This window comes from Pseudomonas sp. AC463, assembly GCF_979253585.1.
In genome coordinates this window covers 167,628-276,392 of record NZ_CEEDDZ010000007.1, presented here as the reverse complement: position 1 = coordinate 276,392, position 108,765 = coordinate 167,628, and the positions used below count along the sequence as shown (strand labels likewise).

Here is a 108,765-nt window from a genome sequence, read left to right as displayed (position 1 = left end):
TGGGCCAGGTGATTTCGTCGCTGGTGATGATCACCGGTTACTCGATCATCGCCGTGCCCACCGGGATTTTTACCGCCGAACTGGCCAGCGCCATGCGCGGCGAACAGCTGCAAACCGACTGCCCGGTGTGCAAGAAAAACAGCCATGAGCCCAATGCGGCGTTCTGCTCGCGCTGTGGCAGCAATCTTTTTAAGAAAGTGGAATAAGCAAAGTTCTTTTTAATCTTTAAGCGACTATGGCACCCCGGCTATAGTCGCTGGCAAATGGCCTTACCCTTCTCTCGAACAACAAGGAATGAGCAGTGAAAAAACTCGTTAGCGCCTCTCTCCTGGCCGCCGGCCTAGCCCTGGCGGGCGCCGTCCAGGCTGCCCCGGTCACACTGCTCAACGTCTCCTACGACGTGATGCGCGATTTCTACAAGGACTACAACGCCGCCTTCCAGAAACATTGGGAAGCCGAGCACCCGAACGACAAGCTGACCCTGCAGATGTCTTTCGGCGGCTCCAGCAAACAAGCGCGCTCGGTGATCGACGGCCTGCCGGCTGACGTGATCACCATGAACATGGCCACCGACATCAACGCCCTGGTCGACAACGGCAAACTGGTGCCGGACAACTGGGTGACCCGCCTGCCGAACAACAGTGCGCCGTTCACCTCCGCCACCGTATTCATCGTGCGCAAAGGCAACCCCAAAGCCCTGAAAGACTGGCCAGACCTGCTCAAGGACGGCGTGCAAGTGATCGTGCCCAACCCGAAAACCTCGGGTAACGGCCGCTACACTTACCTGTCGGCCTGGGGCTACGTGCTGAAAAACGGCGGTGACGAAAACAAGGCCAAGGCCTTTGTCGGCAAGCTGTTCAAGCAAGCACCTGTGCTGGACACCGGTGGCCGTGCCGCCACCACCACGTTCATGACCAACCAGATCGGCGACGTGCTGGTGACCTTTGAAAACGAAGCGGAAATGATCGCCCGTGAATTCGGTCGCGACCAGTTCGAAGTGATCTACCCAAGCGTCTCCGCCGAAGCCGAGCCGCCGGTGTCGGTGGTCGACAAAGTGGTCGAGAAAAAAGGCACCCGCGTGGCCGCCGAAGATTACCTGAAATACCTGTGGTCGCCGGAAGGCCAGGAAATCGCCGCCAACAACTACCTGCGCCCGCGTGACCCGAAAGTGTTGGCCAAGTACACCGACCGTTTCCCGAAAGTCGACTTCCTGTCGGTGGAGAAAACCTTTGGTGACTGGCGCACGGTGCAGAAAACCCACTTCAATGATGGTGGGGTGTTTGACCAAATCTACAGCGGCCAATAAACCGCTGTGACTGAATAAATGCAGTAAAAAAATGTGGGAGGGGGCTTGCTCCCGATGGCGGTGGGTCAGTTACAGCTTAGCTGACTGAACCACTGCTATCGGGGGCAAGCCCCCTCCCACATTTGGTTTTATGTTGGGCAGTTACATCGGTGGTGTTACCCCATCCTTGCCAGCCGAGATTGCCTGGGCCGTCACCGTCCCATCCGCCCCTTGCGATGCAAACAGCACCACCTTCACCCCCGGCTTGAGCAAACTGCGATCGCCCGGCTCCAGGTTCACGATAGGCACATCGTCCGGCACCACAATCTTCTGCTCGCCGCCTTTGTATTTGACGGTCAGGGTGCGCCCGTTGCTGACCACCAGGTCGCCGACGGTGCCGTTGGTCATGCTGCTGCCTTCTTTCAAGTCAAACGCCCGATGCCCGTCGCCCGTGCCGGCCATGGCCGGTGGGAACACATGCACTTCGAGGGCAGTGAGGGTGCCGTCGGCGTTGGGCATGGCCGCAGAGCCGATGTAGCTGCCGGGCTTGATCTCGTCAATCTTGGCCAGGGTCACGGCACGTACCTGGGTGTCTTTGGTCAGGTGCACGGTGACGTCTTCGCCAGTGTTGACCTTGACGTGCAAGGCGTCGCCGTCGACGGCGGTGATGGCGCCGCGCACACCGACGCGCGGTGCATCGGCCGCCTGGGCCTGCGCCAGGCCTATGGCCATGGCGGCGGCAAGGGTCGAGGCCATGAGCATCTTGTTCAACGTGATCTTCATCGCAATGGATTTCCTGTTTCGGCAGTTGTGTCTGAATGTATCATTGGCGTTCGCGCAGAAAGTTAACGATTCACTCATCATTACCGGGCATGAGTGTTATCACTGCCAGCGGCCTACCCGGGCTACGGTGTTGTCTTTAGGCTCGCCCCACTTTCCTTCGCATTTATGAGAACACCATGAACGCTGATTCCCACGCTACAACCACCATGACCCGGAGCATGGTGATGCTGTTTGCGTTTTGCTGCGGCGCCATCGTCGCCAACATCTACTACGCGCAGCCGATCATCGAACTGATCGCGCCGGACATTGGCCTTACGCCCGCCATGGCCAGCCTGATCGTCTCCCTGACGCAAATCGGTTATGCCCTGGGCCTGTTCTTCCTGGTGCCCCTGGGTGACCTGCTGGAAAACCGCAAGCTGATGATCATTACCACCGTGGTGGCCATCGCCAGCCTACTGGGTGCAGCGTTTACCGAGCAGCCGAATTTGTTCCTGCTTGTGTCGTTGCTGATCGGATTCAGTTCCGTCTCGGTGCAAATCCTTATCCCGCTGGCCGCGCACCTGGCGCCTGCCGAATCCCGTGGCCGGGTGGTCGGCAGCATCATGGGCGGCCTGCTGCTGGGTATCCTGCTGGCACGGCCGGTGTCCAGCGTAGTCGCCGACCACTTCGGCTGGCGCGCGATGTTCATGGCGGCGGCCGCGTTGATGGCGTTTATCAGCGTGGTGCTGATGCTGACCATCCCCAAGCGCCAGCCCGACCACAGCGCCAGCTACGGCCAACTGTTGCGCTCGCTCGGCACCCTGCTGCGTGAACAGCCGCTGCTGCGCCAACGCGCGTTTTACCAAGGCTGCATGTTCGCCACGTTCAGCCTGTTCTGGACCGCCGCGCCCCTGGAACTGGCACGCAATCACGGCCTGAGCCAAAGCGAAATCGCGCTGTTTGCGCTGGTCGGCGCCCTGGGCGCGATTGCCGCACCGATCGCCGGGCGCCTGGCGGATGCCGGGCACACCCACCGCGCGTCGCTGCTGGCCATGCTGTTTGCCGCGCTGAGCTTCCTGCCGGCCTTCGTGCACCCGCTGTACAGCGTGATCGGCCTGGCAGTGACCGGCGTAGTCCTGGATTTTTGCGTGCAGATGAACATGGTCCTCGGCCAACGTGCCATCTACGCCCTCGACGCCAACAGCCGCAGCCGTTTGAACGCGCTGTACATGACCAGCATCTTCATCGGCGGCGCCTTCGGCTCGGCCATTGCCAGCAGCGTGTACGAACACGGCGGCTGGCTGGGGGTGATGCTGGTGGGCAGTGCATTCCCGCTGGTGGCGTTGTTGCGCTTTCTCAGTGCGTCACGGCAAGTTGCGATCGCAACCGCTTAAGAACGCACCAATTTCTCCAAAGCCGCATCCGCCAGAAATGACGAGCGGCTTTTGACCTTGTGCTCACGCACATAACGGTCGATGCGCTGGATCACATAACCGGGCAAGGTCACGTTGACCTTCTCGGTCTTGCCCAGATAGGGCGAGATGTCCAGCTCCAACATCCCCCAGCCCATCCCGGCGTAGTCTTCGTGAGCGTGATGATTGGCCACCGAGGTGGGCATCGGAATCGGCCCACCCTCTGCCGCAATCTCTTGCAGCATGATGTGCGCGACTTCCACCGCGGCGTTGTACGCCTCTTCAAAACTGTCCCCGGCGGTGACTGCGCCAGGGATATCGGGGATCTGAATACCGGTGGCGGTAAAGTCATCGCCCCATTCGATGCAGATTGGGTATTGCATGAATACTCTCCTTAAAACTCAAACAGCCCGGCGCGTTTCCTGATGCTTCTGACGGTGCCCAGCGGCAGGTCCTTCTTCGGGTGCGGCACCGGGATCGTGTACGGGTTATAGCGATGGGTAAAAATATGATGACTGCCCGTGACCCGATCCAACACCCAACCCGCCTCTTGCAGCTCCTTGATCAATAGCCTGCTTTGCACTCCAGCCTCCTTGGCTTGGCCCGAATAAAAGTAACCCTAGAGTTATCTTTACTCAAGCACAGAATTGCTCATCCCGACTGGCGGCTGTTTTACTGGATGTTGAAAACTCGCGCTTTATTCCTGAACCCTCGGCTCCGCCTAACCACCATGGAAACCTTCGTCCACGTCGTCGAAACCGGCTCGTTCTCGGCTGCCGCCAAGCGCCTGGGGATTGGCCAGCGGCGAGGTCAAAGCGGTGCTGACCGATTGGAAACCGCCGCCCCGGGATTTATGGGCAGGGTTCCCCACCGGGAGGATGGCGAGCGCCAAGGCGCGGGCGTTTGTGGAGTATGTGCAAGGCTTGCTGGGTTAGGCCTGATGCCTGGGGCGGACAACCCAGGGACCCCGATTTGAAATACAGGCTTGAAAACACTGCAAACCCACTGTGGGAGGGGGCTTGCCCGCGAATGCGCTGGGTCAGCCAGCCCATCTGTAGCTGATGGACCGCTATCGGGGGCAAGCACCCTCCCACAGTGGGTTTGCGCTACTTAGAGAATCCGCCCATCCCACCCCACCGTCACATGCCGTGGCAACTCGCGCCGATGCGTCAGCAACCAGGCATCCAGTGTGTGCCCCACATGGGTCAGCACACCCAGCTGCGCGCCGGTGTCCTCGATGCTTTGCAGCGCCAGGGTCAGGTCGTTGTGATTGCGTGGCGCTTGCGGCTGTGGCGGCATGGAGCAGTCCACCACCAGCACGTCCAGCGGTTCGCGTTGCAGCCAGGCCAAGGTTTCCGGCGGCAAGCCAACGGTGTCGGTGAGGTAGGCGATGCGCCGGCCCTCGCCCTCCAGCAAATACCCCAAGGTGAGTTTGGAATGCTGCAGCGGCAGCGCGGTGACGCGCAGCTCGCCGAACTGGCGCGTCTCGAACTCGGCAAACGGCTGGCTGAAATCGAGGATGCCCGGGTGCTTGTACAGGTCGGACAGCCCCTCCGAGTCCGCCGGGCCGTGCACCGGAATCACCAGGCCCTGGCCCCAGCGCAGGTGCAACAAACCCTGGGCGTGATCGGCGTGGTAGTGGGTCTGGAAAATCCCGTTGAAGCTGCGCGGCGGGAAGCGTTCGGTGAGGTCGGGCAAGCCGCTGTCGATCAACCAGCGTTGGTCGCCGCACTCGATCAACGCGCTGCACGGACGGCGGCGCAGGCTTGCATCGCTACGCGCCAACTCGCACGCGGCGCAGTCGCAGCCGTACACCGGGACTTGCCGCGCGTCACCGGTGCCAAGCAGGGTCAGGCGCATGCCGAGTGCCCGTGGTCAAGGCAGCACAGCAGGCGCTCAACGGTGTTTTCCAAGGGGCCGGAATTGTCCAGTACAAACAACCCCGCGCCATTGCCCGCAATCAGCTCGGCGGTGAAGCGTGCATTGCGCGCCAAGCGCTCTTCGATATCCGCCAGGGCCTCACGCCCCCGGGCGATCAGGCGCTGGCGCAGCACGGCTTGATCCACCGTGAGCAACAACACCAGCAGGTTCGGATAACGTTCGCGGGTGTGCGCCAGGTGCGCGCGGGAGCCGTTGACCAGCACGTCGTCCCCCGCCGCCAGCCAGTCGTCGATCTCACGCGGGATGCCATAGGACAACCCATTCGCCTGCCAACTGAGGGCAAACGCGCCCTCGGCCTGCAACGCGGCGAACTGCTCCGGGCTTACCCCTTGCGCCGCCTCACCGACGGCTTCTGCCGAGCGAGTGATAACGCGGCGCACAATGCGGCAGCCGCGCTCGGCCAACCGAGGGCGTGCGGCATCCAGCAGGCTGTCCTTGCCCGAACCCGATGGCCCGATGAGATAGATCAACCTGCCTGCCATCAAAACACCCTCTTCGCTTGCCGCCAGACTTGTTGGACTACAGGCAACCCTTCACGGCTGCGGGCTTGCACCAGGTCGGCGCGCAGGCCGACGGCAATTTCACCGCGATCAGCCAGGCCCGCCGCTTGCGCCGGGGCCAGGCTGATCATCTTGACCGCCCGCGACAGGTCGCCGCCATCCTGCTGGTCGGCCAGCACGAACGCCGCCTGCAACAGGCTGGCCGGGTAGTAGTCGCTGGAGAGTATATCCAGCAAGCCCTCGGCAGCCAGGCCGGCGGCGGCCACATTACCCGAGTGCGACCCACCGCGCACCACGTTCGGCGCACCCATCAGCACTTTCATGGCCAGCGCCTGACAGCCTTTGGCGGCCTCCAGGGTGGTGGGGAATTCGGCGATGGTCATGCCGTAACGCGCCGACTCTTCCACGTGGGCCAGGGTTGCATCGTCATGGCTGGCCACCGACAACCCGCGCGCCAGGCAATGCTCGACGATGGCCGCGCGGTAGCGGTCGCTGTACTCCCGGGAGTTGGCCATTTGCAGCACGATAAAGGCGTCCATGGTTTCGTCGTTGAGGTGGTACTTGCCCATGTAGTACTCACGGTACTTGGATTCGAGCACGAACTGGCGCTGGCCCGGCGAATGGTCCATCACCGACACCAGCCGCACCAACGGGTTTTCCACCAGGTCGCGAAACACGCTGAGGGTGTCCGGGTGGCACAGCTCGCAGCGCAGGTGCAGATGGTGCTCGGCGCGGGTCAGGCCGGCACCTTCGGCCTGGGCGATGGCATCGAGCATCGCCGGCAGCTTTTTCATGCGATTGCCCTTGGGGTTCACGTCGCCGATGGACACCGCGTCAAACACCGTGGTGATGCCCGCCGCGATGATCTGCGCGTCATGGCTGAGCACCGCCGAGGTCGACGGCCAGTCCACGCCGGGGCGCGGGGTCATGTGTTTTTCCAGGTTGTCGGTGTGCAATTCCACCAGCCCCGGCAGCAGGTAATCGCCGCTCAGGTCCTGGGCCTGGGGCAACTGGCTGCGGCCTTCGGCGAGGTCGACAATCTTGCCGTCGCGCAGCACCACCGAGCCGAGGAACACGCGTTCGGCCGTGACGATCTGGGCATTGCTGAGGATCTGTTCAGCGGGCATGTGCGTATTCCTCTGCGGCGACGGGTGCGGGGGTCATGTCGAAATGGCGGTCGGCAACCGCTTCACGGGCGGCCCGGTCGTGGAAGATGCCGATCAGCGCGGCGCCGCCGGCCTTGGCTTCGTTCATCAGTTCCAGCACCACCTGGCGGTTGTTGTCATCCAGGGACGCGGTGGGCTCGTCCAGCAGCATCACCGGCCACTCGACCATGAAGCCGCGGGCGATGTTGACGCGCTGCTGCTCGCCACCAGAGAAGGTGCCGGGCGCCAGTTGCCACAGGCGCTGGGGGATATTCAGGCGCGTCAGCAAGTGCTCGGCGCGGGACTGCGCATTGGCCCTCGACCAGCCGCGCGCCAGCGCAGGCTCCATCACCACATCCAGGCAGGCCACGCGGGGGATTACGCGCAGGAACTGGCTGACATAGCCCAGCGTTTGCTGGCGCACCCGCAGGATGTCGCGCGGCTCGGCGCCGACCAGTTCCAGCCACTCACCCGCGTGCTGCACGCGGATGCTGCCACCGGCCGGCAGGTAGTTGCCGTACAGGGTGCGCAGCAAGGTGCTTTTGCCGGCGCCGGACTGGCCGTGCAGCACCAGGCATTCGCCGGCCTGCACACTGAATTCCAAACCGCGTAGCACGTTGAGCACCACGCCGTGCTGCTGATGCAGGGTGAAGGTTTTCGAGAGGTCACGGACCTCGATCAAGGCATTCATCATGGCTGCAATACCGAAGACACCAGCAATTGAGAGTAAGGGTGCTGTGGATCGTCGAGGATCTGGTCGGTGAGCCCGGTTTCCACCACCCGCGAGCGGCGCATCACCATCAGGCGGTCGGCCAGCAGGCGCGCCACGGCCAAATCGTGGGTGACGATCACCACGGCCAGGTCCAGCTCGCGCACCAGGCCGCGCAGCAGGTCGAGCAAACGGGCCTGCACCGATACGTCGAGGCCGCCGGTGGGTTCGTCCATGAACACCAGGCGCGGGCTGGACACCAGGTTGCGGGCGATTTGCAGACGTTGCTGCATGCCGCCGGAGAAGGTGCGCGGCAAATCATCGATGCGCTGCGGGTCGATCTCCACCTGGCCCAGCCAGTCGAGACCGGCGCCGCGCAGCTGCGCATAGTTGCGCACGCCCTGGGCCATCAGGCGCTCGCCGATATTGGCGCCGGCCGACACGCCCATGCGCAGGCCGTCGCGGGGGTTCTGTTCGACAAAGCCCCATTCGGTGCGCAACAAGGTGCGGCGCTCGGCTTCGCTGGCGCTGTACAAATCCAGCCATTCACCGTCCTTGCTGCGGTAGCCGATGCTTCCCGCTTGCGGCGGCAAACGCCCGCTCAACAACGAGAGCAAGGTGGATTTGCCCGAGCCGGACTCGCCGACAATCCCCAGCACTTCGCCGGGGTACAGATCAAAACTCACACCCTGGCAGCCCTTCTCCGGGCCGTACAACAGGGACAGGTCACGCACTTGCAATAACGGCTGGCTCACTGGATGTTCTCCTTGACGCGTTGCGCGCAGTACCAGGTGTCGGAGCAGACGAAACTCTGGGTGCCGGCGTCGTCCAGAATCAGCTCATCGAGGAAGGATTCGTGGCTGCCGCAGATGGCGCAGGTGTGGTCCCACTTCTGCACTTCGAACGGGTGGTCTTCAAAGTCCAGGCTGCTGACCTGGGTGTACGGCGGCACCGCGTACAGGCGCTTTTCGCGACCGGCGCCGAACAGCATCAGCGCCGGGCTCATGTCGAGTTTGGGGTTGTCGAATTTGGGGATCGGCGATGGGTCCATCACGTAGCGCTCATCCACCATCACCGGGTAGGCGTAGCTGGTGGCGATATGGCCGAAGGTGGCGATGTCTTCGTAGAGTTTTACGTGCATCACCCCGTAATCGTTGAGGGCGTGCATGGTCCGCGTCTCGGTTTCCGACGGTTCGATAAAGCGCAAAGGCTCCGGGATCGGCACCTGGTAGACCATGATCTGCCCGGCCTGCAGCGGGGTTTCCGGGATGCGGTGGCGGGTCTGGATCACCGTGGCGTCGGGCGTGGCTTCGGTGGTGGCGACGCCGGCAGTGCGCGCGAAGAAGCGCCGGATCGACACGGCGTTGGTGGTGTCGTCCGCACCCTGGTCGATGACCTTGAGCACGTCATCGTCGCCGAGGATCGCGGCGGTCAGTTGCATACCGCCGGTGCCCCAGCCGTAGGGCAACGGCATCTCGCGGCCACCGAACGGTACCTGGTAACCGGGGATCGCCACGGCCTTGAGCAAGGCGCGGCGGATCATGCGTTTGGTCTGTTCGTCGAGGTAGGCGAAGTTGTAGGCCGGGTCGCGATCAGTCATGGCTTGGGCCCTCGGCCGGTTGGCGCAGTTTGCGGATCAGTTCCAGTTCGGACTGGAAGTCCACGTAGTGAGGCAATTTGAGGTGCGAGACAAAACCGGCAGCCTCGACGTTGTCGCAGTGGGCCAGCACAAATTCTTCGCGCTGGGCCGGCGAGACGATCTCTTCGTGGTATTCCTCGGCGCGCAGCGAGCGGTCCACCAGCGCCATGCCCATGGCCTTGCGCTCGGCATGCCCGAACGCCAGCCCGTAGCCACGGGTGAACTGCGCCAGCTCGGTGGCCGAGCCGACAAACTGGTTGACCATCTCGCACTCGGTGACTTCGATGCTGCCCAGGCAGATGGGGAAACCCAGCTCCTCGGGGTCGATCCACACCTCCACGTCGCCGATGCGAATCTCACCGGCAAACGGGTGGTTGCGCCCGTAACCGCGTTGGGTCGAGTAGCCCAGCGCCAACAGGAAACCCTCGTCGCCACGGGCCAAGGCTTGCAGGCGCTCGGCGCGGCTGGCGGGGTATTCCAGCGGGTCGCGGGTGATGTCGGCAACGCTGGCGTTGTCGTCGGTTTCGTGCTTGATCAAGCCTTCCTTGGCGAGCAAGCCGAGCACCCGCGGGCAGGCTTCGATACGCGCGTCTGCGGTAGTCTGCGGACCTGGGTATTGGCCCTCGGCCAGCAGCGAGAAATCCAGCAGGCGGTGGGTGTAGTCGAACGTTGGGCCGAGCAGCTGGCCGCCGGGCACGTCCTTGAAGGTGGCGGACAAACGCCGGCTCAAGGACATCTGTGATGTATCGATCGGCAGGCTCGGGCTGAAGCGCGGCAATGTGGTGCGGTAGGCGCGCAGCAGGAAGATCGCTTCCACCAGGTCCCCCGCCGCTTGCTTGATCGCGAGGGCGGCGAGCTCTTCATCGAACAGCGAGCCTTCGGTCATCACCCGTGCGACGGCCAACGGCAGTTGCTCGCGGATCTGCGTCACGCTCAGTTCGGGAATCGCCGTATCGCCCCGGCGTTTTTTCGCCAGCAGGCGGTGGGCATTGTCGATGGCCTGTTCGCCACCTTTGACGGCTACGTACATCAGGCGTGCTCCTGTGCAATGCGGCTGCTGCGTGGCAGGCCGATCAGGTGATGGCCGGCGGCGAACAGCACGTCCAGGCCACGGGGGAAGGCTTCGCGGCGCTGGCGCTCCTGCCAGAAAGCTTGGGGTACCGGCAGGTGCACCTGGCGCTGAGTCTTGATGCCGGGGCCATGCCATTGCAGGCTGCGACCGGCTTCCAGGTCGGTGAGCTGCACGAGCAAGGTGCAGGACTGGTCCGGGTAGCGGTCGTTGCCGTGGTCAAAGCCGCTGAGGTCGAGCAGGTCCTGTTCACCGAGCAAGGCGAACACAGCGTCTTCGCGCTTGTCCGTGAGCGGGCAGGCGCAGTGGAAGGCCAGGTTGGCGCGGATCAGCGGCGTGTCGAAGCTCGGCGCCAGCCACAGCGGCGTGTCCATATCCAGCAGGGCCAGGCACAGCGCATAGGTGGCGGGGGCCAGGCCATCCAGGCGTGGGGCGGAGGGCAAATGCTGGATCAACCCCGGCTCGGCCAAGGCCTTGAGCGCCGTGCGAAAACCGCGCTGGGCATCCAGCACCGGGTCGACGAAGGCCGGTTGCAACAGGTGAGCATTCATCAGTTTTCTCCTCGCACCAGGGTGAAGAACTCGACCTTGGTGGCCGCCGTGTCGGCTTCTTTTTGCGCGCGCCGCCGGGCCTGGGCATTGGCCAGCGCGGTGATCAAGTCGCTGAGCCAGAGGCTCGGCTGGCTGCCTTGCAGGTGGGCGTCGGCCAGGGCGGCCAGCTCGGCGTGGAGCTTGTCGCGCCCGGCCAGGTAGCTGTAGCCGGTGCGGCCATCGGCCAGGCGCACCACGCAGCGGGTCACGCTCATCTCGCCGACGTTGAAGGCGGCGCCATCACCCCCCATGCGGCCACGCACCAGGGTCATGCCGATTTCCGGGGCGCGGATCAGTTGGTATTCGGCGTCCTTCAAGGCTGCTTCGTGAGGTTGCAGTTCACTGAGTTGGGCGCGGGCTAACACGCCGATCCACTGTTGTCGCGGGGACACATTCATCATTCAAGTCACCACTTGGTACTGAAAGCGATCCGAACGGCTGGTGGACTGCGCCAGCTCCACCGGGCGGCCGTCGCGATCGCAGGAAAGGGTAAATACCGTGAGCGCCGGCAAATGCCTGGGCATCAGCAGCAGCGCGGCTTCGTCACGGTTGGGCAACCGCGCACCGATCAGGCTTTGGGTGCGGGTCAAGGGCAGCTCGCGCTCACGCAAGTACTGGCGCAGGGAGCCGCCGGTGTAGTCGGCCAGCAACGGCGCGCGGCTGGCGCAGTAGCGGTGGCGGATCAGGCTGACGGGCTGGTGGTCGAGCTTGCGCAGGGTTTGCAGTTCGATCATCGGCGCCATTTCGGCGATGCCCAGGTGCAGGGCTTCGTCGCGGCTGGCGTAGCAGTAGCGGCGCTTGAGCAGCACGGCCTCGACGCCCACGCCCTGGGCCGACAGCGACTGGCTGTAGGAGGTCTCGGCGCCCATCGAGTAAATCAGCGGGCGGTCGAGCACCTGGGTGCCCTTGCCCTGGCGGCGCAACAGGCTGCCTTCGAACACCAGCTCGTCGATGGCGCGGCGCAAGGTATGGCGGTTGACGCCAAAACGCTCGGCCATGTGCACCTCGCCGGGCAGGAAGTCGCCGGCGCTGTAGCTGCTGAGTTCACGGCGCAGGATGTCCGCGAGTTCGCGGTACACCGGCTCTTCTTGTCTAGACAACTGCATGCTTAAAAAAAGCGCCGCGCGGGCACCCCTCAGGCGTCAGATGAACTGCTTGCGCAGGCGTTGGGACAGCACGTCGATACAGCTCACCACCACGATGATCACCAGCAGCACCGCGCAGGTTTGTACGAACTGGAAGGCGCGAATGTTTTCCCAGAGGATCACGCCGATCCCGCCGGCACCGACCATGCCGACCACGGTGGCCGAGCGCACGTTGGCTTCGAAGCGGTACAGCGCGTAGCTGACCCACAGCGGCATCACTTGCGGGATTACGCCGTAGATCACTTCCTGCAAGGCACTCGCGCCGGTGGCACGTACGCCTTCTACCGGGCCTGGGTCGATGGCTTCGACGGCTTCGGCAAACAGCTTGGCGAGTACGCCGGTGGTGCTGATCCACAGGGCCAACACGCCGGCGAAAGGACCGAGGCCGACCGCGACAACAAACAGCATGGCGAACACCATTTCATTGATGGAGCGGAACGCATCCATCACCCGGCGCAGCGGTTGGTGTACCCACCAGGGGGTGATGTTGTCGGCACAGAGAATGCCCAGCGGCACCGAGCAGACAATCGCCAGCACCGTGCCCCAGAGGGCGATTTGGACGGTGACGATCATCTCCTTGAGGTAGGAGCGCCATTCGTGGAAGTCCGGCGGGAAGAAGTCGGCGGCGAAGGTGGCCATGTTTCCGGAATCGCGGTACAGCGCCAGCGGGTTCATCTCCGCGCCGTGCCAGGCCCAGGCCAGCAGGACCAGGAACAGGCCCCAGCCGAGGTATTGCGGCCAGGTGCGTTTGCCGACAGCTTCAGCGTGCAGAGTAGTCATGGATCACTCTCGGTAAATGTGGGAGGGGCTTGCCCCCGAATGGCAATGGATCAGTCACGGATGGGCTGAATGACACACCGCTATCGGGGGCAAGCCCCCTCCCACAGGGGTTAGCCGTTGGCTGCGGTTTTCTTGTCGAGCTCGGAGATGCGCTGTTGCAGCTTGGCCAGGTCGGCGTCGATGTCGGCGAGTTTCTTGGCCTTGTCGCCAGCTTCAAGCTTGGCGTCGGCACTGATGGTGGTGCGCTGCTTGAACAGTTCCAGCTGACGAATCGGCAGCAGTTGGTCGTCGTTGGAGGCGAGGAACTTGCCCAGCTGCATGTTCTTCAGCACGGCCTTCTCTTCGTCGGTATCGCCATAGTTAGCGAAGAAATCGCGGATCTTGGTCTTCTCGCTGTCGCTTAGCGCCTTGCTCCACACCATCGGGTCGGCGGGGATCAGCGGCGACTTCCAGATCACCTTGAGCTGTGCTGCCTTGTCCGGCTGGGTGACTTCAAGGCGGTCCCAGCTTTCGGTGTTGAAGGTGGCCACGTCCAACTGCCCCTTGGCCACGCTGAGTGCGTTGACTTCATGGCTGGAGTTCAGCGTGCGCTTGAAGGCGGTGGCGGCGTCCACGTGGTTCTTGGCGAACACGTAGTAGCCCGGCACCAGGTAGCCCGAGGTGGAGTTCGGATCGCCGTTGCCGAAGGTCAGGTTCTTGGCATTTTTGAGCATGTCTTCGACGTTGTTGATCGGGCTGTCCTTGCGCACGATCAGCACGCTCCAGTACCCGGCTGCGCCATTGGCGGCGGCGGTCTGGGCGAAGATCTCGCCGTTGGAGCGGTCCACCGCTTCCATCGCCGCCTTGTTGCCCAGCCACGCCACGTCGACTTTGTTGAAGCGCATGCCCTGGATCAGGCCGGCATAGTCGGAGGCGAAAGTGGCGTTGATGGTCAGGCCGGTCTTCTTGTGCATGTCATCCAGAAATGGCTGCCAAATGCTCTTGAGGTTCTGCGAAGACTCGGTGGACATGATGCCGAAATTGATGGCTTTGTCGGCGGCGTGGGCATTGCCCATTGCGACGCTGGCCAGCAACACGGCAGACAGAAACACGTGGCCGATACGGTTCAACATGGAAGGGTTTCCTGTGGGTCGTGAGTAGGGTTTCAAGCGCGCGCCAGGGCCAGCCGAGGGGTTACCAGGGTTTGGCGGGTCTGGTCGGAAAACATCAGGCTGGTGTCGACGTCGGCACCGTACAAATCATTGAGGAACTGGCTGCTCATCGCGCTGCCCTGGCCGTCGAAATGAATGCGCCCGCCCTTGAGTGCCACGGCGCGAGGGCAATAACGCATGGCGTAATCGACTTGATGCAGGGTCACCACCACCGTCTTGCCGTCGCGGCGGTTGATGTCGGCGAGGATCTCCATGACCTTGCGCGCCGACTCCGGGTCCAGCGAAGCGATGGGCTCGTCGGCGAGGATCACTTCGGCGCGCTGGGTCAAGGCCCGGGCAATCGCCACGCGCTGCTGCTGGCCGCCGGACAGGGTGGAAGCGCGCTGCGCCGCCAGGTCGGCGAGGCCGACGCGCGCCAGGGATTCGAGGGCAAAGGCCTTCTCTTCGGCATTGAACAACCCGAGGTTGCCACGCCAGCGCGGCATGCGCCCGAGGCAGCCGAGCAGCACGTTGTCGAGCACGCTCAGGCGGTTGACCAGGTTGAACTGCTGGAAGATGTAGCCGATGTCGGCACGCAACCGCCGCACTTTGCCGTTCAAACGACCACTGGCCTGTACCTCGCGGCCCAGCACCGTGACGCGGCCGCCATTGCCCTTGTCGCAACAGGCCAGGCCCGCCAAGTGGCGCAGCAAAGTGGACTTGCCGGAACCGGAAGCGCCAATCAGCGCGACCATCTCACCCGGGGCAATGGTGAGTTCGAGGTCGACCAATGCGGACTTCTTCGCAAAGGTCTTGTTCAAGTGATCGACATGGATAGCGTGAGTCATGGGCTTCTCTGTCTTGTTTGAACAGCCGGGGGATGGCTGCGGTTGAGTTCAAACGACAGTAGGCGCGGGAGGTGTCAGACCTATGACTTGCACATGACTGGAGGGGGTCGGTTGGATGAAGGTTTTGTGAAAGGTTGCGGTGGTTCAGTGAGATTCGAAGGGCGAAACAGTCGCAAGCATCCGCAGTTCAAAATCCTCGAGGACCAGCATTTCTCCATTTGAAAGCTGCCAGGTGTAAAAGTCCGAGAAGTCCCCGATGGCCAACGCCCGGATCACCTTTGCCAAAAAACCATGTGCCACCAGCAAAACCGCCTGGGTTGGATAAAGTGCCGCCAACTCGGCAAGGCCTTGGTGCACTCGCGTAACCACCTCGGCAATCGACTCGCCACCCGTGGGCCCCGCCGCCCATTGCCGCGTGATGTTCTGCGCCCAAAGCGCTGGATGCAAGGCCTTGGCTTGCGCCTGGGTCAGCCCTTCGAATACGCCGACGTCGCGTTCGCGGAAGCTGTCCATGGTCACGGGTTCAAGGTTCAGTTCACGGTTAAGAATCTGCGCGGTTTGCTGGGCGCGCAGGCGTGGGGAGACGATCATCACCTGAATGCCGGTGGGCAGCTTTTTGCTGATAGACGCCGCCTGCTCCCTGCCCCGCTCGGTCAGTTCCGGGTCGAGTGCACCGAGGTAACGGTGCTCGGCATTGGCCCAGGTTTCGCCGTGGCGGATGACGTAGAGGTGCATGAGGTCCGTCTCGAAGAAAGGAAATAGGGATAGCAACATACCGGACTTTGCCTATTCACCGCTGTTCAGACAATGCTCATTATGTCGCCCGAGCTGTACGCAGGAGGGCCTGCCCCTGCCGGGTTTCCATTCCCCGGTCGACCAACCTGCGTATGGCTCACCTTTTCCTGGCTGATTTGGGAGTGTCCCGTGGCCTGATGGCTGAGGCGATCAAAATGTGGGAGGGGGCTTGCCCCCGATGAGGGTGTGTCAGCTGATAAATCTGTAGCTGACACACTGCCATCGGGGGCAAGCCCCCTCCCACATTTGCCCCCCGGTGTTTGGAGGATTGGATTTCAAGTTGTCATTGCGCGTACTGCTTGCTCAACCCCGGCGGCACGCCCTGCACGTCGGTGTCTTCCCAGGGCCCGTTGGGGCTGATGGAGCGGCTCCAGCCGTTGCTCCAGCGGTAGTAGGTGCGCTGGCGGTAGAAGGTGTCGGGCTGGTCGTCCAGCACGTACACCTGCATTTTGCCGTCCCAGTGGCTGGCAGCGCCCGGCGGCGGGGCGAAGGTTGGCGACTTGGTTGGCAGCGGCTTCGGCGGCGGGGTCACCGGGCCGGAAGGCTTCGTGCTCGGCTGGGTCGACGGGCCCGACGGCGGGATGGTCGGGCCCGTCGGCGCCGGAGGTGGGCGGTGGACCGCACAAGCACTCAGGCCTAAAACGAGGCTGAGCAGGGTGATACGTGCAAATGCGGTCATAGGCGTTTCCTCGAAATTACTGGTCCGGACTGTCGATGGTCAGCGCCTGCGTGGCAGTGGTGCTGCTGGCCAGGGGTTGGCTGCGGCCGATCCACTCGCCGGCAGTCGGAAGACCTGCCCGGGATACGCGCGCAACCAGTTGGACTTCGGGGAAGTTCGACAGTTTCAACTGCGGCATCATCGCGTCGGCATCGCCCAGTTCGACGGTGATGGGCAAGTCGGCGACGGTCACTCGCTTGGCCGCCAACGGCGCCGGCGGGCCGCTGACGGCACGGGCGAAAATGAACACCGTGTCGGTCGGCAAGGCCTTGGCCTTGACCTCGGCGGACAGATCCACGCGCACTTTCATCACGGTTTTCTGTGCGACGCTGCCGCCACTTTCCTTGAGTTTCTCGGCGGCGCGGTCGATGCCGCCCTGCAGCGCGGCACGGGAGTTGTCTTCCGGCGGCAGTTGCGCCAGCAAGCGGTTCCAGTAGTCGATTGCGTCTTGATAACGCTGGCCTTCAAAGGCGGCGATACCGAGCAGACCGAGGCTGGTGACTTCCTTGGGGTCCAGCTTCAACGCTTCATCGGTCAGGGCCTGGACCTTCGGTGACCACTGTTTGTTGTCGGCAAAGTACTGCGCCTGGGCCCACTGCCCGAGCAATTCGGGCTGGCGGCCGGCCAGGGCCACGGTGCGTTCGAAGATGCGCGCGGCATCGGCGGAACGGTCCTGGGCCATGTAGGCGCGACCGAGGAAGTACAAGCCTTCGGCCGAGTCCGGCTGGGCGGCGGCGGCGCGTTCCAGGCGGTGGGTCATGTCTTCCATGGACGCCGGCGGCTGGGAGAATTCGCGGGTCAGTTCGACCTTGTCGCTGGCGCCGTAATGCAGGTACAGCGCAACGCCGAGCACCGGCACCAGGAATGCCGCGAGCAAGGGCAGCGGTTTGCCCAGGCGCGATTCCCGGGGCTTTTCCACGCCTTCGGTGTCGGCGAGCAATTCGCGCGCGGCTTCGGCGCGGCCGGTGTCGAGTTGCGCGGCGTTCAGTACACCTTCGTCCTGCTGCACTTGCAGCTCGGCCACGCGTTCCTGGTACAGCGCCACGTTCAACGCGGTGCGGTCCTCTTCGCGCTGGGCGCGGCGGTCGCGCAGTACAGGGATCAACAGGAAACTCAGGGCAATCAGAAGCAGCAAGCCGGCTGCGAGCCAGAAATCAATCATCAGTCTTGGTGTCCAGCAATTGGTCGAGGCGTTTACGCTCATCAGGGGACAGCGCGTCGGAACCATCGGTGGGCGCGGCGCGGCGGCGGCGCACGATCACCGCCATCACCACCACACCGGCCAACAGCAGCCCGGCGGGGCCGAACCAGAGCAGCGCGGTCTTGCCGGTGAGCGCCGGTTTGTAGCGCACGAAATCACCGTAGCGGTCGACCATGAAGTCGATGATCTGCTGGTTGTCCTTGCCCTCCCCCAGCATGCGGAAGATCTCTTTGCGCAAGTCGGCGGCAATCGGCGCGTTGGAGTCGGCGATGTCCTGGTTCTGGCACTTGGGGCAGCGCAGTTCCTTGGTCAGCTCGCGGAAACGCTCGCGGTCACCGTCCTTGGCAAACTCGTAAGTGTCGATGGCAGCATGGGCGACGCCGACCAATCCAAGCGCTAGAACAGCAGCGGCTAACAGACGCTTCATGGCTTGGCCTCATCGACCAGCGCCTGGTACTTGGCGGCCAGTTGCTCGCGCCACACCACTTCGTCGATCACGCCGACGTATTTGTCGCGAATCACGCCCTTGGCATCGATGAAGAAGGTTTCCGGGGCGCCGTACACACCGAGGTTCAAACCGAGGTTGCCGTCTTCATCGCGGATATCCAGCTGGTACGGGTTGTGGAATTCGGCCAGCCACTTCAAGGCGGCGGCGTTGTCGTCCTTGTAGTTGATCCCGTAGATCACCACACCCCGCTCGGCCAGTTTGTTCAGCACCGGGTGTTCGACGCGGCAGGAGATGCACCAGGTGCCCCACACGTTGACCAGCGCCGGTTTGCCCAGCAGGTCGGCCTGGGTCAGGGTCTTGTCGCCCTGCACCGTCGGCAGGCTAAACGCCGGAAACGGCTTGCCGATCATCGCCGACGGCAGCTCGGCCGGGTCCAGGTACAGGCCGCGATACAGGAACACCGCCATCACCAGAAAGGCCGCCAGCGGCAAGACCATCAACCAACGCTTCATACCGCCGCTCCTTGCAGGCCGAGGGCTTCACGCACGCGGCTTTTCACTTTGACTCGATAACGCCGATCCAGCGCCGCCAGCAAACCACCAAAGCCGGTGAGCAAGCCGCCGAACCAGATCCAGCGCACAAACGGCTTCACATGCACGCGCACCGCCCAGGCGCCGTCGCCCAGCGGTTCACCCAGCGCCACATAGAGGTCGCGGGTGAAACCGGCGTCGATGCCGGCTTCGGTCATCATCGAACTCTGTACGGTGTACAGGCGTTTTTCCGGGTGCAGCACGGCGATCTCTTTGCCGTTGCGGACGACGCGCACGGTGCCTTTGTCCGACGTGAAGTTCGGCCCTTCAAAGTGCTTGGCACCTTCGAAAATAAAGTGGTAGCCGGCCAGGTCCATGGACTCGCCCGGCGCCAGGCGCAGGTCGCGCTCGGCGCTGTTCTGGCTCGACAGCACCACGCCGAGGGCGCACACGGCGATGCCGATGTGGGCGATCTGCATGCCCCAGTAACTGCGGGTCAGGCTCGGCAAACCTTTGAGCAGGCCTTTGTGGCGGGTCTTGTCGAAGATGTCGCGCACGCCGGCCAGCAATACCCAGGCGGCGAGCAGGAAGGTGGCGAGCACCGCCCAGTTGAAGTCGCCGTAAGCAATGCCGGCGATCACCGCCAAGGCCACGCTGCCCAGCAGCACCGGCATCAGCATGCCGGCCAGCCATTTCACCGGGGTGTCCTTCCAGCGCACCAGCATGCCAACGGCCATGACCACCATCAACAGGCCCATCAACGGGATAAACAACGCGTTGAAGTACGGCGGGCCGACGGACAGCTTGGCGCCGCTCAGGGCATCCAGCACCAACGGGTACAGGGTGCCGAGCAGGATCATCGACGCGGCCACCACCAGCACCAGGTTATTGCCCAGCAACAGGGTTTCCCGCGACCACAGGTTGAAACCGACCTGGCTCTTGACCACCGGCGCGCGCAGCGCGAACAGCGTGAGGGAACCGCCGACCACAAACAGCAGGAAAATCAGGATGAATACGCCGCGCTCCGGGTCGGACGCGAACGCATGCACCGAAGTCAGTACGCCGGAACGCACGAGGAAAGTGCCGAGCAGGCTGAGGGAAAATGCCGCAATCGCCAATAGCACCGTCCAGCTCTTGAACACGCCACGTTTTTCGGTGACGGCCAACGAGTGAATCAACGCGGTGCCGACCAGCCAAGGCATGAACGAGGCGTTTTCCACCGGGTCCCAGAACCACCAGCCGCCCCAGCCGAGTTCGTAGTAGGCCCACCAGGAGCCCAAGGTGATGCCGATGCCGAGAAAGGCCCAGGCGACGATGGTCCACGGCCGCGACCAGCGCGCCCACGCCGCGTCCAAACGCCCGCCAAGCAAGGCGGCGATGGCAAAGGCAAAGGCCACCGAGAACCCCACGTAACCCATGTAGAGCATCGGCGGGTGCACGATCAGGCCGATGTCTTGCAGCAGCGGGTTGAGGTCGTGCCCGTCCGTAGGAATCTGCGGCAGGATGCGGCTGAACGGGTTGGAGGTCATGATCAGGAACAGCAGGAAGCCGATGCTGATCATGCCCATCACCGCCAGCACGCGGGCCAGCATCACTTGCGGCAGTTGGCGTGAGAACACCGACACCGCGAAGGTCCAGCCGCCGAGGATCAAGGCCCACAGCAGCAACGAACCTTCGTGGGCGCCCCACACGGCGCTGAACTTGTAGTACCAGGGCAAGGCGCTGTTGGAGTTATTGGCTACATAGGCGACGGAAAAATCGTCGGTCATAAAGGCGTAGGTCAGGCAGCCGAACGCGAACAGCAGGAACGCGAACTGGCCCCAGGCGGCGGGCTGCGCCAGGCTCATCCACAAGCGGTCGCCACGCCAGGCGCCGAGCAGCGGCACCACGGCCTGCACGATGGCAAAGCACAGGGCGAGGATCATCGCCAACTGGCCCAACTCGGGAATAAACAGTGCGGACGTCATCACTTAGCCCTCCTTGGCAGGCGTTGGTGCGGACTGGCCGCTGTCTTTGAGGGCCTTGGTGACTTCCGGCGGCATGTATTTCTCATCGTGCTTGGCCAGCACTTCGTCGGCCACCACCACGCCCTCGGCGTTGAGCTTGCCCAGGGCGACGATGCCCTGGCCTTCGCGGAACAGGTCCGGGAGGATGCCGCGATAGCTGATGGTTACGGACTTGCTGAAGTCGGTGACCACGAAGGTCACGTCCAGGGAGTCGGCGGAGCGTTTCAACGAACCCTTCTCCACCATGCCGCCGGCGCGGATGCGTGTGTCCACAGGTGCTTCGCCATTGGCGATCTGGGTCGGGGTGTAGAACAGGTTGATGTTCTGCTGCAAAGCGCTCAAGGCCAGGGCCACGGCAATGCCGACGCCGGCCAGGATGGCAAGGATGATCAACAGACGCTTTCTACGCAGGGGGTTCACTTTTCGGTCTCCCGGCGCAGACGACGCGCCTCTTGTTGCAGGTAACGCTTGCGGGCCAGGATCGGCGCGACGACGTTGAGGGCCAGCACCGCCAGGCAGATGCCATAGGCCGTCCAGACATACAGGCCGTGATGGCCCATGGCGAGAAAATCACTGAACGAGGCAAAACTCATGCGCGCGCTCCCAGGCTGCTCTGCACTTGGGCCTTGACCCAACTGGCGCGGGCTTCACGCTTGAGCACTTCGAGGCGCATGCGCATCAGCAATACGGCGCCGAAGAAACAGTAGAAGCCCAGTACCATCAGCAGCAGCGGCGCCCACATTTCCACGGGCATCGCCGGTTTTTCGGTGAGGGTGAAGGTGGCGCCCTGGTGCAGGGTGTTCCACCACTCCACCGAGTATTTGATGATTGGGATGTTGATCACGCCGACAATCGCCAGCACCGCGCAGGCCTTGGCGGCGCTGTCACGATTACTGATCGCGTTACCGAGGGCAATCAGACCGAAGTACAGGAACAGCAGGATCAACATGGACGTTAGTCGCGCATCCCACACCCACCACGAACCCCAGGTGGGCTTGCCCCAGATCGCGCCGGTGACCAGCGCCACGGCGGTCATCCACGCACCGATGGGCGCGGCGCATTGCAGGGCCACGTCGGCCAGCTTCATCTTCCACACCAGGCCGACGATGCCGCACACCGCCAGCATCACGTAGCAGGACTGGGCCAGCATCGCGGCAGGCACGTGGATATAGATGATGCGAAAGCTGTTGCCTTGCTGGTAGTCGGGCGGCGCGAAGGCCAGACCCCAAACCAGCCCGACGCCGATCAGCAGGATGGCGGCGACGCTCAACCACGGCAGCAGCTTGCCACTGATGCCGTAGAACCATTTGGGCGAGCCGAGCTTGTGAAACCAGGTCCAGTTCATTGCTGTTTCTCACGGTTGCTGCTCGTCGTTGCGAGAAGCGTAGGGTCTTTACTGACTCAGCGTAACGCTGGGTCAGACCTCATTATTCGCCGACGCTGATCTTCAGGCCGGCCGCTATGGCAAAGGGTGTCAGGGTTACCGCCAGGGCGGTCAGGCTAGCCAGCCACAGGAGGTAACCGGTCGCCGGCATACCCATGAGCGCGGCTTGTAAAGCGCCACTGCCGAGGATCAATACCGGGATATACAAAGGCAGAATCAGCAGGGCCAGCAGCAGGCCACCACGCTTCAAACCGACGGTCAACGCTGCGCCCACCGCCCCCAACAGGCTGAGCACCGGCGTACCGAGCAACAAGGACAGCAACAATACCGGCAGGCACTCGACGGGCAACCCCAGCATCATCGCCAGCAGCGGCGAGAGCAAGACTAGCGCCAAGCCGGAAAAAGCCCAGTGTGCCAGCACCTTGGCCAGTACCAGAAGTGGCAATGGGTGCGACGAAAGGACCCACTGTTCCAGGGAACCGTCTTCGAAATCACTGCGAAACAGCCCGTCCAGCGAGAGCAGAACCGATAACAGCGCCGCCACCCACACCAGTCCTGGGGACAAGGTTTGCAACAGTTTAGTCTCCGGGCCGACCGCCAACGGGAACAGCGCGATCACAATCGCAAAGAACACCAGCGGGTTGGCCAGCTCGGCCGGGCGACGGCACAGCAGCCGCGCTTCGCGGGCGACCAGCAGGGCGAACACACTCATGCTGACCACCGCGCCAAATCCAGCTCGCGGTAACCGGCGGGCAGGCGTGTGAGCGTGTGGTGGGTGGTCAGCAAGACGGTGCCGCCCTGCTCGCAATGTTGCGCCAGGTGTTCTTCGAGCTGGGCAACCCCGTGTTTGTCGAGGGCGGTGAAGGGTTCGTCGAGAATCCACAACGGCGGGCCGGGCAGGTACAAACGCGCGAGGGCCACGCGGCGCTGCTGGCCGGCGGACAGGGTGTGGCAAGGCACGTCTTCAAAACCCTGGAGGCCGACCGCCGCCAGCGCCTGCCAGATGGCATCGCGAGATGCGGGGTGATGCAGGGCGCTGAGCCAGCTGAGGTTTTCTTCGGCGGTGAGCACGTCCTTGATGCCGGCGGCGTGGCCGATCCAGATCAGGTTACGTGCCAGCGTGCTGCGTTGTTGATTCAGGGGTTTGCCGTTGAGGCGTACTTCACCGGCCGTGGGCTGCATCAACCCGGCCAGCAGGCGCAACAGGCTGGTCTTGCCGCTGCCATTGGGCCCGCTGACCTGCACCATGTCGCCGCCCGCCAGCCGCAGTTCGAGGTGTTCGAACAGCAGGCGCAGGTCGCGTTCACAGGAGAGCGCTACGGCTTCAAGAAGAGGGCTGGTCAAGAGATCGCGGGCCTTTACGGTTCAAGTCGGCGGTGCAGCGGCCGTTATAGAGAGATGCACAATAACGGCTTTGGCGACCGATTTTAGAGAGCTGGATCAAATAGTTGTGAGGTTTTTAGCGCTCTCTTTGCAGACGGGCGGCATTATACATGCGATGCCCTACTCTAAAGAGGGCAATTTCCCCAGAGACGACGTGCACGATGACCGGTGAGATCAACCTTCCTACGCTGCCTCCAGCCCCGGCTACCGGGCCTGCGCCGCTGCCTGCGGGCGGTGAACTGCTGAAACTGCTCGAACCGCAGATCGGCTTGATCGACCCGGGGAAAACCGCGAATGCCGAAGTCATCGCCCTTAAACAAGGCGGTGAAGCCTTTCAATTGTTGCTCAAACTGACCCTCGACGGTGGCCGCCAGACCCTGGTGCAGGCCAGCAGCGCCCAGCCGTTGCCGTTGGGCAGCAATGTGGCGGTGAGCCAGACCCCGGCGGGCAACCTGACCCTCAGCCTGCAGCAGGCCTTGAGCGCCAATGTCGCCGCCCTCACCCGCATCGACACCAACCAGATGCCGGTGGGCACGCTGTTACAGGCCAAGGTGTTGACCACGCAGATGCTGCCGCAAGGCACGGCGCAGCCGGCGATTTACCGCTCATTGGTCACCGTGCTCAATAACGCGTTGGCCGGTGCGACGCTTACGGTGGAAAGCCCGCAACCCTTGCGCGTCGGCAGCCTGCTCAGCGCCGTGGTGCAGAGTGCGCAGACGTTGAATTTTGTGCCGTTGAGCGGCCTCAAGGATCAATTGGCGGTCACGCAGCAACTCGCCACCCAGCAAAGTCGCCAGGGCTCGCTGGATGCAGTCTTTACCGCGATCCAGAACCTGCCGCGCGGCGACAGCACCTCCGCCGACCTGCGCGCGGCGGCCGACCGCTTGCTGGCCGCCCTGCCCGACCTGGCCCAGGTGAGCAATCCCAAGGTGCTGGCCCAGGTGATCCAGAACAGCGGCGCGTTCCTGGAAGCCAAATTGCTCGCCGGGCAAAACCCGCAAGTGCCGCCGCTGGACATGAAGGGCGCCCTGCTGCGGCTGGTCGCGGACCTGCTGCCCGCCCTGCCCGCCAGCACCAACCTGAGCGCAATCCTCGCCGCCAATACCCTGGCCCAGGTGATGCCCAACTTTGTGCGCAGCCCGTTGAATACGTTGGGTCAGGTCAGCGCCCGGCAGACGCCTGTTGGCTTCCCGCTGCCCGAGCGGTTGATGGCCAAACTGGAAGGCGAAGGCGACCTGGAAAACCTGCTGCGCCTGGCCGCCGGCGCCATTTCGCGGCTGCAGAGCCACCAGCTATCGAGCCTGGAGCAGACCGGCACCACCGCCGATGGCCGCTTGCAAACCACCTGGCAACTGGAAATCCCCATGCGCACCTTGCAAGACATCGTGCCGTTGCAGGTCAAGTTCCAGCGCGAGGAACCGGCGCCGGACAAGGACCAGCCCGAACGCAAAGACAAAAAAGACCCCAAGCAAATGCTCTGGCGTGTGGAGATGGCTCTGGACATGGAGCCGCTGGGGCCTTTGCAGGTTCAGGCGCAACTGACCCAGGGCAAATTGTCCAGCCAGCTGTGGGCCACGCGACCGTTTACCGCCAGCCTGATCGAAAGCCATTTGGGCAGTTTGCGTGAACGCCTGGTGACCTCGGGCCTCAACGTCGGCGACCTCGACTGCCACCTCGGTACACCACCGCGCGGGCCAAAAACCGGACTGGAGCAACGCTGGGTGGACGAAACCGCATGAAAAACCCCAGCCCACCGCGCCAGGCGATAGCGCTCAAGTACGACGGCCAGCAAGCGCCGACCCTGACCGCCAAGGGCGACGACGCCCTGGCCGAAGCCATCCTGAAACTGGCGCGGGAAAATGAAGTCCCGATCTATGAGAATGCCGAGCTGGTGAAACTGCTGGCACGCATGGAATTGGGCGACAGTATTCCGGAGGAGTTGTATCGCACGATTGCCGAAATTATTGCGTTTGCCTGGACGCTCAAAGGCAAGTTCCCGGTGGGTTACGACCCGAATGCCGGGCCGGTGGAGCGGGATGTGACTGAGCGCGGGGATGATTACTGAGCGCCTCCAAACCTACAAAGATCCAAATGTGGGAGGGGGCAAGCCCCCTCCCACATTGGATTTGTGCTCAGTTCAGGACTTCACTCAGCGGGATGAAATTGACCCGGTCGCCCATCTCCAGCGTCGTCCCCTCCAGCACCTCCACAAACCCTTCCGCCCACGCCGCGCTGCGCAGCACGCCAGAACTCTGGTTGCGGTAAATGATCGCCTTGCCCTGCTCAATCCGCCCGCGCAGATACTCGCGGCGATTGCCCGGCTTGGGCCACGTGAACCCCACTGGCACTTCAAAACGCAACGGCGCCACCTCCTGCACACCCTGGCGGCGCAGCAGGTACGGACGCGCCAGCAGCGCAAACGTCACCAGGGTCGACGCCGGATTGCCCGGCAGGCCGATCACCGGCACGCCACGGAAATGCCCGAAGGTCAGCGGCTTGCCCGGTTTGATCGCCAGCTTCCACAGGGCCAGTTCGCCCTCTTCGCGCAGGGCGATACCGAGGAAGTCCGCCTCGCCCACCGACACGCCGCCGGTGGACAGGATCAAGTCGACATTGCCCAGGCCCGCCAGGCATGTACGGGTTTTTTCCAGGTTATCCGGGAGGATGCCGGCGTCGATCACTTCGCAACCCATGCGTTCCAGCCATGAGCACAGCACGCGGCGGTTGCTGTTGTAGATCTGGCCCGGGCCCAGCGGCAATCCTGGTTCGATCAACTCGTCACCGGTGGACAGCACCGCCACGCGCGGGCGGCGGATCACGCTCAGGCGAGCTTGCCCAAGGGAGGCGGCCAGCCCCAGTTCAATCGGGCCCAGGCGCGTGCCAGCGTTGAGCACCAATTCGCCGACGGTGGTTTCCTGGCCTTGGGGGCGGATGTTCTGGTGGGCGTGCAACGGCTCGGTAAAGCTCACGCGCTCGTCGGCGTGGACCACGGCGTTTTCCTGCATTTCCACGCAGTCGGCGCCTGCGGGTACCGGCGCGCCGGTGAAGATGCGCGCGCAGGTGCCGGCCGCCAACGGCTGTGGCGCGTTGCCGGCGAAAATGCGCTGGCTCACCACCAGCGGCTCACCGGCCCAGTCCGAAAGGCGCAGGGCGTAGCCGTCCATGGCGCTGTTGGGCCAGGGCGGCAGGTCAAGGGTGGAGGTCAGGTCCTGGGCCAGGACGCGGCCATCGCACTCGGCCAGGGGCAGCACGTGTTCCTCGCGGATCGGTGCGGCCGCGGCCATGTCCAGCAATTGCTGCAACGCGTCTTCCACCGGCATCAGGGCGCCAGTCTTGCCGGGCTTACCCACGGGATTCACAGGGTTCGGCCTGCTTGAGGTGCGGCACGAAGTTGCACGGGCGATGGCGGTTATCCAGTTGCTCGGCGAGGATGCCGTCCCAGCCGGTGCGCACCGCGTTGGTGGAACCCGGCAGGCAGCACACCAGCGTGCCATTGGCCAGGCCGGCCAGGGCGCGCGATTGCACGGTGGAGGTGCCGATATCGGCCACGGAGATCTGGCGGAACAGCTCGCCGAAACCGTCGACCTGCTTGTCCAGCAGGCAGCTTACGGCTTCAGGCGTGCTGTCGCGGCCGGTGAAGCCGGTGCCGCCGGTGATCAGCACCACTTGCACCACGTCTTCGGCGATCCAGTGGGCAACCTGGGCGCGGATCTTGTAGAGGTCGTCCTTGAGCAGCACGCGCTCGGCCAGGTTGTGGCCGGCGGCAGTCAGGCGGTCGACGAAGACCTGGCCCGAGGTGTCGGTGTCGAGGGTGCGGGTGTCGCTGACGGTCAGCACAGCAATATTCAGGGGTACGAAGGGCGCATCGGCCTTGGCTTTCATGGCTCGGTCCGGTTGTCGAAGGAACAGCCCGATGTTATATCACAGGGCCCTATTTACCTGCCGCAGCGGAACCACCATGTCTCTCGATTATTCGCCCCTGCCCTGTTCGATTCTGTTGCTGGCCGGCGGCCGTGGCCAGCGCATGGGTGGCCAGGACAAAGGCCTGCTGGCGTGGCACGGCCAGCCCCTGATCGCCCATCTGCAAAGCCTGACCCGGCCGCTCACCGATGACCTGATCATCTCGTGCAACCGCAACCACGACCGGTACGCGCCCTACGCCGACCAGCTGGTGAGCGACGACAGCCCGGACTTTCCCGGCCCGCTGGCCGGCATCCGCGCCGGCCTGGCGGCGGCGCGGCATGCGCATTTGCTGATATTGCCGTGCGACGTACCCAACATCGACGTGGGACTTCTTGACGACCTGCGCGAGATTGCACGCCGCAATCCACTCTGGCCGGTCATGGTACGTCACGGCGAATTCTGGGAACCCTTGATCTGCATCATCCCCACCTACCTGCAACCTGAGATAGAACAGGCCTGGCACGCCGGAGAGCGCAGCCCGCGCAAGATCTTCCTGCAACTGGGCGGCATCGGCCTGGAATGCCCGGCGGATGATCCACGCCTGGCCAACTTGAATACGCCGCAGCTGTTGCACCCAAGGTCTGACGTGTCAGAATGAACTTTCGCACAAGGAACTTTGGCGACGTCTTACACGTCACAAGGTCAGCAATTAAAAAGTATTCTCTCGGAGACAACACCCATGACTCAACGGACCATCGCCGCTCTCATGCTTGCACTGGGCCTCGCCACCCTCGCCGGTTGCGCCTCGCCTACAGTGATCACCCTGAATGACGGTCGCGAAATCCAGGCCGTCGACACCCCTAAATTCGATAAGGATTCGGGCTTCTATGAGTTCGAACAGCTGGACGGCAAGCAGACCCGCATCAACAAGGATCAGGTCCGCACCGTTAAAGACCTGTAAGTCTTAGCGTTTGCCAACAAGGCCCGCCTCGCGCGGGCCTTGTTGTTTGCGGGGGTTACCAGTCGAGGGTGATCTGGCTGCGGAAACTGCGCTCTTCACCGGTGACCGGGTCTATAAAACGCACGCCTTGAGCAAGCAGTTTCAGCGGATTGGCGTAATCGTCCACGGCATCCTTGATCACGTCCGGGTAGAACGGGTCGTTACAGATGCTCGCCCCCAGCGCCGTCATGTGCACACGCAACTGGTGCTTCTTGCCCGTCACCGGGAACAGGCCATAGCGCCATAGGTCGCCGTTTTTCTCACGCACTTCAACGCCAGTTTCCGTATTGCTGGCGCCTTCGCCTTCCTGCATGCGAAAGAACGGTTCGCCGTCCACCAGGCGACTTTTATGCACCAGCGGGAAGCTCAACCCAGGCAGCGCCGGAGCGATGGCTTCGTAGAATTTATCGATCTTGCGTGTGGGAAACAGCTGCTGGTAAGCCGAGCGACTCGCCGGGTTGGCCGAGAACAGCACCAGGCCCGCGGTATGCCGGTCGATGCGATGCAGGGGCACCAGCGCGGGGTTGTCCAGGCGGCGAATCAGGCGGCGCAACAGGGTTTGCTCGACATACTCACCGGCCGGCGTCACGGGCAGGAAATGCGGTTTATCGGCCACCACCAGATGGTCGTCGGCGTACAGGATGGTTTCCTGTACCGGGATGACCTTTTCGTTCGGCACTTCGCGAAAGTAATAAATGCACAGGCCCTCCTTGTACGCCAGGCCCTGGCTGATCGGGCTGCCGTTGATATCCAGCACCCGGCCGCGGGCGATGCGATCCAGCCAGTGTTCACGGCTGATGGCCGGGAAGTGGTCGCACAGGCAATCCAGTACCGTCGCCCAAGGGCCAGGCGGCAGGTACAGGGTGCTGGCTTGGTGCTGGGACGCGGAAAAACCGGAACTGGACATGGCAATGCTCGAAGCCTGGAAAAACAGGCGGGCATTATCCCGCATGGAGCGGGATGGAGCCTAGGGCGGATCTCAGGGCTTGGCCAATTCGGCCCGGAGGATCGGCGAGGCACTGGCCGCGTCGGTGAACTCCTTGAGCCAGCGCAGCACATCCACCGCCTCCCAGCGCCCGGGGTCGTACAGCGCGTAGAGCAACCCCTGGTAACCCACCACGTCCAGCTGCTTGTGATAACCGGCGCGCTGGAACAACGCCTCGATCTCGGCAAAACAGGTGTTGAAATGCACTTTGCTAAAGGGCGTCTTGCCTTCCGTGACCAGGCCATCGAGGCGCAGCTCGTTCACCGCATCGCGCACCACGTCGGCGGACATGCGATTGACGCTGCTTTTAAGTTGTTCGACATTCACCACGGGCGTTTCCTTTATTCCTTTACTGTACGGGCATACAGTATCGCAATATTTGGAAACCCGCCATCGGATAAACCTTAACGAAGGAAGGAAACCACCTGCTCGGTGTCGAACGGCCAGTCCAGCTCTGCGCCGGTATCCACCCGGCGCAGTACCGGAATCCTTAGGCCGTAGGCTTCGGTCAGGTCGACGGGCTCGGTGATATCCACCAGCTCCACCAACAAACCGTGTTCGACGAGCGGCATGATTTCGGCCTCGGCAAACTCACACAGGTGGCAACCCAGGGTGCCGAACAACTGGCATTCAGGAAGCATGACGAATAGACCTGATCAGAAAACAGGCGACCATTCTAAGCCCGCTTGCCACAACAAAAAACCTGATCCAGATCAGCATGACCTATAACTGACTCAGCGATGCTCGCGGCTTTTTGCCGCCCCCCTGCAACGGAGTTGCCTGTGTTTGCCAACCTGCTGATCATTCTGGCCTCATCCCTGGTGGTGATCGCACTGTTTCGCCGCCTGCAACTGCCACCCGTGCTCGGCTACCTGTGCGTGGGCCTGGCCGTGGGGCCCACCGCGCTGGACTGGGTAAACGACAGCGAAGACCTGCCCGACCTCGCCGAACTGGGCGTGGTGTTCCTGCTGTTCTCCCTGGGCCTGGAGTTTTCCCTGACCAAAATGCTCGCTCTGCGCCGCGTGGTATTCGGCCTGGGCAGCTTGCAGGTGCTGGGCTGCGGGGCGTTGCTGGGCGGCTTGTTGATGGCCCTGGGCGTGGCGCCGGGCATCGCCTTGCTGCTCGGCGCAGGCCTGGCGCTGTCGTCCACGGCCATCGTCAGCAAGGAGTTGACCAGCCTCGGCGAAATCTTCAGCAGCCACGGCCAGAACGCGATTGGCGTATTGCTGTTCCAGGATGTGGTGGCAGTGTTGCTGCTGACCCTGGTGCCGGTGTTCGCCGGCAGCAGCGAGCAAGCCTGGTATTGGGCGCTGCCGCTGACGCTGGGCAAAACCGTGGTGCTGTTTGTCGGCCTGCTGCTGGCCAGCCGCTGGTTGTTGCCGCGCCTGTTTCGGGAAGTGGCGGCCTCCCACTCGGCCGAGCTGTTTGTGCTGTTGGCGCTGGTGATCGTGTTGCTCACCGCGTGGCTCACGCACCTGCTGGGCCTGTCGCCTGCCCTCGGCGCATTCCTGGCCGGCATGCTGCTGGGCGAAAGCCATTACCGCCACCAGATCGAAGCGGATATCCGCCCGTTTCGCGACATCCTGCTGGGGCTGTTTTTTGTCAGCATCGGCATGCTGATCGACTTGCAATTGTTCATCAGCCATAGCCTGCTGATTCTCGGCCTGACCCTCGCGCTCATGCTGGTGAAAGGCTGCGTGGTCGCCGCCCTGGTCAAGCTGCGCGGCAGCGACAGTGAAACCGCCTGGCGCAGCGGCCTGGCCCTTGCCCAGGGTGGCGAGTTCTGTTTTGCCTTGATGGCGCAGATGCAGCAGAGCCGGTTGATCCCGGATGAGTTCAACGGGCTGCTGCTGGCCGCTACCTTCTGCTCGATGCTGCTGACGCCGTTGTTGCTGCGTGCGGCACCGGCGATTGCCCTGCGCCTGCATCGCAAACCCAACCAACAGGTGCAACTGGAGGAAATCACCGCGCTCAACGCCGAGTTGCGCGGCCACGCGGTGATTTGCGGCTACGGCCGCGTCGGGCAATCCATCGGGCGTTTTCTACGCGGCGAGCAACAAAGCTTTATCGCCCTGGATGACGACCCGGAGCGCGTTCAGGAAGCCGCCAGCGAAGACCGCAGCGTGCACTACGGCGACTGCCGCCGTGGCGCGCTGCTCAGTGCGGTCGGCCTGGAACGCGCGCGGTTGGTGGTGATTGCCGTGGACGACAGCGATGTTGCCCTGACGGTGCTGAAAGAGGCGCGCAGGATCAACCCCGAGGTGCCCATCCTGGTGCGCACCCGCGATGACAGCCAGTGGGCCGAATTGAAAGCCGCAGGCGCCACCGAAGTGGTGCCCGAGCTATTGGAATCGAGCCTGATGCTCGCCTCCCACGCCCTGGCCCTGCTGGGCCTGCCGGCGCAACAGGTGCAGGCGCGGGTGGAGGAAGTGCGGCATAACCGCTACCGGCTGCTGCACGGGGTGGATGCGCCGCCGGTCAATCCTGGCTGACCGCGCCGATCTTGTGGATCGACAGGTCCGCGCCGTAATACTCCTCTTCCTGGCTCAGGCGCAGCCCGTGCACGCGCTTGATCACGCCGTACACCAGCAGGCCGCCACCGAATGCCACCAGCACGCCAAGCGCGGTGCCGATCAACTGGCTGATCAGGCTCACGCCGCCCAAGCCACCCAACGCGGTCTGGCCGAAGATGCCGCAAGCGATGCCGCCCCACACGCCACACAGGCCGTGCAGCGGCCACACACCCAGTACGTCGTCGATCTTCCAGCGGTCCTGGGCGGCGATAAAGCACCACACAAACAGGCCGCCGGCCACCACGCCAGTCACCAGCGCGCCCACCGGGTGCATCAGGTCGGAACCCGCACAGATCGCCACCAAACCGGCCAACGGGCCGTTATGCAGGAAACCCGGGTCATTGCGGCCGATCACCAGCGCGGCGACGGTGCCGCCGACCATGGCCATCAGCGAGTTGACCGCCACCAGGCCGCTCACGCCATTGAGGGTCTGGGCGCTCATCACGTTAAAGCCGAACCAGCCGACGATCAGGATCCACGAGCCCAGGGCCAAAAACGGAATGCTCGACGGCGCAAACGCCACCAGGCGCCCTTCGCGATAGCGCCCGTTGCGCGGCCCCAGCAACAGCACCGCCGCCAGCGCCAGCCAGCCGCCCATGGCGTGCACCACCACGGAGCCGGCGAAGTCATGGAAGCTCGCGCCAAAGGTCGCCAGCAGCCAGGCTTGCAGGCCGAAATTGCCGTTCCACACCATGCCTTCGAAGAACGGGTAGATGAAGGCCACGATTAGCGCCGTGGCGCACAGCTGGGGCGCGAACTTTGCACGCTCGGCAATGCCCCCGGAAATGATCGCCGGGATCGCCGCCGCAAAGGTCAGCAGGAAAAAGAACTTCACCAGGCCATAGCCATGGTCGGCGCTGATTACTGCCGCCGGTTGCATGAAGCTCACACCGTAAGAGATCCAATAGCCTATAAAGAAATAAGCCAGGGTGGAGATGGCGAAGTCGCTGAGAATTTTCGACAGCGCATTCACCTGGTTTTTCTGGCGCACCGTGCCGACTTCCAGGAACGCGAAGCCGGCGTGCATGGCCAGAACCATGACCGCACCGATCAGGATGAACAGGGTGTTGGAGCTATGGACAAGGGTGTCCACCGCGCTTTGCAAATTTTCCATGGAGGTTGGCAGGCCTGCATTAAAGGCAAAAAGCACCAAAGCGGTTCAAGCCAGGGTTGCGCGCACTAAATTGGCACCACCGGCACCGCCGCTCTTTGAGGAGGCGTGAACCGCTTTAGCGCAGCGATCAACACAACAGGCCGTTACCGACAGGGTTTTTCCGCGAGTTTCGGTTAATTAGGGTAAGGTTTTTCAAGGCATCGGCCCTGGCCCGCCCGGATTCGGCGCAAGCCCCGGAGCCTGCGCACCAAGGCAAAGCAAAAGCTGTACCACACAATTGCACTGAACCTTCACCGATACCGGTGACTCGAAAGCCAATGTAAAGATCAGCCAATCACGGAGATAACCATGGCCAGAAGAACTGCAAAGACTGCTCAAGAAATACTGCTGGCGGATTTTCAAACCCTGGTCAGCGACACCGAGAAGTTGCTGGACGACACCAAGGTGCTCGCCGGCGACCAGGCCGATGAGCTGCGCAGCAAGATCCACGACAGCCTGCTCAAGGCCCGTGAAACCCTGCAACTGACCGAAGACTCCCTGCGTGAACGCGGCCAGGCGGCAGTCGCTGCCACCGAAGATTACGTACAGGCCAACCCATGGCAATCGGTGGGCATCGCGGCCGGTGTGGGCTTTTTGATCGGTCTGCTGGCTACAAGGCGCTAACACTATGTCTATCGGCGAAACCGGCTCGTCAACGGGCGCAAGTTCTACCTCACGACGCCTGGGCGCAGCCGTTCTAGGCTTGTTGCACAGCCACGTCGAATTGTTTGGCATCGAGCTGCAGGAGCAGAAGGCGCGCACCGTCAGCCTGCTGCTGTTTGCCGGGCTGGCACTGGTGTTTGCCCTGCTGCTGCTGGTGGGGTTGTCGACACTGGTGATGATTCTGGTGTGGGACACCGGCTACCGCCTGACCGGAATTATCTGCCTCTGTGTGTTCTACAGCCTGGCTGCAGCCTTCTGCGGGGTGCGCTTGAAAGCGGCGGTGTTCGATGAGTCCACGCCGTTCCACGCCACCCTCGAAGAACTGGCCAATGACCGGGAGCGCCTGCTGCCATGAGCATGACTGAAATCCCGCACAACACCTCCCGCCGGGAAATGCGCAAGGCGCTGATCCGCCTGCGCATGGAAATGCACCGCCAGGAGATCCGTCACGAATCCCAACAATTGTTGGCGCCCCTGCACAAGGTACGGGACATGCGCCATAACTGGCAGGACCACATCGGCATCAAGCACGCGCCGCTGTGGGGCGTGGCCGCGGTTACGCTGATGGGGTTCTTCACCGGCAAGGGTGCCAAGGGCGGCAGTATCAGCAGTGTGACGCGCCTGGTAAGACTCGGCGCCGGCTTGATCCCATTGATCAAATTGGCGATGCAAGGCAGTTCGCGCAAAAGTTAAGCCCTGCTGGCTGCATTCTTGCTAACAGAAACGGCCCGGCCCTCGTTTTCGAGGGCCGGGCCTTTTTTCGCCAATTCTTTTAAGGAGGCCCCGTGATCGACGGGCAACCGCTCGCCTGCTTCCAACCGTTCATCGACACCGCCACCGGGCGCATCGCCGGCGTCGAGGCCCTGGGCCGCCTACGCCAGGCCGACGGCCGCTTGCAGTCCGTAGGCCCGCTGTTTGCCGACCCGCGCACGCCGGGTGTGAGCTTGCGGCGCCTCGACCGGCAGATCCGCGACAACGCGTTGAGCCGCCTGCACGAGGCCCCCGAAGACTGGTTCCTGAGCCTGAATATCTCCCCGCGCTGGATCAACCGTCTGCGCCCCGGCCAGGCACTGCCGAGCCTGAAACAGATCCACAGCCACGGGGTCGACCCACGGCGCATCGTATTCGAGATCACCGAGCTGGGCGGCGACATCCGCCGCCTGGCCGACGTGGTCGCGCGCTACCGCGAAGCCGGCGCGCGCATTGCCATTGATGACTTCGGCGCCGGCTACTCCCAGCTCGACCGCGTGCTGGCCTTGCAGCCGGATATCCTCAAGCTCGACATGCGCCTGTTTCAGGAAGCCGCCAAGGGCGGACCGAGCAGTGAAGTGGTGCGGGCCCTGGCACAGATGGCGGAAAAAACCGGTTGCTGGATCATTGCCGAGGGCGTGGAAACCGAGGCGCAGCTGAATTTCGCCCTGGAATGCGGCTCGCGTTATGTGCAGGGTTACCTGTTTGCCCAGGCGCAGTTGGACTGGTTCGCCACCGACGCCTTCGTACCGCGCTTTGCCCAACTGCGCGCGGCCTACGTCCAACAAAAGCTAGCCGAGCGCGGACGCATCATGCAGCTGCGCCAGCAACTGGCCGAGCTGATGAAAATCCTGCAGACCTGGGCCGAAACCCAGGCGCCGCTGACTCAGTTGCCCAAGCTGCCAGCCTTCCCCTGGTTGCTGCGTTTTTACCAGTGCGACCGGCACGGCACCCAACTGACGCCCAACTTCGAATGGCGCCAGGACGCCTGGCAGACGGACAGCCGCTACCTGGGCCACAACTGGTCGTGGCGCCCGTACTTCTATCACCTGCTGGCCGAAGGCTGGGACGAGCGCCGCCTGACGCTGTCCTCCACCTACCGCGACGCCACCACGAACCAGTACTGCCTCACTGCAGGACAATTCTTCAATAACGGTCAACGTTTGCTGTTAATCGATATCGACGCGGCCGGCCTGTAGATTTTCGCTTGCCCAGGCGTCGCTGAACCGGGAAGCTGGGGGGGTCATTCACCGCACGGAGAGTACCCGCCTTGGATTGGCCCACCCTGCTTACCCGCGAACGCCTTGGAAAACCCCTGCACAGTCCCGAAGAACTCGGCCGCAGCCCGTTTCACAAAGACCACGACCGGATTATTTTCTCGGGCGCGTTCCGCCGCCTGGGCCGCAAGACCCAAGTGCACCCGGTGTCCAGCAACGACCATATCCACACGCGCCTGACCCACTCCCTGGAAGTCAGCTGTGTCGGCCGCTCCCTCGGCATGCGCGTCGGTGAAACCCTGCGCAGCGCCCTGCCCGACTGGTGCGACCCGAGCGATCTGGGCATGGTGGTGCAATCGGCCTGCCTGGCCCATGACATCGGCAACCCACCATTCGGGCACTCCGGCGAAGATGCCATCCGCCATTGGTTCCAGCAGGCCGCAGGGCGCGGCTGGCTGGATGACATGAGCAGCGCAGAACGCAATGACTTCCTCAACTTCGAAGGCAATGCCCAGGGCTTTCGCGTGCTCACCCAGCTGGAATACCACCAGTTCGACGGCGGCACACGGCTGACCTACGCGACCCTGGGCACCTACCTCAAATACCCCTGGACCGCCCGCCACGCCGACGCCCTGGGCTACAAGAAGCACAAGTTCGGCTGCTACCAGAGCGAACTGCCGATCCTCGAGCAGATCGCCCACAAGCTCGGCCTGCCGCAACTCGAGGAACAACGCTGGGCGCGCCACCCGCTGGTGTACCTGATGGAGGCCGCAGACGATATCTGCTACGCCTTGATCGACCTGGAAGACGGCCTGGAAATGGAGTTGCTCGAATACGCCGAGGTTGAATCCCTGCTACTCAACCTGGTAGGCGACGACCTGCCGCAGACCTACCGCCAACTCGGCCCCCAGGACTCCCGCCGCCGCAAGCTGGCGATCCTGCGCGGCAAGGCCATCGAACACCTGACCAATGCGGCGGCCCAGGCCTTCGTCGAACAACAGGATGCCTTGCTGGCCGGCACCCTGCCCGGCGATCTGGTGGAGCACATGCACGGCCCGGCCAAACGCTGCGTGCTGGATGCCAAAGACATGGCGCGCAAGAAGATCTTTCAGGACAAGCGCAAGACTCTGCATGAGATCGGCGCCTACACCACCCTGGAAATTCTCCTGAACGCCTTTTGCGGTGCGGCACTGGAGCAACATGGCGGGCGCACGCCCTCTTTCAAGAACCGGCGCATTCTCGATCTGCTGGGCAACAACGCCCCCAACCCGGCGTGGCCGTTGCACGCTTCGTTCCTGCGCATGATCGACTTTATCGCCGGCATGACCGACAGTTATGCCACCGAAATGGCGCGGGAAATGACGGGGCGCTCCAGCCCGCAATGACCCTGCCGATCCAGCCGCCTGTTCACCGAACAGATTTCACCTACGAAGGGAACAGAGCGGCCTGATCGAATTCACACAAACGCACAAAGAATAATCGCGCACGTTCCAGGTCAATCTGGCGATTAGCACCCGCGTGCCCCCCATCGACGCTCGACTCACTGTGTGCCTTCTATGCCCAGCAGCAACCTTCGCATCCTGTTGGTGGAGGACCATCCCTTTCAACTGCTCGCCACTCAGTGCCTGTTGAGAAGCTTCGGCTACGAACGACTGACCCCCGCCGAAAACGCCGAACAGGCGGTCCGTCTGATGACGCTGGCGGATGCCCCCTTCGATATCATCCTGTGCGATCAATGCCTGCCTGACCTGCCCGGGCTTGAATTGATCGAGATCGCCAGTCGCCGACGCTTTACCAGCGCTGCCATTTTGCTCAGCGGGCTTCCCGACACCGAATTGTCCGCACTGCAAAACCAGGCAATGGAGCGTGGCCTGCCACTGCTCGGCTGCTTGTCAAAACCGTTGAACAAAGATGAGCTGGAGCGTTTGACCCGCTCATTACCCACGTTATAAATGTAGGACTTCAAACATATAAACCCGTCGAAAAGTGCCTGCAAAACCACCGTTAAATCCCTGGAAAAACGATTCGAATCGCACTCTGCTGAAACACTGAGCTCTCCCCTCACAAAGCCTTGGCAATAGGTCAGCTATTACCTTTTTTTATGTAGGAAACTTCCTGTTTTATACCAACTCCCCCTCGACTTCATGCTCTGCCCTCAGCTTCTGAGCTAATGTGCCCGCTTTATTTGCACTTGCATGGAATGTGATCATGAACACAGTTTTTATTATTGATGACCATCCGGTTATAAGACTTGCTATCCGAATGTTACTGGAGCACGAAGGTTATGAAGTAGTAGGCGAAACGGATAACGGCTGCGACGCCATACAAATGGTCCGCGAATGCCTGCCGGACCTGATCATCCTCGATATCAGCATTCCCAAACTCGACGGCCTGGAGGTGCTGTGCCGGTTCAACGCGATGAATTGCGCGATGAAGACCCTGGTGCTAACCGCCCAGTCCCCCACCCTTTTTGCCACGCGCTGCATGCGTTCGGGTGCCGATGGCTACGTGTGCAAGGAAGGCGATCTGAGCGAGTTGCTGAGCGCCATCCGCGCGGTGTTGTCCGGCTACAACTACTTCCCCAGCCAGGCCCTGAACGGCAGCAGCCGGGAGGGCGTGGATACCAGGGAACTGGACCTGTTCAAGGCCGTCAATGATCGCGAATTGATGGTATTGCAACTTTTTGCACAAGGCCGTACCAACAAGGAAATTGCCAAAGGCATGTTCCTCAGTAACAAGACGGTAAGTACTTATAAAAAGCGGCTGATGCAAAAACTTCAAGCCACATCCTTGGTAGAACTTATCGAGATGGCAAAACGAAACGCGCTAGTGTGAGAAAACGGATGCCCAGGTGTATAAAGGACTATCTGATTATATTGAGTGCCGGCTTGTGCTTCAGCACCGCCGTGCCTGCAACCCCTCAAAAGGGCCCGGAACACTTCAACTTACTGAGTCGCGCAAGCTCCGTACAACTGGAAACCTACCTGAGCAAGGCCCAACGCCTGTGGCTGCAAAACAAACGTGAATTGGTGCTGGGCACCTCGTTTCCCGACTACCCGCCTTTTGACCTCACTTCCAGCGGGCGTGACTATGAGGGCCTCACCGCCGACTACGCCGGCCTGCTGACCAAGGCACTGGCCATACCGGTCAAGGTATTGCGCTACTCCTCCCGCGAGGCCGCCATCCGCGCCCTTGAAACAGGCGATATCGACCTGTTGGGTTCCTCCAATGGCTTCGAGGCGGCGAACCCCAACCTCACTCTGTCGGAGCCGTATGCGGTGGACCGCCCGGTACTGGTCACCCGCGAAGGCGAAACCCGCAGCCTGAGCGAGGGGCTGGCCGGGATGCGCCTGTCGCTGGTCTACCACTACCTGCCGCTGGGGGAGGTTGAAAGGCTCTACCCCAAGGCAATCATCCGCGCCTACCCCTCCTATCAAAACGCCTTGAATGCGGTGGCATTCGACCAGGCCGACGTATTTCTCGGCGACACCATTTCCACCCATTACATGATCAACAAGGGGTACCTGAAGAATATCCGCATGGCCAACTTCGGCAAACATGAGGCCTATGGCTTCAGCTTTGCGATGGCGCAGCACCAGCACATCCTGCAGAGCATCGTCGACAGCGTACTGAGAACCGTGCCCACCAACGAACGGGAAGCCATCGCCAAACGCTGGAGTGCTGGCAGCGACATCCTGCTCACCGACCAGAAGTTGCAACTGACCCAACGCGAAGAGCGCTGGATCAGCGAACACCCGGTGGTCAAGGTGATCGTGAACGCAACCTTTGCACCGCTGACGTTCTTCGACAACGATGGCAACTTTCGCGGCATCACGGCCGACTTGCTGGAGCTGATTCGCCTGCGCACCGGGCTACGCTTCGAGATCCAGCGCGGGCGCGACGTCAACGCCATCATCAAACAGGTCGACAGCGGCGACGCGGACATCATAGGCGCGATCACCCCCAGCATCGAACGCGAAGCCCTGTTGAGCTTCAGCCGCCCCTACCTGGAAAACTCCTATGTGATGCTGACGCGCAAAGAGCCGCTGGCACCCACCGGCCTGGAAGAAATGGAGGGCAAGCGCCTGGCGGTGACCCAGGGCACCCCGTTGAAGGGTTTCCTGCAGGAACACTTCCCGAAGATCCAGCTGGTAGAAACCGGCGACACCTTCACCTCGGCCGAACTGCTGGTACAGGGCCAGGTGGACGGCGCCGTGAACACCCTGGTGGTCGCCAACTACCTGCTGTCTTCCCATGTGTTCCAGGACAAGGTGCAAATCAGCTTCAGCGTTGGCACGATCCCCGCCATGTTTTCACTGGCAACCTCGCGCAGCGCCACCGAACTCAGCTCGATTCTCGACAAGGCCTTGCTCAGCATCGACCCGGATGAACTGGGGGTGATCAACAGTCGCTGGCGGGGCTATAGCGCTGCGTCCGACAGCTACTGGCGCGACTATCACCAACTGATTGCACGCATCATCATCGGCACCGGGTTGCTGCTCCTGATTTCCCTGGGCTGGAACGCCTACATGCGCCGGCAGATCAAGCACCGCAAAATGGCCGAGCGCGCCCTCAACGATCAGTTCGAGTTCATGCGTGCGCTGGTCAATGAAACCCCGCACCCGATCTACGTCCGTGATCGCAAGGGCCTGCTGCAGACCTGCAACGACAGCTACCTGCAAGTGTTCGACGTCAAGCGCGAAGACGTGATCGGTAAAAGCGTGCTGCAGGTCAGCACCGCCCTTGCGGCAGAAGCGGCGCAATACCACGCCGACTATCAGCGAGTAGTGGCCGAAGGTATCCCGCTGATCCTGGACCGTGTGCTGCACCTGCGCGGGAAAAAACTCACGATCTACCACTGGATCCTGCCGTACCGCGACTCCGTCGGCGAGGTCCAGGGCATCATCGGCGGCTGGATCGACATCAGCGAGCGACGCCAGCTGTTCGACGAACTTCGCGACGCCAAGGAGCGCGCCGACGAGGCCAATCGCGCCAAGAGTACGTTCCTCGCCACCATGAGCCACGAAATCCGCACGCCGATGAACGCGGTGATCGGCATGCTGGAGCTGACCCTCAAGCGCGCCGACCAGGGCCATCTCGACCGCCCGGCCATCGAAGTCGCCTACAACTCGGCCAAGGATCTGCTGGAGCTGATTGGCGATATCCTCGACATCGCCCGGATCGAATCCGGTCGCCTGAGCCTGGCGCCGGAACGCGTCAACCTGCGGGAAGTGATCGAGTCGGTGGTGCGCGTCTTCGACGGTCTGGCCCGGCAGAAAACCCTCAGCATGTTGCTGGAGTTCAAGCCCGACCTTGACGACACCGAAGTCCTGATCGACCCGCTGCGGTTCAAGCAGGTGCTGTCGAACCTGGTCAGCAATGCGATCAAGTTCACCGAACACGGCCAGGTCAAGATCAAGGTGGAGGTCATGCCTACCCAACTGCCGCTGCAGGTCGAAATGAAACTGGTGGTGGAAGACACCGGGATCGGGATCAGCCGGGACGATCAGATGCGCCTGTTCGAACCCTTTGCCCAGGCTGACAACTCCGGGCAATTGGCCAGGAGCGGCGCGGGTCTGGGCCTGGTGATCTGCCGCAGCCTGTGCGCCATGATGGGCGGTCAACTTAGCCTGAGCAGCGTGCCCATGGTGGGCACCCAGGTGCATGTGAGCCTGACGATGACGCGGCTGCAGTCAGTGCTGGCGGTAGACGAACTCAAGCCCGAAGCGCCCGCGACGGCGCCCGTGCTCAATGTGCTGGTGGTGGACGATCACCCGGCGAACCGCCTGTTGATGTGCCAGCAGCTCGGCTACCTGGGCCACCAGTTCACCGCCGCCCAGAACGGCTCCGCGGGTTTCCAGGCATGGCGCCAGGAGCATTTCGACCTGGTGATCGCCGACTGCAACATGCCCATCATGAACGGCTACGAACTGAGTCGCTCGATCCGCGAATACGAGCAGCGCGAGCAACTGACGCCCTGTGTCGTCCTGGGCTTTACCGCCAATGCCCAGCCCGAAGAGAAGCTGCGCTGCGCCGAGGCAGGCATGAACGACTGCCTGTTCAAACCCATCAGCCTCACGGCCCTGGAGCGCCAGCTGGCGGGGGTCACCCCAAAACCTCCCGGCCTGATCCTGGACCTGGGCAACTTCGAAGCCCTTACCGGCGCAGACCCGCACATGAGCCGACGCCTGCTGGAGGAACTGTTGAGCAGCAGTCGCCGCGATCGCGAGGAAATGCTCGCACTGATCGCCGCGCAGGCATCGCCCCAGGACATCACCGAACAGGCCCACAAGATCAAGGGCGCTGCCCGTATCGTGCAAGCCAGCGCATTGGCGTCGCAGTGCGAAGCCATTGAACAGGCATGCGCCCGTGGCGATGCCAGGCTGGTAATCGAAGCGACGGTAAAAACCCTGGAAAAGCTGATGCTGGAGCTGGAAAGAATGCTGCAAGTGCAGCTGCATGAGCCGGACAGCCAATAAGGGCGCGCACCGCCCCCTCGTGGATCAGCAGTCGGTCAAGCGCAGGAAAATCGCCGCCAGCTGCTCGATGCCCGCCTGGTCCTGCGGGGTAAAGCGCGCCAGCGACGGGCTGTCGAGGTCGAGGACGCCGATCAGTTCGCCGTTCTTGACCAACGGCACCACCAGCTCACTGTTGGACGCGCTGTCACAGGCAATATGCCCGGGGAACGCATGTACATCCTCGACCCGTTGGGTTTCGCGCGATGCCGCAGCAGCGCCGCACACCCCACGGCCGAACGGAATGCGCACACAGGCGATCTGCCCCTGGAACGGGCCGAGCACCAGCTCTTCGTTGCGGTTGAGGTAGAAGCCGGCCCAGTTGAGGTCGTCCAGCTGGCTGAACAGGAACGCGGAAAATTGCGCGCTGTTCGCGATAAAGTCGCGCTCGTCGGCCAGCAGCGACTCCAATTGCGCGGCAAGCAGTGCATAGCCATCGAGGCCGGTGCCGGCTTGTTGTAGTTCGATCATGGTTGACGCTCCAGCAATTTGAGACCCACCCAGTAACGGGCGAATTGATACGCGCAACGACCGTTGCGGTTGCCGCGACCGGTGGACCAGCGCACGGCCAGGATGTCGAGGGCTTCATCACGCTGCCACTGCAAACCGGCCTTGTTCGCCAGCTCGCCGATCCAGTGCTCGACCACATCGAGGTAATGTTCCTGGTTGAACGGGTAGAACGACAGCCACAGGCCAAAACGATCGGACAAGGCAATTTTGTCTTCCACCGCTTCGCTGGGGTGCAACTCGCCGTCCACGCGCTTCCAGTTGTCGTTGTCGCTCTGGTTTTCCGGCACCAGGTGACGGCGGTTGGAGGTGGCATACAACAGCACGTTTTCCGGCGCTTGCTCCAGCGAGCCGTCCAGCACACTTTTGAGTACGCGGTAATCGCCTTCGCCGGCCTCGAAGGACAGGTCGTCGCAGAACAGGATAAAACGCTGCGGCAGCTTGAGCAGTTGCTCGACCACGCGCGGCAGGTCAGCCAGGTGGTCACGCTCGATTTCGATCAGGCGCAGGCCGGCCTTGGCATGCTGGGCCAGCAAGGCGCGCACCATGGACGACTTGCCGGTGCCACGCGAACCCCACAGCAGTGCATGGTTGGCGGGCAGGCCATCGATGAATTGCTGGGTGTTGCGCGCCAGCGTTTCGCGTTGCTTGTCTACGCCGATCAGATCGGACAAGCGCATGTCCAGGCTCACGTCGAGCGGCAACAGGTAACCGCTGCGGCCTTCACGCTGCCAACGGGCAGCCAGGCACTGGTTCCAGTCGATGGCTTGGCGGGGTGCGGGCAACAAGGGTTCAAGGCGGGCGAGCACTGCATCAGCCCGCTCAAGAAAGGCATTCAATCGAGAATCCACAATTATTCCTCTGGCAACTTCTTGCAAAAGATGGCGTATTGGCAGCCCTGCGGCGGACCGCACGAGGCCGCGTATAAAACGATTCATGCCGGGCAAGCCAGAGCCTGTGGATGTTCAGCTATGCTTGCCGGGCGAAGGGAAACGTGAAGTGGTTCAACACTCGATGGATATCAAGTTCGCCCACCGCTTGTCTTATAAACAAGCCAGATTGACTGTGCTGGTCGGTTTCGTCTTGGGAACCTTGCTCAGCCTGATCCAAATCGGCATTGATTATGCCAGTGAAGACGCATCCATCAACCGTGAAATACGCTCGCTGATCGAAATCAGCCACAACCCGGCGTCACGCATCGCCTACAACATCGATGCCGAACTCGCGCAAGAGCTGACCCTGGGCCTGCTGCACTCCCCTGCGATCATCCATGCACAGTTGATCGACAACAACGGCGTGGTGCTGGCCGATGTCGACCGGCCGCGCAAGGAAAGCACCTACCGCCCCATCAGCGATTTCCTGTTTGGCGCCAACCGCCAGTTCGAAGACCGGCTGTTCCTGAGCCACATGCCCAACGAATCCCTCGGTATGTTGCGCCTCGACGTCGACACCTATGCTTTCGGCAGCCGCTTTCTGCGCCGCGCCGAGATCACCCTGGCCAACGGGTTTGCCCGCAGCCTGCTGCTGACCGGCATCCTGCTGGGCCTGTTCTACGTGATGCTGACCCAACCGCTGGTGCGCATCATCCGCGAGCTGAGCAACCGCAAGCAGGCGCGCCTGGACTGCCCGCCCGGGCACGAACATGACGAAATCGGCGTACTGGTGAGCGTCGCCAACCAGCAATTCGAAAACATGGAGACCGAAATCCAGCAACGCCGCCACGCCGAAGACCGGCTGACCGAGTACCTGGGGCAACTGGAAGACATTGTGTCTGCCCGCACCCTGGAGCTTAAGGCCAGTAACCAACGGCTGAGCCGGTCGAATGAAGACCTGGAAGCGGCGAAGATGACGGCAATGGGCATGGCCCAGGCCCGGGCGGCATTCCTGGCAAACATGAGCCACGAAATCCGCACGCCGCTCAACGGGCTGCTGGGGATGATCGCGCTGTCGCTGGACAGCCCGCTGAACGCCGAGCAGCGCCAGCAACTGTCGATCGCCCATGACTCCGGCAAGGTGCTGGTGGAGTTGCTCAACGATATCCTCGACCTGTCCAAGTTCGACGCCGGCCAGCTTGAGCTGGAGGTGATCCCGTTCGACCTGGGCTCGCTGGTGGAAGACACCGCCAACCTGCTGTCGCAGAACGCAGCGCCCAGTGTCGAACTGACCTGCCTGATCGACCCGCAGTTTCCCGCCCAGGTGCTGGGCGACCCGACACGCGTGCGGCAAATCGTCAGTAACCTGCTGTCCAACGCGTTGAAATTCACACGCTTTGGCCGCGTGGATGTGCGCCTGCGCGCCCTTGATGGCAAGGTGCAGATTGAAGTGTGCGACACCGGCATCGGCATCGCCCAAGAAGCCCAGGTCAAAATCTTCCAGCCTTTTACCCAGGCCGGCGCCGGCATCACCCGCCAGTTTGGCGGTACCGGGCTGGGCCTGGCATTGACGCACAACCTGTGCGAAGCGATGAAGGGCCGCTTGAGCATCAGTTCGGAGGTGGGTTTTGGCAGCCAGTTCTGCGCCGAGCTGCCATTGCCCACCCATCTGCCTGCCGTTCAACAACCTGCGCTCAAAGGCGAGGTGATCGCCATTACCAGTACCGGCAGCGGGCTTGCGGAACTGCTCACCAGCCTGCTGCCCCATTGGGGGCTGACCCCGCGTTGTTTCACCATCGATGACGATTTAAGCGGGCAGGCGCCGGACCTGCTGATTACCGACTGCCCGGAATGCCTGTTTCGCCTGCGCCCAGGCATCAGCGCGCCCATCCTGCTGGTGACCGCGTATGGCAACTTCATGCCCAGCGAAGAGGTGGCGGCCCTCGCGCCGTTGCAGCAACAGGCGCGCCCGCTCAGCCGCAACGCGCTGTATCAGATCCTGCAACGCACATTGCGTAGCGATGACCAGCCGATCCTCGACCCCGTCCAGCTGGATGCCGCGCCCCTGGCCCACCGGGCGCGCATCCTGCTGGTGGAGGACAACCCGGTGAATCAGTTGGTGGCCAAGGGCATGCTCGGCAAACTGGGCTGCGAAGTGATTGTGGCCGCCCATGGTGGCGAGGCGCTCAAGTGCCTGGAGGAGCAACCCTTCGACCTGGTGCTGATGGACTGCAATATGCCGGTGATGGATGGCTACGAGGCCAGCCGGCAGATTCGCCGCAGTGGGCGTTGGCCCGACCTGCCGATTGTCGCCCTGACCGCCAACGCTCTGTCTGAAGAACGCGAACGCTGCCGCGCGGCGGGCATGAATGACTACCTGGCCAAGCCGTTTCGTCGCGAGGAACTCAACGGCCTGCTGGAGCTGTGGGTGCCTAAGACGACAAGCCTCTGATCTGCCCGAGCAACTGGTCCAGGCCGTCGCGCAAGGCGTCGGCCTGGTTCAGGTCGATGCCGCTGTCGCACAGCAGTCGGGTCTTGAGGCCATGGGCCTGATCACGCAGTTGCACACCCGCCTCGCTCAGGCTGAGGTGTACTTCTCGCTCATCCTGGGCACTGCGCCGACGCTGGACCAACGCCAGTTGCTCAAGACGCTTGAGCACCGGCGTCAGCGTGCCCGAGTCCAGCATCAGGCGTTCGCCCAGGGCCTTGACCGTGGGCTGCACCGGCCTGGCCGCGTGCCATTCCCACAGCACCAGCATGACCACGTATTGCGGATAGGTCAGGCCGAGTTGATCCAGCATCGGCTTATAGGCGCGGGTCACCGCCCTGGAGGCCGCGTAGAGCTTGAAACACAGCTGATCGTCGAGGGCCAGGGATACGCTCATTTGAGCAGCGCTTCGATCTCTTGGGTCAGGTCCTGAGGCTTGGTGGTCGGGGCGAAGCGCTTGACCACCTGACCATCGCGGCCGATCAGGAACTTGGTGAAATTCCACTTGATGCCCTTGGAACCCAGCAGGCCCGGCGCCTGTTGTTTCAGCTGCACGAACAGTGGGTGGGCATCGCTGCCATTCACGTCGATCTTCTTGAACAGCGGGAAGCTGACGCCGAAATTCAGCTCGCAGAACTCGGAAATCGCGCCTTCGTTGCCGGGCTCCTGCTTGCCGAACTGGTTGCAGGGAAAGCCCAGCACCACCAGGCCCTGGTCCTTGTACTGCTGCCAGAGCTGCTCCAGCCCCTTGTACTGGGGGGTGAAACCACATTTGCTGGCGGTATTGACCACCAGGATGGCCTTGCCGGCGAAATCGGCCAAGGTCTTCTGCTCACCCTTGATGGTGGTGCAAGGGATGCTCAGCAGGGTGTTGCTCATGGCAATGCCTCAAATAAGGGGGAAAGAGGGAAAACCATAGTCAGCAATTCAATTGCGTGCAATTTAATTGATCGCAATGATGACCCGTCATTATGTAGCGAGGGAGCAAGCTCCCTCGCCACAAAAGCGCCCTCCTCGCTGAGGAGCCGTTTTCAGCGCGCAACGAAATCCAGGCACACCGAATTGATGCAGTAGCGCAGGCCGGTCGGCGGCGGGCCGTCCGGGAACACATGCCCCAGGTGCGCGTCGCATTTGGCGCAGGTAACTTCGGTGCGGATCATGCCGTGGCTGACGTCACGGATCTCGATCATCGCGCTGTCGGCGATCGGCTCATAGAAGCTCGGCCAGCCGCAACCGGCATCGAATTTGGTGGCGGAGTCGAACAGCGGCTCGTTGCAGCAAATGCAGTGGTACACGCCATCGGCGGTGGTGGCGTTGTACTTGCCGGAGAACGGGCGTTCGGTGCCTTTGAGGCGGCACACCTGGTATTGCGCCGGGTCCAGCATGTCCTGCCATTCCTGAAGGGTTTTTTCCAACTTTTGCATCGGTACACCTCGGCAACTGAAAAAGCCTGATCTGTGTCTTTTCCATGGATCAGGCGGCACGTATGATTGCGCCTCTTCAAAACGCCAGTCTGGCACCCGCGCTATCGGCATTCAAACGTATTTATGGGTGCGGGCCTCGCAGGTTTCACAGTACGGTAGTGTCTACACCGTCTGGATCGTTCATTTTCAGGATCACATCGCCATGCAGGTCAGCAAATCGAACAAGCTCGCCAACGTCTGCTACGACATTCGCGGCCCAGTGCTCAAGCACGCCAAACGCCTGGAAGAGGAAGGCCATCGCATCCTCAAGTTGAACATTGGCAACCCGGCGCCGTTTGGTTTCGAAGCGCCGGACGAAATCCTCCAGGACGTGATCCGCAACCTGCCCACCGCCCAGGGCTACAGCGACTCCAAGGGCCTGTTCAGCGCGCGTAAAGCGGTGATGCAGTACTACCAGCAGAAACAGGTTGAAGGTGTCGGCATCGAAGACATCTACCTGGGCAATGGCGTGTCCGAGTTGATCGTGATGTCCATGCAGGCCTTGCTCAACAACGGCGACGAAGTGCTGGTGCCGGCGCCTGACTACCCGCTGTGGACCGCTGCCGTGACCCTGGCCGGCGGCCACCCGGTGCACTACCTGTGCGACGAAGGCGCCGACTGGTTCCCGGACCTGGCTGACATCAAGGCCAAGATCACCCCCAACACCAAGGCCCTGGTGATCATCAACCCGAACAACCCCACCGGCGCCGTGTATTCCAGGGAAGTGCTGCTGGGCATGCTCGAACTGGCACGCCAGCACAACCTGGTGGTGTTCTCCGACGAGATCTACGACAAGATCCTCTACGATGACGCCGTGCACGTGTGCACTGCCTCCCTGGCGCCGGACCTGCTGTGCCTGACCTTCAACGGCCTGTCCAAGTCCTACCGCGTGGCGGGCTTCCGCTCCGGCTGGATCGCCATCTCCGGGCCCAAGCACAACGCCCAGAGCTACATCGAAGGCATCGACATGCTGGCCAACATGCGCCTGTGTGCCAACGTGCCGAGCCAACACGCGATCCAGACCGCCCTCGGCGGCTACCAGAGCATCAACGACCTGGTCTTGCCTCAAGGCCGCCTACTGGAACAGCGCAACCGTACCTGGGAACTGCTCAACGCCATCCCCGGTGTGAGCTGCGTCAAACCCATGGGCGCGCTGTACGCCTTCCCGCGCATCGACCCGAAGGTCTGCCCGATCCTCAACGACGAGAAGTTCGTGCTTGACCTGCTGCTGTCGGAAAAGCTGCTGGTGGTCCAGGGCACGGCGTTCAACTGGCCGTGGCCGGATCACTTCCGCGTGGTCACTTTGCCGCGTGTGGATGACCTGGATATGGCCATTGGTCGCATCGGCAACTTCCTCAAGTCCTATCGCCAGTAACGAATGTAACGCTGTACGACCGGGTATCGGTCGTACAGCGAGTATCTGGCAACACTTCTCTGCCCTGCGCCCTGCCTGACGCGGCTTTCATCTTCCCTCGGGCGCGTGCCCCCTATAATCAAGGGGCGGCGAGGCACTGGCGAGTCAACCCGGGAGGCGTTTCCTTGTCGGAAAATCCCTTCAAGGCTCTACATTCGAGCTGTAGGACACAGTTTGAAATAGTCGCTCGGTTGAATCACCCCATGCCGCACCTTATATACCCCGCAGTACGCGACATATTAAGCATGAGGAGAATTCTACAACCATGATGCGCATCCTGCTGTTCTTGGCCACTAACCTGGCGGTCGTGCTGATTGCCAGCATCACCCTGAGCCTTTTCGGCTTCAACGGGTTCATGGCGGCCAACGGGGTTGATCTGAACCTCAATCAGCTGCTGGTTTTCTGTGCGGTCTTTGGTTTTGCCGGCTCGCTGTTTTCGCTGTTCATCTCCAAGTGGATGGCGAAGATGAGCACCAGCACCCAGGTCATCACCCAGCCACGTACCCGGCATGAGCAATGGTTGCTGCAGACCGTCGAGCAGCTGTCCCGCGAGGCTGGCATCAAGATGCCTGAGGTCGGGATCTTCCCGGCGTATGAAGCCAACGCCTTTGCCACCGGCTGGAACAAGAACGACGCGCTCGTTGCGGTGAGCCAGGGCATGCTCGAACGCTTCTCCTACGATGAAGTGAAAGCGGTGCTGGCCCACGAAATCGGCCACGTGGCCAACGGTGACATGGTCACGCTGGCGCTGGTACAGGGCGTGGTGAACACCTTCGTGATGTTCTTCGCGCGGATCATCGGCAACTTTGTCGACAAGGTGATCTTCAAGAACGAAGGAGGCCGCGGCATTGCCTACTTCGTGGCGACCATCTTCGCCGAAGTAGTGCTGGGCTTCCTGGCCAGTGCGATCACCATGTGGTTCTCGCGCAAACGGGAATTCCGCGCAGACGAAGCCGGCGCACGCCTGGCCGGTACCGGCGCAATGATCGCAGCGCTGCAGCACCTGCGCTCCGAACAGGGCCTGCCGGTGCACATGCCGGACAGCCTGACCGCCTTCGGCATCAACGGCGGTATCAAACAAGGCATGGCGCGCCTGTTCATGAGCCACCCGCCGCTGGAAGAGCGGATCGACGCACTGCGTCGTCGGGGCTGATCGCGAGCTAGGTCGCACTTTAACTGTGGGAGGAGGCAAGCCCCCTCCCACAGTTTTAACCGAGTGTTATCCGATACACCCGCTCCTCAAGCCGCGTAACGCCGTCCTGCACGAACTTCCAGCTCTCGCCCAGGATGTCTTGCTCCTCGAGCACATTCAGGCCCCAGTGCGTCCCCAGCAGCACTCTCACCTCATCATCCGTCACCGCAAACGGCGGGCCGGCCTTTTGCGTCTGGTCGTAATCGAGGGTGATCAGCAGCCCCTGGCAGCCCGGGCGCAACAGGTTGTTCAAATGCTCGGTGTATTGGGCACGCATCAACGGCGGCAAGGCGATCAAGGCGGCGCGGTCGTACAGCGCGGTGCAGTCGGCGAGCATCTCGGGCTCCAGGGCGAAGAAATCCCCGCACCACAACTCGATCAAGTCAGCCTGGTAGACCTTGAACCCGCCACGCTGGGTGATGCGCGGCGTGAGGTTCTGTTCACTGAAGAACGCCTCTACGGCCTGCTCGGACAGCTCCACGCCCATCACCCGCAACCCATGGCTGGCCAGCCACATCAGGTCCAGGCTTTTGCCACACAACGGCACCAGCACCTTCGCGCCGCCAGGCAAGGCCAGCGCCGGCCAATGGCGCTGCAAGTAAGGATTGACCTCAGGTAGGTGAAAACCGATCTGATTGCGCGCCCAGCGCTCCTGCCAAAACTTGGGATCCATGGATCACCGCCGTAAATTCGATCAAATAGCGCTAAAACTTATATTAGATTTAGATCAATGATCTGATTGAAGATGGGCCCATGTTAACGCTCAGGACCTGACTTATGTTTCCCAGCCTGTTTATCTCCCACGGTTCGCCCATGCTTGCCCTGCAACCCGGTGCCAGTGGCCCTGCCCTGGCGCGCCTTGCTGCCGAACTGCCACGTCCGAAAGCGATTGTGGTGGTGTCGGCGCACTGGGAAAGCCAAGAATTGCGGGTCAGCGGCAGCGCGGCGCCCGAAACCTGGCACGACTTTGGCGGCTTCCCCCGCGAATTGTTTGCCGTGCAATACCCGGCGCCGGGCGACCCGCAGTTGGCCGGCGAAATTGTGCAACGGCTGCAGGCCGACGGCCTCAATGCACGTATCGATAACCAGCGGCCCTTCGACCATGGCACTTGGGTGCCACTGTCGCTGATGTACCCGGCGGCGGATATCCCGGTGGTGCAGGTGTCCCTGCCCAGCCGCATGGGCCCAGCCCTGCAGACGCGGGTCGGGCATGCCCTCGCCGGCTTGCGCGAGCAAGGTGTGTTGTTGATCGGTTCCGGCAGCATCACCCATAACCTGGGCGAGCTGGACTGGCACGCAGGGCCCGAGAGCATTGAGCCCTGGGCGCGCGACTTCCGGGATTGGGTAGTGGACAAGCTGGCGGCCAACGACGAAACCGCGCTGCACGACTATCGCCGCCAGGCACCCCATGCGGTGCGTAGCCACCCCAGTGATGAGCATTTGTTGCCGCTGTACTTTGCGCGAGGTGCCGGTGGTGATTTCAGCGTGGCGCACCAGGGGTTCACCATGGGCGCGCTGGGCATGGATATCTACCGCTTCGGCTGACTCATGGGAGATCCAATGTGGGAGGGGGCTTGCCCCCGATTGCGGTGGATCAGTCAACAGATTTACTGACTGACACCCTGCCATCGGGGGCAAGCCCCCTCCCAAATTGGGTCGAGTACAGATCCCAAATCCAAAGCAAAAAAAATCCCCGAACCAGTCGGGGATTTTTTATGTGCGATCAATCAGCCCAAGAGCGGATCAATCTTCGCGGTAGCGACGCAGCTTCAGCTGCTTACCGGCAACGCGAGTGTCTTTCAGCTTGGCCAGCAGTTTTTCCAGACCGTCTTCCGGCAGCTCCACCAGGGAGAAGCTGTCACGGACCTGGATGCGACCGATGGCTTCACGTGCCAGGCCACCCTCGTTGAGGATAGCGCCCAGCAGGTTCTTGGCAGCAATGCCGTCACGCGCGCCCAGCGCGGTACGGCAACGAGCACGGCCTTCAGCCAATGGAACCGGAGCGCGACGCTCACGATCACCACGGTCTGGACGGTCGCCAGTACGCTCTGGACGATCACCGCGTGGCGCGTTGTTCGGTACCAGTGGGCGTTCTTTCTCGATGGCTGCCAGGGTCAGGGCCTGACCGTTGGTAGCCTTGCGCAGCAGGGCTGCAGCCAGGGCACGTGGGGTGCAACCGATATCGGCAGTCAAGCGATCCAGCAGCTCGCCGTGGGTCGATTCAGCGTCAGCCACCAGTGGCGACAGGCTGTTGGTCAGTTTCTTGATGCGAGCATCCAGAACAGCCTGGGCATCCGGCAGGCGGACTTCGGCAACTTTCTGACCGGTTACGCGCTCGATCACTTGCAGCATGCGGCGCTCACGTGGAGTCACCAGCAGCAGTGCACGACCTTCGCGACCAGCACGGCCGGTACGGCCGATACGGTGCACGTAGGACTCTGGATCGTAAGGCATGTCAACGTTGAACACGTGGGTGATACGTGGAACGTCGAGGCCACGAGCAGCAACGTCGGTCGCCACAACGATGTCCAGACGGCCATCCTTGAGGGAGTCGATCACGCGCTCACGCTGGTTCTGGGCGATGTCACCGTTCAGCGCAGCGGCTTTGTAGCCTTTGGCTTCCAGGGCGCTGGCCAGGTCCAGGGTCGCTTGCTTGGTGCGCACGAACATGATCAGGGCGTCGAAGTCTTCGACTTCCAGCAGGCTCAATACAGCCGAGGTCTTCTGGTCAGCGTGAACCAACAGGTGAGCCTGTTCGATCGCGGTAACGGTCTGAGTCTTGGTCTGGATCTTCACGTGTTGCGGATCGCGCAGGTGGCGTTCGGCAATGGCACGGATCGACTGTGGCAGGGTGGCCGAGAACAGCACGGTCTGACGGGTCGGTGGCAGCGCTTTAAAGATGACTTCCAGGTCATCCATGAAGCCCAGCTTCAACATTTCGTCAGCTTCGTCGAGAACCAGGTGGTTCACGGTCGACAGCACTTTCTCGTCACGACGCAGGTGGTCGCACAGACGGCCCGGAGTGGCGACAACGATCTGTGCGCCGTTACGGATGGCTTTCAGTTGTGGGCCCATAGGCGCGCCGCCGTAAACGGCCACAACGGTTACACCTGGCATTTGCTTGGCGTAGGTTTCGAAAGCGGTTGCTACTTGCAGCGCCAACTCACGGGTTGGCGCCAGGATCAGGGCTTGCGGCTCGCGCTTGGCAGGATCGATGCAATGCAGGATAGGCAGGGCGAACGCGGCGGTTTTACCGGTACCGGTTTGCGCCTGGCCAATCATGTCCTGGCCGGCCATGATGATCGGGATCGATTGCTGCTGAATCGCCGAAGGTTCTTCGTAGCCAGTCGCGATGACGGCAGCAAGAATGTTCGGGTTAAGATTAAAAGCGGCGAAGCCGCCGGTTTCCTGGGTCATGGGTCTGCCTCTAAGTGCATCCGCAAAGACCCATGCTCCAAAGCTGCGCATGCCGTGTTGAGACTCAAGAGTCGCCCTGGCTGCTTTGTCGGCGGGGATTTGCGAAAACGAATGAATGAAAAAGATTCGTCAAGGGAGAGTCCGCTGTGCGGACGTGCAGCCGAAGCTGACTTCGGGGAATTGCGCTACCTAAACGCGGCCCGGTTAAAGGCCGGCGCGCACTATACCGGAAATAGCTGAAAAAGGGAGCTTTTTTTATCGGAAAACGCCGATAAACCGCGCTGCGTCACAGTCTTTGCGCAGAGGCGCGCCAGGGTCTACTTTTCAAGGGCCCGGCCGTGCTGGTCATAACGCTTAAACGTTTCACCCATGCATCAAGATCCTTTGGTCTGAAACCCCACCCGCGCCCGAGGGCACACCCGATGAATCAAGCCAGCAGTAGCCGCGTCAGCCGTGAACTCCAGGGGCATGTTTTGTTGTTGGGCCTGGACCGGGTGGCCAAGCGCAACGCCTTTGACCTGGATCTGCTCAACGATCTCAGCCTGGCGTATGGCGAATTTGATCGAAACGATGACGCGCGGGTGGCCGTGGTGTTTGCCCACGGCGACCACTTTACCGCCGGGCTGGACCTGGCCAATGTCAGTGGCGTGATGGCTGGCGGCTGGCAACCGCCGCTGGGCGGCTGCGACCCCTGGGGCGTGTTCGCCGGCCCCAGGGTGAATAAACCGGTGATCGTGGCCGCCCAGGGTTACTGCCTGACCATCGGCATCGAGTTGATGCTCGCGGCGGATATCAACCTCTGTGCGAGCAACACGCGCTTTGCGCAGATGGAAGTGCAGCGTGGGATCTTTCCCTTTGGCGGCGCGACCTTGCGCTTTCACCAGATCGCCGGTTGGGGCAACGCGATGCGCTGGCTGCTCACCGGCGACGAATTTGACGCCCACGACGCCCTGCGCCTGGGGCTGGTGCAGGAAGTGATGGCCAGTGAAGACCTGCTGCCGCGCGCCATCGAACTGGCCAACCGCATTGCGCGCCAGGCGCCGCTGGGGGTGCAGGCTACGTTGATGTCGGCGCGGTTGGCGCATAGGGAAGGTGAGACGGTCGCGGCGGCGGCGTTGCCGCCGATGGTGGCTAAATTGCTGAACAGCGAGGATGCCAAGGAAGGGGTGCGGGCGATGGTTGAGAAGCGGCCGGGGGTGTTCAAGGGGATTTGATGACAGCAGTAATGGCCTCATCGGGGGCACAGACACCTAAGTAGCCGGCCGAATCGCCTTGATCAACGCCTGCAACGAATACCCCAATCGCGGCGCCAGCGCTTCAGCGCGGGCCGACAGCGCGCCCAGGTCCAATTCCTGATCCAGCTCAGAAGGCACCAGCAGAATCACATTGCCCTCCTTCACCGGCAGTTCCCAATAGTGCCGGTGATACAACCCGCGCAACAGCGCAGCCCCCAAAGGCTTGCCGTCGTCGGTGGCCCACTGGTTGATCACCAGCCAGCCGCCGGGGTTGAGTTTCTTCTGGCAGTTTTCCAGGAAGCTCCAGGCCAGGTGGCCGACGCCCGGGCCGACATCGGTATAAAGGTCGACAAAAATCAGGTCGGCCGGTTCGGCGCTATCGAGCAATTGCAAGGCGTCGCCAATACGGATGTACAGGCGCGGATCATCGTCCAGCCCCAGGTACTCAATGGCCAGGCGCGGTACATCGGGGCGCAGCTCGATGGCTTCGACGTCTTCCAGCGGCAGGAACTTGAGGCACGCCTGGGTCAGCGTACCGGCCCCCAGGCCAAGGAACAGCGCGCTTTCCGGCAATTCATGGCACAACGCGCCAATCAGCATCGCGCGGGTGTAGTCGTACTCCAGCCAGCTCGGGTCGGCGGTGAACACGCAGCTTTGCTCAATGGCGTCGCCAAACTCGAGAAACCGGTAATCGGCCACTTCGAGCACACGGATCATGCCGAAATCATCATGGACTTCGGCCAGCAGGCGCTCGACACGCTCCTCGCTCATCACTACTCCTAAAAGGGATTACCGCACGGCAAAGGCGCGATTGTCGGCCAACCGGCAGCAGCAGGTCACGCACTAATTGCTGATAACATTGGCGCCCGACCGTCTCAACCAATCGAGTTCATGATGAGCCAACCCTGGAGCCCCGACAGCTGGCGCGCCCTGCCGATCCAGCAACAACCCCGGTACCCGGACGCTGCACACTTGCTGCAAGTGGAGCAGAACCTGGCCAGCTACCCGCCACTGGTGTTTGCCGGGGAAGCCCGCGAGTTGCGTCGTCAGTTCGCCGAAGTGACCCAGGGCCGCGCGTTCCTGCTGCAAGGCGGCGACTGCGCCGAGAGCTTTGCCGAGTTCTCCGCCGCGAAGATCCGCGACACCTTCAAGGTGCTGCTGCAGATGGCCATCGTGATGACCTTTGCCGCCGGTTGCCCGGTGGTCAAGGTCGGGCGCATGGCCGGCCAGTTTGCCAAGCCGCGCTCCTCCAACGATGAAACCATCGACGGCATCACCCTGCCCGCCTATCGCGGCGATATCGTCAATGGCATCGGCTTCGACGAAAAAAGCCGCGTGCCCGACCCGGACCGCCTGCTGCAGTCCTACCACCAGTCCACCGCCACCCTGAACCTGCTGCGCGCCTTCGCCCAGGGCGGTTTTGCCGACCTGCACCAGGTGCACAAGTGGAACCTGGACTTTATCGCCAACTCTGCCCTGGCGGAGAAATACAGCCAGTTGGCCGACCGCATCGATGAAACCCTGGCGTTCATGCGCGCCTGCGGCATGGACAGCTCGCCGCAGCTGCGCGAAACCAGCTTCTTCACCGCCCACGAAGCGCTGCTGCTCAACTACGAGCAAGCCTTTGTGCGCCGCGACAGCCTGACCAACGACTACTACGACTGCTCGGCGCACATGCTCTGGATCGGCGACCGCACCCGCCAGCTGGACGGCGCCCACGTCGAATTCCTGCGCGGGGTGAACAACCCGATTGGCGTCAAGGTCGGCCCGAGCATGAACCCCGACGACCTGATCCGCCTGATCGACATCCTCAACCCGGACAACGACCCCGGCCGCCTCAACCTGATCGCGCGCATGGGCGCCGGCAAGGTCGGCGACCACCTGCCCAACCTGATCCGCGCCGTGCAGCGCGAAGGCAAGCAGGTGCTGTGGAGCTCAGACCCGATGCACGGCAACACCATCAAGGCCAGCAGCGGCTACAAGACCCGCGACTTTGCGCAGATCCTCGGCGAAGTGAAGGAGTTCTTCCAGGTGCACCAGGCCGAGGGCAGCTACGCCGGCGGGATTCATATCGAGATGACCGGGCAGAACGTCACCGAGTGCATCGGCGGCGCGCGGCCGATCACTGAAGATGGGTTGTCGGATCGTTACCACACCCATTGCGACCCGCGGATGAATGCGGATCAATCGTTGGAGTTGGCGTTTTTGATTGCTGAGACGTTGAAGCAGGTTAAGCGTTGAGATTTTAGTTGCCTGGACTGGCCTCATCGGGGGCAAGTCGAATCGTCGCACCGCCCCTCCCACATTTTGATTTGTGAATACATTCAAGTGTGGGAGGGGGCTTGCCCCCGATGGGGCCCTAAAGACCAATACCCATACCAATCATTGCCCCCCTCAACCGATCAGCACTCGGCCGCTGACAATTGAGCTGCACCTGCTCCAACCCCAACCAACCCGCCATCTGCACCAGATTCAACGCCAGCGCCCGCATCCCCTCCTCATCCAGCCCCGGCTCTTCCTCATGTACCGCATGCACCGCCAGGCGCCCATTCGCACGTTCGGCCCGCAGGTCCACACGCGCAGCGATCCGCTCGTTGTGCAAAAACGGCAGCACGTAGTAGCCGTACACCCGTTTGTCTTGCGGGGTGTAGATCTCCAGCCGATAGCGAAAATCGAACAGACGCTCGGTTCGCGCGCGCTCCCAGATCAGCGAGTCGAACGGCGACAGCAAGGCGCTGGCCGCCACCTTGCGCGGCACTTTTGGCTCGGGCAGGCAGTACGCCGGTTGCTTCCAGCCCTGCACCTGGCAGGTCAGCAGTTGCCCGTCCTCTACCAGTTCGGCCAGGCGGGCGCGGCTATCGGCGGGATCGAGGCGGAAGTAATCGCGCAGGTCCTTTTCGCTGCCTACGCCCAGTGCAGTAGCGCTGTGCAGCAGCAGGCCGCGCTGGGCCTCGGCTTCGCTCAGCGGTGCATGGTGCAGGATGTCATTGGGAATCACGCGCTCCGGCAAATCATAGAGACGCTCAAACCCGCGACGCCCCGCAACCGTCACCAGCCCGGCGGCGAACAGCCATTCCAGCGCATGCTTTTCATCACTCCAATCCCACCAGGGGCCCGCGCGTTCTTCGCGCGTCGACAAACTGCCCGCCCCCAGAGCGCCCTGTTGTTCGACGGTGTTCAACACGCGCCTGATAATCGCTTGCTGCTCGCGGCCAAAGCGCGCCATTTGCGCATAGATGCCCTGCCCCTGCTGCGCCCGCTCCATGCGCCAGCGCATCAGCGGGTACAACGCCATCGGCAGCAACGACGCTTCATGCCCCCAGTATTCGAACAGCGAGCGTCGCCGGCCCTGGCTCCAGGCGGCCTGCTCAAGCAGCAAAGGGGAATAGTTACCGAGGCGAGAAAATAGCGGCAGGTAGTGCGAGCGCACCACGGCGTTGACCGAATCGATCTGCAACACCCCCAACCGCTCAATCAATCGGTTGAGGTGCGCAGCCTTGATCTGTGCGGGCGCCTGGCGCGCGGTAAAGCCCTGGGCCGCCAGCGCCATGCGTCGTGCTTGCTTGAGGGAAAAACACAGGTCGGCGGGCATGGGACTCTCCGTGTGGGCTCGCCGACCACCCTACTGCATCCGGGATCATTTTCGCAGCGGGTCCTGCCAGAAATGCTGATGCTGCTCGTGCGCGACGTCACCGCGGTTGAGCCCGATATCCTTGAGCGCATCATCGCTCAAACTCGCCAGCACCTGGCGCTCCCCGTGCAATGCCTGCCAACGCGCAATTTTATGAAACAGCCCGGAAAATGGCCGCTTCGCCAACAACACAAAACCTCTTTGACCTTTCATCCTCTCGCCCTCCAGTGGGGATGACGAAAGTGTGTGCCTGGCCTTATGATCAATCCAACGAATGTTTCTTATGCAATACATCTCAGAGATTGATCCATTGTCCAGCTACCCAAGCATCGACACTGAAGTGCTGCGCACCTTCGTCGCCATCGCCGACCAGGGCGGCTTTACCCGCGCGGGCGAGCTGGTCAACCGCACCCAATCGGCGGTGAGCATGCAGATGAAACGCCTCGAAGAAGACGTGCTGCAACGCAAGCTGTTCGAGCGCGATGGGCGCCAGGTGCGGCTCACACCCGAAGGCCAGGTGCTGCTGGGCTATGCGCGGCGCATCCTGAAACTGCACAGCGAGGTGTTCAACACTCTGCGCGAGCCGCATATGGTCGGCTTGGTGCGCATCGGCACGCCGGATGATTACGTGATGCGCTTCCTGCCGGGGATCCTCAAGCAGTTTTCCAAGGCCTACCCGCTGATCCAGATCGAGTTGCACTGCGAGTCGTCCAGCGTGCTGATGCAGCGGCGCGACCTGGCGCTGACCGTGGTCAGCCGCGAGCCCGGCAAGGAAATGGGTGAGCTGTTGCGCACCGAACGCATGGTGTGGGCGGCAGCGCCGTGCTTCTGCGTGGATGAGCACGACGCCATCCCCCTGGCGGTGTCCGGCGCCGACTGCCTGTACACGCAGTGGACCCGCACCGCGCTGGATGCCAGCGGGCGCGATTATCGGCTGGCCTACCACAGCACCAACGTGGCGGCGATCCAGGCGGTGGTCAGCGCCGGGCTGGCGATGATGATCTGCATGGAAAGCCTGGTTACGGAGGACTTATGCGTATTGGACAGCGAACAGGGTTTGCCGGCGCTGCCATCGATGAACCTGCACTTGTTACGCAACCCGCAGATGACCTCGCCCATCACCGAATGCCTGGCCGAGTACATCATCGAAGGCTTCAGACTTTAAACGTCAGCATCACCGCGCACACCACCAGAAACCCGCAGAACAGGCCACGCAGCACACGTTCCGGCAGCGCATGGGCGACCTTCACGCCCCAACTGATACTGAGCAAACCGCCGACGGCCAATGGCACGCCGATCATCCAGTCCACCTCATGGTGCCAGGCGTAAGTGACCAGAGTCACGCCGGTGCTGGGCAGGGCCAAGGCCAGGGACAAGCCTTGAGCGACGACCTGTGTGGTGCCGAAAAGGCTGGTCAGCACCGGCGTGGCAACCACTGCGCCGCCTACACCAAACAGCCCGCCCATGGAGCCGGACGCCGCGCCGAGCACACCCAGCCACGGCCAGGAGTAGCGCATTTGTGCGGTCGGCGGCGCGTTACGGGTGAACATGCGCAACAGGTTATAGCCCGCCAGCACCACCAGAAAGGCGATAAAGCCGATGCGCATAGCCCCGGCATCCAGGCCCACGGCCCAGATCGAACCCAGCCAGGCAAAACTGAACCCCATCACGCCCAACGGCAAGGCGTGACGCAGCTCGATGCGGTTGCGCTGGTGATAACGCCACAGGGCGAGCATCACATTGGGCACCACCATTACCAGCGCGGTGCCTTGGGCAATCTGTTGGTCCAGGCCAAACAACACGCCGAGCACCGGGATGGCAATCAACCCGCCACCAATCCCGAACAGCCCGCCGACCGTGCCGAGGGCCGCGCCCAATACCAGGTATATCGCTAAATCCAACACCGCGCGTTACTCCACTGTCTCAGGCCTTGCATGCTACGCAGTCGGCTCTGGCGTGGAAACGCACAGCAACGCACAATGGCTGTGCCAATCTCGCATAAGCGCCGCGCCATGAACCCTAATACCCTTACCGATCAACTCGGCCTGTTTCTCGATGTGTTGGAGACGGGCAGCTTTTCCGCCGCTGCTCGTCGACACCCGTTGACGCCTTCGGCAGTGGCGCGGCGCATCGACAGCCTGGAAAGCTCGGTGGGCAGCCGCCTGTTCCAGCGCAGCACCCACGCCGTGGTGGCGACTCCGGCCGGCCTGGCGTTTGCCGAGCGGGCGCGGCGGATTGTCAATGAGCTGCAACTGGCGCGGGCCGAAGCGGTATCCCTCAGTCATGCGCCCGAGGGTTTGATCCGTGTGGATGCCCCGGCGGCATTCGGACGGCGGCATCTCGCCCCGGTCATTGCGGACTTTTTGAACGTTTACCCCGGGCTGGATGTGCACCTGCATTTGATCGACAGCTTTGTCGATATGCAGGGCGAACATCTGGGTAAGGTCGACCTGGTGCTGCGCGCCGGCCATATCGTCGACACCCGGCTGATCGCCACGCCCCTGGCCAGTATCGTGCGCATCGCCTGCGCCAGCCCGGCGTACCTGAAAAGCCGTGGCACGCCGACCCACCCGCGCGAACTGAGCGAACATGACGGCCTGGACTGGGAAGGCATGGCGCCGATGTTCGCCTGGCGCTTCGAGCTGGATGGGCGCCGTGTCACGTATCGCCCGCAGCGCATCCGCATGAGCGCCAACAACGCCGAGGCCCTGTTGTCCGGGGCTCTCGCCGGGCTGGGCATCGCCCACCTGCCCACCTGGCTGGCCAGTGAGTACCTGGTGCGCGGCGAGTTGTTGCCGCTGTTTTGCGAAGACGGCCTGCCCAGCCCGGAAACCACCGGCATCTACGCGCTGCGCCTGGAACAACAGGCCAACGCCCGCAGCCGATTGCTGCTGGAATACTTGAAGTCCCGATTCAGTCCGGTGCCGCCCTGGGATCTGGCACTGCAAAGCGGCCTTGTCTGACCGTCCGGACAGAATTATCTGGCGCATTAAACATTTGCCCGCTAGATTCCAGCCCAGACACGCTTTTTTTTGAGGCACCGCCATGAGCAAAAACCCTGACCCGTGCGAATCCCTGATGCTGGACAACCAGCTGTGTTTCGCCCTGCACTCCACCTCGTTGCTGATGACCAAGGTCTACAAGCCACTGCTGCAAGCCCTTGGCCTGACCTACCCGCAGTACCTGGCCATGATGGTGTTGTGGGAAGAGGATGGTTTGACCGTCGGCGAAATCAGCAGCCGGCTGTTGACCGATCCGGGCTCCCTCACCCCTTTGCTCAAGCGCCTGGAAGCCGAAGGCCTGCTCAGCCGCACCCGCAGCCGCGAAGATGAGCGCGTGGTGGTGGTGGAATTGACTGAAGCCGGGCGGGCCTTGCAGGACAAAGCCATGGGGATTCCGCAGTGCATTCTCGGCGCCAGCGGGCTGGAGCTGGAGCAGTTGCGCAAGCTGCAGGCTGATTTGGTTGCACTGCGCGGCAACCTGCAAGGCGCGATCTAAGACACAAAGCGGTTAGAAATGTGGGAGGGGGCAAGCCCCCTCCCACATTGGTTTCCAGTGTTTCCAGAAAAATATTTGTAAATTTATCTTGCGCGCTAAACATTAGCGTTATACATTCGCCTCACCAACTACTTAGCGCGCAAACATTTAGCGCTGCAAACCCTGAGGACGACACCATGCAAACTCTCTATACCGCAGTAGCCACCGCCACCGGCGGCCGTGATGGTCGTGCTGTTTCCAGCGACAACATCCTCGACGTCAAACTCTCCACACCAAAAGAACTCGGCGGTGCCGGTGGCCAGGCCACCAACCCTGAGCAGCTGTTCGCCGCCGGCTACTCGGCCTGCTTTATCGGCGCGCTGAAATTCGTCGCCAGCCAGACCAAACGCAAAATCCCGGATGACGCCTCGATCACCGCCCACGTCGGCATCGGCCAGATCCCTGGTGGTTTCGGCCTCGACATCGACCTGCACATCAGCCTGCCGGGCCTGGCCCAGGACGACGCGCAAAGCCTCGTCGACGCTGCCCACCAGGTTTGCCCGTACTCCAACGCCACCCGTGGCAACGTCGATGTCCGCCTGCACGTAACCGTGTAATGACCGCCGCCGCCCGAGGAGAGAACAATGAACACAATTGGTAAAGCACTCACCGGCACCCTGCTGGCCCTGTCCATCACCAACGCCTTCGCGGCCACTGGCGATGTCGAGCACACCACCCAGGCTTTCCTGGATGTGCTGAACGCCGGCAGCGGCAAACCGATGGAACAGCTGACGCCCAAGGACGCCCGTGCCGTACTGACGGGCGCCCAGGCCGGGGTGAAGTTGACCCTGCCCAAGGCGGACGTGAGCCAGAAGACCATTCGGGTCGATGGCCAGCCACTGGACCTGACCATCGTGCGTCCAGCCGGGGTCAAGGGCACTTTGCCGGTGTTCATGTTCTTCCACGGCGGCGGTTGGGTGCTGGGGGATTACCCCACCCACGAACGCCTGGTGCGCGATCTGGTGGCGGGTTCGGGGGCGGTCGCGGTGTTCGTCAACTACACGCCGTCACCGGAAGCGCACTACCCGGTAGCGATCAACCAGGCCTACGGCGCCACGAAGTGGGTGGCTGAACACGCCAAGGAACTCAATGTCGATGGCAAGCGCCTCGCGGTTGCGGGCAACAGCGTCGGCGGCAATATGGCTGCGGTGGTCAGCCTGATGGCCAAGGACAAGGGCACGCCGGCGATCAAATTCCAGCTGCTGTTGTGGCCGGTGACCGACGCCAACTTCGAAACCGCGTCCTACAACCAGTACGCCGAAGGGCACTTCCTCACCAAAAACATGATGAAGTGGTTCTGGGACAACTACACCACCGACGCCAACCAGCGCGCCGAGATCTACGCCTCGCCGCTGCGCGCCACCACCGAGCAGCTCAAGGGCTTGCCGCCTGCGCTGATTCAGACCGCCGGCGCCGACGTGCTGCGGGATGAAGGCGAAGCCTACGCACGCAAGCTGGATGCCGCCGGTGTGCCGGTGACTGCCGTGCGCTACAACGGCATGATCCACGACTACGGTTTGCTCAACGTGGTCAGCCAGGTGCCGGAAGTACGCTCGGCACTGCTGCAGGCGTCGCAGGAGCTGAAACAGCACCTGAAGTAAAAAGACAGCGCACATAAAAAAGCCCGACGCATGGTCGGGCTTTTTTATGCGTACCGGTTGGCCAGAATTACTTCTTGGCGCGACCTTTGTACGAACCACCTTCACGGGTGTCGATCTCGATCAGGTCGTCGATTTCGATGAAATCGGCTACTTGCAGTTCGGTACCGTTAGCCAGCTTGGCAGGCTTCATGACTTTGCCGGAAGTGTCGCCGCGAGCGGAACCTTCGGTGTAGGCCACTTTACGCACGATGGTGGTCGGCAGCTCTACGGAAACCAGACGGTCTTCGAAGAAGATTGCTTCGCAGACGTCTTCCATGCCTTCTTCCACGAACGGCAGAACGGCTTCGATGTCTTCTGCGTTCAGCTCGTACATGGTGTAGTCGGTGGTGTCCATGAACGTGTAGGTGTCGCCGCTGATGAAGGACAGGGTCGCTTCTTTGCGGTCGAGGATCACGTCGTCCAGTTTGTCATCGGCGCTGTAGACGATCTCGGTCTTGTAACCGGTCAGCAGGTTCTTCAGCTTGGTCTTCATGATTGCGCTGTTACGACCAGACTTGGTGAACTCAGCTTTCTGAACCAGCCAAGGGTCGTTTTCGAGACGGATCACTGTACCGGGTTTCAGTTCTTTACCAGTTTTCATTGCATATATCCGAAATTTGGATGGGATTTACAAAAATCAAGGTGGCGTATCATATCCAACTTTCATAAAACTGTACCAGCGCCGTCGCAAGATCGGCCTGCGAGGCCTGTTCCAGACACCACGTTTGCGCGTGCTGGCTGACTTCTGGCCAATGTTCCAGCAGCATTTTCCACGGCTTTGCCATATCGCCATCAGTGTTCCAGGCTTGCCAGAGGGCGACTTGCGCAGCCCTGGCCGCCGGCGACAAGCCCGCGGTGTACAGCGCCAGAAACGCGTCGAGCTTGTCGAGGTGAATGTCTTCATCCTGGCGATAGATGTGCCACAACAGCGGGCGCGCGGCCCATTGGGCGCGCACGAAGGAGTCCTCGCCACGCACGGCATTGAACTCGCAGCACCACAGCAGGCGGTCATATTGCTCCTGGCGCACGAACGGCAACACCTGCACGGTCAGGGCCTGGCGTTGATGCACAGCGCCCGCCGCCAGGCCTTCCACCTCAAGCCAGCGCTCTACATCCCCGAGGATGCGCCCTTCCGGCACCAAGAGATGGTTGGCACGCCCGTCCGTCGACAACACGTCCAACCAACTGGCCAGCCCGGCGTTTTCATAGGCGAACAGCGAGATCAGCCGCGCGCCATCTGCCGGCACCACGCCAAGGGTTTGCAAGAATAGCCGCTGCGCAGCGCCGTCCTGCTGAAACGCCTGACGCTGCTCCAGCAACCCCGCCTCACGCAACAGGCCACCGGTGCCAGGCCTGAAGCCCGGGAAAAAGAAGTACTTCTGCACGCCCTTGAACTTCACCGAAGGCAAACGATGGCAACCCACCACCCAGTCTTCGGCGCTCAGGTAATCGAGGTTCATCCACAAGGGCGTGCGTTCGCGCTCGGCCATGGCTTCCATATAGTCGGGTGGCAACTGGCAGGCGAACGCGGCGATTACCACATCCGCCGCCGGCGCCCCGGCCCACTCGGCAGGCCAATGGCGCACGTCGACGCCCTCTTGCCATTGCTGGTGCAACTGCACATCGATCTGCGGGCACATGCGCTCGAAGGCCCGCAGGTCGTCGACCCACAGGCGCACTGCACAGCCGTGTTCCACCACCAATTGCCGGGCCAGGCGCCAGGTCACGCCGATGTCGCCGTAGTTGTCGACGACGCTGCAAAAAATATCCCAGCGGGCTTTCATTCCGGGCTCCAACGCTCAAAGGTTCGATTGTCCGCATAAATGCGCTGATGCAGAAGGCTTGATCGCGATTATTCTGCACGGCGGCTGTGCGACAATCGCCGCCACGTCGCCAATGCCTGCCAGGAGGCTGCCATGTCTGATCGCCCGTTATCGCTGCCAAAGCTCACGCTCGCCATTGCCTTGGGCGTGTGGCTGGGGTTTATCGCCATTGCACTGACCACTTGGCTGGCGTCGCGCTACCTGTTCCCGCAGAGCCTCGCGCCCGTCGCCCAGGCAGTCCAGCAGTTGGGCAAGCCGGCCGTTGTGGCGCCGGCTCCGGAGCCGCCGAACCGCCTGTTCGAGCAGTACCAACAGAACCTGCAAAAGCAGGAGCAACAGCAAACCCTGGACCAGGCGCGTAGTAACGCGCGCAACCTGTCCAACCCCAAATGCCAGTTCTGGCTGCAACAGGACCAGAACGCACCCAATGAAAAGAGCCGGGCGAATGTCCTGCAATTCTGCGAATGATCAAGCACAGCCATGAATAAACACGCCGTCCACCAATTGGTGCTGGAGAAGCTCAGCGTCGACCTCGACATCGCCCAACGCGCCGCGCAGACCGCCTACGAAACCGCGACCCACGAAGAAAATATCGCCGAAAACAAATACGACACACTGGGGCTCGAGGCGTCTTACCTGGCCGCCGGGCAAGCCAAGCGCGTCGAGGAAATCAAGCAGGCGCTGGCGCTATGCCAGAGCATGCCACTGCGTGCCTACGATGATCAGCGGGGGATAGAAGTCGGCGCGCTATTGGGCCTGGAAGACGAGAACGGTCGCCAGCAATGGCTGTTTCTGGCGCCGGATGCAGCAGGCTTGAAGGTGGATGTGGTCGGGCAACCGGTGACCGTCATCACCACGCGCTCGCCCTTGGGCAAAAGCCTGTTGGGCAAGTTCGAGGGGGATGAGGTGGAGATTCTGGTGGCGGGCGCTCGGCAACTGTTTACGGTTACCGAGGCCAAATAAGCCCGGTTTTGCGCTATCAGTGAACGGGCAGTTCCACGCCGTCGAACAGCTCTTCCAGTTCCTGCTTGTTGTGGCACTGGATGGCCTTGGCCATCACTTCGCGGGTCAGGTGCGGCGCGAACTTCTCGATGAAATCGCACATGAAGCCACGCAGGAAAGTGCCACGACGGAAGCCGATCTTGGTCACGCTGGACTCGAACAGCTCGCTGGCATCGAGTACCACCAGGTCTTTATCCAGGTTGGTATCGACCGCCATCTTGGCGACGATGCCCACGCCCAGGCCCAGGCGCACGTAGGTTTTGATCACGTCGGCGTCGGCGGCGGTGAACACCACTTTCGGCGTAAGGCCGCGATGGCTGAAGGCTTCGTCGAGCTTGGAGCGACCGGTGAAACCGAACACGTAGGTCACGATCGGGTATTCAGCCAGCGCTTCCAGTGTCAGCTTCGGCAACTTGGCCAAGGGGTGGCCCTGAGGCACGACCACGCAACGGTTCCAGCGGTAGCACGGCATCATCACCAGGTCACCGAACAGCTCCAGGGCTTCGGTGGCAATGGCGAAATCAACGGTGCCGTCAGCGGCCATCTCGGCGATCTGCATCGGCGAGCCCTGGTGCATGTGCAGCGCCACGTCCGGGTATTGCTTGATGAAATCGCGGATCACCGGCGGCAAGGCATAACGCGCCTGGGTGTGAGTAGTCGCGATCGACAGCGTGCCCTTCTTCTCGTTGGAGAATTCCTGGGCGATCTGCTTGATGCTTTCGACCTTGCGCAGGATCTCGCCGGCGGTGGTGATGATGCGCTCACCGGCCGGGGTGACGCGGGTGAGGTGCTTGCCGCTGCGGGCGAACACTTCGACGCCCAGCTCGTCTTCGAGCAGGCGGATCTGCTTGCTGATACCCGGTTGCGAGGTGTACAGGCTTTGAGCGGTAGCGGAAACGTTGAGGTCGTGGTGCGCCACTTCCCAGATGTAGCGCAGTTGTTGAAGCTTCATATGTGTCCCTCAAAGCGGATAGACGCCACGGGTATCAGCGACGGTATATAACTATATTAAAGGTTTGACGGATAAATCTAGAACTTTTTATCGTTTTCTATCCATCACACGTCATCGCTGCGTCGACGTTGTAACGAAGGCACCAGGTAAACCGGCACCGTAGACAGCTGCAGCACCCGCGCAGCGGTGCGCCCAAGCGGGGTGGCCGCCGCCGTTGCATGGCTGTGACTGCCGACGATCAGCAGGTCTACGGAGAGTTTGCGCAACTGTTCGAGTATCACTTCGCACGGGTCCCCCTGAATCACCCGCACCGAGCGGATCAACTGCAGATCCTGCTCGCCTTCCCCCAATTCCTCGCGAAAACTGTCCAGCACGCGCTGTTCGATGGACGCCATCACCGTGGTCAACCCCTGGCTCTGCCATTCACGCAAGGCCGTCTCATCAAGGTAGCTCTGCAACACCGATTCGGCGAACAGCCCGATGGGCTCGACCACGTGAATCACATACAAATCCGCCTTGAATGTTCGCGCCAGCGCCAGCGCATGCTGCATCACATAAGGCGCATACAGACCGAGGTCCGTGGCATACAGCATCGAACGAATCATAGAACCTCCCGGGCTGCCAGGACGGCGGGGATTGAATCAGCTTAGCAGCGCCGCGGCGACTTGGATTGACTTAGAGCTTCACCTCATTACTGATGCCATGGGGCACGTGCCCGGTGGCCACCACCTCCCTGGCCTTCTCGCAATGCCCGGCCTGGTCATCGAAAAACACGTCGGCGGCAAACGCCTCCAGAAACGCGGATTTTTCCAGGCCGCCGAGGAACAATGACTCGTCCAGGCGGATATCCCACTCGCGCAACGTGCGGATGACCCGTTCATGGGAAGGTGCCGAGCGCGCCGTGACCAACGCGGTGCGGATCGGGCAGGCCTCGTCGGGAAACTCGCGCTGCAACAGGTTCAACGCCGCCAGGAACCCCTTGAAAGGCCCGCCATGCAAAGGCTGGCGCGCCGACTCGCGCTCGCTGGCCTGGAACGCCTCCAACCCGCCGGCCTGGTACACGCGCTCCGACTCATCGGAAAACAGCACCGCGTCGCCATCGAAGGCGATGCGCAATTCCTCGCTGGACGCCCGGCGCGGGCCACCCGACAGAATCGTCGCCGCGGCAAAGCCGGCATCGAGGGCGCTGCGCACATCCTCGGCATGGGTAGACAGGAACAGGTGGCAACCAAACGCGGCCAGATAAGGATAGGGACTGCGCCCACCGACGAAGGCGGCACGGGAAATATCCAGACCGTAATGCTGGATCGAATTGAACACGCGCAGCCCGGTGTCGGCGCTGTTGCGCGACACCAGCACCACTTCCACCCGCGCACGGCCGAGGCTCGCATTGAGGCTGAGCAATTTCTTTACCAGCGGGAAAGCGTCGCCGGTCTCGAGGATTTCTTCTTCGTGTTCGATCTGGTATTTGCGGTAGGCCTCCACGCCCTGGGCCAGGTAGACCTTGTGGCTGTCGCTCAGGTCGAACAGGGCCCGCGATGAAATCGCCAGCACCAGTTTGTCGCCCAATCCCTTCGCCATGGTGTTATCCCCCAATCAGCGGTTGCGCCGATCAATAAAACTCAAGGCCTGATACAGCGCCTGCATGCGTGGCAATTCGCAGCCTGCCGCTTTGGCAGCGGCCAGTGGCCGGGCATAGATTGCCGCCAGTTCCAGCGGGCGTTTGTGCACATGGTCGTGGTACATGCTGGGCAGGTAGTCGTCCATGGTTTCGGTCATGGCGAACATCTGCCCGGCGTAACTAGCCGGGATTTCATGCCCGCAGGCATGAGCGCCCTGCACCACTTCGGCCATCAGCGCCTGGATCAGCTCGCGGCTGGATTCGTCCGCCATCAACGCCGTGGTGCCGCAGCCCAGTAATACGGAGAGGCCGTTGTAGGGCACGTTCCACACCAGCTTGTGCCAGCGGGCCAGGTGCACATTGGCCATGGCCTGGGACTCGATGCCGGCCTGGTGAAACAGCGCGGCGCCGGCTTCGACAATCGCCTTCTGACCCGCTTCATCATTGGCCGCCGAGCCACTGTGATAACCCAGATTGACCCGGCCCAACGCCTGATGCTCGACCACACCCGGCGCCGAGCGATGCACGCCGATGTAGCACAAGCCGCCGAGCAGGTGCAGCGACGCCGGCAGGTGTTCACGCAGGCTGTCTTCCACATCGAGGCCGTTTTGCAACAGCACCACTTTGGCGTCCGGCGCAGCGACCTGGGCGAGGGTCGGCGCCAGTTCCACATTGCCGGTGGATTTGGTGCCCACCAGCAACCAGTCGCACGGCGGCATATCGGCGGCGCGGGCGTAGGCCTGCACCGGGTGCAGGTGCAGCTTGCCATGCACCGTGCTGTTGAGCTGCAAGCCATGCTCGCTGACGGCGGCGTATTCGCTGCGCAACAGGAAGTGCACATCGAAGCCGGCACGCGCCAGCATCAGGCCGTAGAAACCGCCGATGGCGCCCGTGCCAATAATGCCGATACGCGGCGATTGTGCTGTCATGGGAGTTCCTCAGGAGTGCGGGTAAGCGCTTGATGGATCGCAGCGGTCAGGTCGGCCAGTGCAAGACGAGTCTGTATCTGCCCGAGGAATTGACCCTCGCACACCACGAACAACGCAGGCAAATGAAAGATCTGGTAACGCTCGACCGCACCGCCGTTGTGCCCGGCGTCCACCCAGCACAACCGGTCCACCGGCAAGCGCCAGCCTGGCAGTTGCTGGCGAGCCCAACGGCAACTGGAACAGCCTTCGCTTGCGAACACCACCAGCGAAATCCCTGGCAATCCCAGCAATTGCTGGTCAATATCCAGGTCGGTCAATTCCAGTTCCTTCACTATACTGCTGCCGCCGCCGTCATCTGGACGGTGCTTGGAGTCCGTGTACATGGGTCGTTTTTTACCTCACCCTGATGATGTCGCCGCACTGTTAATCCAACGCCCCTCCCCCGCCATCCCCCGTCAACGCCTGCACACTATCGGCCTGGGCGGCATCGCCTGCAATTGGCCGCGCGCCTGGCGCCAGGGTACGGCGGTTGATTTGCACATCCCTTCCCTGGGCGCCAGCGCCCGTTACCCGGGCTACGTGGCATGGTGCCGCAAGGTGGAAAACGGCTACCGCATTGGCATCGCGTTTACCGACGAGCATGCCCTGTTCGGTGCACGAATGGGTGAGCAAGCATGCCGGATGGAGCGCTACTGCCGCCAGCACGAAAACGCCGAGCCAACCCCTGCGCAACTCGAAGCCCTGGCCCGCGAGTGGGTTGCGCGCCATGCCGGCGAGTTCTCCCACGAAGCTTTTGTGCGGCCAACGCTGGATTAAACCGGGCTTTGCCCATTGTCGCGGGCCCGTGTTACGCGCTAAGGTTCCTCCCCCCTGTATTCAAAATCATGCTGTGCCCGCCGCACGGGGATGGCTGGCGGCCGGCACCCGTGACCCTGGCGAGTAACACGATGGCTGATTTACCGATCAATGACCTTAACGTCGAATCCAACGAGACGCTGATCACACCTGATCAGCTCAAGCGCGAAATCCCCCTGAGCGACGCTGCCCTGCAGACCGTCACCAAGGGCCGCGAAGTCATCCGTGACATCCTCGACGGCACCGACCACCGCCTCTTCGTCGTGATCGGGCCTTGCTCGATCCACGACCTCAAGGCTGCCCACGAATACGCCGAGCGCCTCAAGGTGCTGGCAGCAGAAGTGTCCGACACCTTGTACCTGGTGATGCGCGTCTATTTCGAAAAACCGCGCACCACCGTCGGCTGGAAAGGCTTGATCAACGACCCGTACCTGGACGACTCGTTCAAGATCCAGGACGGTTTGCACATCGGTCGCCAACTGCTGCTGGACCTGGCCGAAATGGGCCTGCCCACCGCCACCGAAGCCCTCGACCCGATCTCCCCGCAGTACCTGCAGGACCTGATCAGCTGGTCGGCCATCGGCGCGCGTACCACCGAATCCCAGACCCACCGCGAAATGGCGTCCGGCCTGTCCTCGGCCGTGGGCTTCAAGAACGGTACCGACGGCGGCCTGACGGTTGCGATCAACGCACTGCAATCGGTGTCCAGCCCGCACCGCTTCCTGGGCATCAACCAGGAAGGTGGCGTGTCCATCGTCACCACCAAGGGCAACGCCTATGGCCACGTGGTGCTGCGTGGTGGTAACGGCAAGCCCAACTATGATTCGGTCAGCGTTGCGCTGTGCGAACAGGCGCTGAACAAGGCCAGGATCAAGCCGAACATCATGGTCGACTGCAGCCACGCCAACTCCAACAAGGACCCGGCCCTGCAGCCGCTGGTGATGGAAAACGTCGCCAACCAGATCCTCGAAGGTAACCAGTCGATCATCGGTCTGATGGTCGAGAGCCACCTGAACTGGGGCTGCCAGGCGATTCCAAAAGACCTGGCCGACTTGCAGTACGGCGTGTCGATCACCGATGCCTGCATCGACTGGTCTGCCACCGAAAACACCCTGCGCAGCATGCATGCCAAGCTCAAGGACGTGTTGCCCAAACGCACACGCACCTGAATCGCGCACACAAAAACGCCGGGCTAGCCCGGCGTTTTTTATGCTCTGCTGTTTAGTCAGAGCTTGGCGGCATGGCGCTGGTGGCGCTCCATGTAGCGCTCCACATAAGAGCAGGACGGGATCACCGTGTAGCCTGCCTCTTCGGCGAACTTCAACGCTTCTTCGGTCAGTGCCGCTGCAATACCACGGCCGCGCAGTGCGTTGGGCACGAAGGTGCGATAGATATCCAGGGTCTGTTTCCCGAGGTCCATATAGGTCAGATAGGCACGATGACCGTCCACATTGGTCTCGAACTGATGACCAGCCTGGTCATGGTGGATGGACAACGCCTCGCTCATCACTACTCCTCGCGGGTCTTGAATTCTGACCCCTACCTTACCGATGTTTTTCCGGCGAAGGAACATCTACGCCACCCCGTGCCGGTTTCGACAACGAGAAAACCCTGAGCGCTTACAACCAGCACGTAGGGAATAGTAGGCACCAATCCCGCAATTGCTCAAGGCGCACTCGTCATCCCCTGCCACTGGTGGATATAGAAAGGGCCTCGATCACCCGGTGACCGAAAGCCTGAACATTGCCGGCAGTTGAACCTTGAGACGAACAGGCGCTCTTAAAGTCACCTCTACATGGGTAAAAGATGCTGTGGGCGGTAAAGTCGAGCGAGACGGAAGTGCGCGCCTGGATATATAAATTTTCATCTATTTACAAGGCCTAACGCATGCGGGCTGGCCCTTTCAGGCTGGATCCAATCTTCACAAAAATGCAAAAATCTGGACGCTTTTTATACAAACCTCCAAAAGATTAGCCAAAATAGATTCGGCACAAGAATTTTTTTTGCTTCTTGCGCTACGTCAGTTTACTTACTACAAGTAATGAGTAGTATGTACGCCGGCTATCAGCCCACTCTGGGTAAAGTAGCCATTTAATAGAAAGTCCTTGAAGGGGAACACGATGAACAACGTTCTGAAATTCTCTGCTCTGGCTCTGGCCGCAGTTCTGGCTACCGGTTGCAGCAGCGTCTCCAAAGAAACCGAAGCTCGTCTGACTGCAACTGAAGACGCAGCAGCTCGCTCCCAGGCCCGTGCAGACGAAGCCTACCGTAAAGCTGATGAAGCTCTGGCTGCTGCTCAAAAAGCACAACAGACTGCTGACGAAGCTAACGAGCGCGCTCTGCGCATGCTTGAAAAAGCTAGCCGCAAGTAATAATCCTTCGGGGTTGTTATCAAGCCGATCCATTTATGGGTCGGCTTTTTTATTGCCCGAATATAGGAGGGGGCTTGCTCCCGATGGCGGTGGTTCAGTAGCGGATGTGCTGACTGATACACCGTCATCGGGAGCAAGCCCCCTCCCACACGTTTTACTGCTGCAGGTCGATCGGCGCGCTGGAGGCTATCGGTGCTGCGCCCGGCACACCGATCTCAGTCGGCAGGCCATCTTCCGCCGCGACCACGTCGCGTACCTGATCCCAGTTCACCCGCAACTGGTTGGCCAGGTCTTCACGCTTGAGCAAGGCGTTGATCACCGCGGTGTGCTTGTCGACCACCGACGGGGTGCCATCGTCATTCAATGGCGTATGCGCTTCGAGGTAGACCTTGCCGCCGCTGCTGCCGAACTTGTAGGCGTCGTTGATGATGCGCACCGACGTGCCCACCGGCACCATGCCTGCCATCTCCAGCACGTTGTTGTTGAACATGCGGAAGCAGCCGTGACTGGTGCGCGTGCCGATGCCGAACTTCATGTTGGAACCGTGGATCAGGTAACCCGGCGTGCCCAGGGTGAACTTGAACGGGCCCAAGGGGTTGTCCGGGCCGGCCGGTACCACGTTGGGCAGCGGGTCACCGTTGGCGGCGTGCTCGGCCTTGATCGAGGCCGGCGGCGTCCAGGTCGGGTTCGGCGTCTTGGCGATGATGCTGGTATGCGCGATGGGCGAGCCCCAGCCTTCACGACCGATCCCCAGCGGGAAGGTGTAGACCACGTTCTGGCCCTTGGGGAAGTAGTAGAGCCGGTATTCCGCTAGGTTGATCACGATGCCTTCGCGCGGGCCCGGCGGCAGGATGAACCGCGTCGGCAGCACGATCTCGGTGCCCGCCCCCGGCAACCAGGCATCCACGCCCGGGTTGGCCGCGACCATCTCCGAATAGCCCAGGTCATAGGTGGTGCCCAGGTCAGCAAAGGTGTCTTCGTACTTAGCCTTGATCACCTGGACCTGGCCGACGATGTCCTCGCCCGGCGGTGGCAAGGGCAACTGCAAAGCTGACGCAGAACCGGCCGCACAAAGTGCAGCGAGAGACAGGCAGCAGGTGACGACGGAGAGGCGCGACAACATCCGGAAAATCCTTCGCAGAACGACGGGTAGGTAAAAATCGATTGTATACGTGAAGCGCGCTTCTAGCTGCAAGCTTGTAGGCGCACCTACAGCTCGAAGCGCAGCTCCGGCCAGATCGGCGGCGTGCCACGCTTCTGCGACTCAAGAATAGCCCGGCACAGCGGGCACAGGCGTTGGTCCTGGAAGATCGACCGGTCGACCAGCGACCAGCGCGGTTGCGCCGGCAACAAGGTGCCGCACAAGGTGCGATCGATAGTGCCGCCCAGTTCCAATTGACGTGTCACCAGATGCACCCGCACTTCCTGGCAGGCGAACAGATCCAGCTGCTCGTCCGGCTCGATCAGTTGGTAGTTAAACAGGGACCAGGCAGGACGCGACATCAGGGGCTCCAAATCGGGGGGGCGCCACCTTAGCCGAAAGCCTGCCGGTAGAAAAGCGTCATAGCAGCGGTTTTAGCGTCGGCCAGACATTTTCCAGCAACTTGCCCTGGGCGCCGACCGCCGGGTGCAGTTGATCGGCCTGCATCAGGTCGGGATGACCACCGACGCCGTCGAGGAAAAACGGCACCAACGGGACGCTTTTTTCCTTGGCCAACGCGCCATACACCTCGGCAAACGCAGTGGTGTAGCGCGGGCCATAATTGGGCGGCAGTTGCATGCCCAACAACAGCACCTTGGCACCGCCAGCCCTGGACTGCTCGATCATCGACGCAAGATTTTGTTTCAATTGCGCTGGCGGCTGTCCACGCAAGCCATCGTTACCGCCCAGCTCGATCACCACCACGTCCGGCTTATGCTCTGCAAGCGCCGCCGGCAGCCGCGCCAGGCCTCCGGCACTGGTGTCGCCGCTGATGGAAGCGTTAACCACTTTATCGTCGAAACCTTCCCTCTTGAGCCGTTGCTCCAGCAGCGCGACCCACCCTTTGCGGGTATCCAGGCCGAAACCGGCACTGATACTATCGCCAACGATCAGGACTGTACCCGCCGCTGCGTTCTGGGCCATGCACATCAAGGCCAGGCCAGCACTCAAAAACCACATTCGCATCGGATTCTCCATGGGCGCAAGCATTCTCACCGCGCGGAACCTTAGCAAAGTGGTTCCCAGCGCGGAAGGTGAACTGACTATCCTGCACGAACTGAGCCTGGAACTGAACAAGGGCGATAGCCTGGCTATCGTCGGGGCTTCCGGTTCCGGTAAATCCACCCTCCTGGGCCTGCTGGCCGGGCTCGACCTGCCCAGCAGCGGCGAAGTTACCCTCGCAGGCCAGGCCCTCAGCACCCTCGACGAAGACCAGCGCGCGCGCATTCGCGCCGAGCACGTGGGCTTCGTGTTCCAATCCTTCCAGTTGCTCGACAGCCTCAACGCGCTCGAAAACGTGATGCTGCCGCTGGAGCTGGACGGCCGCAAAGACGCCCGCGAACGCGCCAAACACCTGCTCGAGCGCGTCGGCCTGGGCCAGCGCCTGACCCACTCGCCGCGCCAGTTGTCCGGTGGCGAGCAGCAACGGGTTGCGATTGCCCGGGCCTTCGCCGCCGAACCGGACGTGCTGTTTGCCGATGAACCCACCGGCAACCTCGACAGCCACACCGGCGAGCGCATCAGCGACCTGCTGTTCGAACTCAATAAAGAAAGCGGCACGACCCTGGTGCTGGTCACCCACGACGAGCGCCTGGCCCACCGTTGCCGACGCCTGATCCGCCTTGAAGCCGGCCTGATGGTCGCGCCCCTGGAGCCTTGATGGCACGTTTGCCGCTGTTGCGTCTGTTCAGCCTTGCCATGCGCCAATTGCTGCGCGATGCCCGCGCCGGCGAATTGCGCGTGTTGTTCTTCGCCCTCTTGGTGGCTGTGGCCGCCAGCACTGCCATCGGTTACTTCGGTGCACGCCTCAATGGCGCCATGATGCTGCGCGCCACCGAGTTCCTGGGTGCCGACCTGGTGCTGGAAGGCAGCTCACCAGCCCGTGAGGAACAAATCCGCTCCGGCACCGAACTGGGCCTGGACCACGCCCGGGTGGTGGAATTTTCCAGCGTCATCGCCACCGATAATGGCATCCAGCTTTCCAGCATCAAGGCGGTCAACGAGCAATACCCGCTGCGTGGCCAGCTCAAGAGCGCCGCCGCGCCGTTTGGCGATGAAACCCCGGGTGGCGGCCCAAAACCGGGCGAAGCCTGGGTGGAAGCGCGCCTGCTGACGGCACTCGACCTCAAGGTCGGCGACAGCATCGACGTGGGCATGAAGACCCTGCGCCTGGCGCGTATCCTGACCTATGAGCCCGACCGCGCCGGCAACTTCTACAGCCTCACGCCCCGCGTGATGATCAACCTCGCCGACCTCGACGCCACCGGCGTGGTCCAGCCCGGCAGCCGCGTCAGTTACCGCGAACTGTGGCGTGGGCCGCAGGCCAGCACGGCGCTGCAAACCTATCGTGACCTGATCAAGCCTGGCCTCGCCGCCAACCAGCGCCTGCAGGATTCGCGTGACGGTAACCAACAGATCGGCGGCGCACTGGGCAAGGCCGAGCGTTACCTGAACATGGCCAGCCTGGTGGCGGTGCTGCTGGCCGGCGTGGCCGTGGCCTTGTCGGCGAACCGCTTTGCCACGCGACGTTTCGACGCCAGTGCACTGTTGCGTTGCCTCGGCTTGTCGCGACGCGAAGCCATGTTGCTGTTCAGCCTGCAATTGACTGTGCTGGGCCTTTTCGCAAGCTTGACTGGCGCCCTGCTCGGCTGGCTGGCGCAGTTTGGCCTGTTCTACTTCCTCCACGACCTGCTGCCGGCGGATGTACCGCCTGGCGGGCTGCTACCGGCGGTTGCCGGGATCGGCACCGGCCTGGTCGCCCTCGCCGGCTTCGCCCTGCCGCCCCTGGCCGCCCTGGGTCGTGTGCCGCCGCTGCGGGTATTGCGTCGCGACTTGCTGCCGATCCCGTCCAGCACCTGGATGGTCTACGGTGCGGCGCTGTTTGCCCTCGGCCTGATCATGTGGCGCCTGAGCCTCGACCTGGTGCTGACCTTCGCCTTGCTCGGCGGTGGCGTAGTGGCCGCGCTGGTGCTGGGTGGCCTGCTCCTGCTGCTGTTGCAAAGCCTGCGACGCCTGCTGGCCCGTGCCTCGCTGCCGTGGCGCCTGGGCTTGGGGCAACTGCTGCGCCACCCGCTGGCGGCGGCCGGCCAATCCCTGGCGTTCGGCCTGATCCTGCTGTCCATGGGCTTGATCGCCCTGCTACGCGGCGAGCTGCTCGACACCTGGCAGAACCAGTTGCCCAAGGACGCGCCCAACTATTTCGCGCTGAATATCCTGCCGGCCGACAAAGACGCCTTCGGTGCGCGCCTGCTGGAACTGCAGGCACAGTCTGCGCCGTTGTACCCGGTAGTGCCGGGCCGCCTGATCAGCATCAACGGCGAGCCGGTGCAGGAAATTGTCAGCAAGGATTCCAGTGGCGACCGCGCGGTACAGCGTGACTTGAGCCTGACCTGGGCCGCCGACCTGCCGCCGGGCAATGCCCTGACCGCAGGCACGTGGTGGTCGCAGCAACCGGGCGATGAGATTCCCGGCGTCTCGGTCGAGGCCAAGGTCGCCGAAAGCCTCAAGCTCAAACTCAACGACCACCTGGTCTTTACTGTGGGTGGGGAAAATCGTGAAGCGCGGGTCACCAGCCTGCGGACGATCAACTGGGATAACTTCCAGCCCAACTTCTTCATGATTTTCCAACCGGGCACCTTGAAGGACCTGCCTGCCACCTACCTGACCAGCTTCTACCTGGCACCCGGTCACGACCAGCAAATCGTCGATCTGTCGCGGGCCTTCCCGGCGGTGACCATCCTGCAGGTCGAAGCGCTGCTGGAGCAGTTGCGCAGCATCCTCGCCCAAGTGACCCTGGCGGTGGAGTACGTGCTGCTGTTCGTGCTGGCAGCCGGGATGGCGGTGCTGTTCTCCGGCCTGCAAGCCACCCTCGATGAGCGTATCCGCCAAGGCGCGCTGCTGCGTGCCCTGGGCGCCGAGCGCAAGCTGCTGGTCAAGGCCCGGCGCATCGAGTTCGGCTTGCTGGGTGCGGTCAGCGGGTTGCTGGCGGCGCTGGGAACGGAGCTGGTGACCTGGGGCTTGTACCGTTATGCGTTTGACCTGGCCTGGCAACCTCACCCCTGGCTGTTGCTGCTGCCGGTGATAGGTGCCGTACTGATCGGTGGCGCTGGGGTATTCGGTACGCGCCGCGCATTGAATGCCAGCCCGCTGACCGTCTTGCGCGAAGGCTGAAACCTTGATGGCCCGCGCCCTTTCCAGGGTGCGGGCCAATGCCGGCTACTTCACGTATTCGATAGCGGTAATCCACCAGCACACTTCGCCGCCAGGCGTCTGCACCATGGCCTCATCGTCGACTTCCTTGCGCAACAGCGCGCGGGCCATCGGTGAGTCGATGGAGATATAGTCCATGCGCTCATAAATCTCGTCATAACCGACGATGCGAAAACGCTTGGTCTCGCCCTGCTCGTTTTCGATATCGACCCACGCCCCGAAAAACACCTTGCCCTCCTGCTCGGGCATGTACTCGACCACACGCATGTCTTCCAGACGCTTACGCAGGTAGCGCACCCGGCGATCGATCTCGCGCAGCAGCTTCTTGTTGTACTGGTAGTCGGCGTTCTCACTGCGATCCCCCAACGAAGCAGCCCATGTCACCTTGCGCGTGGTGTCGGGGCGCTTTTCTCGCCAGAGGTAATCCAGCTCTTTCTTCAGCGCTTCATGACCTTCTTTGGTAATCAGCTTGGTACTCAAACGCACGCATCCCCGGGCAATGTCCATAGGTGCCGACAGGCCAGGGCATCATTCCCCGGCTTCGGCTGGCTGGCGTTGATGATAAATGAACCGGGGAAAGTAGCCAGGCCAGTCTAGCCATCCAACGCCTGATCCAGCTCCAGCAACGTACCTCGCAAGCTCTGGCGCAAGACCGACACCTGCGACGTCATCACCTTCAGCGCATCGGTCCTCTGGCTGACGGCCAACGACTGCTCCTGCAACTGGGTGATGCGCTGCTCGAGTTCATGGGTTTTCTCATCCAATTGGCTTTGCTGTTGCTGCAACTGGGCTTGCCATTGTTCAAGCCTGCCCTCCCGCTCGATGGCAGCCAGTTTTTGCTGGGTCAGCTCCTGGGCGACGCGCGCGAGGTTGGTCAGCGTACTGTCCACTTCGAACAAGCTGCTGTCGTCCACCGGCGCCGCCAACATCGGCTGCGCAAACTTCTCTTGCTCACGCGGGGCAACGGGTGCGGCCACCACCCTGCTTACCGGCGTCTCGAGCGGCACCTGCTGCAGTTCTTCGACAGCCTGTTCAGGCGCAGGCCGCCGGGCAGGTTCGGATGGGCTCGACACCTTCGCAACCGAGTTCATCTGCGATGAAAAGCGAATGGACGGCACGATCAATGAAGCACTTTCGATTGCCGGCAGCGCCGGAGCGGCCATACCCAAGGTGATCACCTTCATCACCAGCGCCTTTTTGATGATCATCGAATGGTGATCATCGGGTTTGGCGGGCGGCAGCTTGCAGCCTTTCAAATCGACAAAATGATAAGGCACCTGGGTTTCGACGACGCCGCCCGGCTTGGCGCCCGACGCAGCCAGCGTCAGGATTTGCTTGAAAACATGCATTGCCACCTGCAGGTCGTCTTTTGTTTCAACACCGTCCAGAAAATACCGTTCGGCTTTTTTGCGCAACGCCGCGATATAGACCCTGGCACTGCCCGGCTCCACTTCTTCATCCAGACTATAAACAAGAAAATTCGAGGCAATCTGACCTACAGCAAACCCACAGAGCAGTGCACCGTTGACCGGAGCATCCTCACCGTTGCGTTCAAGAACAAGGGTACGTAGCAGCATCATCGTAATCAGGCCTCGATACTAAGGGCGACAATTAAAGGGTTAAAAACACACCACGATTGTTCCAGTGACCCGCCTAACAAGCACGTAGGACTCTTCTTATAAGTGCGAAGCAGCGTTCCCAAACCCCCCTATTGTCCGTACCCTTTTTCGGTCCCTCCCCCACTGTGAACCCAAACTTGTCCGGTAATAAAATGATCGAAATAAGTAATTTGACAAAACACCAGGACAAGAAAAATATAATTAACAGCTTTTCATTCAGTGCCACTCAAAAAGAATGCCTGGGATTATTTGGTGAGGACCCCACCGTTAAGACAGCACTTCTGAATATGATATCGGGCGCTGTGCAGCCTTCCAGCGGCCATATAACTATCCAGGGCTTCGACACACAAACCCAAACATTCAAAGCCAAAAAGTTCATCGGGTACCAACTTGACCTGGACTTCGATCACCCCACGATGTCGGTTAAAGAGTTTCTTAATTTCATCGCGGCCCTGCGTGGGTTCAACGGCAGCGAAAAGCGTGTACGCGTTGAAGAGGCTGCCACGCGCCTGGAGTTGTGGCCGATACTCAGCGCTCCACTCAATGCCCTCTCCATTGGGTCCAAGCGCAAAGTCGCGGTTGCCCAAGCCATCCTCCATGGGCCCGCCCTGTTGTTACTGGATGAACCGACTGAAGGACTCGCGCCTGATCAGAAACACCGATTCAGGGCGCTCATCCAGTCCCTGACCCAGGAAATGACGATCATCATCGCGTCCCGCCACTGCGATGAATTATCCGAACTCTGTACTCGCGCATTGATCATCGCCGACGGTCGCCTGGTGGCTGATACCCCATTGCCCGAGCTACAACGCGAATCTCGTCATTTCCAGGCGGTCACCCTCACGGCAGAAACGCCCCTGGACCTCTTGGCCCTGGCGGTGCTGCCCGGTGTGGCCGGCATCGAAGAACACCGGCATGCGCCCGGCACAGTGACCGTCCTGGCCATGCCGGGGCACGCCATCTACCCGCACATCAACACGCTCATTGCCAATCGTCGCTGGAAAATCAACTCACTGAGTCTGGAGCCAGGTCGCCTGAACGACGTGGTTCATCATCTGAGCCGAGAGGCGTCCTCTTGAAACTGCTACCCGTCATATTCAAGCGCCAACTCGTCAGCTACGCCTGCGCGCCGGACACTTACCTGAGTATTGCGATTTTTTTAGCCCTGTCCGTCACAGTGGGGATGTACATCACCCCGTGGCTGGAACAAGACAGCGGCGACCTACAGGCCTTTTTCCAGTTTCATCCCTGGTTCTATTTGCTGTTTATACCGGTACTGGCAACCCGGCTCTGGTCGGATGAATCCAATACAGGCTTCCTCAACCTGATGAAAACATTCCCCATCACCCCGGTTGAATGGGTGGTCGGCAAATTTCTGGCCGCCTGGTTCGTGATCGGTATCAGCCTGATGCTGATCTCCCCCCTGGTCATCATTGCCAACTACCTGGGCAGCGCAGACAACGGCGTCATTGCCTCGCAATTCATTGCAAGCTGGCTGTTGGCGGGGAGTTACTTGTCCGCCAGTTGTTTTATTTTCACCCTGATACGTCAGCGTACGGTTATCGCCATTCTGACGATTGGCTTGCTGCTGATCGCCAGCGGGCTTTCATCACTATTGGACGCACTTGAACATCAACAACCCATCTGGCTGATCGACAGCCTGGCGACCCTCAGCCCTTTTTCAAGATTCAGCACTATTGACGATGGCAAGTTCACACTTCGCGACATGCTGTATTTCATCAGCATGATCCTGGCGTTTCTCGCTGCAACGACCGTCACACTCAACTATAAACACAGTTGAGAAGGGAAACCCTCTATGCGATCCGTTCTGCGCGCAGGTATGACCCTGACCGTCATACTGTTACTTTTTCTGGCGTTCAACCTGGTCTGGATAACTAAACTCCCGGATATCCGCTGGGATTATTCACAACAAAAAACCCACACACTGTCTGCCCCTGTTCGACACTTGCTGACGTCACTGGAAAGCCCAGTGGACTTGTATTATTTCAATGCGAGCAGCGATCCGAAAAAAAGCTACGCCCTGAAAAGGTACGGCACGCGTATTGAGGACTTGCTCAAGGAGTACGAAAAAGCCGCTAAAGGCATGATCAATCTGCACCTTATCGAGCCTGCTCCTTTTTCAGAAGACGCCTACAAGGCAGGGTTATTTGGGCTGGATGATGAAGTCGGCTTTCTAGGCCTTATCGGCACCCGTGCCGGCCACGGTGCACAACGCATTGAATCATTCAGCGTGGAGCGCGAACCGCTGCTCGAGTATGAAATCAGCCACCTGATCTATAAGTTGCAGCACCCGGAACGCCCCCTTGTCGGGCTGTTGTCAGGGTTGGCGATCGGGGAATCCGCAGGCCGGTTGGTGAAGGAATTGCAGCAGCACTTCAACCTGGTCAACCTGGATTCCAGCACCGAACGCATCCCGGAACACCTGCAAACGCTGATGGTCGTGCACCCACGCGCATTGCCCGAGCCGACCCTGTACGGGATTGAACAATTCGTGTTGAAGGGCGGTAAATTGATGATGTTCATCGACCCGCTCAGCGAGCAACGCGCCAACACCACGCCCACCCACTCCCAACTCGACGGACTGCTGGCTGCCTGGGGCATCCAGATGCCGGCGAACAAATGGCTGGTCGACAACCTCTACTCATCGTGGGCGACGTCGGACGCCGGTACTACGGCGGCACAGCATCCGGCCAGATTGGACCTGCCCCGGCAGGCGATGAACACACACGATGTCAGCACCTGGAAATTGAAACAGGTAACGGTGTCGAGCAGTGGCGCCCTCTCACGACTCAATAAAAGTCGCACAAGCTTCATCCCGCTCCTGCAGAGCTCCGAGCAATCCAGGCTGTTGGATACCGAGCAATTTGCTGGCGCCAACCCGCTCGCCCCAGCGGATGACAACACGCCCCTTCAAGGAAAGCGCCACGTGATCGCCGCCCGTATCGAGGGGCCGGGGTATTCCGCATTCCCTGACGGCATCAAGGGCCAGCCGCCCGGTCTACAGAAGGCTGCGCAGATCCATGTCGTGGTGGTTGCCGATACGGACGTGCTCTCGGATAACATCAGCGGCTCGGCGCCTGACGGCAACGCGTTATTCGTTTTGAATACCCTGGATAACCTGGCCGTTCCCGATGCACTCGCCAGCATCCGCCCGCATGCGATGCAGGAAAGAGCCCCCACCCTGCTGGAGACGCTGCGCGGGGCTGCCGAGCAAGCCTACCGCGCGAAGGCCAGCGAACTGGAGCGGCGCCTGCAACGCACCGAACAGGAATGGGAACAATTGAGCCCGCAAAAAACCACACTCGGCAGCCAGGCCGTGGACCCCACTACCCAGCTGCAAGCACTCAACAAGGAGCGCCTGCGCTTGCCCATGGAACTGCATGCCTTGCAGGTCGACGCTTACGCACAGGTAAACCGCCTTGAGCTGGCAATAAAGCTGGTGGTGACCTTCACGATCCCGCTTACTTTATGCCTGATGGCCTGGATAGTGTTCCTGGGGAATCGCCGGCGGCGTCTGCACGCGCGCAGCGTATTTCACTAAACGCTCAACGCCTTGCAATCAGCCCTTGCCTGGCAATGCGGGTCAGTTGGTGGATCACTTCAGCCGCGTTGCCGGCGCTGGGGGCCTGGATCACCGCCAGATCGAAACTGTTGCTGGCAAAACGCGCAAGGGAATCGCCGTCTTCGACAAACTGGATCAGGAACGCCGAGGGTCGGCCGGTACGACGCGGCCAGCCATCCAGATAACGCAACAACGTCGGCTGGTGCTTGCCGCCCAGGAGAATTTTCGGATTGCGTTGAGTGAGGTCCGCGGTAATCGGGGCCAGGCGTATCAGGGGGCGTAGTGCATTCATCGTGTCGTGTCTCTGCCTCAAAAGTCTGCGGGCAGGTGAGAGGCAACACCGAACCAGCGCTTTAGCGGAATTTCGAAGCATGGAACAGGCTTCTGTCGGGACCGATAACGATCACCCATGGCGCCCCGCAATTAGCTGTTTAAATCGGCGCATGAGCGGCATCCTAGAGAAGCCGGTGGGGCGGTGTCAAGAATCGCGAGCAACGAAAAGGCCCGCACAGGGCGGGCCGATTCAGGCTTTTGCAGAAGACTCAGCGGGCGATGGCACGGTCCGCAGACAGTTTGCCGGCGCCTTCCAGCAGTACCGCCAGCGAGCCGCCCAGCAAGGCCAGCGCGAATTCATAACCGTTGTTGGCCATGAACAGCCCGTTATGGATATGCACCGAGAAGATCGCCACCAGCGACAGGATGGTCAGGCCCAATGCCGCAGGGCGAGCCAGCAAACCGATGATCAAGGCCAGGCCGGCGAAGAACTCGGTACCGCCCGACAGCAATGCCATCAGGGTACCCGGCGCCAGGCCGATGCTTTCCATCCACTGGGCAGTGCCCGCCAAGCCGTAGCCACCGAACCAGCCAAACAGTTTTTGCGAACCATGGGCGGCGAAGATGATGCCGACAACGATGCGCAGAATGGTCAGGCCGTAACCGGCGCGGGTGGTCAGAATGCTTTTGATCAGTGGGCTCATGGTGGTAATCCTTTTTGAAGTAGGGGTTGGTTGGCCGCTATATTAATCAGTTTAAACAATGATAAAAGCCGAAAAAATGCCTGATTAATATCGATAAACTCGATTACTTCCGTGAGGCGACTTTCGGCGCTGGCGGCTCCAGGGATTCACGCTCCCGATCGAACGCCAGGTAGTACTTGTTCACGCTATTAACATAGCTGACGCCGCCCATCCCCACCTGCTCCATGGCAATGCGTTCAACCTGGAAGAACCACTGATTGGGGTTGAGGCCCCGCCGCTTGGCTTCGGTGCGCATGCCCTGCACCCGTTCCGGCCCCATGTTGTACGCCGCCAGCACAAAGGCCATGCGCTCGCGCTCGTTAAGCTTTGGGCTGGAGAAAAACTTGCGGCGAATCATCGACAAATACCGCGCGCCCGCCTGCACATTGCTGTCGAGGGTCTCGATATTGCTGACCCCCACCCGCTGCGCCGCCGAAGGCGTGATTTGCATCAGCCCGGTGGGCCCACCGCTGTTACGCGCGCCGGGGTCCAGCGCCGACTCCTTGAAGGCCAGTGCGGCCAGGTTCAGCCAATCCATGCCCTGCTCGCGCGCGTGCTTTTGCAGGACCGGGCGCAGTTTTTCCAGGCGCTGGCGGTCGACCCGGGCCAATGGGTTACGCACTTGATAAAGGCGACGGTAGATACGCTGGAACGCCACATCCTGGTCGGAGGGGGTTCGATAGGTCTTGAGGAATCGATCGATGCTGGCCCGCAGCATCGAAGCGTCCTGGCGCACAAACCAGTATTCGTCGCCGGGTTCGCTGATGACCACCTGCTTGTCAAAGCGCAATTTGGGCAGGATCTTCGACCAGCGCTCGGCAATCGGCTTCTCGACAATCGTCAGGTGGAAAATACCTGCCTGGACCATCTCCAGCACATCCTCCACGGCCAGGGTCGGGTCCACCCACTCCACCTTGATCGGCGGCTGCTTGTGCAAGGCCAGCTTCTGGTTGACCTGGCTGATCGCATCCGCCGCCGCGCTGCCGGTGGTCAGCGCCAGGGTACGCCCCGACAGCTGCTCCAGCTTGGTAAAGCGCCGCTCGCCCTTCACCCCCACCAGCCACAACGGCACATCGCTGGCAATCGGGTCGCTGGTGCTGATCTTGTGTGCGGCCTTCACATCGAGTAATTCCCCGGGGGCCACCAGGTCGCCTTCACCCCGGGCCAGGGCGCCGAGCAACTGGTCCTTGGCTTTGGGAATGATCTTGAGGTTGATTTCCTGGCCATCACGGGCATGACCATTGAGGTACTGCTCGAAGGCGCGCAGGCGATGGTATTCGACGCCAATGGCCTGGCCCTGCACTTCGCCGGAACTGTTGCGGCTCTGGTTGACCAATACGCGCAGGGTGCGACTGGAGCGGATTTCCGCCAGGTCGCGGACCTTGCCGGGCTTGGTCACTTCCAGCGGCCCGTCCAGACGCGCAACCGCCGCCATGGGCAGCAGTAACGTCAGGCACAACATAAGCAACGCCGAGGGTCGGATCATCCGCTCTCCGGAAAGAATACTGGCCAGCAGCCTCGCGAAAAACGAGGCGTTGGGCGTCAGAAACAGAGCGCTTTAAGCGCAGGCTTTGCGCGCAACGGTGGCACAGGGCAAGGCGTTCGGCCAACCACAATGTCACTTGCGACGTTCAAAGACAGCTATAACTCATTGTAGTTCTTAGATTTTCTTATAAATCTACAGCTCTGATATGCTTTCCGGCCGCAGGCGGAGGTAGCACCATGCAACTCATTGATATCGGCGTCAACCTGACCAACCCCAGTTTCGACGACAAGCACCAGGCCGTACTCGACCGAGCCTACGCCGCCGGCGTGCAGCAATTGGTGCTCACCGGCACCAGTGTCGACGGCAGCGAACAGGCCCTGGAGCTCTGCGTAAAACTCGACGAAAGCGGGCAACGCCTGTTCAGCACCGCCGGTATCCACCCCCACTCCGCGAGCGACTGGAACGGCGACAGCGCCCAGCGTTTGCGCGGCCTGCTCGGCGAAAGCCGTGTGCGCGCCGTGGGCGAATGCGGGCTGGATTTCAACCGGGATTTTTCCCCGCGCCCGCAACAGGAAAAAGTCCTCGAAGAACACCTGGCCCTGGCCGTCGAGCTGAAACTGCCGGTGTTCCTGCATGAGCGCGACGCCAACCAGCGCCTGCTGGAGATCCTCAAGGACTACCGCGACCACCTCAGCGCCGCCGTGGTGCACTGCTTTACCGGCGAACAGCAGGCGTTGTTCAGCTATCTCGACCTCGACCTGCACATCGGCATCACCGGCTGGATCTGTGACGAACGCCGTGGGACACACCTGCACCCGCTGGTCAGGGAAATTCCCCGCGGCCGTCTGATGCTGGAAAGCGACGCGCCGTACCTGCTACCACGCACCCTGCGACCCAAACCGAAAAATGGTCGCAACGAACCAGCCTACTTGCCGGAGGTGCTGCGCGAAGTCGCCCTGCACCGCAACGAAAGCCTGGAAGACCTGGCCGAACACAGCACCGCCTGCTCTCGCGCATTTTTTGGGTTACCGGCCGTGGATTGATGCGGCGCATTGACCCATGTCAAAACCGGTTTGCTGAGTAGCGGCACAATAATGGCACCTTGCCAATGCTGTTTCCGCTATCAGAGAAAACCTTCCATGGGTGCCTGGCTTAGCAATATCTCGCTGAAGTACAAATTCTGGGCCGTCAACGCGGTCGCTTTCATCACCACCCTGCTGCTGGTGCTGTACGCCGTGCAGCTCGAACAACAGGCGCGCAGCGATGCGTCCCAGGCCTCGGCGCAGGCCCAGGGGCGATTGCTCAATGCCTGGCCGGCCGAAAAACCGCTGCCCAAGGGTGAGCAATGGCTGACGTTCGCGCGTGGCCAAGTCCCACAACTGGCCGACCTGGACCTGACAGCCCTGAGCCGCGCCACCGGCTGGGTCGAACTCAACCACATGCCGCTGTTGGGCGAAAACCCGTTGATGGGCGCTGAAGTCATCGCCCGCCCGGATGGGCAGTACGTCGCCGTACTCGCCTACGCGCCAAGCCTGAGCCAGGTATTCGGCGAGCGCTTCGCCAACTATGCCGTGGCCGTGGCGATCCTGATGCTGGCGATGCTCGGCGCGTCGCAGCTGTTGATCCGCTTCCTGCTCAGCCAACTCAACACCCTCAAGGACGTGATGCTGCACGTCGAGAAAACCGGCGATCTGTCAGCCCGCGTGCCCTTGGCCTGTAAGGATGAAGTCGGCCAGATGGCCAGCGCTTTCAACGCCATGCAGGCCGGCTACCAACGGGTGGTCAGCACCGTGGCGCGCACCGCCCGGCAACTCGACGAAGGTGCCGCGCGCCTGGCCAGCAGCATGAACGAGGTGCAGCACGGCATGCTCGGCCAGCAAAGCGAAACCGACCAGGCCGCCACCGCGATCAATGAAATGACGGCTACCGTCTACCATATCGCCCAACATGCCGGCGCCACGCGCGACCTGTCCCAGACCGCCGACACCCTCGCCGGCAGCGGCCAGGAGGTGGTCACCCGCGTACAACGCTCGATTGCCGGGCTGTCCACCGGCGTGCAACAGACCGCCGAAATGATCCAGAAACTGGCCGAGGACAGCCAGAAAATCAACGGCGTGGTCAGCGTGATCCACAGCATCGCCGAACAGACCAACCTGCTCGCCCTGAACGCCGCCATCGAAGCCGCGCGCGCCGGGGAAATGGGCCGTGGGTTTGCCGTGGTCGCCGATGAAGTGCGCAACCTCGCCAAACGCGTACAAAGCTCCACCGACGAAATCACCCGCATGGTCTCGGACCTGCAGGCCGGCACTCGCGACGCCGTGGACTTTATGCAGGAAAGCTCGTTCAAGGCCGATGACTGTGTGCAACAAGCCCAGGAAGCCGGCGCCGCCCTCGCTGAAATCACCGGCGCCGTGGCACAGATGCGCGAGAGCAACACCCAGATCGCCGTCGCCGCCGAACAGCAAAGCCACGTGGCCGAAGAGATGAACCGCGCGGTGGTGAGCATTCGCGATGTGACCGAGAACACCGTGCAGCAGACGGTGGATTCGGCGACTACCAGCAATGAGCTGGCGACCTTGGCGGGGGAATTGAGCAAGGCGATTGGGCAACTGAAGTTGTAGGTGGATTCAACGTGTAATCCGCCACCTACAACTGTCTCTCCGTTTGCTCAAAGTGTTTGCGAAACGTCCTAGCCCTGCTGTCGAATAACACCTACTTCTTTTCCCTACCAACCCCCCAAAGTCTCTCGTCTGACCAACCAGCGCGAGGGACCGCCGATGCACTTCTCCGTTAATGTATTAACCCAAGACCATTCCGCCGGGCATAAATTTGGGGCTCGAAACGGAGAAGGTGATCAAGGCGCGCACTTTAATCTACGCCCAATTGACACACCGCGAACCGGCAGTATTCCGGGGACAAAAGATCATTACTTATTCAAGGCTAAAAAATGAAGTACTGGAACGAACTCGACGGATCCGTATTTTTTCAACAAAGTATTCAGCCGGGCAATTGAAATAAAAAAGGCTTATATCCACTCATTAAATATAGAAAACGATCAATACTCTTTCGGCATTGGCTTTGACATACCAGAGTTTCCTGATCGTTTACCCGAAAAATGGAAAGACCAAGGGTACAACACATGTAGGATAGGACTGAGCTGTTCAGAAATGAGTGACTTAAAAATAGCGAACCTTCCTAGCCGAGAGGTTTTTATTGTGACAATAAAGCAAGAAAATGGCATTTTCACCTTCACCGCAAAATCAAAGAGCGCCTCTGTCGAATTTAGAGCGACGTGGTTGTCTCTCGCTGGGCCCTCGGTATATATGAATTGCCCTGAGCCTGGAGACTACACTTGGTCGGACATTGATTTATAAAAATAAGGGTGCGATTTCGGCCCCGTAACTATGAACCCCATAGCCAACCCCAATTCGCCCCTTCCACCCGCCCCCACCTAAACTCTGCCCATATCGTTTCAACGGACAGAGGATTCACCATCATGGGCAAACGTCATCCCAATCTCCCCGCCTGGCAATGGCGCAATCAACCACAAAACCACCGGAACCCGACTAATGCAGGGCTGCAATTGATTGCCGTGCCGCTGTTGATCATCGGGTTTCTGCTGATGGCGTCCGGTGTGTTCAGCGTGAGCCTGGCAAGTTTCGCCGTCGGTGTGATTGGTGTGCTGGCAGGCGTGGCGCTGCAACGCCACGGCCATAAGCTGGAAGCTCAAGCCAGCAAGCGTTTCTGAAAGTCAGGCGAACACCACCACGGTCTGGCGGCTGAGCGCGATCAGTTCGCCCGTCGGGCTCCACAACGCAGCCGCAGCATGGCCGTAGCCGTCGCGGGCGTGTTCGATGGTGACTTGGTACTGGCACCAGTCCAGCGTCGTGAGGTTTTGCAGCGGCTGGATGAATTCGATGGTCCAGGTCAGGGTGCTGCCCGGCGCAGGCTTTTTCAGGTGAGGCAGTATGGCTGGGGGCCAGGCGTCGACTAATGCAAGAATGTGCGCTTCGGTCAGCGGCTCTTCTTTCACATCCCCACGCAAGCGCACCCAGCCGCCCATCTCGCGGGATTTATTGCCGGTAAACGGCAGGCCGCCGACACTCCAGCGCATCGCCAGATGGCGCATGAACTCGGGCGTGACGCCTTTGATATAAGGCAGCTCCTGGCATTCATCCCAGTGTTTGAACACCGGTGGCGGCTCACTGGCCACGTCAATTTCCGACTCCCGGGAGCCGCCGAAACTGGCCTGGACCAACGTCGCCACTTCACCGTTCTGCACCACACGGCCCAGCAACTGGCTCACGGCCTTGCCTTCGCGCAACACTTCGACTTGATAACTGGCTGGCACATCGGGCGCAACCGGGCCAACGAAGGTGATCGCCAGCGAACGCAATGGGCGATCTGCCGGCACCTGAGCGCCCAGCGCTTCGTACTCCAGCGCGGCCACCAGGCCACCAAAACTGGCGCGCCCCTGGGCCCATTCAGCGGGGATGGTGACATCCAGCGGGTTGCTACGGGCGGTGTCGAGCAAATCACTAAAGCGCATGGCGACCTCACATCAAAAGAAACAGATGGGGGATCTTAACCATCGTGCCAGTAAGGTACAGCGCTTATTCCGGCCAAAAACCGGACCGATTCAGAAACAATCCGCGCTGAGTTTATCCAGCACCCGGTCCGCCTGCCCTTCGGCCTTGGCCATGGTGCGGTGCCAAACCGCAACACACGGTTGCAGATCAGCCTGGTGCTCGGCTTGGGCCAGCCACTGCCAGCAGTCGTGCCAATCCCCCAGGGCAGCCTGGGCTTTTTTCAGACGTGACATGGCATTGGCGGGCAGTTTGTCCAACTCGGGATAGGCTTCGGCGGCGTAGCGCACGCGCTTGATCAACAACCGCAGGCGATGGCGGTCATGGCCCGGATCCTTGAGTGCAGCGTCAAGATTGTGCCATTGCTTGGCCAGGCGCTTCTCGATGCGCGAACGTAGGCCATTGAGCAATTTCTGATGGTGGGAAGCACGGATAAAACGCGGGAAGGCGTCGAGGATCAACAACAACTGAGCCAACTCCGGGCTTTGCGCCACGTGGCGATAGGCTTCGGGTTGCAGGCGCAAGCGCCGATCCGCGGCTTGGTGATGGCCGTGCTGGTGCAAATACGCCGCCAGCACCTCGCGGTCGCGCAGCGGCGTAGTCAATTGGCCGACCGCGCTGGCGGCCAATTCAAGCTGCTCCACACCCGGCAGCCCGCGCAAAGGGCGCAACAAACTGCGCAGGCGCCGCACCGTGGTGCGCAGGTCGTGCAGGGCTTCATCATCGGTAACAGCGGCAAGGCGAGCCTGGCAGCTCAGTAACCCAACTTCCAGGCCAATGACCTGAGCGACTAACCGATCGACCAAAGCTGACATGCCGCCCTCACTTTCCGATGAAAAATCCTGTTGCCGCTACCGATCAACGCCCGGCGCGCGACTCACGAATGTAGAACCGTGCCTTCTCGGCCTTGTTGGAGCAACCTTCAAAGGCCTCGAATTGTTGCTGGGTCTTGGCGCCGGTCAACAGCGACAAAGCCTTGGAGTAGCTGACGGTACCGGCAAAGCCTTCAGCCTTGGCCAGGTCCAGTTCGTGCCACGCCGCATCCAGTTGCGTGCCGCAGCTGTCGCGGTAAGCAGTTTTACCGGCGCAACCGGCAAGGGCCAACACAATCACAGGCACACACATCCAGGCTTTCATCGATGACACCTCAAATTAAGAAAAACAGTCGTACGGTGTAGACGTTGCCTACAAGGAAAAGTGCCTTTTCAGTCAGCCTGAAATCAAACCCGCCGATTGCCAGAGCATACCCGAGCCCCGTGGCTATTCTGGAAAAATATTGCAGGGCCCGCGAAGATTGAAGCCGCCCCCTCAAAGGGTGCATTGTGGGTACCTGTCTAGGGGAGGACATTGTCCATGAAAAAGCGTGTTGCCTTGGTGCTGGGCTCTGGCGGGGCCCGGGGCTACGCCCATATTGGCGTGATCGAGGAAATCGAACGGCGCGGCTATGACATCGCCTGCATCGCCGGCTGCTCCATGGGCGCGGTGGTGGGCGGGATCTACGCCGCAGGCAAGCTGGACGAGTACCGCAACTGGATTGAAAGCCTGGACTACCTCGACGTGCTGCGCCTGGTCGACGTGAGCTTTCGCCTCGGCGCAATTCGCGGCGAGAAGGTCTTCGGGCAGATCCGCAAGATCGTCGGCGAAATCAATATCGAAGAGCTGCGCATCCCCTACACCGCCGTCGCCACCGACCTCACCAACCAACAGGAAATCTGGTTCCAGGAAGGTTGCCTGCACCAGGCCATGCGCGCCTCGGCGGCGATCCCCAGCCTGTTTACCCCGGTGATGCAAGGCAACCGCATGCTGGTGGACGGCGGCCTGCTCAACCCGCTGCCGATCGTGCCGGTGGTGTCGAGCCATTGCGATTTGATCATTGCGGTCAACCTCAACGCCACCAACCAGAAGCACTACCACTTGCCGGTGATCCAGCGCCCGCCGGCGTTCAAGAGTCGCTTCAACAACCTGGCGAAATCACTGGGGTCGCATTTGCCGTTTCGCCGCAAGCAGGCCGAACAACTGATGAAGCTCGAGCAGGAAGCCCTGGAGGCACAGTCGGCGGAGATCAACCCGTGGCTGGACTCTGCCGAGCCCGAATCCCAGCAACCCGCCGCCGCGCCGGAAAAGGCCGGGGCGCCGAAGTCGGCCACCGGTCGTTCATCATCGATAACGTCGGCCCGGCGTCATTGCTGGATTTGATCAACCAGAGTTTCGAGGTGATGCAGACGTCGCTGGCGCAGTACAAGATTGCGGGTTACCCGCCGGACATCCTGATCAACGTGCCGAAGCGGGTGTGCCGGTTTTTCGAGTTTTACAAGGCGCCGGAGTTGATTGCCTTGGGTAGGGAAATTGCCAGTGATACGTTGGATCGGTATGAGAGTGAGCAGTCCTGAGGTTTGGTGGTGTTGCTGAGGGCCTCATCGGGGGCAAGCCCCCTGCCACACTTGAATATATTCACAATTCAAAATGTGGGAGGGGGCTTGCCCCGATGAGGCCGGCACAGGCGCCAACAATCTCAGACACTCAACAACCGATACCCCACCCCCGCCTCCGTCACGATAAACCGCGGCTGTGTGGGGTCATCCGCCAGCTTCTGCCGCAGGTGCCCCACCACGATGCGCAGATAGTGGCTGTCCTCGGTATGGGTCGGGCCCCAAATGTCCTTGAGCAATTGTTGCTGGGTAATCACCCGCCCCGGATGCCGCGCCAATTGCGCCAGCACCGCGTACTCCTTGCGGGTCAGCGCCACTTCGAGGCCATCCAGCAGCACTCGCCGATAGGCCAGGTCCACGGTCAACGGCCCGAACCGCAAGGCCGCTTCCTGGGCCTCGCCCGCCGGCGCCTGACGCAGCAAGGCGCGCACTCGGGCGAGGAATTCCTGGATACCGAAGGGTTTGGTCACATAGTCATTGGCGCCGCCATCGAGGGCCTCGACCTTCTGCCCTTCGCTGGCGCGCACCGACAGCACCAGCACCGGCACCATCGACCACTCGCGAAACTCGCGCAGCACTTGCTGGCCGTCCATATCCGGCAGGCCAAGGTCGAGCACCAGCAAGTCTGGCTTGCTCAACGCGGCCTGGGCCAGGCCTTCGTTGCCGGTACCGGCCTCGATCACTTTGTAGCCCTGGGAGGCCAGGCTGATGCGCAGGAATTTGCGGATCTGCGGCTCGTCATCAATGACCAAAATCGTCGCGGTCTGGCTCATGGTGTCCAATCAAGATCCGTGGAAAAAACAGGGTAGCTCACGCCTCACCTTCCAGGCCAGGCTGCGTGGGTAATGGCAGAAACAGGCTGATGCAGGTGCCGCGCCCTTCTATGCCATCCGCCACACTGATATGCCCACCGTGGGCGCCGACCATGCCCTGGCAGATCGCCAGGCCCAGCCCCGTGCCCTGCCCGCCCCGGTCGCCGCGTGCGGCGGTGTAGAACATGTCGAAAATCTTCGCGCGCTCATCCTCGGGAATTCCCGGGCCCTCGTCGGCCACGGCGAAAAACAGCTGGTTATCCAACACCCCCGCGCTCAGTTGCAAACGGCCGTGGGGCGGCGAAAAGCGCGCCGCGTTTTCCAGCACGTTGACCAGCGCCTGTTCGATCAACGCCGCGTGCACATACAGCAACGGCAACTGCGCCGGCACGTCGGTGCTTACCTGCAACGGCGCGAGCACCGCACGCAAGCGCCCGAGCGCGCTGCCGACGATATCCCCCGGCGACACCCAGTCGCGCGCCAGCTTCAGGGCGCCATGGCCGAGGCGGGTCATGTCGAGCAGGTTCTGGATGTAGCGGTCGAGGCGCTCGGCTTCATCGCGGGTGCCTTCGAGCAACTCGCGGCGATCCTCCAGAGGGATGGCCTCACCGAGCGCCAGCAGGCTGTCGATGCTGCCGCGCATGGAGGTCAAGGGCGTGCGCAGGTCATGGGACACCGAGGCCAGCAAGGCGCTGCGCAATTGCTCGGTTTCGCCGTGCAGGCGCGCCGATTCCAACTCCTGCGCCAGCTGTGCCCGCGCCAGGGCCTGGGCCAATGGCTGGCTCAAGGCGGTCAGCAGGCGCCGGCGCTGGCCGCTCAATTCCCGGCCCGGTTTGGCGCTTACGCCGAGCAGGCCCAGCGGCCCCTCCTCACCCGACAGTGGCCACCACCACCAGCGGCCAAACGGCAAGGTGCCGGTGCCCATCCCTGCCGGCTGATCATGCTGCCAGGCCCAATCAGCGGCGGCGCGTTCGGCTTCGGTAAGGGTCAGCGGGCCGCCGGTTTCGACCTTCCAGCCGCCCTGGCCGTCGCGATTGACCAGGCACAGGTCCAGGTCGCTCCAGCCTTCCAAGTGATGGGCCGCCGCACTGATCACCGCCTGGCGATCGGTAGCAGCGGTGAGCTTGCGCGACAGGTCGAGCAGTTCGCTGGTCTCTTCCTGGGTGTCGCGCAACGCCTGCAGCTGCCGGCGCTGACGTGCCGCCAGGTTGCCGGTAAGCGCCGCCATCAGCAGGAAGAACAGCAAGGTCAAAACATCTTCTTCGCGCTGGATGGCGAAGGAAAAATTCGGCGGGATAAACAGAAAGTCATAGGTCATGAACGACAGCGCCGCGCACACCAACGACGGACCGAGGCTGCTGCGCACCGCCACCAGCAACACCGCGGCGAGAAACACCAGCGAGATATTCGGCAACGGTAAAACACTGGACACCGCCCAGGCCACGGCGGCGGCGAACACAGTGGCGACCACCGCCAAGGCGTAGTCGAACCACACCAACCCACGCACATCCGGCAGGCGTGGCGGCGCGGGGATGTCGTCGCTGTCGAGCACGTTGATTTCAAGGCCCCGCGCGTTGCGCAACAACCGCGCGGCCAGGCCGCCACCGAATAGACGACGCCGCCAGCGCATCCGCGACTGCCCCACCAGCAGCAGGCTGGCGCGGCGCTCGGCGGCGTGCTGGATCAGGGTCTTGGCCACCTCCCCCGCGCGCAGCAGCACCACTTCCCCGCCCAGGCGCTCGGCCAGTTGCTGGGCATTTTGTAGGCGCAGCCGCGCTTGCTCATCGCGCGCGCGGCCGTTATCGATATGCACCAGGCTCCACGGTAAATGCCGACGCTGGGCCACGCGGCTGGCATGGCGCACCAGACGTTCGGCTTGCGCATCGCCATCCACGCCTACCAGCAAGCGCCCGCGCACCGCCGGCGCGGCCTGGCCGAGTTGGCGATAGCCCTGGGCCAGGTCGTCATCGACGTGGGCGGCGGCGGTTTGCATCGCCAGCTCGCGCAGGGCCATGAGGTTGGTCTGGGTAAAAAACGCATCGATGGCGGCGCGGGCCTGCTCGGGCACATACACCTTGCCGTCGCGCAGGCGCTCCAGCAGCTCGCGCGAGGGCAGGTCGATCAGCAGCAGTTCGTCGGCCTCTTGCAGCACCCAGTCGGGCAGGGTTTCGCGCACGTGCACGCCGGTGATGCCGCGCACCTGGTCATTGAGGCTTTCCAGGTGCTGGACGTTAACCGTGGTGAACACGTTGATGCCGGCGGCGAGCAGTTCCTGGATGTCTTGCCAGCGCTTTTCATGACGGCTGCCGGGGGCATTGCTGTGGGCCAGTTCGTCGACCAGCACCAGCTGGGGCTTGGCGGCGAGCAGGCCGTCGAGGTCCATTTCTTCGAGCATCACGCCGCGGTATTCGCAGCGCACTAAGGGTTGCTGCGGCAGGCCGCCGAGCAAGGCTTCGGTTTCGGCGCGGCCGTGGGTTTCGACCACGCCGGCGATCAGCCGTACGCCCTGGCGCAGTTGGGTGTGGGCGGCCTGGAGCATGGCGTAGGTTTTGCCCACACCTGGGGCGGCGCCGAGGAAGACTTTGAGCCGGCCACGGCCGTTGCGTGGCAGGTCGGCTAACAGGGCATCGGCGCGGCCGGAGTCGCTCATGCGTGGGGGTTCCTTCAGGTGTTTGTTTAGAGTCTTTTAGGGCCTCATCGGGGGCAAGCCCCCTCCCACATTTCGACCGGTGTACGCAGGCCAAGTGTGGGAGGGGGCTTGCCCCCGATGAGGCCTATGTTGCCTACAACTTTTCCAGGGCCATGTTCAGCGCCAGCACATTCACCACCGGTGGGCCCACCAGCGGGCTTTCGATGTGCTCATCGAGCAAGCGCTGGAGGGTCGACACCGGCACATTCCGCGCCGCCGCCACTCGCGCCAGTTGATAGGCAATCGCCGAAGGTGGCAAGTGTGGATCAAGACCGCTGCCGGAGGTAGTCAGCGAGGCCAACGGCACCGGGCCCTGGCTAGGTACCAGCTGCTTGTTCGCGTCATCGAACACACGGGCGGCCAGCGCCGGGTTGCTCGGGCCAAGGTTGCTGGCGCTGCTGGAGACGGTCGCAAACGCGCCGGCCGACGGGCGTGGGTGGAACCAGCTGTCGCCGGTAAAGTCCTGGGCGATCAGGCTGGAGCCGCGCACCTTGCCGCTGGCGTCGCGCACCAGGCTGCCATTGGCCTGCTCGGGGAAGGCTACTTGGGCGACACCGGTGACCACCAGTGGGTAGACGACGCCGGTGATCAGGGTCATGAGTACCAGCAGGCTCAGGGCCGGGCGGATCATAGTGGACATTTCAGATTCCTCGACTCAGTTGGGTTTACACCAGGTGCAGCGCGGTCAGCAGCATGTCGATCGCCTTGATGCCCACGAACGGCACCAGAATCCCGCCCAGCCCGTAGATCAGCAGGTTGCGCCGCAGCAACGCCGCCGCACTCGCCGCCTGCACACGCACGCCGCGCAGGGCCAACGGGATCAACACCACAATGATCAGCGCGTTGAACACGATGGCCGACAGGATCGCGCTCTGCGGGCTCTGCAGGTGCATCACGTTGAGCACACCGAGTTGTGGGTAGATCGAGGCGAACAGCGCCGGCAAAATCGCGAAGTACTTGGCCACGTCGTTGGCAATGGAAAAGGTGGTCAGCGCGCCGCGCGTCACCAGCAGTTCCTTGCCGATCTGCACCACGTCCAGCAACTTGGTGGGGTCGCTGTCGAGGTCGACCATGTTGGCCGCTTCACGCGCGGCCTGGGTGCCGTCGTTCATGGCCATGCCCACGTCGGCCTGGGCCAGCGCCGGCGCGTCGTTGGCGCCGTCGCCACACATGGCCACCAGGCGGCCGTCGTTTTGCTCGTGGCGGATGCGCGCGAGTTTTTTCTCCGGTGTGGCTTCGGCCAGCACGTCGTCTACACCGGCTTCGGCGGCAATCGCGGCGGCGGTCAGCGGGTTGTCGCCGGTAACCATCACGGTGCGAATCCCCAGCTTGCGCAGCTCGGCGAAACGCTCGCGGATGCCGGGCTTGACCACGTCTTTCAGATGGATCGCACCGAGCAACTTGCCATCGGCGCACACCAGCAACGGGGTGCCGCCGCTTTGGGCGATCTTGTCGATTTCCCGCGACAGCGCAGGTTGCAGGTCGCGGCGTTGTTGGCCGATAAACGCCAGCAGCGAATCCACCGCGCCTTTACGGAACACGCGGCCTTGGTAGTCGACGCCGGATAAACGGGTTTCGGCGCTGAACGGCACGGCGGTCAGCTCATCCAGCGACGGCTCGGCCTGAGGATGCAAGGCGCGCAGGTATTCGACGATGGATTTACCTTCCGCAGTGTCATCCGCCAGGGAGGCGAACAACGCGCCCTCCGCCACTTCCCGACCGCTGACGCCAGGCGCCGCGACCACCGCCGAACAGCGGCGGTTACCGAAGGTGATGGTGCCGGTCTTGTCCAGCAACAATACGTGCACATCCCCCGCCGCTTCCACCGCGCGGCCGGACTTGGCGATCACATTGAGGCGCACCAGACGGTCCATGCCGGCGATGCCAATCGCCGAGAGCAAACCGCCAATGGTTGTAGGAATCAGCGTCACCAGCAGTGCGACCAGGAACACCAGCGGCAAGCTGCCATTCGCAAAATGGGCAAACGGCTGCAAGGTCACCACCACCAACAGGAAGATCAAGGTCAGGCCGATCAGCAGGATATCCAGCGCGACTTCGTTGGGGGTTTTCTGGCGGTTGGCGCCTTCGACCAACGCGATCATGCGGTCCAGTGTGGACTCGCCCGGGTTGACGGTGATGCGCACCAACAGCCAGTCCGACACTAGGCGTGTGTTGCCGGTGACGGCCGAGCGGTCGCCGCCGGACTCGCGGATCACCGGTGCGGATTCGCCGGTGATCGCCGCTTCGTTGACCGCCGCAATACCCTCGATGACTTCGCCGTCACCGGGGATCATTTCCCCGGCGGCAACGCGTACCACATCGCCTTTGCGCAGGCTGGTGGCCGGCACGACCTTGAAGCTGCCGTCGGCTTCCTTGCGCAGTGCGCTGAGGCCTTCGCTGCCAGCCTTGAGGCTGTCGGCGCGGGCCTTGCCACGACCTTCGGCCAAGGCCTCGGCGAAGTTGGCGAACAGCACGGTGAACCATAGCCATACGGCGATTTGCACGGCCACGAAGGTCGGCACGGCGGTGTCGGGCACGAAGCACAGCACGGTGGTGAGGATCGCGGTCAGCTCGACCACCAGCATCACCGGCGAGCGTTGCAGCTGGCGCGGGTCGAGCTTGACGAAGGCCTGGACCAGTGCCGGGCGCCACAGGGCGGAGATCGCAGTTTTTGGCGGTTCCTGGGTGTTCACGGGAGCAGCATTTTTTGCAGGCATATTCATTTTCATATCCCTTTTTTAGAAGCCCATGCTCAAGTGTTCAGCGATGGGGCCTAACGCCAGCGTTGGCAGGAAAGTCAGGCCGCCCACCAGCAAAATGGTCACGGTCAACAGGGTCACGAACAGCGGGCCATGGGTCGGGAAGCTGTTCTGGCCAATCGGTGCGGTCTTCTTCATCGCCAGGCTGCCGGCCAGGGCCAGTACCGGGAGGATGTAGCCGAAGCGGCCGATCAACATACCCAGGCCAAGCATCAAGTTGTGGAACGGGGTATTGGCGCTGAAACCGCCAAACGCCGAGCCGTTGTTGGCGCTGGCCGAGGTGTAGGCGTACAGCAACTGGCTGAAGCCGTGGGGGCCTGGGTTGCTGATGGCACCGGCCGGGCCCGGCAGGCTCGCCGCGATGGCGCCGAGTACCAGCACGCCTACCGGCATCACCAGCAGGGTCACCACCAGCAATTGCACTTCCTTGGCCTGGAGTTTCTTGCCGAGGTATTCCGGGGTGCGGCCGATCATCAAACCGGCGAGGAACACCGCGATCAGCACATTGAGCAACATGCCGTACATGCCCGCGCCGACGCCGCCGAAGATCACTTCGCCAACCATCATGTTGACCATCGCAACCATGCCACTGAGGGGGTTGAGGCTGTCCTGCATGCCGTTGACCGAACCGTTCGACGCCGCAGTAGTAGTCACCGACCACAGCACCGTGCCGGTGGTGCCAAACCGCGCTTCCTTGCCTTCCAGCGGGGCGGTCTGCTCCACCGCCGGGTTGTTCAGCGTCGGGTTGGGCTGGTATTCGGCCCACAGCGAGGTCGCGCCGCCGATCAAGAACAGCGCCAGCATGCAACCGAGGATCGCGCGGCTCTGGCGCAGGTCTTTGACGTAGTGGCCAAAGGTAAACACCAGCGCCACCGGGATCAGAATGATCGCCGCCAGCTCGAACAGGTTGGCCCAGGCCGTCGGGTCTTCAAACGGGTGCGCCGAGTTGACGCCGAAGAAGCCACCGCCGTTGGTGCCCAGTTGCTTGATCGCAATCTGGCTGGCCGCCGGGCCCAGGGGGATCACCTGATCCACGCCTTGCATCGTTACCGCATCCACATAATGCGCGAAGGTCTGCGGCACGCCCTGCCACACCAGGAACAACGCCAGCACCAGGCACAACGGCAGCAGGCCGTAGAGGGTGGCGCGGGTCATATCGACCCAAAAGTTGCCCAGCGTCTTGGTGGATTTGCGACCGATCCCACGGCAAAGCGCGACCAGGACTGCAAGGCCGGTGGCGGCGCTGACGAAGTTCTGCACGGTCAGGCCCACCATCTGGCTGAGGTAGCTCAGGGACGCCTCACCGCTGTAGGACTGCCAGTTGGTGTTGGTCATGAAACTGACCGCGGTGTTGAAGGCCAGCGTCCATTCCTGGCCCGGTAATTTCTGCGGATTGAGTGGGAGGTAGTCCTGGAACAACAGGATCGCGAACAACAGCACAAAACCGGCGAGGTTGAAGGCGAGCAAGGCCAGCATGTATTTCTGCCAGCTCTGCTCCTGATCCTTATCCACGCCCGACAAGCGATAGCAGGCATTTTCGACCGGCCCCAGCACCGGGCTCAGCCAGGTGCGCTGGCCTTCCATCACCTTGTAGTAGAACCGCCCCAGGAACGGCGCCGGCACCAGCACCACGGCGAAGAAGGCGATGATCAGCCAATAGTCATAACTGTGCATAACCCGCTCCTAGTTCCGATCCGCGCGTAACAGCGCAACCAGCAGATAAATGAACAGCGCCACGGCCAATAGCAGTGACACCCCGTCCAGAACGCTCATGGAAGTCTCTCCGTTTAGCGGCGAGTGCCGCGTGTGGGGCAATTGTCGGCAGGAGTGGCGTAAAGGAACGAGAGCGAGGGTGAGGGCGGGGCGTAAAGACGGCGTAAAGAGTGGGTTTATGCGCAGGTTACAGAGGGATTTGTGGTGATTGGGAGGGCCTCATCGGGGGCAAGCCCCCGATAGCGCAAGCCCAGGCACCGCCGCACTCAACTGGTGCAGCGCTGTAAAATTTCAAACGCCAAACCATCCCCCACGCGACAGTTGCGCCGCTTTACGACAATCATTCTCAGCCTGGCATGGCCGCTGCAACACCTTGAATCATTCCAAACCGTTCAGGGAGCAGCACAATGAACACACAACTCAAACCCACCCTAGGCACTCTGCATTTATGGGGCATTGCAGTCGGCCTGGTCATTTCCGGCGAATACTTCGGCTGGAGCTACGGCTGGGGCGTCGCCGGCACATTGGGCTTCCTGGTGACCTCATTGATGGTCGCCGCCATGTACACCTGCTTTATCTTCAGTTTCACCGAGTTGACTACCGCCATTCCTCACGCCGGCGGCCCCTTTGCCTACAGCCGTCGCGCCTTTGGTGAGAAAGGCGGCTTGATTGCCGGCCTCGCCACCTTGATCGAATTCGTATTCGCGCCACCGGCCATCGCCCTGGCCATCGGCGCTTACCTGAATGTGCAGTTCCCGGCACTCGACCCGAAACACGCGGCCGTCGGCGCGTACATCGTGTTCATGGGCCTGAACATCCTCGGCGTGAAACTCGCCGCCACCTTCGAGTTGGTGGTGTGTGTACTCGCCGTCGCCGAATTGCTGGTATTCATGGGCGTGGTCGCCCCCGCGTTCAGCTTCAGCAACTTCGCCCTGAACGGCTGGGCCGGCTCCGACACCTTCGGCGCCCCGGCGATTGCCGGGATGTTTGCGGCGATTCCCTTTGCCATCTGGTTCTTCCTCGCCATCGAAGGCGCGGCCATGGCGGCTGAGGAAGCGAAAGATCCCAAGCGCACCATTCCAAAAGCCTACATCAGCGGCATCCTGACCCTGGTGATCCTGGCCATGGGCGTGATGTTCTTCGCCGGCGGCGTAGGCGACTGGCGCACCCTGTCGAATATCAACGACCCATTGCCACAGGCGATGAAAACCGTGGTGGGCGACAGCTCCGGCTGGCTGCACATGCTGGTGTGGATCGGCCTGTTCGGCCTGGTCGCGAGCTTCCACGGGATTATCCTCGGCTACTCACGGCAATTCTTCGCCCTGGCCCGCGCCGGCTACCTGCCGTCTTTCCTGGCCAAATTGTCGCGTTTTCAGACACCCCACCGGGCAATCCTCGCCGGCGGCGTGGTCGGCATCGCCGCCATCTACAGCGACGGCCTGATCAACCTGGGCGGCATGACGCTGACCGCAGCGATGATCACCATGGCGGTATTCGGCGCCATCGTGATGTACATCATGAGCATGCTCAGCCTGTTCAAACTGCGTAAGACCGAACCGCTGTTGGAGCGCACTTTCCGCGCGCCGGGCTACCCGATCGTACCGGGCATCGCCCTGGTGCTGGCGGTGGTGTGCCTGGTGGCCATGGCCTGGTTCAACGCGCTGATCGGGTTGATTTTCCTGGGTTTTATGGCGGTGGGCTTCATCTACTTCCAACTGACCGGGCAAGACCGCGCCGATGCACCGGCGGATGCGATGTTGACCGGGCTCTAAGGTTAATGAGGCGGAACAGGCCTACACTGAACTACTAAGAAAGCCTGTTACTCAAAGCCGTTATTACCGTGGGAAAACTCTCCCACGGTAGTCTGCCTCAAGGAGAGCCTTATGCCGTGGTATGCGTGGTTGATTATGGTAGTCGCGATCGGGTCGATCGTCGGCGGGTTGATGATGCTGCGCGACAGCGCCAACAAGGTGGAACTCACCGACGAACAACGCAAGCGCGTAGCCGAGCGCAACGCTCAGGCGGATGCCAAGGATGCGCAGGATCGCTAGGCGCTTTTATTCCCAGTCCGCCTTGGCAATCTGCAACCCGTGCTGCCCCTTATAGGCAGCACGCTCCGGCTGGCTCCAGCCTTCCAGCAACCCCTCCTCCAGCTTATAGATCTCCACCCCCAACGGCCGACACACCGTCAGCGGGTCCTGCGCATCCGGCCCCCACATCGGCAGCGACAGATCGCCGCCCGGGCACGTCGACAGCGCGCACAACACATCAATCTCGGCAAAAAACTCCAGGTAATCGCCCTTCTGCGCCGGGCAAGCCTTCATGAAATACATGTCGTCATGGTTGAGGCCGGTGCACTGGAAAATATTCAACACGTCATGCACGTCGAATTCCGTCAGGCCATGGGGCAATACCGCACGGGTGAGGTTGGAGTGGCAATGGTGGTGAAAGTCCTCGCCGGTGAGCATGCGGTTCACATAGGGATCACAGCGCGTACCGAGCAAATCGTGGAGGCGACCGCCGTGCTCATCGATGCCGTAACCGGCCAGGCTGTCATCGGTGATTGTGACCAGGGGCCTTAGAAATGGCAGGTTCGACCACAACCGGTCATGAGTACTGACATGCGCGCCCTGCAACTGGCGAGTGCGCGCCGCCCAAAGGCGTTCGCGAGGATCGTTGGCATTCCAAATGTTAAAGTCGCCCACCTGCGGACCGACCGGCGTGGTAACACGGAACACGTGCCCGGCGGGAACCTTCCACGCCCTGCCCGTGCGAATCGGCACCTCGAACTGCTCAATCAGCGTGCGCTGGTGTTTTTGATCGCGAATACGGCTGTAAAACGCAGTGTCGACCTGCAACGCCGAGCCTTTACTGACCTGGTAAGCAGCTGGGTAGTCTTTGTACATGATGCGGATCCTCGATCAGGGGTGGTCAAACAGGGCCAACGACAAACGCTCCGAATCCTCCAGGTACAGGCTCATGGCCTCCCCCGCCGCCGGTTTGTCTTGTTTGCAAAGCAGTTGGTAAATCTCACGGTCACGTTCCAGCCAGGGCGACTGAAAGCGTTGCTCGTCGGGCGCTGCGCAAAACACCAGACGCAACTGCGCAATGACCTGGGCGAAAAACTCATCGAACAACGCGCTGCCCATCAACCCGACAATCTGCTGGTGGAACACCAGGCTGTGGGTCGCCACCGCACGCCAATCTTCACGCTCGCGGGCCAATGTGGTGGCATCAATGGCATTCTGCATGCGCTCGGACTGGTCCTGGGTGAGCGCCCCACTCTGGGCAATGGCCTGCAGCTCCAGGGGGCGACGGACCACAAACAAATCGCGCACCTCCTCCCGCTCCAGCCGCCGGACCATCACCCCCTTGTTGCGTACGTAACGGGTCAGCCCCTCCTGCCCCAAACGGTGCAAGGCTTCACGGATGGTATTGCGCGAAGCGTTATAGGCCTTGACCAACTCCACCTCGACCAACGCCATCCCCGGCAACAGCCGCCCGCCGATGATGTCGGCGCGCAACTCCAGGGCAATCTGATCGGCTAAAGACAGGCTGAGCGTCATCACTTCCTCACGATTGTTGAACAATCTCATGCGTAGACGTAATCACTTTCCGTGCCAAGGTTTCACTCCAAGGAGCCATGTGTAATCACGTTCAATGTGGTTAACATGCCAGCATGTAACCGAGGCCTTCCCATGCGCTATTCACAAGACCACAAAGCCCAGACCCACCAGCGCATTATCAAAGAAGCCTCCGTACGCTTTCGCCGCGACGGCATCGGCGCCACCGGCTTGCAGCCGCTGATGAAGGCGTTGAAGCTGACCCATGGCGGGTTCTACGCACACTTCAAGTCCAAGGACGAACTGATTGAAAAAGCCCTGCAGGCTGCGGCGGCGGAGCTGGATGCCCACTGCGAAATGCTGTTCAGCCAGGAACAGCCGCTGGAGGCGTTCATAGACAGTTACCTGTCGGAGTGGCACCAGACTTCACCGGGCGAAGGGTGCCCGCTGACGACCATGTCTCCCGAGCTAGGGTTGCGTGGGCAGCACAGCGCGACTACCGACTCGGTACTGAGCGCACGCCTGAACCAGATTGAAGCGGTGTTAGAAGACGGTCGGGGCGATGCCTCTGGCCTGGTAATGATGTCAACATTGGTGGGAGCGCTGGTGTTGGCGCGGAGCGTCGAAGATCCAGGAATGGCACTGCGGATAATGGATGTGGTGCGAGAGACCCTGAAGGCCAAGATCCGGGAGGACGAAAAGGCCGGCCAATGACCGGCCTCTCAAGTGGCTTAGTTGATCACCACCCTGTCACGATTCTTCTCCAGCAATGCCTTGCCGATACCCTTTACTTCCAGCAATTCATCCACCGACGTGAACGGGCCGTTGCTCTCGCGGTAGGCCACGATCGCCTTGGCTTTAGCGGCCCCGATACCGAAGAGGTCACGACGCAGGGTTTCGGCGTCGGCGGAGTTGACGTTGACCTTGGTGGATTGCTCGACTTGGGTCATCTGCGCTTCGACAGGCGCTACCGCTTGGGGCTTTACGGAGGGGGCTGCAGTGCTGGCTGCAGAGAGAGTGGCGAGAAAGGCAAAGATCAAGGAAGATATATACATGTTTTGCATGGGTGACGCTCCATGAAATCAATAAGAGAAAGCAGCTTTCCGAAGCTGCCTTTCTGAAACTAGATGAAAATTGGATTACGTCAAAAAAACTGACGTTACAACATGTAAACTTGCCATGAGCGTTACAAAACATTGCCAACTCCCATCTATTCAACCCCGTCGACCACGGCGCCCTACCTCGAGCTTAAGATATGAATAAAGTATTACTTACGGGAGCAACGGGCTTTGTCGGTTCAGAACTTTTAAAGCGGTTACTCAAACTAACAAATTACTCAACAGTCGTCGCAACACGATCCGGCCACTTCCCCACCGAGACATCCTGCCAAGCTTTCAACGTTGGCGATTTCAACTCGAATACGGCGTGGCGCGAAGCACTGACCGGGGTTGAATGCGTGATTCACACGGCGGGACGTGCACACGTATTGAAAAAAGAAAGCAACGCCCTTGAACTGTTCAGAGAAACCAATACCGAAGCCACACTCAACTTGGCCAGGCAAGCCGAGGCCATGGGCGTTAAGCGCTTCATTTTTATCAGCTCAATTGGAGTGAACGGGGCTTATACATCTGATAAACCTTTCTCGGATGACTCCCAGCCTGCCCCTCACAGCGATTACGCAGTTTCAAAAAGAGAGGCTGAAATCGGGTTATTACAAATCGTCGAAAATAGCGAAATGGAAGTAATCATCATACGCCCACCGCTCGTATATGCTGCCCATGCACCGGGAAACTTTCAACGCTTACTGAAACTTGTGAAGTTAGGCATGCCGCTCCCGCTAGGCTTAATCAATAACAGCAGAAGTATGGTTGCGCTGGAAAACCTGATTGACTTCATCTGCCTGTGCATTGAGCACCCAAAGGCTGGTAATCAGATATTTTTGGTATCTGATGGGTCAAGTCTTTCCATTAAGGAAATCACTCAGTCTTTGGCCATTGGCATGGGACGACGAGTGGTGTTCTTACCCATTCCTGCACCTGCATTAAAGGCGTTGACTCAATTGCTACGCAGGCCGAACCTCTATACACAGCTTTGCGAATCTTTGGAAATTGACTCTTCCAAATGCCGAGATCTCCTCGGATGGGTACCGCCCACCACTCCTGAAAAATCAATCATCGAAGCGGGTAAAATCTTCATGAATACCCCTGCAAAAAAAAGCTGATGTCTCAGTCAGCAGTCGCCCCACAACTTTTTACCGCCCCCAGGAGACAAACATAAAAACCTGGCGCATGAATACAAACCAAAGACTACCAGCCCTCCTACCCATCCGGACAACAACGGACGTCGACGCTTGGAGCCTCGAAGCAAGAAGCGACTATAGTGGTAATGGGTAGGTTACAAAGTGTGTCGATCACCCACGATGAGCTGTGCTGCCTGCCCGGGCACTGGCCATCTTGCATTTCCAGTTGAGGCCCCAAGCAGGTAGAATTGCCGCAACTTTTCAGGTGGGTCAATCCAGACGGGCGTGTGCGTTTTCGTATCAGCCGTGTGTATTGATCATATGGCCTGGGAGCACTTGCCCACCGAACAGGGAAACATCTGGTACAGGGCGCAACGTAAGCCTCGCATTCAGTACATCCACAGTAAGCCCCCGCAGGAAATCGCGGCGCCATGCCAGCTTGTCCGATTTTCTCACGTAGCAAACGGCGGCCCACTCTTTTGCGTTACCGCTGGCGGTTATCAGCAGGGGTCCACCGGTATGACGTTGAAACCGGTAGTTTTTTCAGCTTTAACCTATACGAAAATGCCCCTGGCTTGGGGTATGCAGTCTGCGCGCTGAATGTCGTGTCATGTTCAGCGCTATGACGAGAGGAGATGTAAACGTACATGGGTATCAAACGTATGGCGCAGGTGTGTGCAACACCCCGCATTCAAAGGGATGAGTTGAATCCTTGTGACACCAACCCTGAGAGTGGTGCCTGACACATGTCCATTGTCACACTGTCGAACCACAAGACATTTACCACGCAAGCCGACAAAAGCCTTCTGGACTGCGCCAAGGCGCAAGGCACCGTGCTCGAGTACAGCTGCCGTACCGGTCGTTGCGGTGTATGCAAGGCCAATGTGCTTCAAGGCGAGACTGAGATAGTGCAGCCGGAACTGGCGCTGACGGAGGACGAGCGAGCATCGGGAGCCATCCTGACGTGCTGCCGTGCAGCAATCACCGATCTGGAACTGGACATCGAAGACCTCGGCGCACTGGCCGACATTCAGATCAAAACCATGCCTTGCCGCCTCGATACGCTGGAGCGCCTGGCGGATGACGTGGTCCGCGTGGTCCTCAGAACCCCGCCCACAAGCGGTTTGTTCTTTCTGGCTGGACAGTACATCGACGTCATTGGCAAGGAGGGCGTGCGTCGCAGCTACTCCATTGCCAATGCCATGCGCGCAGATGCCAAGCTGGAGCTGCATATTCGCCAGGTTCCCGAAGGCGTCATGAGCCAGTATTGGTTTGGGGAAGCCCAGAACAACGACCTGCTCAGGCTGGAAGGCCCGCTGGGCACCTTCTGCCTGCGCGACACCCGCACCAAAAACCTGGTGTTCATGGCCACCGGAACCGGAATCGCCCCTGTCAAGGCCATGCTGGAAGCCTTGGCGGCGACCTCCGAATCATTCAGCGACAAGCGTATCTATGTTTACTGGGGTGGGCGTACGGAAGCGGATTTGTACTGGTACCCCGACTTCCCAACACTGGGCCTGACCTACCGGCCGGCACTGTCACGCGCGAGCGCGCAGTGGTCGGGCACAAGGGGTTACGTCCAGCAGGCAGTCCTTGCAGAAAACCTTGACCTGGCCGATACGTCGGTCTATGCCTGCGGTTCCGAGGCCATGATTCATACGGCGCGCGAGGTGCTGACACAGGCTGGCCTGCCCCTCAAACATTTCCATTCTGATGCCTTTGTAAGCTCGAA

General features: G+C 61.6%; 118 protein-coding genes and 4 pseudogenes (2 of these 122 running past the window's edge). 50 read left to right on the top strand and 72 right to left on the bottom strand.

The features are described from left to right. Nucleotides 1–206 carry the final stretch of an ion transporter gene (locus tag AC0IYH_RS11670; RefSeq protein ID WP_116629659.1) on the top strand. Its footprint begins 619 nt before the window's first position, so only the last 206 of its 825 coding nucleotides appear in the window; the start codon falls outside the window, past its left edge; the stop codon is at nucleotides 204–206. A 95-nt stretch (nucleotides 207–301) separates the two neighbouring features. After that, the gene (locus tag AC0IYH_RS11665; RefSeq protein ID WP_033897617.1) at nucleotides 302–1,306 is read left to right on the top strand and encodes a sulfate ABC transporter substrate-binding protein; all 1,005 of its coding nucleotides are present in this window, start codon (nucleotides 302–304) and stop codon (nucleotides 1,304–1,306) included. A gap of 141 nt (nucleotides 1,307–1,447) precedes the next feature. Here AC0IYH_RS11665 and AC0IYH_RS11660 read toward each other — a convergent pair whose 3' ends face one another. Continuing rightward, nucleotides 1,448–2,068: a DUF5666 domain-containing protein gene (locus AC0IYH_RS11660; protein WP_116629658.1), complete on the bottom strand. Its 621-nt coding sequence runs from the start codon at nucleotides 2,066–2,068 to the stop codon at nucleotides 1,448–1,450. A 176-nt stretch (nucleotides 2,069–2,244) separates the two neighbouring features. Between AC0IYH_RS11660 and AC0IYH_RS11655 the strand changes: the two genes are divergently transcribed. Beyond that, a complete protein-coding gene (locus AC0IYH_RS11655; RefSeq protein WP_116629657.1) occupies nucleotides 2,245–3,441 on the top strand; it encodes an MFS transporter in 1,197 nt (398 codons plus the stop codon). Here AC0IYH_RS11655 and AC0IYH_RS11650 read toward each other — a convergent pair. Continuing rightward, nucleotides 3,438–3,842 (bottom strand): type II toxin-antitoxin system HicB family antitoxin, encoded by a 405-nt coding sequence (locus AC0IYH_RS11650; protein ID WP_016978509.1) that lies wholly within the window; start codon nucleotides 3,840–3,842, stop codon nucleotides 3,438–3,440. The genes AC0IYH_RS11655 and AC0IYH_RS11650 overlap by 4 nt on opposite strands. A gap of 11 nt (nucleotides 3,843–3,853) precedes the next feature. Beyond that, nucleotides 3,854–4,042, bottom strand: coding sequence for a type II toxin-antitoxin system HicA family toxin (locus AC0IYH_RS11645; RefSeq protein ID WP_026136468.1), 189 nt, complete (start codon nucleotides 4,040–4,042; stop codon nucleotides 3,854–3,856). Between the two features lie 96 nt (nucleotides 4,043–4,138). Here AC0IYH_RS11645 and AC0IYH_RS11640 point away from each other — a divergent pair. Further along, a pseudogene (locus AC0IYH_RS11640) lies at nucleotides 4,139–4,225 on the top strand (hypothetical protein); the annotation flags it as partial. A gap of 28 nt (nucleotides 4,226–4,253) precedes the next feature. Then, nucleotides 4,254–4,394 (top strand): annotated as a pseudogene (locus AC0IYH_RS11635) (LysR family transcriptional regulator); the annotation flags it as partial. A gap of 175 nt (nucleotides 4,395–4,569) precedes the next feature. On the opposite strand, the gene phnP reads toward AC0IYH_RS11635, so the two are convergent. From phnP to ccmA, 24 genes are all read right to left on the bottom strand, one after another. Next, on the bottom strand, nucleotides 4,570–5,319 hold the full coding sequence (gene phnP, locus AC0IYH_RS11630) for a phosphonate metabolism protein PhnP (RefSeq protein WP_471834409.1): 750 nt from the start codon (nucleotides 5,317–5,319) through the stop codon (nucleotides 4,570–4,572). Next, complete coding sequence (gene phnN, locus AC0IYH_RS11625; protein WP_116629653.1) at nucleotides 5,310–5,882, bottom strand: phosphonate metabolism protein/1,5-bisphosphokinase (PRPP-forming) PhnN; 573 nt, start codon at nucleotides 5,880–5,882, stop codon at nucleotides 5,310–5,312. The genes phnP and phnN overlap by 10 nt, the downstream gene beginning before the upstream one ends. Continuing rightward, nucleotides 5,882–7,027: an alpha-D-ribose 1-methylphosphonate 5-triphosphate diphosphatase gene (locus AC0IYH_RS11620; RefSeq protein WP_122773085.1), complete on the bottom strand. Its 1,146-nt coding sequence runs from the start codon at nucleotides 7,025–7,027 to the stop codon at nucleotides 5,882–5,884. Before AC0IYH_RS11620 ends, phnN begins: the two co-directional genes overlap by 1 nt. Next, nucleotides 7,017–7,736 (bottom strand): phosphonate C-P lyase system protein PhnL, encoded by a 720-nt coding sequence (phnL, locus tag AC0IYH_RS11615; RefSeq protein WP_471834436.1) that lies wholly within the window; start codon nucleotides 7,734–7,736, stop codon nucleotides 7,017–7,019. Before phnL ends, AC0IYH_RS11620 begins: the two co-directional genes overlap by 11 nt. Next, nucleotides 7,736–8,545, bottom strand: coding sequence for a phosphonate C-P lyase system protein PhnK (gene phnK, locus AC0IYH_RS11610; protein ID WP_164445019.1), 810 nt, complete (start codon nucleotides 8,543–8,545; stop codon nucleotides 7,736–7,738). The genes phnL and phnK overlap by 1 nt, the downstream gene beginning before the upstream one ends. Next, the gene (locus AC0IYH_RS11605; RefSeq protein WP_471834407.1) at nucleotides 8,506–9,354 is read right to left on the bottom strand and encodes an alpha-D-ribose 1-methylphosphonate 5-phosphate C-P-lyase PhnJ; all 849 of its coding nucleotides are present in this window, start codon (nucleotides 9,352–9,354) and stop codon (nucleotides 8,506–8,508) included. The genes phnK and AC0IYH_RS11605 overlap by 40 nt, the downstream gene beginning before the upstream one ends. After that, the gene (locus tag AC0IYH_RS11600; RefSeq protein ID WP_471834405.1) at nucleotides 9,347–10,423 is read right to left on the bottom strand and encodes a carbon-phosphorus lyase complex subunit; all 1,077 of its coding nucleotides are present in this window, start codon (nucleotides 10,421–10,423) and stop codon (nucleotides 9,347–9,349) included. The genes AC0IYH_RS11605 and AC0IYH_RS11600 overlap by 8 nt, the downstream gene beginning before the upstream one ends. Beyond that, the gene (phnH, locus tag AC0IYH_RS11595; protein WP_471834403.1) at nucleotides 10,423–11,013 is read right to left on the bottom strand and encodes a phosphonate C-P lyase system protein PhnH; all 591 of its coding nucleotides are present in this window, start codon (nucleotides 11,011–11,013) and stop codon (nucleotides 10,423–10,425) included. The genes AC0IYH_RS11600 and phnH overlap by 1 nt, the downstream gene beginning before the upstream one ends. Further along, nucleotides 11,013–11,450, bottom strand: coding sequence for a phosphonate C-P lyase system protein PhnG (gene phnG / locus AC0IYH_RS11590; RefSeq protein ID WP_122773119.1), 438 nt, complete (start codon nucleotides 11,448–11,450; stop codon nucleotides 11,013–11,015). The genes phnH and phnG overlap by 1 nt, the downstream gene beginning before the upstream one ends. A gap of 3 nt (nucleotides 11,451–11,453) precedes the next feature. Then, nucleotides 11,454–12,158, bottom strand: coding sequence for a phosphonate metabolism transcriptional regulator PhnF (phnF, locus tag AC0IYH_RS11585; protein ID WP_471834401.1), 705 nt, complete (start codon nucleotides 12,156–12,158; stop codon nucleotides 11,454–11,456). A 36-nt stretch (nucleotides 12,159–12,194) separates the two neighbouring features. Continuing rightward, entirely contained in the window at nucleotides 12,195–12,977 is a 783-nt protein-coding gene (gene phnE, locus AC0IYH_RS11580) for a phosphonate ABC transporter, permease protein PhnE (RefSeq protein WP_017136208.1), read from the bottom strand. Between the two features lie 110 nt (nucleotides 12,978–13,087). Further along, nucleotides 13,088–14,089: a phosphonate ABC transporter substrate-binding protein gene (gene phnD / locus AC0IYH_RS11575; protein WP_471834399.1), complete on the bottom strand. Its 1,002-nt coding sequence runs from the start codon at nucleotides 14,087–14,089 to the stop codon at nucleotides 13,088–13,090. A gap of 32 nt (nucleotides 14,090–14,121) precedes the next feature. Next, a complete protein-coding gene (phnC, locus tag AC0IYH_RS11570; protein ID WP_471834397.1) occupies nucleotides 14,122–14,955 on the bottom strand; it encodes a phosphonate ABC transporter ATP-binding protein in 834 nt (277 codons plus the stop codon). Between the two features lie 144 nt (nucleotides 14,956–15,099). Next, nucleotides 15,100–15,690, bottom strand: a complete 591-nt coding sequence (locus AC0IYH_RS11565) for a histidine phosphatase family protein (protein ID WP_471834396.1) — start codon at nucleotides 15,688–15,690, stop codon at nucleotides 15,100–15,102. 343 nt (nucleotides 15,691–16,033) lie between these two features. Next, nucleotides 16,034–16,429, bottom strand: coding sequence for a hypothetical protein (locus tag AC0IYH_RS11560; RefSeq protein ID WP_074844687.1), 396 nt, complete (start codon nucleotides 16,427–16,429; stop codon nucleotides 16,034–16,036). Between the two features lie 16 nt (nucleotides 16,430–16,445). After that, complete coding sequence (ccmI, locus tag AC0IYH_RS11555; protein WP_471834394.1) at nucleotides 16,446–17,630, bottom strand: c-type cytochrome biogenesis protein CcmI; 1,185 nt, start codon at nucleotides 17,628–17,630, stop codon at nucleotides 16,446–16,448. Continuing rightward, nucleotides 17,623–18,096: a cytochrome c-type biogenesis protein gene (locus AC0IYH_RS11550; RefSeq protein WP_017136200.1), complete on the bottom strand. Its 474-nt coding sequence runs from the start codon at nucleotides 18,094–18,096 to the stop codon at nucleotides 17,623–17,625. The genes ccmI and AC0IYH_RS11550 overlap by 8 nt, the downstream gene beginning before the upstream one ends. Next, entirely contained in the window at nucleotides 18,093–18,629 is a 537-nt protein-coding gene (locus AC0IYH_RS11545; RefSeq protein ID WP_116629642.1) for a DsbE family thiol:disulfide interchange protein, read from the bottom strand. Before AC0IYH_RS11545 ends, AC0IYH_RS11550 begins: the two co-directional genes overlap by 4 nt. Then, on the bottom strand, nucleotides 18,626–20,614 hold the full coding sequence (locus AC0IYH_RS11540) for a heme lyase CcmF/NrfE family subunit (protein WP_471834392.1): 1,989 nt from the start codon (nucleotides 20,612–20,614) through the stop codon (nucleotides 18,626–18,628). The genes AC0IYH_RS11545 and AC0IYH_RS11540 overlap by 4 nt, the downstream gene beginning before the upstream one ends. 3 nt (nucleotides 20,615–20,617) lie before the next feature. After that, a complete protein-coding gene (gene ccmE, locus AC0IYH_RS11535) occupies nucleotides 20,618–21,073 on the bottom strand; it encodes a cytochrome c maturation protein CcmE (protein ID WP_116629640.1) in 456 nt (151 codons plus the stop codon). Continuing rightward, the gene (ccmD, locus tag AC0IYH_RS11530) at nucleotides 21,070–21,246 is read right to left on the bottom strand and encodes a heme exporter protein CcmD (RefSeq protein WP_065924460.1); all 177 of its coding nucleotides are present in this window, start codon (nucleotides 21,244–21,246) and stop codon (nucleotides 21,070–21,072) included. The genes ccmE and ccmD overlap by 4 nt, the downstream gene beginning before the upstream one ends. Beyond that, nucleotides 21,243–21,998, bottom strand: coding sequence for a heme ABC transporter permease (locus tag AC0IYH_RS11525; protein ID WP_116629639.1), 756 nt, complete (start codon nucleotides 21,996–21,998; stop codon nucleotides 21,243–21,245). The genes ccmD and AC0IYH_RS11525 overlap by 4 nt, the downstream gene beginning before the upstream one ends. A gap of 82 nt (nucleotides 21,999–22,080) precedes the next feature. Further along, the gene (gene ccmB / locus AC0IYH_RS11520; protein WP_116629696.1) at nucleotides 22,081–22,749 is read right to left on the bottom strand and encodes a heme exporter protein CcmB; all 669 of its coding nucleotides are present in this window, start codon (nucleotides 22,747–22,749) and stop codon (nucleotides 22,081–22,083) included. Further along, nucleotides 22,746–23,381 carry a cytochrome c biogenesis heme-transporting ATPase CcmA gene (gene ccmA / locus AC0IYH_RS11515; RefSeq protein WP_122773076.1) on the bottom strand — a complete coding sequence of 212 codons (636 nt, stop codon included), beginning with the start codon at nucleotides 23,379–23,381 and terminating at the stop codon, nucleotides 22,746–22,748. Before ccmA ends, ccmB begins: the two co-directional genes overlap by 4 nt. A 200-nt stretch (nucleotides 23,382–23,581) precedes the next feature. On the opposite strand from ccmA, the gene fliK reads away from it, so the two are divergent. Both fliK and AC0IYH_RS11505 read left to right on the top strand, forming a co-directional pair. Further along, a complete protein-coding gene (gene fliK / locus AC0IYH_RS11510) occupies nucleotides 23,582–25,159 on the top strand; it encodes a flagellar hook-length control protein FliK (RefSeq protein ID WP_471834390.1) in 1,578 nt (525 codons plus the stop codon). Beyond that, nucleotides 25,156–25,485: an EscU/YscU/HrcU family type III secretion system export apparatus switch protein gene (locus AC0IYH_RS11505; RefSeq protein WP_101268030.1), complete on the top strand. Its 330-nt coding sequence runs from the start codon at nucleotides 25,156–25,158 to the stop codon at nucleotides 25,483–25,485. Before fliK ends, AC0IYH_RS11505 begins: the two co-directional genes overlap by 4 nt. Nucleotides 25,486–25,552: 67 nt before the next feature. On the opposite strand, the gene AC0IYH_RS11500 is transcribed toward AC0IYH_RS11505, so the two are convergent. Both AC0IYH_RS11500 and moaB read right to left on the bottom strand, forming a co-directional pair. Next, a complete protein-coding gene (locus AC0IYH_RS11500) occupies nucleotides 25,553–26,779 on the bottom strand; it encodes a molybdopterin molybdotransferase MoeA (RefSeq protein ID WP_471834388.1) in 1,227 nt (408 codons plus the stop codon). Continuing rightward, complete coding sequence (moaB, locus tag AC0IYH_RS11495) at nucleotides 26,763–27,302, bottom strand: molybdenum cofactor biosynthesis protein B (RefSeq protein WP_056857153.1); 540 nt, start codon at nucleotides 27,300–27,302, stop codon at nucleotides 26,763–26,765. Before moaB ends, AC0IYH_RS11500 begins: the two co-directional genes overlap by 17 nt. Before the next feature lie 76 nt (nucleotides 27,303–27,378). Between moaB and mobA the strand changes: the two genes are divergently transcribed. Both mobA and AC0IYH_RS11485 read left to right on the top strand, forming a co-directional pair. Next, nucleotides 27,379–27,981, top strand: a complete 603-nt coding sequence (mobA, locus tag AC0IYH_RS11490; protein ID WP_471834386.1) for a molybdenum cofactor guanylyltransferase MobA — start codon at nucleotides 27,379–27,381, stop codon at nucleotides 27,979–27,981. Nucleotides 27,982–28,062: 81 nt separating this feature from the next. Beyond that, nucleotides 28,063–28,284, top strand: coding sequence for a YgdI/YgdR family lipoprotein (locus AC0IYH_RS11485; protein WP_016978480.1), 222 nt, complete (start codon nucleotides 28,063–28,065; stop codon nucleotides 28,282–28,284). 55 nt (nucleotides 28,285–28,339) lie between these two features. Here AC0IYH_RS11485 and AC0IYH_RS11480 read toward each other — a convergent pair whose 3' ends face one another. The 3 genes from AC0IYH_RS11480 to AC0IYH_RS11470 form a co-directional block, all read right to left on the bottom strand. Then, nucleotides 28,340–29,230 carry a pseudouridine synthase gene (locus AC0IYH_RS11480; RefSeq protein ID WP_471834434.1) on the bottom strand — a complete coding sequence of 297 codons (891 nt, stop codon included), beginning with the start codon at nucleotides 29,228–29,230 and terminating at the stop codon, nucleotides 28,340–28,342. A 72-nt stretch (nucleotides 29,231–29,302) separates the two neighbouring features. Then, nucleotides 29,303–29,638 (bottom strand): transcriptional regulator, encoded by a 336-nt coding sequence (locus AC0IYH_RS11475; RefSeq protein WP_116629634.1) that lies wholly within the window; start codon nucleotides 29,636–29,638, stop codon nucleotides 29,303–29,305. Nucleotides 29,639–29,712: 74 nt separating this feature from the next. Then, on the bottom strand, nucleotides 29,713–29,949 hold the full coding sequence (locus AC0IYH_RS11470) for a glutaredoxin family protein (RefSeq protein WP_116629633.1): 237 nt from the start codon (nucleotides 29,947–29,949) through the stop codon (nucleotides 29,713–29,715). A 141-nt stretch (nucleotides 29,950–30,090) separates the two neighbouring features. On the opposite strand from AC0IYH_RS11470, the gene AC0IYH_RS11465 reads away from it, so the two are divergent. Continuing rightward, nucleotides 30,091–31,800 carry a monovalent cation:proton antiporter-2 (CPA2) family protein gene (locus AC0IYH_RS11465; protein WP_116629632.1) on the top strand — a complete coding sequence of 570 codons (1,710 nt, stop codon included), beginning with the start codon at nucleotides 30,091–30,093 and terminating at the stop codon, nucleotides 31,798–31,800. Here AC0IYH_RS11465 and AC0IYH_RS11460 read toward each other — a convergent pair. Beyond that, entirely contained in the window at nucleotides 31,787–32,995 is a 1,209-nt protein-coding gene (locus tag AC0IYH_RS11460; RefSeq protein ID WP_116629694.1) for an ammonium transporter, read from the bottom strand. The two genes, AC0IYH_RS11465 and AC0IYH_RS11460, sit on opposite strands and share 14 nt — an antisense overlap. Nucleotides 32,996–33,343: 348 nt before the next feature. On the opposite strand from AC0IYH_RS11460, the gene AC0IYH_RS11455 reads away from it, so the two are divergent. The 8 genes from AC0IYH_RS11455 to AC0IYH_RS11420 all read left to right on the top strand — a co-directional run bounded on the left by AC0IYH_RS11455 (nucleotide 33,344) and on the right by AC0IYH_RS11420 (nucleotide 42,143). Next, entirely contained in the window at nucleotides 33,344–33,658 is a 315-nt protein-coding gene (locus tag AC0IYH_RS11455; protein ID WP_471834384.1) for an ElaB/YgaM/YqjD family protein, read from the top strand. Between the two features lie 4 nt (nucleotides 33,659–33,662). Further along, the gene (locus AC0IYH_RS11450) at nucleotides 33,663–34,052 is read left to right on the top strand and encodes a phage holin family protein (protein WP_116629630.1); all 390 of its coding nucleotides are present in this window, start codon (nucleotides 33,663–33,665) and stop codon (nucleotides 34,050–34,052) included. Then, nucleotides 34,049–34,390, top strand: coding sequence for a hypothetical protein (locus AC0IYH_RS11445; RefSeq protein WP_116629629.1), 342 nt, complete (start codon nucleotides 34,049–34,051; stop codon nucleotides 34,388–34,390). The genes AC0IYH_RS11450 and AC0IYH_RS11445 overlap by 4 nt, the downstream gene beginning before the upstream one ends. 92 nt (nucleotides 34,391–34,482) lie before the next feature. Next, nucleotides 34,483–35,646: an EAL domain-containing protein gene (locus tag AC0IYH_RS11440; RefSeq protein ID WP_116629628.1), complete on the top strand. Its 1,164-nt coding sequence runs from the start codon at nucleotides 34,483–34,485 to the stop codon at nucleotides 35,644–35,646. Between the two features lie 71 nt (nucleotides 35,647–35,717). Beyond that, entirely contained in the window at nucleotides 35,718–37,049 is a 1,332-nt protein-coding gene (locus AC0IYH_RS11435) for a deoxyguanosinetriphosphate triphosphohydrolase (protein WP_116629627.1), read from the top strand. Nucleotides 37,050–37,220: 171 nt separating this feature from the next. Further along, nucleotides 37,221–37,616, top strand: a complete 396-nt coding sequence (locus AC0IYH_RS11430; protein ID WP_471834381.1) for a response regulator — start codon at nucleotides 37,221–37,223, stop codon at nucleotides 37,614–37,616. A 256-nt stretch (nucleotides 37,617–37,872) separates the two neighbouring features. Beyond that, a complete protein-coding gene (locus AC0IYH_RS11425; protein ID WP_116629625.1) occupies nucleotides 37,873–38,499 on the top strand; it encodes a response regulator transcription factor in 627 nt (208 codons plus the stop codon). Between the two features lie 8 nt (nucleotides 38,500–38,507). Beyond that, on the top strand, nucleotides 38,508–42,143 hold the full coding sequence (locus AC0IYH_RS11420) for a transporter substrate-binding domain-containing protein (RefSeq protein ID WP_471834380.1): 3,636 nt from the start codon (nucleotides 38,508–38,510) through the stop codon (nucleotides 42,141–42,143). A gap of 24 nt (nucleotides 42,144–42,167) precedes the next feature. Here the strand turns inward: AC0IYH_RS11420 and AC0IYH_RS11415 are convergent, their stop codons facing one another. Continuing rightward, nucleotides 42,168–42,650 (bottom strand): GAF domain-containing protein, encoded by a 483-nt coding sequence (locus AC0IYH_RS11415; protein ID WP_471834378.1) that lies wholly within the window; start codon nucleotides 42,648–42,650, stop codon nucleotides 42,168–42,170. After that, nucleotides 42,647–43,537, bottom strand: coding sequence for an ATP-binding protein (locus AC0IYH_RS11410; RefSeq protein ID WP_116629618.1), 891 nt, complete (start codon nucleotides 43,535–43,537; stop codon nucleotides 42,647–42,649). Before AC0IYH_RS11410 ends, AC0IYH_RS11415 begins: the two co-directional genes overlap by 4 nt. Before the next feature lie 163 nt (nucleotides 43,538–43,700). Here AC0IYH_RS11410 and AC0IYH_RS11405 point away from each other — a divergent pair, with 163 nt between their 5' ends. Then, complete coding sequence (locus AC0IYH_RS11405; protein WP_122773070.1) at nucleotides 43,701–46,010, top strand: response regulator; 2,310 nt, start codon at nucleotides 43,701–43,703, stop codon at nucleotides 46,008–46,010. Here AC0IYH_RS11405 and AC0IYH_RS11400 read toward each other — a convergent pair. From AC0IYH_RS11400 to msrB, 3 genes are all read right to left on the bottom strand, one after another. Next, nucleotides 45,991–46,443, bottom strand: coding sequence for a MarR family winged helix-turn-helix transcriptional regulator (locus tag AC0IYH_RS11400; protein WP_471834376.1), 453 nt, complete (start codon nucleotides 46,441–46,443; stop codon nucleotides 45,991–45,993). The two genes, AC0IYH_RS11405 and AC0IYH_RS11400, sit on opposite strands and share 20 nt — an antisense overlap. Then, entirely contained in the window at nucleotides 46,440–46,925 is a 486-nt protein-coding gene (locus AC0IYH_RS11395) for a glutathione peroxidase (protein WP_471834374.1), read from the bottom strand. Before AC0IYH_RS11395 ends, AC0IYH_RS11400 begins: the two co-directional genes overlap by 4 nt. A 152-nt stretch (nucleotides 46,926–47,077) precedes the next feature. Next, nucleotides 47,078–47,470, bottom strand: coding sequence for a peptide-methionine (R)-S-oxide reductase MsrB (msrB, locus tag AC0IYH_RS11390; RefSeq protein WP_116629614.1), 393 nt, complete (start codon nucleotides 47,468–47,470; stop codon nucleotides 47,078–47,080). 202 nt (nucleotides 47,471–47,672) lie between these two features. Here msrB and AC0IYH_RS11385 point away from each other — a divergent pair, with 202 nt between their 5' ends. Both AC0IYH_RS11385 and htpX read left to right on the top strand, forming a co-directional pair. After that, nucleotides 47,673–48,884, top strand: coding sequence for a pyridoxal phosphate-dependent aminotransferase (locus AC0IYH_RS11385; RefSeq protein ID WP_025857865.1), 1,212 nt, complete (start codon nucleotides 47,673–47,675; stop codon nucleotides 48,882–48,884). A gap of 304 nt (nucleotides 48,885–49,188) precedes the next feature. Beyond that, a complete protein-coding gene (htpX, locus tag AC0IYH_RS11380; RefSeq protein WP_012723005.1) occupies nucleotides 49,189–50,076 on the top strand; it encodes a protease HtpX in 888 nt (295 codons plus the stop codon). 55 nt (nucleotides 50,077–50,131) lie between these two features. Here htpX and AC0IYH_RS11375 read toward each other — a convergent pair whose 3' ends face one another. After that, nucleotides 50,132–50,788 (bottom strand): thiopurine S-methyltransferase, encoded by a 657-nt coding sequence (locus AC0IYH_RS11375; RefSeq protein ID WP_471834371.1) that lies wholly within the window; start codon nucleotides 50,786–50,788, stop codon nucleotides 50,132–50,134. A 104-nt stretch (nucleotides 50,789–50,892) separates the two neighbouring features. On the opposite strand from AC0IYH_RS11375, the gene AC0IYH_RS11370 reads away from it, so the two are divergent. After that, entirely contained in the window at nucleotides 50,893–51,660 is a 768-nt protein-coding gene (locus AC0IYH_RS11370; protein ID WP_122773067.1) for a DODA-type extradiol aromatic ring-opening family dioxygenase, read from the top strand. Between the two features lie 198 nt (nucleotides 51,661–51,858). Here the strand turns inward: AC0IYH_RS11370 and AC0IYH_RS11365 are convergent, their stop codons facing one another. Next, the gene (locus tag AC0IYH_RS11365; RefSeq protein ID WP_053255160.1) at nucleotides 51,859–53,532 is read right to left on the bottom strand and encodes a DEAD/DEAH box helicase; all 1,674 of its coding nucleotides are present in this window, start codon (nucleotides 53,530–53,532) and stop codon (nucleotides 51,859–51,861) included. A gap of 422 nt (nucleotides 53,533–53,954) precedes the next feature. Between AC0IYH_RS11365 and AC0IYH_RS11360 the strand changes: the two genes are divergently transcribed. Then, the gene (locus tag AC0IYH_RS11360) at nucleotides 53,955–54,746 is read left to right on the top strand and encodes a crotonase/enoyl-CoA hydratase family protein (RefSeq protein WP_122773066.1); all 792 of its coding nucleotides are present in this window, start codon (nucleotides 53,955–53,957) and stop codon (nucleotides 54,744–54,746) included. 36 nt (nucleotides 54,747–54,782) lie between these two features. Here AC0IYH_RS11360 and AC0IYH_RS11355 read toward each other — a convergent pair whose 3' ends face one another. Next, nucleotides 54,783–55,538: a spermidine synthase gene (locus AC0IYH_RS11355; protein ID WP_471834368.1), complete on the bottom strand. Its 756-nt coding sequence runs from the start codon at nucleotides 55,536–55,538 to the stop codon at nucleotides 54,783–54,785. A 123-nt stretch (nucleotides 55,539–55,661) separates the two neighbouring features. Here AC0IYH_RS11355 and AC0IYH_RS11350 point away from each other — a divergent pair, with 123 nt between their 5' ends. Further along, complete coding sequence (locus AC0IYH_RS11350) at nucleotides 55,662–57,008, top strand: class II 3-deoxy-7-phosphoheptulonate synthase (protein ID WP_122773065.1); 1,347 nt, start codon at nucleotides 55,662–55,664, stop codon at nucleotides 57,006–57,008. Between the two features lie 118 nt (nucleotides 57,009–57,126). Here AC0IYH_RS11350 and AC0IYH_RS11345 read toward each other — a convergent pair whose 3' ends face one another. Both AC0IYH_RS11345 and AC0IYH_RS11340 read right to left on the bottom strand, forming a co-directional pair. Further along, nucleotides 57,127–58,359 (bottom strand): winged helix-turn-helix domain-containing protein, encoded by a 1,233-nt coding sequence (locus tag AC0IYH_RS11345; protein WP_471834366.1) that lies wholly within the window; start codon nucleotides 58,357–58,359, stop codon nucleotides 57,127–57,129. A 45-nt stretch (nucleotides 58,360–58,404) separates the two neighbouring features. Beyond that, nucleotides 58,405–58,611: a YjiS-like domain-containing protein gene (locus AC0IYH_RS11340; RefSeq protein ID WP_241092289.1), complete on the bottom strand. Its 207-nt coding sequence runs from the start codon at nucleotides 58,609–58,611 to the stop codon at nucleotides 58,405–58,407. Nucleotides 58,612–58,681: 70 nt separating this feature from the next. On the opposite strand from AC0IYH_RS11340, the gene AC0IYH_RS11335 reads away from it, so the two are divergent. Then, on the top strand, nucleotides 58,682–59,563 hold the full coding sequence (locus AC0IYH_RS11335; RefSeq protein ID WP_471834364.1) for a LysR family transcriptional regulator: 882 nt from the start codon (nucleotides 58,682–58,684) through the stop codon (nucleotides 59,561–59,563). Here the strand turns inward: AC0IYH_RS11335 and AC0IYH_RS11330 are convergent. After that, nucleotides 59,553–60,302, bottom strand: a complete 750-nt coding sequence (locus AC0IYH_RS11330) for a sulfite exporter TauE/SafE family protein (RefSeq protein ID WP_116629605.1) — start codon at nucleotides 60,300–60,302, stop codon at nucleotides 59,553–59,555. The two genes, AC0IYH_RS11335 and AC0IYH_RS11330, sit on opposite strands and share 11 nt — an antisense overlap. A gap of 108 nt (nucleotides 60,303–60,410) precedes the next feature. Between AC0IYH_RS11330 and AC0IYH_RS11325 the strand changes: the two genes are divergently transcribed. From AC0IYH_RS11325 to AC0IYH_RS11310, 4 genes are all read left to right on the top strand, one after another. Next, nucleotides 60,411–61,361, top strand: coding sequence for a LysR family transcriptional regulator (locus tag AC0IYH_RS11325; protein WP_116629604.1), 951 nt, complete (start codon nucleotides 60,411–60,413; stop codon nucleotides 61,359–61,361). An 82-nt stretch (nucleotides 61,362–61,443) separates the two neighbouring features. Continuing rightward, a complete protein-coding gene (locus AC0IYH_RS11320) occupies nucleotides 61,444–61,896 on the top strand; it encodes a MarR family transcriptional regulator (protein ID WP_122773063.1) in 453 nt (150 codons plus the stop codon). Between the two features lie 176 nt (nucleotides 61,897–62,072). Beyond that, nucleotides 62,073–62,492 (top strand): organic hydroperoxide resistance protein, encoded by a 420-nt coding sequence (locus tag AC0IYH_RS11315; RefSeq protein WP_010176159.1) that lies wholly within the window; start codon nucleotides 62,073–62,075, stop codon nucleotides 62,490–62,492. Nucleotides 62,493–62,519: 27 nt separating this feature from the next. Continuing rightward, nucleotides 62,520–63,536 (top strand): alpha/beta hydrolase, encoded by a 1,017-nt coding sequence (locus AC0IYH_RS11310; RefSeq protein ID WP_471834361.1) that lies wholly within the window; start codon nucleotides 62,520–62,522, stop codon nucleotides 63,534–63,536. Between the two features lie 67 nt (nucleotides 63,537–63,603). Here AC0IYH_RS11310 and AC0IYH_RS11305 read toward each other — a convergent pair whose 3' ends face one another. Next, nucleotides 63,604–64,176, bottom strand: a complete 573-nt coding sequence (locus AC0IYH_RS11305) for an elongation factor P (protein ID WP_003218698.1) — start codon at nucleotides 64,174–64,176, stop codon at nucleotides 63,604–63,606. A gap of 49 nt (nucleotides 64,177–64,225) precedes the next feature. Further along, nucleotides 64,226–65,359, bottom strand: a complete 1,134-nt coding sequence (gene earP, locus AC0IYH_RS11300) for an elongation factor P maturation arginine rhamnosyltransferase EarP (protein ID WP_471834360.1) — start codon at nucleotides 65,357–65,359, stop codon at nucleotides 64,226–64,228. 132 nt (nucleotides 65,360–65,491) lie between these two features. Here earP and AC0IYH_RS11295 point away from each other — a divergent pair, with 132 nt between their 5' ends. After that, complete coding sequence (locus AC0IYH_RS11295) at nucleotides 65,492–65,866, top strand: hypothetical protein (protein WP_122773059.1); 375 nt, start codon at nucleotides 65,492–65,494, stop codon at nucleotides 65,864–65,866. Nucleotides 65,867–65,878: 12 nt separating this feature from the next. Beyond that, a complete protein-coding gene (locus AC0IYH_RS11290; protein WP_471834358.1) occupies nucleotides 65,879–66,361 on the top strand; it encodes a GreA/GreB family elongation factor in 483 nt (160 codons plus the stop codon). Between the two features lie 16 nt (nucleotides 66,362–66,377). Here the strand turns inward: AC0IYH_RS11290 and cysB are convergent, their stop codons facing one another. The 5 genes from cysB to AC0IYH_RS11265 all read right to left on the bottom strand — a co-directional run bounded on the left by cysB (nucleotide 66,378) and on the right by AC0IYH_RS11265 (nucleotide 70,285). Then, on the bottom strand, nucleotides 66,378–67,352 hold the full coding sequence (cysB, locus tag AC0IYH_RS11285) for an HTH-type transcriptional regulator CysB (RefSeq protein WP_003189876.1): 975 nt from the start codon (nucleotides 67,350–67,352) through the stop codon (nucleotides 66,378–66,380). A gap of 104 nt (nucleotides 67,353–67,456) precedes the next feature. Next, nucleotides 67,457–67,957, bottom strand: a complete 501-nt coding sequence (locus tag AC0IYH_RS11280) for a universal stress protein (RefSeq protein ID WP_116629597.1) — start codon at nucleotides 67,955–67,957, stop codon at nucleotides 67,457–67,459. A 70-nt stretch (nucleotides 67,958–68,027) separates the two neighbouring features. After that, a complete protein-coding gene (locus AC0IYH_RS11275; protein ID WP_116629596.1) occupies nucleotides 68,028–68,933 on the bottom strand; it encodes a 5'-nucleotidase in 906 nt (301 codons plus the stop codon). A gap of 15 nt (nucleotides 68,934–68,948) precedes the next feature. Further along, nucleotides 68,949–69,902, bottom strand: coding sequence for a putative 2-dehydropantoate 2-reductase (locus tag AC0IYH_RS11270; protein WP_471834355.1), 954 nt, complete (start codon nucleotides 69,900–69,902; stop codon nucleotides 68,949–68,951). Continuing rightward, nucleotides 69,899–70,285, bottom strand: a complete 387-nt coding sequence (locus tag AC0IYH_RS11265) for a YbbN family protein (protein WP_471834353.1) — start codon at nucleotides 70,283–70,285, stop codon at nucleotides 69,899–69,901. Before AC0IYH_RS11265 ends, AC0IYH_RS11270 begins: the two co-directional genes overlap by 4 nt. On the opposite strand from AC0IYH_RS11265, the gene AC0IYH_RS11260 reads away from it, so the two are divergent. Continuing rightward, nucleotides 70,284–70,718 (top strand): PilZ domain-containing protein, encoded by a 435-nt coding sequence (locus tag AC0IYH_RS11260; RefSeq protein WP_122773057.1) that lies wholly within the window; start codon nucleotides 70,284–70,286, stop codon nucleotides 70,716–70,718. The two genes, AC0IYH_RS11265 and AC0IYH_RS11260, sit on opposite strands and share 2 nt — an antisense overlap. A 131-nt stretch (nucleotides 70,719–70,849) precedes the next feature. Continuing rightward, nucleotides 70,850–71,926, top strand: a complete 1,077-nt coding sequence (locus AC0IYH_RS11255; RefSeq protein ID WP_116629592.1) for a 3-deoxy-7-phosphoheptulonate synthase — start codon at nucleotides 70,850–70,852, stop codon at nucleotides 71,924–71,926. Nucleotides 71,927–71,982: 56 nt separating this feature from the next. Here AC0IYH_RS11255 and AC0IYH_RS11250 read toward each other — a convergent pair whose 3' ends face one another. After that, the gene (locus tag AC0IYH_RS11250; RefSeq protein WP_003189869.1) at nucleotides 71,983–72,264 is read right to left on the bottom strand and encodes a GNAT family N-acetyltransferase; all 282 of its coding nucleotides are present in this window, start codon (nucleotides 72,262–72,264) and stop codon (nucleotides 71,983–71,985) included. Between the two features lie 613 nt (nucleotides 72,265–72,877). Between AC0IYH_RS11250 and oprI the strand changes: the two genes are divergently transcribed. Next, a complete protein-coding gene (gene oprI, locus AC0IYH_RS11245; RefSeq protein WP_003172710.1) occupies nucleotides 72,878–73,129 on the top strand; it encodes an outer membrane lipoprotei OprI in 252 nt (83 codons plus the stop codon). A 154-nt stretch (nucleotides 73,130–73,283) separates the two neighbouring features. Here the strand turns inward: oprI and AC0IYH_RS11240 are convergent, their stop codons facing one another. From AC0IYH_RS11240 to AC0IYH_RS11230, 3 genes are all read right to left on the bottom strand, one after another. Further along, complete coding sequence (locus tag AC0IYH_RS11240) at nucleotides 73,284–74,252, bottom strand: L,D-transpeptidase family protein (protein WP_122773056.1); 969 nt, start codon at nucleotides 74,250–74,252, stop codon at nucleotides 73,284–73,286. An 86-nt stretch (nucleotides 74,253–74,338) separates the two neighbouring features. Next, entirely contained in the window at nucleotides 74,339–74,632 is a 294-nt protein-coding gene (locus tag AC0IYH_RS11235) for a hypothetical protein (protein ID WP_043205006.1), read from the bottom strand. Nucleotides 74,633–74,690: 58 nt separating this feature from the next. After that, the gene (locus tag AC0IYH_RS11230; RefSeq protein WP_122773055.1) at nucleotides 74,691–75,296 is read right to left on the bottom strand and encodes an arylesterase; all 606 of its coding nucleotides are present in this window, start codon (nucleotides 75,294–75,296) and stop codon (nucleotides 74,691–74,693) included. Nucleotides 75,297–75,306: 10 nt separating this feature from the next. Between AC0IYH_RS11230 and AC0IYH_RS11225 the strand changes: the two genes are divergently transcribed. Together AC0IYH_RS11225 and AC0IYH_RS11220 are read left to right on the top strand one after the other, a co-directional pair. Beyond that, on the top strand, nucleotides 75,307–75,990 hold the full coding sequence (locus AC0IYH_RS11225; protein ID WP_003218726.1) for an ABC transporter ATP-binding protein: 684 nt from the start codon (nucleotides 75,307–75,309) through the stop codon (nucleotides 75,988–75,990). Further along, the gene (locus AC0IYH_RS11220) at nucleotides 75,990–78,500 is read left to right on the top strand and encodes an ABC transporter permease (RefSeq protein WP_116629589.1); all 2,511 of its coding nucleotides are present in this window, start codon (nucleotides 75,990–75,992) and stop codon (nucleotides 78,498–78,500) included. The genes AC0IYH_RS11225 and AC0IYH_RS11220 overlap by 1 nt, the downstream gene beginning before the upstream one ends. Nucleotides 78,501–78,545: 45 nt before the next feature. Here the strand turns inward: AC0IYH_RS11220 and greB are convergent, their stop codons facing one another. Continuing rightward, on the bottom strand, nucleotides 78,546–79,019 hold the full coding sequence (greB, locus tag AC0IYH_RS11215; protein ID WP_122773115.1) for a transcription elongation factor GreB: 474 nt from the start codon (nucleotides 79,017–79,019) through the stop codon (nucleotides 78,546–78,548). Nucleotides 79,020–79,132: 113 nt separating this feature from the next. Beyond that, the gene (locus AC0IYH_RS11210; protein ID WP_471834349.1) at nucleotides 79,133–80,119 is read right to left on the bottom strand and encodes a hypothetical protein; all 987 of its coding nucleotides are present in this window, start codon (nucleotides 80,117–80,119) and stop codon (nucleotides 79,133–79,135) included. Nucleotides 80,120–80,310: 191 nt separating this feature from the next. Here AC0IYH_RS11210 and AC0IYH_RS11205 point away from each other — a divergent pair, with 191 nt between their 5' ends. The 3 genes from AC0IYH_RS11205 to AC0IYH_RS11195 are packed head-to-tail and all read left to right on the top strand — an operon-like array spanning nucleotide 80,311 to nucleotide 83,720. Further along, the gene (locus AC0IYH_RS11205; protein ID WP_471834348.1) at nucleotides 80,311–81,237 is read left to right on the top strand and encodes an ABC transporter ATP-binding protein; all 927 of its coding nucleotides are present in this window, start codon (nucleotides 80,311–80,313) and stop codon (nucleotides 81,235–81,237) included. Then, nucleotides 81,234–81,959: an ABC transporter permease gene (locus AC0IYH_RS11200; protein WP_471834346.1), complete on the top strand. Its 726-nt coding sequence runs from the start codon at nucleotides 81,234–81,236 to the stop codon at nucleotides 81,957–81,959. The genes AC0IYH_RS11205 and AC0IYH_RS11200 overlap by 4 nt, the downstream gene beginning before the upstream one ends. 15 nt (nucleotides 81,960–81,974) lie before the next feature. Continuing rightward, entirely contained in the window at nucleotides 81,975–83,720 is a 1,746-nt protein-coding gene (locus AC0IYH_RS11195; protein WP_471834344.1) for a Gldg family protein, read from the top strand. Nucleotides 83,721–83,724: 4 nt separating this feature from the next. Here AC0IYH_RS11195 and AC0IYH_RS11190 read toward each other — a convergent pair whose 3' ends face one another. The 3 genes from AC0IYH_RS11190 to AC0IYH_RS11180 form a co-directional block, all read right to left on the bottom strand. Then, nucleotides 83,725–84,033, bottom strand: a complete 309-nt coding sequence (locus AC0IYH_RS11190; RefSeq protein WP_116629584.1) for a class I SAM-dependent methyltransferase — start codon at nucleotides 84,031–84,033, stop codon at nucleotides 83,725–83,727. 250 nt (nucleotides 84,034–84,283) lie between these two features. Then, nucleotides 84,284–84,718, bottom strand: a complete 435-nt coding sequence (locus tag AC0IYH_RS11185) for a DoxX family protein (RefSeq protein ID WP_116629583.1) — start codon at nucleotides 84,716–84,718, stop codon at nucleotides 84,284–84,286. 103 nt (nucleotides 84,719–84,821) lie between these two features. Continuing rightward, the gene (locus tag AC0IYH_RS11180) at nucleotides 84,822–86,243 is read right to left on the bottom strand and encodes an MltF family protein (RefSeq protein ID WP_471834342.1); all 1,422 of its coding nucleotides are present in this window, start codon (nucleotides 86,241–86,243) and stop codon (nucleotides 84,822–84,824) included. 236 nt (nucleotides 86,244–86,479) lie between these two features. Between AC0IYH_RS11180 and AC0IYH_RS11175 the strand changes: the two genes are divergently transcribed. From AC0IYH_RS11175 to AC0IYH_RS11155, 5 genes and pseudogenes are all read left to right on the top strand, one after another. Further along, a complete protein-coding gene (locus AC0IYH_RS11175) occupies nucleotides 86,480–87,286 on the top strand; it encodes a TatD family hydrolase (RefSeq protein WP_116629581.1) in 807 nt (268 codons plus the stop codon). 96 nt (nucleotides 87,287–87,382) lie between these two features. Next, nucleotides 87,383–88,864: a methyl-accepting chemotaxis protein gene (locus AC0IYH_RS11170; protein WP_471834340.1), complete on the top strand. Its 1,482-nt coding sequence runs from the start codon at nucleotides 87,383–87,385 to the stop codon at nucleotides 88,862–88,864. Nucleotides 88,865–88,948: 84 nt separating this feature from the next. Next, nucleotides 88,949–89,194 carry an HNH/endonuclease VII fold putative polymorphic toxin gene (locus AC0IYH_RS11165; protein ID WP_471834432.1) on the top strand — a complete coding sequence of 82 codons (246 nt, stop codon included), beginning with the start codon at nucleotides 88,949–88,951 and terminating at the stop codon, nucleotides 89,192–89,194. A 57-nt stretch (nucleotides 89,195–89,251) separates the two neighbouring features. Beyond that, nucleotides 89,252–89,617 (top strand): Imm50 family immunity protein, encoded by a 366-nt coding sequence (locus AC0IYH_RS11160; RefSeq protein ID WP_471834430.1) that lies wholly within the window; start codon nucleotides 89,252–89,254, stop codon nucleotides 89,615–89,617. A 122-nt stretch (nucleotides 89,618–89,739) separates the two neighbouring features. Beyond that, a pseudogene (locus AC0IYH_RS11155) lies at nucleotides 89,740–89,988 on the top strand (terminase); the annotation flags it as partial. A 6-nt stretch (nucleotides 89,989–89,994) separates the two neighbouring features. Here AC0IYH_RS11155 and AC0IYH_RS11150 read toward each other — a convergent pair. The 3 genes from AC0IYH_RS11150 to AC0IYH_RS11140 form a co-directional block, all read right to left on the bottom strand. Continuing rightward, on the bottom strand, nucleotides 89,995–90,792 hold the full coding sequence (locus AC0IYH_RS11150) for an acyl-CoA thioesterase (protein WP_471834338.1): 798 nt from the start codon (nucleotides 90,790–90,792) through the stop codon (nucleotides 89,995–89,997). Nucleotides 90,793–90,882: 90 nt separating this feature from the next. Continuing rightward, on the bottom strand, nucleotides 90,883–91,644 hold the full coding sequence (locus tag AC0IYH_RS11145; protein ID WP_471834336.1) for a CHAD domain-containing protein: 762 nt from the start codon (nucleotides 91,642–91,644) through the stop codon (nucleotides 90,883–90,885). Between the two features lie 43 nt (nucleotides 91,645–91,687). Then, complete coding sequence (locus tag AC0IYH_RS11140; protein WP_010176194.1) at nucleotides 91,688–91,966, bottom strand: hypothetical protein; 279 nt, start codon at nucleotides 91,964–91,966, stop codon at nucleotides 91,688–91,690. Nucleotides 91,967–92,182: 216 nt separating this feature from the next. On the opposite strand from AC0IYH_RS11140, the pseudogene AC0IYH_RS11135 reads away from it, so the two are divergent. Then, a pseudogene (locus AC0IYH_RS11135) lies at nucleotides 92,183–93,219 on the top strand (patatin-like phospholipase family protein). A 122-nt stretch (nucleotides 93,220–93,341) separates the two neighbouring features. On the opposite strand, the gene AC0IYH_RS11130 reads toward AC0IYH_RS11135, so the two are convergent. The 6 genes from AC0IYH_RS11130 to kdpF form a co-directional block, all read right to left on the bottom strand. Continuing rightward, nucleotides 93,342–94,031 (bottom strand): response regulator, encoded by a 690-nt coding sequence (locus AC0IYH_RS11130; RefSeq protein ID WP_116629573.1) that lies wholly within the window; start codon nucleotides 94,029–94,031, stop codon nucleotides 93,342–93,344. Between the two features lie 37 nt (nucleotides 94,032–94,068). Further along, nucleotides 94,069–96,720, bottom strand: coding sequence for a DUF4118 domain-containing protein (locus tag AC0IYH_RS11125; RefSeq protein WP_471834333.1), 2,652 nt, complete (start codon nucleotides 96,718–96,720; stop codon nucleotides 94,069–94,071). A 133-nt stretch (nucleotides 96,721–96,853) separates the two neighbouring features. Then, entirely contained in the window at nucleotides 96,854–97,399 is a 546-nt protein-coding gene (gene kdpC / locus AC0IYH_RS11120) for a potassium-transporting ATPase subunit KdpC (RefSeq protein ID WP_471834331.1), read from the bottom strand. A 25-nt stretch (nucleotides 97,400–97,424) separates the two neighbouring features. Beyond that, a complete protein-coding gene (gene kdpB, locus AC0IYH_RS11115; protein WP_471834329.1) occupies nucleotides 97,425–99,482 on the bottom strand; it encodes a potassium-transporting ATPase subunit KdpB in 2,058 nt (685 codons plus the stop codon). Nucleotides 99,483–99,497: 15 nt separating this feature from the next. After that, a complete protein-coding gene (gene kdpA / locus AC0IYH_RS11110; protein WP_471834327.1) occupies nucleotides 99,498–101,192 on the bottom strand; it encodes a potassium-transporting ATPase subunit KdpA in 1,695 nt (564 codons plus the stop codon). A gap of 9 nt (nucleotides 101,193–101,201) precedes the next feature. Beyond that, nucleotides 101,202–101,291, bottom strand: a complete 90-nt coding sequence (gene kdpF / locus AC0IYH_RS11105) for a K(+)-transporting ATPase subunit F (RefSeq protein WP_003218754.1) — start codon at nucleotides 101,289–101,291, stop codon at nucleotides 101,202–101,204. Between the two features lie 347 nt (nucleotides 101,292–101,638). Between kdpF and eat the strand changes: the two genes are divergently transcribed. Together eat and AC0IYH_RS11095 are read left to right on the top strand one after the other, a co-directional pair. Further along, the gene (gene eat, locus AC0IYH_RS11100; protein ID WP_122773038.1) at nucleotides 101,639–103,003 is read left to right on the top strand and encodes an ethanolamine permease; all 1,365 of its coding nucleotides are present in this window, start codon (nucleotides 101,639–101,641) and stop codon (nucleotides 103,001–103,003) included. A gap of 111 nt (nucleotides 103,004–103,114) precedes the next feature. Then, the gene (locus tag AC0IYH_RS11095) at nucleotides 103,115–103,282 is read left to right on the top strand and encodes a DUF2897 family protein (RefSeq protein WP_003172675.1); all 168 of its coding nucleotides are present in this window, start codon (nucleotides 103,115–103,117) and stop codon (nucleotides 103,280–103,282) included. A 6-nt stretch (nucleotides 103,283–103,288) separates the two neighbouring features. On the opposite strand, the gene AC0IYH_RS11090 is transcribed toward AC0IYH_RS11095, so the two are convergent. Together AC0IYH_RS11090 and AC0IYH_RS11085 are read right to left on the bottom strand one after the other, a co-directional pair. Next, entirely contained in the window at nucleotides 103,289–104,137 is an 849-nt protein-coding gene (locus tag AC0IYH_RS11090; RefSeq protein WP_471834324.1) for an urea carboxylase-associated family protein, read from the bottom strand. Between the two features lie 15 nt (nucleotides 104,138–104,152). Then, nucleotides 104,153–104,797, bottom strand: coding sequence for a GntR family transcriptional regulator (locus tag AC0IYH_RS11085; protein ID WP_471834428.1), 645 nt, complete (start codon nucleotides 104,795–104,797; stop codon nucleotides 104,153–104,155). A 132-nt stretch (nucleotides 104,798–104,929) separates the two neighbouring features. Here AC0IYH_RS11085 and AC0IYH_RS11080 point away from each other — a divergent pair, with 132 nt between their 5' ends. Beyond that, on the top strand, nucleotides 104,930–105,508 hold the full coding sequence (locus tag AC0IYH_RS11080) for a TetR/AcrR family transcriptional regulator (RefSeq protein ID WP_471834322.1): 579 nt from the start codon (nucleotides 104,930–104,932) through the stop codon (nucleotides 105,506–105,508). Nucleotides 105,509–105,525: 17 nt separating this feature from the next. Here AC0IYH_RS11080 and AC0IYH_RS11075 read toward each other — a convergent pair whose 3' ends face one another. Continuing rightward, nucleotides 105,526–105,858: a ComEA family DNA-binding protein gene (locus AC0IYH_RS11075; protein ID WP_471834320.1), complete on the bottom strand. Its 333-nt coding sequence runs from the start codon at nucleotides 105,856–105,858 to the stop codon at nucleotides 105,526–105,528. Nucleotides 105,859–106,049: 191 nt separating this feature from the next. Between AC0IYH_RS11075 and AC0IYH_RS11070 the strand changes: the two genes are divergently transcribed. Both AC0IYH_RS11070 and AC0IYH_RS11065 read left to right on the top strand, forming a co-directional pair. Next, nucleotides 106,050–107,015: an NAD-dependent epimerase/dehydratase family protein gene (locus AC0IYH_RS11070; protein WP_471834318.1), complete on the top strand. Its 966-nt coding sequence runs from the start codon at nucleotides 106,050–106,052 to the stop codon at nucleotides 107,013–107,015. 764 nt (nucleotides 107,016–107,779) lie between these two features. Next, a protein-coding gene (locus AC0IYH_RS11065) for an FAD-binding oxidoreductase (protein WP_471834316.1) crosses the window boundary here: on the top strand, nucleotides 107,780–108,765 show its 5' portion. 4 nt of this gene lie beyond the right edge of the window; only the first 986 of its 990 coding nucleotides appear in the window; its start codon is at nucleotides 107,780–107,782; its stop codon lies beyond the right edge, outside the window.

Excerpts from the sequence above, each read along its gene's own strand:
- AC0IYH_RS11660 (WP_116629658.1), bottom strand. The coding sequence starts at position 2,068 with ATGAAGATCACGTTGAACAAGATGCTCATGGCCTCGACCCTTGCCGCC.
- AC0IYH_RS11655 (WP_116629657.1), top strand. The coding sequence starts at position 2,245 with ATGAACGCTGATTCCCACGCTACAACCACCATGACCCGGAGCATGGTG.
- AC0IYH_RS11650 (WP_016978509.1), bottom strand. The coding sequence starts at position 3,842 with ATGCAATACCCAATCTGCATCGAATGGGGCGATGACTTTACCGCCACC.
- phnP (WP_471834409.1), bottom strand. The coding sequence starts at position 5,319 with ATGCGCCTGACCCTGCTTGGCACCGGTGACGCGCGGCAAGTCCCGGTG.
- phnN (WP_116629653.1), bottom strand. The coding sequence starts at position 5,882 with ATGGCAGGCAGGTTGATCTATCTCATCGGGCCATCGGGTTCGGGCAAG.
- AC0IYH_RS11620 (WP_122773085.1), bottom strand. The coding sequence starts at position 7,027 with ATGCCCGCTGAACAGATCCTCAGCAATGCCCAGATCGTCACGGCCGAA.
- phnL (WP_471834436.1), bottom strand. The coding sequence starts at position 7,736 with ATGAATGCCTTGATCGAGGTCCGTGACCTCTCGAAAACCTTCACCCTG.
- AC0IYH_RS11605 (WP_471834407.1), bottom strand. The coding sequence starts at position 9,354 with ATGACTGATCGCGACCCGGCCTACAACTTCGCCTACCTCGACGAACAG.
- AC0IYH_RS11600 (WP_471834405.1), bottom strand. The coding sequence starts at position 10,423 with ATGTACGTAGCCGTCAAAGGTGGCGAACAGGCCATCGACAATGCCCAC.
- phnH (WP_471834403.1), bottom strand. The coding sequence starts at position 11,013 with ATGAATGCTCACCTGTTGCAACCGGCCTTCGTCGACCCGGTGCTGGAT.
- phnG (WP_122773119.1), bottom strand. The coding sequence starts at position 11,450 with ATGAATGTGTCCCCGCGACAACAGTGGATCGGCGTGTTAGCCCGCGCC.
- phnF (WP_471834401.1), bottom strand. The coding sequence starts at position 12,158 with ATGCAGTTGTCTAGACAAGAAGAGCCGGTGTACCGCGAACTCGCGGAC.
- phnE (WP_017136208.1), bottom strand. The coding sequence starts at position 12,977 with ATGACTACTCTGCACGCTGAAGCTGTCGGCAAACGCACCTGGCCGCAA.
- phnD (WP_471834399.1), bottom strand. The coding sequence starts at position 14,089 with ATGTTGAACCGTATCGGCCACGTGTTTCTGTCTGCCGTGTTGCTGGCC.
- phnC (WP_471834397.1), bottom strand. The coding sequence starts at position 14,955 with ATGACTCACGCTATCCATGTCGATCACTTGAACAAGACCTTTGCGAAG.
- AC0IYH_RS11565 (WP_471834396.1), bottom strand. The coding sequence starts at position 15,690 with ATGCACCTCTACGTCATCCGCCACGGCGAAACCTGGGCCAATGCCGAG.
- AC0IYH_RS11560 (WP_074844687.1), bottom strand. The coding sequence starts at position 16,429 with ATGACCGCATTTGCACGTATCACCCTGCTCAGCCTCGTTTTAGGCCTG.
- ccmI (WP_471834394.1), bottom strand. The coding sequence starts at position 17,630 with ATGATTGATTTCTGGCTCGCAGCCGGCTTGCTGCTTCTGATTGCCCTG.
- AC0IYH_RS11550 (WP_017136200.1), bottom strand. The coding sequence starts at position 18,096 with ATGAAGCGTCTGTTAGCCGCTGCTGTTCTAGCGCTTGGATTGGTCGGC.
- AC0IYH_RS11545 (WP_116629642.1), bottom strand. The coding sequence starts at position 18,629 with ATGAAGCGTTGGTTGATGGTCTTGCCGCTGGCGGCCTTTCTGGTGATG.
- AC0IYH_RS11540 (WP_471834392.1), bottom strand. The coding sequence starts at position 20,614 with ATGACGTCCGCACTGTTTATTCCCGAGTTGGGCCAGTTGGCGATGATC.
- ccmD (WP_065924460.1), bottom strand. The coding sequence starts at position 21,246 with ATGAGTTTTGCCTCGTTCAGTGATTTTCTCGCCATGGGCCATCACGGC.
- AC0IYH_RS11525 (WP_116629639.1), bottom strand. The coding sequence starts at position 21,998 with ATGAACTGGACCTGGTTTCACAAGCTCGGCTCGCCCAAATGGTTCTAC.
- ccmB (WP_116629696.1), bottom strand. The coding sequence starts at position 22,749 with ATGAGTGTGTTCGCCCTGCTGGTCGCCCGCGAAGCGCGGCTGCTGTGC.
- fliK (WP_471834390.1), top strand. The coding sequence starts at position 23,582 with ATGACCGGTGAGATCAACCTTCCTACGCTGCCTCCAGCCCCGGCTACC.
- AC0IYH_RS11505 (WP_101268030.1), top strand. The coding sequence starts at position 25,156 with ATGAAAAACCCCAGCCCACCGCGCCAGGCGATAGCGCTCAAGTACGAC.
- moaB (WP_056857153.1), bottom strand. The coding sequence starts at position 27,302 with ATGAAAGCCAAGGCCGATGCGCCCTTCGTACCCCTGAATATTGCTGTG.
- mobA (WP_471834386.1), top strand. The coding sequence starts at position 27,379 with ATGTCTCTCGATTATTCGCCCCTGCCCTGTTCGATTCTGTTGCTGGCC.
- AC0IYH_RS11485 (WP_016978480.1), top strand. The coding sequence starts at position 28,063 with ATGACTCAACGGACCATCGCCGCTCTCATGCTTGCACTGGGCCTCGCC.
- AC0IYH_RS11480 (WP_471834434.1), bottom strand. The coding sequence starts at position 29,230 with ATGTCCAGTTCCGGTTTTTCCGCGTCCCAGCACCAAGCCAGCACCCTG.
- AC0IYH_RS11470 (WP_116629633.1), bottom strand. The coding sequence starts at position 29,949 with ATGCTTCCTGAATGCCAGTTGTTCGGCACCCTGGGTTGCCACCTGTGT.
- AC0IYH_RS11460 (WP_116629694.1), bottom strand. The coding sequence starts at position 32,995 with ATGGAAAATTTGCAAAGCGCGGTGGACACCCTTGTCCATAGCTCCAAC.
- AC0IYH_RS11455 (WP_471834384.1), top strand. The coding sequence starts at position 33,344 with ATGGCCAGAAGAACTGCAAAGACTGCTCAAGAAATACTGCTGGCGGAT.
- AC0IYH_RS11450 (WP_116629630.1), top strand. The coding sequence starts at position 33,663 with ATGTCTATCGGCGAAACCGGCTCGTCAACGGGCGCAAGTTCTACCTCA.
- AC0IYH_RS11445 (WP_116629629.1), top strand. The coding sequence starts at position 34,049 with ATGAGCATGACTGAAATCCCGCACAACACCTCCCGCCGGGAAATGCGC.
- AC0IYH_RS11430 (WP_471834381.1), top strand. The coding sequence starts at position 37,221 with ATGCCCAGCAGCAACCTTCGCATCCTGTTGGTGGAGGACCATCCCTTT.
- AC0IYH_RS11425 (WP_116629625.1), top strand. The coding sequence starts at position 37,873 with ATGAACACAGTTTTTATTATTGATGACCATCCGGTTATAAGACTTGCT.
- AC0IYH_RS11420 (WP_471834380.1), top strand. The coding sequence starts at position 38,508 with ATGCCCAGGTGTATAAAGGACTATCTGATTATATTGAGTGCCGGCTTG.
- AC0IYH_RS11415 (WP_471834378.1), bottom strand. The coding sequence starts at position 42,650 with ATGATCGAACTACAACAAGCCGGCACCGGCCTCGATGGCTATGCACTG.
- AC0IYH_RS11405 (WP_122773070.1), top strand. The coding sequence starts at position 43,701 with ATGGATATCAAGTTCGCCCACCGCTTGTCTTATAAACAAGCCAGATTG.
- AC0IYH_RS11400 (WP_471834376.1), bottom strand. The coding sequence starts at position 46,443 with ATGAGCGTATCCCTGGCCCTCGACGATCAGCTGTGTTTCAAGCTCTAC.
- AC0IYH_RS11395 (WP_471834374.1), bottom strand. The coding sequence starts at position 46,925 with ATGAGCAACACCCTGCTGAGCATCCCTTGCACCACCATCAAGGGTGAG.
- msrB (WP_116629614.1), bottom strand. The coding sequence starts at position 47,470 with ATGCAAAAGTTGGAAAAAACCCTTCAGGAATGGCAGGACATGCTGGAC.
- AC0IYH_RS11385 (WP_025857865.1), top strand. The coding sequence starts at position 47,673 with ATGCAGGTCAGCAAATCGAACAAGCTCGCCAACGTCTGCTACGACATT.
- htpX (WP_012723005.1), top strand. The coding sequence starts at position 49,189 with ATGATGCGCATCCTGCTGTTCTTGGCCACTAACCTGGCGGTCGTGCTG.
- AC0IYH_RS11375 (WP_471834371.1), bottom strand. The coding sequence starts at position 50,788 with ATGGATCCCAAGTTTTGGCAGGAGCGCTGGGCGCGCAATCAGATCGGT.
- AC0IYH_RS11370 (WP_122773067.1), top strand. The coding sequence starts at position 50,893 with ATGTTTCCCAGCCTGTTTATCTCCCACGGTTCGCCCATGCTTGCCCTG.
- AC0IYH_RS11365 (WP_053255160.1), bottom strand. The coding sequence starts at position 53,532 with ATGACCCAGGAAACCGGCGGCTTCGCCGCTTTTAATCTTAACCCGAAC.
- AC0IYH_RS11360 (WP_122773066.1), top strand. The coding sequence starts at position 53,955 with ATGAATCAAGCCAGCAGTAGCCGCGTCAGCCGTGAACTCCAGGGGCAT.
- AC0IYH_RS11355 (WP_471834368.1), bottom strand. The coding sequence starts at position 55,538 with ATGAGCGAGGAGCGTGTCGAGCGCCTGCTGGCCGAAGTCCATGATGAT.
- AC0IYH_RS11350 (WP_122773065.1), top strand. The coding sequence starts at position 55,662 with ATGAGCCAACCCTGGAGCCCCGACAGCTGGCGCGCCCTGCCGATCCAG.
- AC0IYH_RS11345 (WP_471834366.1), bottom strand. The coding sequence starts at position 58,359 with ATGCCCGCCGACCTGTGTTTTTCCCTCAAGCAAGCACGACGCATGGCG.
- AC0IYH_RS11340 (WP_241092289.1), bottom strand. The coding sequence starts at position 58,611 with ATGAAAGGTCAAAGAGGTTTTGTGTTGTTGGCGAAGCGGCCATTTTCC.
- AC0IYH_RS11335 (WP_471834364.1), top strand. The coding sequence starts at position 58,682 with ATGCAATACATCTCAGAGATTGATCCATTGTCCAGCTACCCAAGCATC.
- AC0IYH_RS11325 (WP_116629604.1), top strand. The coding sequence starts at position 60,411 with ATGAACCCTAATACCCTTACCGATCAACTCGGCCTGTTTCTCGATGTG.
- AC0IYH_RS11320 (WP_122773063.1), top strand. The coding sequence starts at position 61,444 with ATGAGCAAAAACCCTGACCCGTGCGAATCCCTGATGCTGGACAACCAG.
- AC0IYH_RS11315 (WP_010176159.1), top strand. The coding sequence starts at position 62,073 with ATGCAAACTCTCTATACCGCAGTAGCCACCGCCACCGGCGGCCGTGAT.
- AC0IYH_RS11310 (WP_471834361.1), top strand. The coding sequence starts at position 62,520 with ATGAACACAATTGGTAAAGCACTCACCGGCACCCTGCTGGCCCTGTCC.
- AC0IYH_RS11305 (WP_003218698.1), bottom strand. The coding sequence starts at position 64,176 with ATGAAAACTGGTAAAGAACTGAAACCCGGTACAGTGATCCGTCTCGAA.
- earP (WP_471834360.1), bottom strand. The coding sequence starts at position 65,359 with ATGAAAGCCCGCTGGGATATTTTTTGCAGCGTCGTCGACAACTACGGC.
- AC0IYH_RS11295 (WP_122773059.1), top strand. The coding sequence starts at position 65,492 with ATGTCTGATCGCCCGTTATCGCTGCCAAAGCTCACGCTCGCCATTGCC.
- AC0IYH_RS11290 (WP_471834358.1), top strand. The coding sequence starts at position 65,879 with ATGAATAAACACGCCGTCCACCAATTGGTGCTGGAGAAGCTCAGCGTC.
- cysB (WP_003189876.1), bottom strand. The coding sequence starts at position 67,352 with ATGAAGCTTCAACAACTGCGCTACATCTGGGAAGTGGCGCACCACGAC.
- AC0IYH_RS11280 (WP_116629597.1), bottom strand. The coding sequence starts at position 67,957 with ATGATTCGTTCGATGCTGTATGCCACGGACCTCGGTCTGTATGCGCCT.
- AC0IYH_RS11275 (WP_116629596.1), bottom strand. The coding sequence starts at position 68,933 with ATGGCGAAGGGATTGGGCGACAAACTGGTGCTGGCGATTTCATCGCGG.
- AC0IYH_RS11270 (WP_471834355.1), bottom strand. The coding sequence starts at position 69,902 with ATGACAGCACAATCGCCGCGTATCGGCATTATTGGCACGGGCGCCATC.
- AC0IYH_RS11260 (WP_122773057.1), top strand. The coding sequence starts at position 70,284 with ATGGGTCGTTTTTTACCTCACCCTGATGATGTCGCCGCACTGTTAATC.
- AC0IYH_RS11265 (WP_471834353.1), bottom strand. The coding sequence starts at position 70,285 with ATGTACACGGACTCCAAGCACCGTCCAGATGACGGCGGCGGCAGCAGT.
- AC0IYH_RS11255 (WP_116629592.1), top strand. The coding sequence starts at position 70,850 with ATGGCTGATTTACCGATCAATGACCTTAACGTCGAATCCAACGAGACG.
- AC0IYH_RS11250 (WP_003189869.1), bottom strand. The coding sequence starts at position 72,264 with ATGAGCGAGGCGTTGTCCATCCACCATGACCAGGCTGGTCATCAGTTC.
- oprI (WP_003172710.1), top strand. The coding sequence starts at position 72,878 with ATGAACAACGTTCTGAAATTCTCTGCTCTGGCTCTGGCCGCAGTTCTG.
- AC0IYH_RS11240 (WP_122773056.1), bottom strand. The coding sequence starts at position 74,252 with ATGTTGTCGCGCCTCTCCGTCGTCACCTGCTGCCTGTCTCTCGCTGCA.
- AC0IYH_RS11235 (WP_043205006.1), bottom strand. The coding sequence starts at position 74,632 with ATGTCGCGTCCTGCCTGGTCCCTGTTTAACTACCAACTGATCGAGCCG.
- AC0IYH_RS11230 (WP_122773055.1), bottom strand. The coding sequence starts at position 75,296 with ATGCGAATGTGGTTTTTGAGTGCTGGCCTGGCCTTGATGTGCATGGCC.
- AC0IYH_RS11225 (WP_003218726.1), top strand. The coding sequence starts at position 75,307 with ATGGGCGCAAGCATTCTCACCGCGCGGAACCTTAGCAAAGTGGTTCCC.
- AC0IYH_RS11220 (WP_116629589.1), top strand. The coding sequence starts at position 75,990 with ATGGCACGTTTGCCGCTGTTGCGTCTGTTCAGCCTTGCCATGCGCCAA.
- AC0IYH_RS11210 (WP_471834349.1), bottom strand. The coding sequence starts at position 80,119 with ATGATGCTGCTACGTACCCTTGTTCTTGAACGCAACGGTGAGGATGCT.
- AC0IYH_RS11205 (WP_471834348.1), top strand. The coding sequence starts at position 80,311 with ATGATCGAAATAAGTAATTTGACAAAACACCAGGACAAGAAAAATATA.
- AC0IYH_RS11195 (WP_471834344.1), top strand. The coding sequence starts at position 81,975 with ATGCGATCCGTTCTGCGCGCAGGTATGACCCTGACCGTCATACTGTTA.
- AC0IYH_RS11190 (WP_116629584.1), bottom strand. The coding sequence starts at position 84,033 with ATGAATGCACTACGCCCCCTGATACGCCTGGCCCCGATTACCGCGGAC.
- AC0IYH_RS11185 (WP_116629583.1), bottom strand. The coding sequence starts at position 84,718 with ATGAGCCCACTGATCAAAAGCATTCTGACCACCCGCGCCGGTTACGGC.
- AC0IYH_RS11180 (WP_471834342.1), bottom strand. The coding sequence starts at position 86,243 with ATGATCCGACCCTCGGCGTTGCTTATGTTGTGCCTGACGTTACTGCTG.
- AC0IYH_RS11175 (WP_116629581.1), top strand. The coding sequence starts at position 86,480 with ATGCAACTCATTGATATCGGCGTCAACCTGACCAACCCCAGTTTCGAC.
- AC0IYH_RS11170 (WP_471834340.1), top strand. The coding sequence starts at position 87,383 with ATGGGTGCCTGGCTTAGCAATATCTCGCTGAAGTACAAATTCTGGGCC.
- AC0IYH_RS11150 (WP_471834338.1), bottom strand. The coding sequence starts at position 90,792 with ATGCGCTTTAGTGATTTGCTCGACACCGCCCGTAGCAACCCGCTGGAT.
- AC0IYH_RS11145 (WP_471834336.1), bottom strand. The coding sequence starts at position 91,644 with ATGTCAGCTTTGGTCGATCGGTTAGTCGCTCAGGTCATTGGCCTGGAA.
- AC0IYH_RS11140 (WP_010176194.1), bottom strand. The coding sequence starts at position 91,966 with ATGAAAGCCTGGATGTGTGTGCCTGTGATTGTGTTGGCCCTTGCCGGT.
- AC0IYH_RS11130 (WP_116629573.1), bottom strand. The coding sequence starts at position 94,031 with ATGAGCCAGACCGCGACGATTTTGGTCATTGATGACGAGCCGCAGATC.
- AC0IYH_RS11125 (WP_471834333.1), bottom strand. The coding sequence starts at position 96,720 with ATGAGCGACTCCGGCCGCGCCGATGCCCTGTTAGCCGACCTGCCACGC.
- kdpC (WP_471834331.1), bottom strand. The coding sequence starts at position 97,399 with ATGTCCACTATGATCCGCCCGGCCCTGAGCCTGCTGGTACTCATGACC.
- kdpB (WP_471834329.1), bottom strand. The coding sequence starts at position 99,482 with ATGAATATGCCTGCAAAAAATGCTGCTCCCGTGAACACCCAGGAACCG.
- kdpA (WP_471834327.1), bottom strand. The coding sequence starts at position 101,192 with ATGCACAGTTATGACTATTGGCTGATCATCGCCTTCTTCGCCGTGGTG.
- kdpF (WP_003218754.1), bottom strand. The coding sequence starts at position 101,291 with ATGAGCGTTCTGGACGGGGTGTCACTGCTATTGGCCGTGGCGCTGTTC.
- eat (WP_122773038.1), top strand. The coding sequence starts at position 101,639 with ATGAACACACAACTCAAACCCACCCTAGGCACTCTGCATTTATGGGGC.
- AC0IYH_RS11095 (WP_003172675.1), top strand. The coding sequence starts at position 103,115 with ATGCCGTGGTATGCGTGGTTGATTATGGTAGTCGCGATCGGGTCGATC.
- AC0IYH_RS11090 (WP_471834324.1), bottom strand. The coding sequence starts at position 104,137 with ATGTACAAAGACTACCCAGCTGCTTACCAGGTCAGTAAAGGCTCGGCG.
- AC0IYH_RS11085 (WP_471834428.1), bottom strand. The coding sequence starts at position 104,797 with ATGACGCTCAGCCTGTCTTTAGCCGATCAGATTGCCCTGGAGTTGCGC.
- AC0IYH_RS11080 (WP_471834322.1), top strand. The coding sequence starts at position 104,930 with ATGCGCTATTCACAAGACCACAAAGCCCAGACCCACCAGCGCATTATC.
- AC0IYH_RS11075 (WP_471834320.1), bottom strand. The coding sequence starts at position 105,858 with ATGCAAAACATGTATATATCTTCCTTGATCTTTGCCTTTCTCGCCACT.
- AC0IYH_RS11070 (WP_471834318.1), top strand. The coding sequence starts at position 106,050 with ATGAATAAAGTATTACTTACGGGAGCAACGGGCTTTGTCGGTTCAGAA.